The organism is Rothia kristinae (assembly GCF_016028855.1).
In the GTDB taxonomy this organism is placed as follows: domain Bacteria; phylum Actinomycetota; class Actinomycetes; order Actinomycetales; family Micrococcaceae; genus Rothia; species Rothia kristinae.
Window position 1 is genome coordinate 1,718,062 of record NZ_CP065738.1, and the last position, 115,343, is coordinate 1,833,404.

Here is a 115,343-nt window from a genome sequence, read left to right on the forward strand (position 1 = left end):
TGCACCGCGGGGCCGCCCGGGTGGTCGCGGTCGACGTCGGCCACGACCAGCTGCACCCCAGCCTGCGCGCCGATCCCCGGGTGCAGGTGCACGAGGGGCTGAACGTGCGCCACCTGGACCCGGAGGCGATCGGCGGGCCCGTGCAGCTGACCGTGGGGGATCTCTCCTTCATCTCCCTGACCCTCGTCCTGCCCGCGCTGCGCGCCGCGACCGCCCCCGGCGGGGAGCTGGTGCTCATGGTCAAGCCGCAGTTCGAGGTCGGCCGCTCCGGGCTGGACAAGCATGGCGTGGTCCGCGACGAGGCGACCCGGCAGGCCGGCATCCGCGCCGTCCTCGAGGCCGCCGCCGACCTCGGCCTGCAGATCCGGGCCGCGGCGGATTCCGCCCTGCCCGGCCAGGACGGCAACCGCGAGCACTTCCTGCACCTGCACCGCCCGACGGGAAACCTCGGATCTGTCAGTCCCCTCGCCTAGGCTGGGATCCGGTGCGCCGCGCACCCCGACCCCGCCCGACGCCGCCCGCGATCCTCCCCGAAGGAGCAAGGCCCCATGACCCGCAAGATCCTCCTGTTCGCCCACACGGGGCGACCCGAAGCCACGGCGGCCGCGACCCAAGCCTGCGACCGGCTGCTGGCGGCCGGGCTGACGCCCGTCATGGGTCGCGGGGACCTCGAGACGATCTTCGGCGCCCCGCACTGCCCCGGGATCGAGGTCATCCACGAGTCCGTGGCCCTGAACGACGTCGAGCTCGGGGTGGTGCTGGGCGGGGACGGGTCCATCCTGCGCGCGGCGGAGATGATGCGCCACACCGACATCCCGCTGATCGGGGTGAACTTGGGCCACGTGGGCTTCCTGGCCGAATCCGAGCGCACGGACCTGGATGAGACCGTGGACCACATCGTCAACCGCACCTACACGGTCGAGGAGCGGATGGCCATCGACGTGCAGGTGTGGAGCGAACGGCGGGTGCTGCACCACGACTGGGCCCTGAACGAGGCCTCGGTGGAGAAGGGCAACCGGGAGAAGATGGTCGAGGTGGTCATCGAGGTGGACGGGCGCCCGCTGAGCAGCTTCGGCTGCGACGGCGTCGTGATGGCCACCCCCACCGGGTCCACGGCCTACGCCTTCTCCGGGGGCGGGCCGGTGGTGTGGCCCGAGGTCGCGGCGATGCTGCTGGTGCCGTTGAGCGCCCACGCCCTGTTCTCCCGGCCCCTGGTGGCCGCGCCCGCCTCGACCATGGCCGTGGAGCTGCTGCCGACCAACGGGCACTACGGCGTGCTGTGGTGCGACGGGCGCCGCAGCGCGGACCTGCCGCCCGGCGCGCGCATCGAGGTGCGCCGCTCCGGCAAGCCGGTGCGCCTGGCCCGCATCCACCCCGCCCCGTTCTCGGAGCGGCTGGTGAAGAAGTTCCAGCTGCCCACCCGCGGGTGGCGCGGCCCCGTCGTGGAGGGCGAGCCCGCCCCCGAGCCTGGGAAGGAGAACCGCAGCGCATGATCGAGGAGATCAACATCCGTGACCTCGGGGTCATCACCGGGGCCACCCTGCCCTTGGGCCCCGGGCTGACCGTGCTCACCGGGGAGACCGGAGCCGGCAAGACCATGGTCGTCACCGCCCTGGGCATGCTGCTCGGCGCCCGCTCCGATGCCGGCGCGGTGCGCGCCGGGGCCCGCTCCGCCCTGGCCCAGGCCGTGGTGCGCCTGCCCGAGGGCCACCCGGCCGTGGAGATGGCCGAGGAGGCCGGCGGCGAGGCCGTGCGGGTCGAGGACGGCACCGAGCTGCCCCAGGAGCTGATCCTCTCCCGCACGGTCAGCGCCTCGGGGCGCTCCCGGGCCACCGTCGGCGGGGCGGCCGCGCCCATCGGGACCCTGGCCGCCCTGGGGCAGACCCTCGTGGCCGTGCACGGGCAGACCGATCAGCTGCGGCTGAAGTCCGCCGCGGCCCAGCGTCGGGCCGTGGACGCCTACGCCGGGGAGGAGCTCGCGGACCTGCTGGACCGGTACCGCGCGCACTACGCCGAGTACCGGGAGGCCGCCCAGGAGCTGCGCGAGGTCCGGGAGAACTCCCGGGCCCGGGCCTTCGAGGCCCAGTCCCTGGCCGCGGCGCTGAAGGAGATTGACGACGTGCGCCCGCAGGTGGGGGAGGAGGAGTCCCTGGACGCGGAATCCGCGCGGCTGACCAACGTCGAGCAGCTGCGCACCGCCGCGCGCACGGCCCAGTCCGCGCTGGTCGGTGGTGCGGACCTGGAGGCGAGCACGGTCTCGGTCCTGCTGGATCACGCCCACCGCGCCCTGCTGCAGGAGGCCGAGGAGGACGAGGCCCTGGCCGGGCTGGCCGGGCGGGTCCGGGAGCTGATGATCCAGGCCGCGGACATCGGGGAGGAGCTCTCCGGCTACCTCTCCGATCTGGAGACCGAGGGCCCCGGGCGCCTGGCGCAGGTGGAATCCCGCCGGGCCGCCCTGAAGAAGCTGACCCGCAAGTACGGCGCGGACATCACCGAGGTACTGGACTGGGCCGCGGCCAGCCGCAACCGTCTGCAGGCCCTGGAGGACGACCCCTCGCGCGCGGAGGCCCTGGAGGAGCAGCTGCGCGGTCTGCGCGGTCGCCTGCAGGAGGAGGCGGACCGGCTGCGGGCACTGCGCGAGGAGTCGGGCCGTCGGCTCAGCGCCGCGGTCTCCGAGGAGCTCTCCGCCCTGGCGATGCCCAACGCCCGTCTGGTCGTGCAGGTGGAGGAGACCGAGAAGTTCGGGCCCGAGGGCAAGGACGCGGTGAGCCTCATGCTCGCCCCGCACCGCGCCGCCGTCCCGCGCCCGCTGGGCAAGGGCGCCTCCGGCGGCGAGCTGTCCCGGGTGATGCTCGCCCTGGAGGTGGTGCTGGCCGAGGTGGACCCGGTGCCGACCTTCATCTTCGACGAGGTCGACGCCGGGGTGGGCGGGAAGGCCGCCGTGGAGATCGGCCGGCGCCTGGCGATGCTGGCCCGGCGCGTGCAGGTCCTGGTGGTCACCCACCTGCCGCAGGTCGCCGCCCACGCGGACCGGCACGTGCTGGTCCTGAAGTCCGAGGACGCCACGGTCTCGGAGGTGCGGGTGCTGGATCCGGGCGAGCGCGTCGTCGAGCTGGCGCGGATGCTGGCCGGGCACGAGGACTCCGCCGCCGCCCGCCAGCACGCCGCGGAGCTGCTGGCCGACGCCGGCCAGGCGGCCCCGCAGCCCGCCGCCGAGCACCCCCGCGCATGAGATCTGCGCCACCTTCGCCCCTGACCCCGCATGATAGGCTCGAGACCCGTGGTGAATGAATCCAAGACAGCGTCGGCACAGCACAGCACGGACCGGAAGATCACCCGGCAGATCTTCGTCACGGGGGGTGTGGCCTCCTCCCTCGGCAAGGGGCTGACCGCCTCCAGCCTCGGGCGCCTGCTGCGCTCGCGCGGGCTGTCCGTGACCATGCAGAAGCTGGATCCCTACCTCAACGTGGATCCCGGCACCATGAACCCCTTCCAGCACGGCGAGGTCTTCGTCACCGACGACGGCGCCGAGACGGACCTGGACATCGGCCACTACGAGCGCTTCCTGGACGAGAACCTCGACGCCTCGGCCAACGTGACCACCGGCCAGGTCTACTCCACCGTGATCGCCAAGGAGCGGCGCGGGGAGTACCTGGGGGACACCGTGCAGGTCATCCCGCACATCACCGATGAGATCAAGGCGCGCATGCGCCGCCGGGCCACCGGCGAGCCCGACGCCCCGGACATCATCATCACCGAGATCGGCGGCACCGTCGGGGACATCGAATCCCAGCCCTTCCTGGAGGCCGCCCGCCAGGTGCGCCGCGACGTCGGGCGGCGCCACGTGTTCTTCCTTCACGTCTCCCTGATCCCCTACATCGGGCCCTCCGGGGAGATGAAGACCAAGCCCACCCAGCACTCCGTGGCGGCCCTGCGCGGGCTCGGGATCATCCCGGACGCCCTGGTGCTGCGCTCGGCCAAGGAGGTCTCCGAGAGCCTCAAGGCCAAGGTCGGCAGCGCATGCGATGTGGACACCGAGGCCGTCATCGCCTGCCCGGATGCCCCGAGCATCTACGACATCCCCAAGACCCTGTACCGGCAGGGCCTGGACGCCTACATCCTGGACTACCTGGGCCTGGACTACCAGCCCGCGGACTTCACCGAGTGGGACAAGCTGCTGCGCACCGTGCACCAGCCCTCGCACGAGGTCACGGTGGGGCTGGTCGGCAAGTACATCGACCTGCCGGACGCCTACCTGTCCGTCTCCGAGGCGCTGCGCGCCGGCGGCTTCGCCAACGACGCCAAGGTGAGCATCAAGTGGATCGCCTCTGACCTGTGCCAGGATCCCGAGGGTGCGGCCCGGCAGCTGGCGGACGTGGACGCGATCTGCGTGCCCGGCGGCTTCGGGATCCGCGGCCTGGAGGGCAAGCTCGGCGCCCTGCGCTACGCCCGGGAGCACCGCATCCCGACCCTGGGGCTGTGCCTGGGCCTGCAGTGCATGGTCATGGAGTACGCCCGCAGCGTCGTCGGCCTGCCGGAGGCCTCCTCCACCGAGTTCGACCCGGAGACCTCCACCCCGATCATCGCCACGATGGAGGAGCAGAAGCAGTTCGTGGACGGCGCGGGGGACCTGGGCGGCACGATGCGCCTGGGCCTGTACGACGCCAAGCTCACCGAGGGCTCCGTGGTGGCCGGCGCGTACGGGGCCACCGAGGTCAAGGAGCGCCACCGGCACCGCTACGAGGTCAACAACGCCTACCGCGAGCAGCTGGAGGAGGCCGGCCTGGTGATCTCCGGGACCTCCCCGGACGGCTCACTGGTGGAGTTCGTGGAGCTGCCCGCCGAGGTGCACCCCTACTACGTCTCCACGCAGGCCCACCCGGAGCTGCTGTCCCGGCCCACCCGCTCCCACCCCCTGTTCCGCGGGCTGATCGCCGCGGCGCTGGCCCGATGACGACGTCGGAGCGCCGGGGCGGGCAGGCGCGGGAGCCGCTGGCGGACCGGATCTGCCCGATCGAGCCCGAAGAGCAGCGGGAGATCTTCTCCGGGAAGGTCTTCGACGTCGTGGAGGAGGGCTTCCGGCTGGAGCCGGACGGCGCGATGATCCGCCGCGAGTTCCTGCGCCACCCGGGGGCCGTGGCGATCGCCGCGCTGAACGAGGAGCAGGAGATCCTGCTGATCAGCCAGTACCGCCACCCCGCCGGCATGCGGATGTGGGAGATCCCGGCGGGGCTGCTGGACGTCGCGGGGGAGGCCCCCGTGGACGCCGCGCGCCGGGAGCTGCGCGAGGAGGCGGATCTGACCGCCGCCCGCTGGGACACCCTGCTGGAGTTCCAGAACACCCCCGGCGCCTCGAACGAGGCCACCCGGATCTTCCTGGCCCGCGGCATCGACCCGGTGCCCGAGGCCGAGCGCTTCACCCGCGAGGAGGAGGAAGCGCAGATCATCACCCGCTGGGTGCCCATCGAGGAGGCCGCGACGGCCGTGCTGGGCTCGCGTCTGCACTCCCCGTCCGCGGTCAACGCGATCCTCGCCGTGTGGGCGGGGCTGCGCCTGGACTTCGCGGATCTGCGTCCGGCCGAGGCCGCGTGGCCGGCGCACCCGGGGTTCCGGGAGGACGACGTGGCGTGAGCCGCCCACACGCCGCGCCGGCCGTCGCCCCGGCCCCGGAGCTGAACGACGGCCTGCGGCGGTACCTGCAGCACCTGGAGATCGAGCGCGGCCTCGCCGCGAACACCCTCGCCTCCTACCGCCGGGACCTCGGGCGCTACCTGGCCTTCCTCGCCGACCGGCGCGGCGTGCGCGCCCCCGGCGAGGTCGTCACCGAGGACGTGCAGGAGTTTCTGCGCCACCTGTCCCGCCCGCGCGCCGAGGGCGGGCGGGGGCTGTCCGCGCGCAGCGCGGCCCGCGCCGTCGTCGCGGTGCGCGGGATGCACCGGTTCTGGACCCTGGAGGGGATCACCCCCGCGGACCCCGCGGAGGCCGTGGCCCCGCCGCGCCCGGGACAGCGCCTGCCCAAGGCCCTGCCGGTGCAGACCGTGGCCCGGATCCTGGAGGCCCCGGATCGGCAGACCCCCGCCGGGCTGCGCGATGCGGCCTTACTGGAGTTCCTGTACTCCACCGGCGCGCGCATCTCCGAGGCCGTCGGGGTCGACCGGGATGACCTCTCCGCCCCGACGCCGCCCGGTCAGGAGCACGCCACGGGCGTGGTGCGCCTGTTCGGCAAGGGCGGCCGGGAGCGGATCGTGCCGGTCGGCTCCTACGCGCGCGAGGCCGTCTCCGCCTACCTCGTGCGATCCCGGCCCCTGCTGGCCGCCCACGGCCGCGGCACCCCGGCGCTGTTCCTCAACGCCCGGGGGGGGCGCCTGACCCGCCAGGGGGCGTGGCTGGTGCTGAAGAAGGCCGCCGAGCGGGCGCAGATCACCCAGGAGGTCTCCCCGCACTCCCTGCGCCACTCCTTCGCGACCCACCTCCTGGAAGGCGGGGCGGACATCCGCGTGGTCCAGGAGCTGCTGGGCCACGCCTCCCTGACCACCACGCAGATCTACACCAAGGTCACCGCGGACACGCTGCGGGAGGTCTTCCTCTCGGCCCATCCGCGGGCGGTGTGAGACTCACTCGGGCAGATGCCGCTCACCTGGCCCGTCGTAGGCGGACAGCGGGCGGATCAGCGAGTTGTGGGCCAGCTGCTCCATGATGTGCGCGGTCCACCCCGTGACCCGGGCGGCCACGAACAGCGGCGTGAAGGTCGGGGTGTCGAAGCCCATCAGGTGATAGGTCGGCCCGGCCGGGTAGTCCAGGTTCGGCTGGATGCCCTTGGCCTCGTCCATGGACTTCGCCAGACCCTTGTACAGCCCCATCACCTCGCCGCGGTCGACGTGTTCGATCATGTCGAACAGCGCCGCCTGCATGGTCGGGACGCGGGAGTCGCCGTTCTTGTACACCCGGTGCCCGAAGCCCATGACCTTCCTCTTCTGCCCCAGGGCCGCGTCCATCCACTCCTTCGCGCGCCGCTCGGCGTCGGCCTCGGACTCATCCTCCCGGATGCCGATCTCGTCGAAGGTGTGCATCACGGCCTCATTGGCCCCGCCGTGCAGCGGACCTTTCAGCGCGCCGATCGCCCCGGTCACCGCCGAATACAGGTCCGACAGGGAGGAGGCGATGGTGCGGGCGGTGAAGGTCGAGCAGTTGAAGGAGTGCTCGGCGTACAGGACCATCGAGACGCTGAAGGCTCGCTTCACCTCGGGGGCCGGGACCTCCCCGAAGGTCATGTGCAGGAAGTTCTCGCACCAGTCCAGGTCCTCCCGGGGCTGGATCAGCTCCTGGCCCCGACGGCGCCGCTGATCGTAGGCCACCACCGCGGGCAGGGCCGAGAACAGCTTCTTCGCCTTGAGCAGGTTCGCCGCGGGGGAGTCGTCCTCGGCGGCCGGATCCTGGGCCCCGAGCACGGAGACGGCGGTGCGGCACACGTCCATCGGGTGGCAGGCGGTCGGCAGCGCGTCGATGACGGTCTTGAGGGAGCTGTCCATCGCCCGGTGGGCGGCGTCGAACTCCCGGAACTCGGAAAGCTCCCGCTCGGTGGGCAGCTCGCCGTTCCACAGCAGCAGGGCCACCTCCTCGAAGGAGCAGCGCGCGGCCAGCTCCTGCACCGGGTAGCCGCGGTAGAGCAGGGAGTTGGTCTCGGGGTTGACCTTGGAGATCGCCGTCGTGTCGGCGACGACCCCGGCCAGGCCCTTGCGGATCTCTTCGGACATGGGGATCACTCCTTCGTGATGATGGGCGAGGTCGACCGGGGGCTCAGCCCCGGAAGCGGTCGGGGACCTCGAAGTCGAAGATCCCGGAGTCGAACCGGCCGTAGCCGGCGTAGTCCACGAGCTCGTAGAGGCGCTGGCGGGTGAGCATCTGATCCACCGCGGCCTCCTGGGTGCCCTCTGCGGCGATGGTCTCCAGGACCCGCTCCATCGCCCCCAGGGAGGCGCGCAGCAGGGTCACCGGGTAGATGATCAGGTTCACTCCGGCCGCGGCGAGCTCATCCTTCGTGTAGAGCTGGGAGCGGCCGAACTCCGTCATGTTGGCCAGGATCGGGACGTCGACGGCGGCGCGCACCATCTCGAACTCCTCGAGCGAGGTCATCGCCTCGGGGAAGATGGCATCCGCCCCGGCCTCGACGAGCCGGCGCATCCGAGCGATCGCGGCCTCCAGCCCCTCCACCCCGCGCAGGTCGGTGCGCGCCATGATCAGGAAGTTCTCATCGCGACGGGCCTGCGCTGCGGCCGCGATGCGCTGCAGGGCGGTCTGCTCGTCGACGACGTTCTTGTTCTCCAGGTGCCCGCAGCGCTTGGGGTTGACCTGGTCCTCGATGTGGCACCCGGCCAGTCCGGCGTCTTCGAGCTCCTGGACGGTGCGGGCGACGTTCATCGGCTCGCCGAAGCCGGTGTCGGCGTCGACGATGGCCGGCAGATCCGTCATCCGGGCGATCTGCCCGGCCCGGGTGGCGACCTCCGAGAGGGTGGTCAGCCCGATATCGGGGAAGCCCAGCTCATTGGCCAGCACGGCCCCGGAGATGTAGACGCCGTCGTAGCCCTTCTCCTGGATCAGCTTGGCCGAGATCGGGGTGTAGGCCCCCGGGAACTGGCGGACCGTCCCGGAAGCGAGCATCTCGCGCAGCGCGATCCGCTTCCGGGCGGCGGTGGTCTGGGGGTACAGCATCAGAACAGTCCCTTCGCTCCGGTCTCCAGCGGGATGTCCGCGGTGATGTTCAGTGCATCGAGTTCGCCGACCGCGAGGTTCGGCAGCTCCTCGGCGGCCTGGATGAACCGCTCGAGCTCGGTCTCGGCCACGGAGCCCTCGGCGAGGGCGCGCAGCTTGGTCAGGTACTGCTCGCGGGCGAAGGGCCGGGCCCCCAGCGGGTGGGCGTCGGCCACCGCGATCTCCTCGACGAGCCGCGAGCCGTCCGCCAGCCGGATCTCGGCCCGGCCGCCGAAGGCCTTCTCCTGCGGATCGATGGAGTGGTAGCGGCGGGTCCACTCCGGGTCCTCCTCGGTGGTGACCTTGTGCCACAGCTCCACGGTGTCCGGTCGGGCCGCGCGCTCGGGGGCGTAGGAGCGGTTGTGCTCCCACTGCCCGTCCTGCAGGGCGACGGTGAAGATGTAGGGGATCGAGTGGTCGAGGGTCTCGCGGGAGGCCTGCGGGTCGTACTTCTGCGGATCCTTGGCCCCGGAGCCGATCACGTCGTGGGTGTGGTGGGAGGTGTGCAGCACGATCGACTCGACGTTCTGCGGGTCTGTGAGCTCGGGGTGCTCGCGGTGCAGCCTGCGGGCCAGGTCGATCCAGGCCTGGGCCTGGTACTCGGCGGAGTGCTCCTTGGTGTAGGTCTCCAGGATGCCGAGCTTGGGTTCCCCGGGGGCCGGCAGGGGGACCTCGTAGGAGGCGTCGGGGCCGTCCAGCAGCCAGGCGATCACCCCGTCCTCGCCCTCGTAGATCGGCACGGGGGAGGTCTGCCCGCGCATCGCCCGGTCCACGGCCTCGACCGCCATCTTCCCGGCGAAGGCCGGGGCGTGGGCCTTCCAGGTGGAGATCTCGCCCTTGCGGGACTGGCGGGTCGCGGTGGTGGTGTGCAGGGCCTGGCCGATCGCCTGGAAGATCGTCTCGGCGTCGAGGTCGAGCAGGGTTCCGATCCCTGCGGCCGCCGAGGGCCCCAGGTGGGCGACGTGGTCGATCTTGTGCCGGTGCAGGGAGATGGCCTTGACCAGGTCCACCTGGATCTCGTAGCCGGTGGCGATGCCGCGGATCAGGTCCCGGCCCGAGCGCCCGGCATGCTGGGCCACCGCGAGGATCGGCGGGATGTTGTCCCCGGGGTGGGAGTACTCGGCGGACAGGAAGGTGTCGTGGTAGTCCAGCTCCCGCACCGCGACCCCGTTGGCCCAGGCGGCCCACTCGGGGGAGACCCGGCAGGTGGCGGCGTCGACGCCGATCAGGGCCGCACCGGACCCGCCGGGGCCGGGGGCATGGGTCAGGGCCTGGTCGCGCGCGGAGACGATGGGGCCGCGGTTCAGCGAGGCGATGGCCACCGCGGCGTTGTCCAGGATCCGGTTGATGACCATCTCCTGGACCTCGGGGGTGACCTCGACCGGGTCGGTCGCGACCTTCGCGATCTTGTGGGCGAGCTGCTGCTCGCGGGGCAGGTTCTCCTCGCTGCGGTGCACGCGCACGGTGTGGGTGACGGTCACGGGTCAGTCCTTTCGATCTTCGGGGCGGCGGGGCCCAGAGGGTGGACGTCCACCGGGGTCGGTGCGGGTTGCTGGTGCTCGAGGCGGCGCACGGCCCGCAGGATGGCGCTCAGCGCCCGATCCAGGTGCACCAGGGTCGCGGCGCGGGCCAGCTCGGGATCCCCGGAGGCCACGGCGCGGGCGATCTGGGCGTGCTCGGCGGCCGCCGCGCGCAGGCGCGCCTCGTCCTTCCGGGACAGCCGGCGCACCCGCTGCAGGTGCGCTCGCAGCTGCTCCTGGGCGTGGCGCAGCCAGGCGCTGTCCGCGGCCTCGTCCAGGGCCTCGTCCAGCGAGGCCACCAGGGCGTAGTAGGCGCTGCGATCGGCGTCGTCCCCGGCCAGCGCGGCCCCCATCCGCTCCAGGCGCTCGGCCAGCCGGTCGAAGACCCGCGGATCCGCCCGCCGGGCCGCCAGGGCCGCGGTCTGGGTATCCAGGGCCTCGCGCAGCTCGAACATCTCGCGCACGCCGTCCGCGGAGACCTCGGCGACGACGACGCCGCGGCCCGGGCGGGGTGCGGCCAGTCCGTCCCCGAGCAGCCGGGAGACGGCCTCGCGCACGGGGGTGCGGGAGACGCCGAGCTGATCGGCCAGCTCGACCTCGCCGAGGATCGTCCCGGGAGGCCGGTGCCACCCGATGATCTCCTCGCGCAGGATCCCGTAGACCCGGTCCGATGCTCGCACCCGTCCCCTCCTCGCCGTCGCTGTGATGTGGATGACTCCATGTATACAGAACTTCTCCGGATGGGGCAACAACGGCAGTTCCCGTCGCTTCGAACGGATGTTGTGTATTCACTGCCCTTGTCAGCTATGGCGCAGAACACTATGTTGGTCTGCACAGCACGGAAGGAGACCCTGCGCCATGACCCCCACCTACCGCCGGACCTACGCCGAGAGCCTCGAGGATCCCGAGGGCTTCTGGCTGCGCGCGGCGCAGCTGATCGACTGGGAGCAGGCCCCCACCCGGGCCCTGGACGACTCCGCCGCCCCGCTGTACCGCTGGTTCCCCGATGCGACGCTGAACACCTGCTTCAACGCGGTGGACCGGCACGTGCGCGACGGGCGCGGGGACCAGGTGGCGATCCTGCACGACTCCCCGGTCACCGGCACCCGCACCGAGATCACCTACGCCCGCCTCCAAGAGGAGGTCGCGGCCTTCGCCGGGGCGCTGGCCGCGGCCGGGGTGGGCACGGGGGACCGGGTGCTGATCTACCTGCCGATGATCCCCGCCGCCCCCGTGGCCATGCTCGCCTGCGCCCGGCTGGGTGCCGTGCACTCCGTCGTCTTCGGCGGCTTCGCTCCGGCGGAGCTGGCCAGCAGGATCGACGACTGCCGCCCGGTCGCCGTCGTCACCGCCACCGGCGGGATCGAGCCCACGCGGCGCATCGAGTACCTGCCGGCCGTGGAGGAGGCGCTGCGCCTGGCCGAGCACCCGCCGGGCGCGGTCTTCGTGCGCCACCGCGAGGGCTTCGCGACCACGCTGGCCGAGGTCGCGGCCCGGGCCGGGACCGACGGGCAGCCCGCCTGCGCCTGGCGGGACTGGGAGGAGGCCGCGGCCGCCGCCGAGCCCGCCGGATGCACCACCGTCCGAGCCACCGACCCGCTGTACATCCTCTACACCTCCGGGACCACCGGCGCCCCCAAGGGCGTCGTGCGCGACGCCGGCTCCCACGCGGTGGCCCTGCGCTGGTCGATGGAGGCGATCTACGACGTCGGACCGGGCCAGACGATGTTCACCGCCTCCGACGTCGGGTGGGTCGTCGGGCACAGCTACATCGTCTACGCGCCCCTGCTGACCGGGGCGACCACCGTGCTCTACGAGGGCAAGCCGGTGGGCACCCCCGACGCCGGCGCGTTCTGGCGGGTCGCGGCCCAGGCCCACGCGCGGGCCCTGTTCACCGCACCCACCGCGCTGCGCGCGATCCGCCGGGCCGACCCCGACGGCGAGCTGATCCGGGATTGCGACCTGTCCGACCTGCAGACCCTGTTCGTGGCGGGGGAGCGACTGGACCCGGAAACCCTCGGCTGGGCCGAGGAGGTCTTGGGCGTGCCGGTGATCGACAACTGGTGGCAGACCGAGACGGGCTGGCCCATCGCCGCGAATCCGCGCGGGCTGGAGCCCCTGCCGGTGAAATCCGGCTCCCCGACGGTGCCCGTGCCCGGGTACCGGGTGGAGGTCCTGGGACCGCTCGGCGAGCCCGTGCCCGCCGGGACCGAGGGCAACCTGGTGCTGCGCCTGCCCCTGCCACCGGGGTGCCTGCCGACCCTGTGGGGCGATGACCAGCGCTTCGTCTCCTCCTACCTGTCCGCCTTCGAGGGCTGCTACGCCACGGGGGACTCCGGCTACCTCGACGCGGACGGCTACGTCTACGTCATGGGACGCACGGACGACGTCATCAACGTCTCCGGGCACAGGCTGTCCACCGGGGCGATGGAGCAGGTCCTGGCCGCGCACCCCGCGGTGGCCGAGGCCGCGGTGATCGGGGTGGTCGATGAGCTCAAGGGGCAGCGGCCCTCCGGCTACGTGGTGCTGCGTCGGGACGCCGAGATCGAGGAGCGGCGGCTGGGCGAGGAGCTGGTGGCGATGATGCGCCAGCGCATCGGGGCGGTCGCCGACTTTAAGCACGTGCGGGTGGTCTCCGCGCTGCCCAAGACCCGCTCCGGCAAGATCCTCCGCAAGACGATGCGCCAGATCGCCGACGGCGAGGACTGCCGCGTGCCCTCCACCATCGAGGATCCGGCCGTGCTGGAGGACCTGGTGCCCGTGCTGCGCGGCTCCTGACGCCCTGCGACCCTGAAGGATCCCGCGTGTGATGCGGAGGACGCGATATGCATCATGACGGTATAGGATCGCCTGGCACACCATCTCATCCACCTGCGAGGAGCCGTTCATGGCCCAGACCTCCGACGCCGCCCGCTCGGCGTCCGCCACCCCGTGGTACCGCTCGGGAACCCACCTGCTGTACCTGTCCGTGATCGCCGGGGTCGTGCTCGGCGCGGCCCTCGGATTGATCGCCCCCGGCACCGGGAAGGCGCTCGCGCCCATCGGCACCGGCTTCGTCGCGCTGATCAAGATGCTCATCGCCCCGGTGATCTTCTGCACCATCGTCATCGGCGTCGGCTCGGTGGCCAAGGCCGCGACGGTGGGTCGGGTCGGCGGGATGGCGCTGATCTACTTCGTGCTGATGTCCACCTTCGCCCTGGTCATCGGCCTGGTCGTGGGCAACCTCATCCACCCCGGGGACGACCTGCACTACCACTCGGGCCACTACGAGGTCGCCGCTGCCGAATCCACCGGCTGGGCCAACACCGGCAACCACACCGTGGACTTCCTGCTCAACATCATTCCCAGCTCCCTGCTCAACGCCCTCGTCTCCGGGAACATCCTCCAGGCCCTGTTCGTGGCGCTGCTGGTGGGCTTCGCCCTGCAGCGCATGGGCGAGGCGGGCAAACCCATCCTGAAGTTCATCACCTATCTGCAGGCCGTCGTCTTCCGCATCCTCATGATGATCATGTGGGTCGCTCCGCTGGGTGCCTTCGGGGCCATGGCCGGGGTCGTCGGGGCCACCGGGATCAAGGCCGTCGGGCAGATGGCCCTGCTGATGCTGGCCTTCTACATCACCTGCGCCCTGTTCATTCTCGTGATCCTCGGCGGGCTGCTGAAGCTGGCCACCGGGCTGAACATCCTCAAGCTGCTGAAGTACCTCGGGCGGGAGTACCTGCTGATCTTCTCCACCTCATCCTCCGAGGCAGCCCTGCCGCGGCTGATCGCCAAGATGGAGCACACCGGGGTGGACAAGTCCGTCGTCGGCATCGTCGTGCCCACCGGGTACTCCTTCAACCTCGACGGCACCGCGATATACCTGACCATGGCCTCGATCTTCGTCGCCGACGCCATGGGCAAGCCGCTGAACATCGGCGAGCAGGTCTCCCTGCTGATCTTCATGATCATCGCCTCCAAGGGCGCGGCCGGGGTCACCGGCGCGGGCCTGGCCACCCTGGCCGGCGGCCTGCAGTCCCACCGACCCGAGCTGGTGGACGGGGTCTCCCTGATCGTGGGCATCGACAAGTTCATGTCCGAGGCCCGCGCCCTGACCAACTTCACCGGCAACGCCGTGGCCACCCTGCTGATGGGCAGGTGGAACCGCATGGTGGATCTGGACCGGGCACGGCGCGTGCTCGACGGCGAGCTGCCCTTCAACGAGGCCGACCTCGCGGAGAACCCGCACTACGAGGAGGTCCAGGGGGACAGGAACGTGGACCAGGCCGTCGTGCTGAAGTCCCCGACCAAGCAGATGCCCACCGTCGAGGGTCCCCGGCAGGCCGGCTCCACGACGATCCAGGACCTGGACTCCTGACCCGAGCCCGGAACGGCGCCCCGTCCGCCCCACCGGGTGCGACGCCGTCCCGGTCGGGCCCGCCCGTCCAGCGCCGCTGCCCCGAACCCGCCCCGCCCTCCCCGGCGGGGCGGTAGGGTTTAATCCCGAGCCAGAACTGTCCCCGACGACGGAAAGCCGCTTGTGACTGCATCTACTACCCCCGACGCCAACCTCGGGCCCACCGGGCGCCCCCTGCGCACCTTCCCCGATCCCCCCGAGCTGACCGAGCACGGCCCCGCCCGGGTGATCGCGATGGTCAACCAGAAGGGCGGGGTCGGCAAGACCACCTCGACCATCAACCTCGGCGCCGCGCTCGCGGAGCTCGGACGCAGGGTGCTCATGGTGGACTTCGATCCCCAGGGCGCCCTGTCCGCCGGCTTCGGCGTGAACCCGCACGAGCTGGACACCACCGTGTACACCGTGATGATGGATCGCAAGACGGACGTGCGCGAGGCCATCCGGGCCACCGATTTCCCGAACATGGACCTGCTGCCGGCCAACATCGACCTCTCCGCCGCGGAGGTGCAGCTGGTCAACGAGGTCGCTCGCGAGCAGGTGCTGTCCTCCGCGCTGAAGAAGGTCAAGGACGACTACGACGTCGTGCTCATCGACTGCCAGCCCTCCCTGGGGCTGCTCACCGTCAACGCCCTGACCGCCGCGGACGGGGTCATCATCCCCCTGATCTGCGAGTTCTTCGCGCTGCGGGCCGTGGCCCTGCTGGTGGACTCCATCGAGAAGGTCCAGGACCGGCTGAACCCGGACCTGCGCATCGACGGGGTCCTGGCGACGATGTTCGACTCCCGCACCCTGCACTCCAAGGAGGTGCTGGCCCGCATCGTGGACGCCTTCGGTGACAAGGTCTTCGACACCGTCATCAAGCGCACCGTGAAGTTCCCGGACGCAACCGTCTCCGCGGAGCCGATCCTGACCTACGCCCCCACCCACACCGGGGCGATCGCCTACCGGGAGCTGGCCAAGGAGCTCATCGAGCGCGGAGGCTCCCGCTGATCCAGGCGGCCCCCGCCCCGGGTGCGCCCGGGGATCTCGCCGCCGCGGCGGCGGACCCGCCCGAGGCCGACGAGGCCGCGGGCGGGTTCTCCGTGACCCTGGAGAACTTCGCCGGGCCCTTCGAGGTGCTGCTCAACCTCATCGGGCAGCGGCGCCTGGACATCACCGAGGTCGCGCTGGCCGAGGTCACCGACGAGTTCATCGCCTACGTGCGGGCCCTGCGCGACACCGGCCTGGAGCGGGCTCTGGACGAGGCCAGCGAGTTCCTCGTCGTCGCCGCGACCCTCCTGGACCTGAAGGCCGCCCGGCTGCTGCCGGCCGGGCAGGTGGAGGATGAGGAGGACATCGCGATGCTGGAGGCCCGCGACCTGCTGTTCGCCCGGCTCCTGCAGTACAAGGCCTTCAAAGACGTCTCCGGGATCCTCGCCGAGCGCTTCGACGCCGAGCGCAGCCGCTTCGCCCGCACCGTGCCCTTGGAACCGGAGCTGGCCTCGGCCCTGCCCGAGCTGGTGTTCACCGCGAGCCCGCAGGACCTGGCCCGGCTGGCCGAGCGGGCCCTGACCCCGCGGCAGGAGGACCCGCAGGAGGTCGGCACCGATCACCTGCACGGCGCACGGGTCACCGTGCGGGAGGAGGCCGAGCACCTGGCCGCCCGGCTGCGGCCCGGGGCCGCGCTGAGCTTCGCGCGCCTGGTCGCCGACGCCGAGGACCTGCTGGTGGTCGTCGTGCGGTTCCTGGCCCTGCTGGAGATGCACCGGGACCGGGTCGTCGCCTTCGCCCAGGAGACCCCGCTGGGGGACCTGACGGTGCGCTGGGTGGGGGAGGACCCCACCTGGAGCGCGGCCCGACTGGCCGCGGACGACTACCAAGGGGCTGCCGCCGTCGCCCAGAGCCCCGCCGGCGCGGGCACCGCCGCCGGCGCGAGGGCCGACGCCGGCGCAGCCGAGGAGGCCAGACCATGAACGAGGAGCAGACCGGGCGCGAGGAGGAGTCCTCGGTGCGGCTGCGTCCCGGAGGGGTCCGGGCGGCCGTGGAGGCCATCCTGATCGTCGCCGCGGCCCCGGTGGACGAGCTCGAGCTGGCCGAGGCGCTTCAGGTGCCGGCCGCCGAGGTGGCCGCGGCCCTGGAGCAGCTGGCCCGGGACTACGACGGGCACCCCGTCCCGGACGATGGCGGCACCCTCGAGCACAGCACCGCCGAGAACAGCACCACCGACCCCGACGCCGTCGGCCTCGGCACCGCGGCGTCTGATGCCGCCGAGCGTGAGGCAGGCGACCGCGACGGCGCGGACTCGGCGCGGTATGCTGAAGAGTCCGCCGTTCAGGCGCGTGCGCGGGAGACCGCCGGGTCCCGGGTCCGCGAGCCGCGCGGCGTGGAGCTGCGTCGGGTCGCCGGCGGGTGGCGGCTGTACTCCCGCACGGACTTCGCCCCCTGGGTGCGCCGCTTCGTGCAGGAGGGGCAGACCGCGAAGCTCTCCCAGGCCGCCCTGGAGACCCTCGCGGTGATCGCCTACCGCCAGCCGATCTCCCGCGCCCGGGTCTCCTCGATCCGCGGGGTGAACGTGGACGGGGTGGTGCGCACCCTGCGCACCCGAGGCCTCGTCGCCGAGGCCGCGGAACCCGGGGAATCCGGGGCGATCCTCTTCGAGACGACCCCGCTGTTCCTGGAGAAGATCGGCCTGGAATCCCTCGCGGACCTGCCGCCCATCGCCCCCCACCTGCCCGGGGCGGAGGACGTGGCCGAGTACGAGGACCGGGCGCCCGCACCGCGCCGCGGCGCATCGGCGCCACCGGGGCAGGACGACAGCCGATGAGGGGACCCGCACGCGGCGGGACCCAGCACGAGAAGACGAAGGACACCATGGCCAGCAGATCGACGGGACGTCAGAACAACGCCAGCGGCAGCGGACGGGGCGCAGGCCCCGCCAAGCCCGGACCCTACCGCGGACCCAAGTCCGGAGGCTCCGGACGAGCGGGCGGCAAGCCCCGCCCGGGACGCCCCGGAGCCTCCCGCCCGGGCTCCGCCCGCCCCGGGGTGGCGCCGGGGGAGAAGCGGCCCGGTGGGCCCCGGCCCGGCGGGCGCCGGGACGCCCCGGCCGTGAAGTCCGGGGCGAACAAGTCCGACTCGAAGAAGTTCCGGCCCCGCAAGGGCCAGTCCGGCAAGATCTTCGCCCAGGAGCGCGGGGAGCGCCGGGCCGAGCAGCACTACCGCGGCCCGCACCGGCCCCGCCGTCCCCGGGCCGCCCCCGTGGACCGGCTGGACGTGCACGACCCCAATGGGGTGCGCCTGCAGAAGCTCATGGCCCAGGCCGGGGTCGCCTCCCGGCGGGTCTGCGAGCAGATGATCGAGGAGGGCCGCGTCGTCGTCGACGGCCAGCCCGTCACGGAGCTCGGCGTGCGGGTGGACCCGGCCAAGGCCACTGTGCAGGTGGACGGGATCACCATCCAGACCGACGAGTCCAAGGTCTACTACGCCTTCAACAAGCCCGAGGGCGTGCTGGCGACCATGGAGGACCCGGAGGGCCGGCCCTGCATCACCGACTACCTGGACCCCAACAAGCGCGAGCGGATCTTCCACGTGGGCCGCCTGGACGTGGCCACCGAGGGGCTGCTGCTGCTGACCAACGACGGCGAGCTGGCCAACCGGCTGATGCACCCCTCCTACGAGGTGCCCAAGAAGTACCTGGTGCAGGTGCGCGGGCCCATGGAGCACGGGGTCGGCGCGGAGATGAAGAAGGGCATCCGCCTGGAGGACGGGGTGGCCAGGGTCGACGAGTTCCGGCTCGTGGACTCCACCCCCGGGCACCTGCTCGTGGAGGTCACCATCCACTCCGGGCGCAACCGCATCGTGCGCCGCCTGTTCGACGCCGTCGGACACCCGGTGGAGAAGCTCGTGCGCACCGAGATGGGGCCGGTGCGCATCGGCTCCCAGAAGCAGGGCACCGTGCGCAACCTGTCCAAGGTCGAGATCGGCCAGCTGCTGGCCGCCGTGGAGCTGTAGCCCGTGCCCGCCCGTGCCCGCAGCGCCGTCGGCGCCACCGTGTCCGGCCCGGTCCTGATCATCGGGGCCGGGTTGCTCGGGGCCTCCGTCGGCCTCGGGCTGAGCCTGCAGGGCGTGCCCGTGTGGGTCCGGGACATCTCCCCGACCACCGAGGCCGTGGCCGCGGACCTCGGGGCCGGCTCCTCCTGGGCCGGGCTGGTCCGGGAGCTCGGGGAGGAGGGCGCACGCGCCGAGGCCGACCCGCAGCTGGTGGTCGTGGCCACCCCGCCCGACGTCGCCGGGGCCACGGCCGTGCAGGCGCTGCGGGACTTCCCGCGCGCCGTCGTGCTGGACATCGCCTCCGTGAAGGCCCCCATCCTCGCCGAGGTCCTGGCCTCCGGGGAAGACGCCCGCCGCTACATCGGCACCCACCCGATGGCCGGGCGGGAGCGCTCCGGGCCGGTGGCCGCGCGCGCGGAGCTGTTCACCTCCCGCCCCTGGGTGGTCTGCGAACACGAGGAGGTCGCCCCCGAGGCGGTGCGCCTGGCCCGCGGGCTGGGCCAGGACCTCGGCGGCATCGTGACCTTCCTGGATCCGGCCGAGCACGACGAGACCGTCGCCCTGATCTCCCACGTGCCGCAGGTGATGTCATCGCTGCTGGCCTCCCGACTGCGCGACACCCCCCTGGAGGCGCTGGGCCTGGCCGGGCAGGGGCTGCGCGACACCACCCGGATCGCCGCCTCCGCGCCGGGCATGTGGGTGCAGATCCTCGCGGCCAACGCCGCCCCGGTGGTGCGCACCCTGTACGGGGTGCGCGCGGACCTGGACCGGCTCATCGGCACCCTCGAGGACCCGACCGCCGACGGCGCCCGCCTGGACATCGCCCAGCTGATGAGCGAGGGCAACGCCGGGGTGGCCCGCATCCCCGGCAAGCACGGCGGCTCCCCGAAGGCCTTCAGCGAGCTCACCGTGCTCGTGGACGACACCCCGGGGCAGATCGCCCGCCTGCTCACCGAGATCGGGGAGCTCGGCGTGAACGTCGAGGATGTGCGGATGGAGCACTCGCCCGGCCAACCGGTGGGTATGGTCGAGGTAGCCGTGAATCCGACGGTGCACGAGCGGCTGGTGCAGGACCTGACCACCCGCGGGTGGCGGATCGCCCGCTGAGCGCTCGCGCCGACACCGCGCACCGCCCCCGGATGAACCAATCGACGACGATGGAGGAACCATGCCCGCAGACACCACGGACGGCGCCCGCGAGGAGGCGCTTGTGAAGGCCTCCGCTCCGGCGGAGCCGGCCGCATCCCAGTTCCGGGACGCGGACAACGCCGAAGCCTGGAAGTCGGAGCTCGTCATCGCCATCGACGGACCCTCCGGCTCCGGGAAGTCCTCGGTGGCCCGTGAGGTGGCCACCCGGCTGAAGCTGGCCTACCTGGACACCGGGGCCATGTACCGCGCCCTGACCTGGTGGGTCCTGGAGACCGGCACGGACCCGCAGGACGCCGAGGCCGTGGCCGAGGCCGCGAAGTCCCTGCCCCTTGAGCTGGGCACCGACCCGATCGTGGAGACCGTCATGTGCAACGGCGTGGACATCCGCGAGGCCATCCGCTCCGAGCGGGTCACCGCCGCGGTCTCCGCGGTGGCCAGCAACCCCGAGGCCCGTAAGGCCCTGATCGCCCAGCAGCGCCTGGAGATCGTCTCCAACGGCAAGCGCATCGTGGCCGAGGGGCGGGACATCACCACCGTCGTCGCCCCGGACGCCACCGTGCGGATCCTGCTGACCGCCTCCGAGGAGGTCCGCAAGGCCCGGCGCGGGGAGCAGCTGGGAGGGGACCGCACCTCGGAGCAGCTGGAGGCCGACGTCTCCCGGCGCGACGCCGCGGACTCGCGGGTCAACAACTTCACCGAGGCCGCCGAGGGCGTGGAGCTCGTGGACTCCACGGAGCTGGACTTCGAGCAGACCGTCGCCGAGGTGATCCGCGTGATCGACGAGACCGCGGCCCGCAACCACGAGCAGAAGCAGCAGGAAGGCTCCGGGACGACCGGGACCGAGGACGACGAGCAGGAGAGCGGAGCATGAGCCCCGTCGGCGACGAATACGAGCAGAAGTACCTCGGCTCCACCGAGGGCGAGGACCTCGCCGAGTACCTGGAGAACCTCGACGAGGCCGAGGCGGAGCAGCGGGCCGAGGCCCTGCGCGCCGGGCTGGACGACTACGACCTCGAGGACGAGGACCGCCGGCTCCTGGTGGAGTGGGGCTTCGAGACCGGGCCGGAGGAGTCCGAGGAGCCGGACCCGGTGGTCGCCGTCGTCGGGCGCCCCAACGTCGGCAAGTCCACGATCATCAACCGCATCCTGGGTCGGCGCGAGGCCGTGGTCATGGACCAGCCAGGCGTGACCCGCGACCGGGTGTTCTACCAGGCCGAATGGAACGACAAGGCCTTCACCCTGGTGGACACCGGCGGGTGGGAATCCGATGCCAAGGGCATCAACGCGCAGGTCGCGGCCCAGGCGGAGCTGGCCGTGGCCCACGCCGACGTCGTGATCCTCGTGGTGGACGCCCTGGTGGGCATCACCGCGATGGACGAGGCGATCGTGCAGATGCTGCGCCGGGTGGACAAGCCGCTGCTGCTCGCCGCCAACAAGATCGACGACTCCCACCAGGAGCCCGAGGCCGCCGCGCTGTGGGGTCTGGGCATGGGCGAGCCGCACCCCGTCTCCGGGGTGCACGGACGCGGGATCGCGGACCTGCTGGACGAGCTGCTGAAGGTCATGCCGGAGCACTCCCAGTACGCCGAACCCGAGGCCTACGCCGGCCCGCGCCGCGTCGCCCTGGTGGGACGGCCCAACGTCGGTAAGTCCTCCCTGCTGAACAAGCTGGCCGGGGAGGAGCGGGCCGTGGTCAACGAGCTGGCCGGAACCACCCGGGATCCGGTGGATGAGCTCGTGGAGCTGGGCGGGCACGCCTTCCGCTTCGTGGACACCGCGGGCATCCGGCGTCGGCAGCACATGGCCAAGGGAGCGGAGTTCTACGCCTCGCTGCGCACCCAGACCGCCCTGGAGCGCTCCGAGCTGGCCGTGGTGCTGCTGGACGTCTCCGAGCCGCTGTCCGAGCAGGACGTGCGCATCCTGCAGCTGACCATCGACTCCGGCCGGGCCATGGTGCTGGCCTTCAACAAGTGGGACACCCTGGACGAGGAGCGCCGCTACGACCTGGAACGGGAGATCGACCGGGACCTGGCCCACGTGGCCTGGGCGCCGCGGGTCAACATCTCCGCGAAGACCGGGTGGCACAAGGACAAGCTGGTCCCGGCGATGCTGAAGTCCCTGGAGGCCTGGGACTCCCGGATCCCCACCGGACGGCTCAACGCCTTCCTCGGGGAGCTGGCCGCCGCCCACCCGCACCCGGTGCGCGGGGGCAAGCAGCCGCGGATCCTGTTCGGCACGCAGGTCTCCTCCCGCCCCCCGAAGTTCGTGCTGTTCACCACCGGATTCCTGGATCCCGGCTACCGCCGCTTCATCACCCGGCGGCTGCGCGAGACCTTCGACTTCGAGGGCACCCCGATCGAGATCTCGATGCGCGTGCGCGAACGCCGCGGCCGCGGCGCCGCCGGCTCCGGGCGGGGGAAGCGGTAGCGCGGACGCGAGGCGGCGCTCTCGCTCCCGCCTCTCCCGCGAGGCGGCGCTTTCGTTCCCGAATGTGGGGTTTCCGGGAACGGATGCGCCGGGTCGGTGGGGCGTGGGAACGGATGCGCCGTCTCGGCGAGGGGATCGGGGGCGGAGCCGCGCCGCGTCGTCGCCCCGGGCCCGGGCTCCAGGGCCCCGGTGTCGATGTGCGCTGGAGGGGTCCGGCGTGTACTATGGACCAGGTGCTCGGGGCTTCCCCGGGCTTCGAGAATTCGGGTTGTGGCGCAGCTTGGTAGCGCACTTGACTGGGGGTCAAGGGGTCGCAGGTTCAAATCCTGTCAACCCGACGGACAGCCGGGGCCGATCAGCGGAAAACGCTGGATCGGCCCCGGCTTTTTCGCGTCCCCGGCCCGGCGGGCGGGTCCGGACGGACGCTTCAGGGGCGAGGTCCGTGCTGACGTGCCGGGTTCCTGCTGAGATGCCGCGCGGCGGGGACGCATCTCAGCACGAACGACGCATCTCACCGCGGCGTCGCACCGGCCCGCCCGTCCCCGTTCCCCTCGCCGCGAGGCACCGGCATAGTCTACACTGGCCAGAGAGATCCAGAACACGATGCGAGGAGGGCTCATGGCCCAGCAGCAGATGTCCACTGACGGATACCGCGTGCAGAACCCCGCCACCGGTGAGGTCCTGGAGACTTTCGAGCACGCCACCGACGAGGAGGTGCAGCAGATCCTGACCCGGGCCGCGGAGGGCTATCGCGCGTGGTCGGAGAAGACCATCGAGCAGCGCGGCGAGATCGTCCAGAAGGTCGCAGACCTGTTCGCCGAGCGCAAGGAGGAGCTGGCGCGGATCATCACCGAGGAGATGGGCAAGCCCCACGCCGAGGGCGTCGAGGAGGCCGAGTTCTGCGCGGACATCTTCGGCTACTTCGTCAAGAACGGCCCCAAGCTCGGGGCGGATCAGGAGATCGAGTCCTTCTCCGGCGGGAAGGCCTACGTGCAGAAGCGGCCCATCGGCGCGCTGCTCGGGATCATGCCGTGGAACTTCCCGTACTACCAGATCGCCCGCTTCGCCGCGCCCAACCTCATGCTCGGCAACGTCATCATCCTCAAGCACGCGGAGATCTGCCCCCGCTCCGCCCAGGCCGTCCAGCAGATCATGGACGACGCCGGCATCCCCGCAGGGGTCTACGCCAACGTCTTCGCCACCCACGACCAGATCGCCGAGATCATCGCCGATCCCCGGGTGCAGGGCGTGTCCCTGACCGGTTCCGAGCGGGCCGGGTCGATCATCGGCGCGCTGGCCGGTCAGCACCTGAAGAAGGCCGTGCTGGAGCTGGGCGGATCGGACCCGTACGTCATCCTGGACACCGACGACGTCGCCGCCGCGGCCCGCACCGCCTGGGAGACCCGCATCTACAACACCGGGCAGGTCTGCAACGCCAACAAGCGGCTGATCGTCATGGACGAGATCTACGACGAGTTCGTGGCGCAGCTGAAGAGCCTGGCCGAGGGCATGACCCCGGGGGAGACCATCGACGTCGACGCCAAGACCTTCACCCCGATGTCCTCCCGCGCCGCCGCGGAGAACCTCGACGCCCAGGTGCGCCGGGCCGTGGAGCAGGGCGCCGAGCTGGTCGCCGGCGGGGGACTGCGCGATGAGGCCTCCGCCTACTACGCTCCCGCGGTGCTCACCGGCATCACCTCGGAGATGGACGCCTACCGGGAGGAGCTGTTCGGCCCCGTCGCCGCCGTGTACCGCGTCTCCTCCGACGAGGAGGCGCTGCACCTGGCCAACGACACCCAGTACGGCCTGGGCGGTGCCGTGTTCTCGCAGGACACGGCGCGAGCGCAGCGGCTGGCCGAGCGGCTGGAGGTGGGCATGGCCAACGTCAACACCCCCGCCGGGGAGGGCCCCGAGATCCCGTTCGGCGGGGTCAAGCGCTCCGGCTTCGGCCGCGAACTCGGCCCCCTGGGCATGGACGAGTTCGTCAACAAGCGCATGTACTACGTCGCTGACTGAGCCACCGAGCCCGACGACGACGGCCCGCCCGGCACGCGCCGGGCGGGCCGTCGTCCCCCCGGGGGCGTCTGCCCGCTCGCGAGAGGCTTCAGAACCTCCCGCCGGGACCACCGCCGGGCCCGCCCATGCCGCCAGGTCCGCCCATGCCCCCGCCGGGTCCTCCCTCCGGGCCGCCCCGCCCCATGCCGCCGCGGGAGCCGCCTCCGGGCCCGTCGCCCCAGCCGGCGCCCATCGCACGTCCCCTTCCGGCGCCCATCCCGCCGCCGAACAGGCCGCTGTTGAACACTCCGCCGTCGAACGGCCCCGTGCCGCCTCCGGCCCCGAAGCCCCGGTGTCGGCCGAACAGGCGGGAGAGCAGGCCGGGGCGACCGCCGACACCGTCCCCGCCGGTCAGCGAACCCCACACCGCGGAGCCCACGAAGCCCGCGGCCAGCGAGGCCAGCACCGTGCCGCCGGTCCCCAGCCCGCTGGAGCCGAGCACACTGCTGAGCGTGCCGGGCTTCCTCATCTCCAGTCGGGTCGCCGCCCGAGCCAGCGACGAGGAGGAGGTGTCCGCGGGGGTCTCGCCCGAGCCGGACAGGGCGGTGAGGACCTGCTGGCGCTCCTGCGCGCTCATCGCGGCGAAGGCCTCTTCGTGGGCCTTCTCGATCTGATCCGGGCTGCTCGTGGACAGCAGGTAGCGGTACCGTGCGACGGCGTCGCCGCCGGTCGCGGCGGTCGTGGTGGTGGAGTCCGTGGTCATGGCCGATCATCCCTTCCCCGGCGGGCCCCGGTCGGGGCCCCTGCCGATGTCTCCACGCTAGGAAGCCACCCTGTGCCCGGAGCCCCGTGCTCCTGTGCTCGGGCTGTGACCGAACGGTCCCCAGGCCTCGCCCCCCGGTACGGTGGAAGGGTGAGCGAGGAAACCACCACCGACACCGGCGCGCCTGCCGCGAGGACCGGCGCGGACACCACCGCCGAGCACCCGGACACCCTCGAGGATCCGGCCCTGGAGGTCCTGCGCACCGTCTTCGGCTACGACTCCTTCCGCGGGGACCAGGCCGCGATCATCCACCGGGTCACCGCCGGGGGCGACGCCGTCGTGCTGATGCCCACCGGCGGCGGGAAGTCCCTGTGCTACCAGATCCCGGCGATCCTGCGGGAGGGCACCGGCGTCGTCGTCTCCCCGCTGATCGCGCTGATGCAGGACCAGGTGGAGGCCCTGGAAGCGGTGGGCATCCGCGCCGCGTACCTGAACTCATCCCTGGACCTCGAGCAGGCCCGGACCGTGGAGCGCGGACTGCTGGCCGGGGACTACGACCTGGTCTACCTCGCCCCGGAGCGGCTCGTGCAGGAGCGCACCCTGGACCTGCTGGGCCGGACGCGCCTGGCCCTGTTCGCGATCGACGAGGCGCACTGCGTCTCCCAGTGGGGCCACGACTTCCGGAAGGACTACCTCGGTCTGTCCGTGCTGGCCGATCGCTTCCCCGGGGTCCCGCGCATCGCCCTGACCGCCACCGCCACCGCCGCGACCCACCGGGAGCTGACCGAGCGGCTCGCCCTACAGGGGGCCGAGCACTTCGTCGCCAGCTTCGACCGGCCCAACATCCAGTACCGCATCACCGAGAAGAACTCCGCCCGCCAGCAGCTGCTGCGCCTGATCCGCACCGAGCACGACGGCGAGGCCGGCATCGTCTACTGCCTGTCCCGACGCCGCGTCGAGCAGACCGCTGCCTGGCTGCGGGACCAGGGGGTGGACGCGATGGCCTACCATGCCGGGATGTCCGAGGCGCAGCGGGCCGAGGGCCAGCGTCGGTTCCTGCGCGAGGACGGGGTGGTCATGGTCGCGACCATCGCCTTCGGGATGGGCATCGACAAACCCGATGTGCGCTTCGTCGCTCACCTGGACCTGCCCAAATCCGTGGAGGGCTACTACCAGGAGACCGGGCGCGCTGGGCGCGACGGGCTGCCCGCCACCGCCTGGCTGGCCTACGGGCTGCAGGACGTGGTGCAGCTGCGGCGGATGATCGACGAATCCGAGGGCAGCGAGGAGCACCGGCGGGTGCAGCGGGCCCACCTGGACGCGATGCTCGCCCTGTGTGAGACCACCGACTGCCGACGGGTGCAGATCCTGCGCTACTTCGGGCAGGAGACGGGTCCGTGCGGCAACTGCGATACCTGCCTCAATCCGCCGGCCAGCTGGGATGCGACCGTTCCCGTGCAGAAGCTGCTCTCCGCCGTCGTGCGCCTGGACCGGGAGCGGGGCCAGCGCTTCGGCGCCCAGCAGATCATCGCGGTGCTGCGGGGCACCCCCAACGAACGCTCCACCCGCTCCCGCCACGATCAGCTCAGCGTCTGGGGGATCGGGGCTGACCTGTCCGAGACCGCCTGGCGGGCGGTCATCCGGCAGCTGCTGGCCCGCGGGATCCTCGCCGCGACCGGGGAGTACGGGACGCTGGAGCTGGCCGGGCCTGCCGGGCCTATCCTGCGCGGGGAGCAGACCGTGACCCTGCGGGTCACCCCGGAGCGCACCGCGAAGGTCGCCCGGTCCCGCACTGGTGCCACGGGGTCCCGCTCGACGGTGGCCGCGGAGCTGGGGGAGGAGGACCGGGAGGTCTTCGAGCGGCTGCGGGCCTGGCGCACCGAGCAGGCCCGGGAGCAGGGGGTGCCCGCCTACGTCGTCTTCCCGGACGCGACCCTGATCGAGCTGGCCCGCGCCCGGCCCAGCTCGAGCGCCGCGCTGGCCGAGGTCAGTGGGGTGGGAGCGAAGAAGCTGGAGCGCTACGGCGAGGCGGTCCTGCGGGTGCTGGCCTAGCCGCCGGACCCCCGGTACCTCCCGGTGGACCGGATCGTGCATCGCGAGCCGGATGATCCGGTCCGGACTGCACGATTCAGTCCCGACGCCGCAGGCCTCGTCGCTGCGCGAGGCTCCGCGCCACCAGCCTGGCCGTCGCACCCGGCCAGGTGCACGCGGGCCTGCGCGTACGGATCCTCGTGGGTCGTCACATCGGCGGCGTGGCGGTGCGGGCGCGGGCTTCCCGCCACGTGCAGGCGCGAGGGCAGAGCCACGAGGGAGAGCCCGTGCAGCAGGAGGGCCGAATCATGGGAGAAGACCGGCGGACGGGAGAGCGCGGCCGGTCGGGTCAGCGCGAAGGCCAGGTGGTCGGCGATGCGCCGCTCCCTCGGGGACAGCCGCCGCCACAGATCGGCATCGATGCCCGCACCCGGCCTGAGCCGGATGAGCCGTCCGGTGCGCAGCGCCTCGTAGAAGGCGCGCCGGCTCATGCCCAGGCCCAGGACGTCGCGGGCCAGGAGGATGTCGGATGGCGTGACCGCAGAGGGCAGCTCCGGGGCTTCGGAGGGCTGGTGGTTCGCGGTGATCGGGGGCGGCGTGCGGTGGTCCATGGCCCCACTGTGACGCGTCGCCGACGTCGGTCCGGCGAGCAGAGACCCCGGGGCGGCCGACCTGTGGATCCGTGACGTCCGGGCGGGGTCCGGAAGGATCCTGTGGATGACGCCCGGCCCTGCTATCGGCGGTCTGCGGCGGCTCCGACAGGTCCCGGACCGGATCGTGCGACGTGAGTCGGATGGTCCGGTCCAGACTGCACGATCCTGCCCACGGCGGGTGGGAGGTGGGGGCGGGTCAGTCGGAGAAGGGGTCCTCCCAGCACTCCACCAGGTCCGCGACCGATTCGATGATGCGGGTGGGGCGGTAGGGGTAGCGGTCGATCTCCTCGTCGTCGGAGATCCCGGAGCGCACCAGCAGGGTGCGCATGCCCGCCTCCAGCCCGGACTTCACATCCGTGTCCATCCGGTCCCCGATCATCACCGTGGACTCCGAGTGCGCCCCGATGGTGTTCAGGGCCGAGCGCATCATCACCGGGTTCGGCTTGCCCACGTAGTACGGCTTCTTCCCCGTGGCCGCGGTGATCAGCGCCGCGACCGCCCCCGTCGCCGGCAGCACCCCCTCCGGCGCCGGGCCCGTGATGTCCGGGTTGGTCCCGATGAACCGCGCCCCGCCCCGGATCAGGTTGATCGCCCGGGTGATCGCCTCGAAGGAGTACGTGCGGGTCTCGCCCAGGACCACGAAGTCGGGCTCGTTCTCCCCGAGGATCCACCCGGACTCGTGCAGGCTCGTGGTCAGTCCCGACTCCCCGACGACGTAGGCGGTGCCCACCTCCCGCTGGGTGCGCAGGAAGTGCGCGGTGGCCAGGGCGGAGGTCCAGATCCGCTCCTCCGGGATGTCCAGGCCGGTGGCACGCAGCCGCGCGGAGAGGTCCCGCGGGGTGTGGATCGAGTTGTTCGTCAGGACCATGTAGTTGACGTCGTTGTCCTGCAGGGTCCGCAGGAAGCGGTCCGCCCCGGGGATCATCTCCCCCTCCTTGATGAGGACGCCGTCCATGTCGGTCAGGTAGGAGATCTGCGCAGTCATGCTCCCATTGTGCCCGACGCCGCCCCGCCGGACGCCGACGACGCCCCGCCGGCCGTGGGCCGGAGCGTGCATCGCGGACCGGATCATCCGGCGCACGTGGCACGATCCGGTCCGGGAAGCGAGACGACGGGCCCATACCCGCCCGACGCAGCGGCTCGCCGGGACTCGGCGCGTCACCTGGCGGACGGCCTCGCCTCCGGCGGGCGCCGGTGTGGCAAGATCCTGGGGGACACCGCACCGTCGAGAGACTCAGGATCCCCCGTGAGCCAGAACCCGCCATCGCCGCAGAACCAGCCACCTCAGAACGGCCGGGCGCAGACCCCGCCGCACCGGAACCCGCCGCATCAGCCGGAGCGCCACAGCCCCGCCGATCTGCCCGAACACGCGGGGGACCTGGCCCACGCGGATCGCACGAGCTCCGGGCAGGGCCCGGTCCGCCCCGGATCGGTCCTGACCCGGTGGGGGATCCTGCCGTGGGTGCTGCTGGCGATCGTGCTGGGCCTGGTCTGCGGGACCTTCTTCCCCGAGGGGCTCTCGCGGGTGTTCTTCACCTTCAACGACATCTTCTCCCAGCTGCTGAACTTCGCGATCCCGCTGATCATCGTCGGCCTGGTGGTCCCGGCCATCGGGGACCTGGGGCGCGGGGCTGGGCGCTGGCTGGGGCTGACCGCGGGCCTGGCCTACGCCTCCACGATCTTCGCGGGCATGCTGACCCTCGCCGTCGCCCTGTGGATCTTCCCGGGCATCCTGCACCGGGGCACCTTCTCCGACGTGCACGCCACCGAGGACGATCTCGCCTCGACCTCCGGGTACTTCACGATCGAGATCCCCGCGCCCTTGGAGGTTATGACGGCGCTGATCCTCGCCTTCGTGCTGGGCATCGGGCTGTCCATCGTCCCGCGCGGGGTGCTGCGCCGGGGCTTCCTGGAGTTCCGGGAGATCATCACCGCCCTGATCAGCCGGATCATCATCCCGCTGCTGCCGCTGCACATCTTCGGGATCTTCCTGAACCTCACCCAGTCCGGGGAGGTCGGGAAGGTCATCTCCACGCTGCTGGTCGTCGTCGTGGTGGTGCTGGTGCTGGAGGTCGTGATCCTCGGGACCCAGTACGGGATCGCCGGGGCGGTGAGCCGACGCAACCCGGTGAAGGCCGTGTGGACCATGAAGGACGCCTACCTGACGGCCCTGGGCACCTCCTCCTCGGCGGCCACGATCCCGGTGACCCTGCGCCAGACCCTGAAGAACGGGGTGCGCCACCCGGTCGCGAACTTCGTGGTGCCCCTGTGCGCGACGATCCACCTGGCCGGCTCCGCCTCCAAGATCACCGCCTTCGCGATCGCGATCACCTTCACCCAGGGGGTCGGGGTCTCCACGGGGCAGTGGATCGGCTTCGTGTTCATGCTCGGCATCGTGATGGTCGCCGCCCCCGGGGTGCCGGGCGGGGCGATCATGGCCGCCGTCGGCATCCTGCAGTCCATGCTCGGCTTCGACGAGCAGCAGATCGCCCTGATGATCGCGACCTACATCGCGCTGGACTCCTTCGGCACCGCGACGAACGTGACGGGGGACGGGGCGATCGCGATGGTCGTGGATCGGCTGATCGGGCGCCGGCTGGACGAGAAGCAGCGGGTCGCGCCCACCCACGAGTACGTGCCCTTCGATCCGGACGCCTACATCGAGCAGGTCAGCTACGAATAATCCGCTCCGCCCGCCACGACGCCGCCCGGCCCTCGACGATGCGAGGACCGGGCGGCGTCGTCGTGAACGGGGGTGTCAGTCCGCCTTGGGGATGATCAGCCAGGCCACGAGGTAGAAGATCGCCTGCGGACCGGGGATCAGCAGGGAGAGGATGAACAGCAGGCGCACGCGGGCGGGGGACCAGTCCAGGGACTCGGCGATGCCGCCGCACACGCCGGCGATGATCTTGTGGGTGCGGGAGCGCTTCAGTGCCATGCCCTCACTCTAGGCCCTGCCCGCCGGGTCCTCGTCGACCCGCCCGGGCTGCTCCCAGGTGCGGGCCGGCTTGGAGCCGGCGGACCACTCGAGCAGCCAGCCCGGCACCTCGCGTCCGGCCGGCAGGGGGCCGGTGAGCTCGAGGACCTCGTCGTGGCTGACGGAGCCCCCGCCGCGGCGCAGGAAGCGGGCGCGCACCGCGGCCTGCGCGTACAGATCGGCGCCGACGGCGAAGGTCTGCTCCAGGTAGATCCACCGCTCATCCAGGCCCAGCACCCGCGTGTGCACCGTGAACCGCTGGCCCAGGGTCAGGGAGCGGCGGTAGCTGATGGTCTGCCCGGCCACGACCGGATACCAGCCCCGACGCCGCAGCCGGGCCCAGAACCCCGAGCGGGTCATCAGGTCCAGCCGGGCCATGTCCATGATGGTCAGGTAGCGGCCGTTGTTCATGTGCCCGAGCACGTCCAGATCGGTGGGGGCCACCCGGAAGGCGGTCACGGCGGTGTCCCAGATGCTCAGCGGGCGACCACCGCGGCCAGCGCGGGCCCGCAGGCTCATCAGCAGCAGACGCAGGTACAGATTCACGGGTGTCCTTTCGGGATCGGATGCGATGCGGATCACTGTACCGGAGCCTGCCGGGTACCGGCCCGGGCCAGGGGGGCGACGCCGGGGCGGAGGGGGCTGATAGGATCATCACCAGGCGCGATGCCCCGTCCGACGGGGGCGGCACCGCCCTTCCACTCGCGGCGAGGAGGTCCCGATGCAGCACGGCCAGTACCTGCTCCTGCTCGGCGCCTGCCTGCTGCTGACCCTGCCGCTGGAGTTCGTCTTCCGCGCCCGGGTCTACCGCCGCCCGCTGCTGACGCTGCGGGTGATCGGCGTCGTGCTGGTCCTCTTCGGCGCGTGGGACGTCATCGCCTACCATCGCGGCCACTGGACCTACGACGCCCAGTACTTCCTGGGGATCTCGATCCCGGGCGGGGTGCCCCTGGAGGAGATCCTGTTCTTCGTGGCGATCCCTCTGTGCGCCCTGCTGACCTACGGCGCCGTGGGCACCTGCCTGGGCTGGCTGCGCCGCCTGCGCCGCGGGACGGGAGCACTCGTGCGGGGTCCCCGGGATCCGCGGGCCCTCGGGGCGGGGGAGGGGCCGCATGCCTGAGTACACGCTGTGGACCCTGCTGGGCATGGCCGCGGTCCTGCTCGCGGAGATCCTGTGGCTGCGCACCGGGATCTTCCGGCAGCCGCGCTACTGGATCTCCCTGGCCATCATCCTGGGCTTCCAGGTGCTGGTGGACGGCTGGCTGACCAAGCTCTCCGCCCCTCTGGTGATCTACCACCCGCGGGAGTTCTCCGGGATCCGCTTCCCCTGGGACATCCCCCTCGAGGACTTCGGCTTCGGCTGGGCCATGGTCACCCTCGCCATCATCCTGTGGAACCGGTGGGGCGGAGCCGACGACGCCCCGGCCCGCCGCACCCCCGACGATCGGGAGATCCGATGACACCCCATCGCCCAGCCCCGGGCATCCGGGACCGCCGCGCCGAGCTGATCCCCGGGCCGGAGGGAGCCGAGCGGCCGGATGCGCACCGCCGGGTGCTCGTCATCGGCGGCGGCATCGCCGGACTGGCCGCGGCCACCGGACTGGCCGAGCGCGGCGTCGAGGTGCACCTGGTGGAGAAGCACCCGCAGCTGGGCGGACGGGTGCGCTCCTGGCCCATCACGACCCCGCAGGGGCCGGCCACGATGGGCCGGGGCTTCCACGCCTTCTTCCGGCAGTACTACAACCTCCGGGCGCTGCTGCGGCGCCTGCCCCCGGAGGCCCCCGGGCTGGTGCCGATCCCGGACTACCCGCTGGTCTCCTCCACCGGGCTCGCCGACTCCTTCCGGCGCATCCCCCGCACCCCGCCGTTCAGCTTCATCGGATTCGTCCTGACCAGCCCCAGCTTCCGGCTCACAGACCTGCCGCGGGTGGACCTGGACGCGGCCCTGTCCCTGCTGGACGTGGACTTCCCGGACACCTTCCGCCGCTGGGACGGGGTCAGCGCCCAGCGGTTCCTGGATGAGCTGGGCTTCCCGCCGCGGGCCCGGCACCTGGCCCTGGAGGTCTTCGCCCGCAGCTTCTTCGCCGACCCCCGGGACTTCTCCGCCGGTGAGCTGGTGGCGATGTTCCACACCTACTTCCTCGGCTCGGCCGAGGGCCTGCTGTTCGACACCGCCGCCGAGGACTTCGACACCGCCCTGTGGCGGCCCCTGCGCGGACACCTGGAGGGCCTGGGCGTGCGCTTCGCGACGGATCGGGTGCAGGCCCTGGACCTGCGCGGGCCCGCGATCCGGGCCCGCTTCGACGACGCGGCGCCTGAGGAGTACGACGCCGCGGTGCTCGCCGCCGGCCCGGAGGGCATCCGCCGGCTCGTCGAGACGGCCGAGGGGGTGGAGGATGCGGACTGGCGCTCGCGGGTCGGGCAGCTGCGCACCGCCCCGCCGTTCGCGGTGTGGCGCCTGTGGCTGGACCGCCCGGTGCACCGCGACCGCCCGGCGTTCCTGGGCACCGCCGGGTACGGCCCGCTGGACAACGTCAGCGTCCTGGAGCGCTTCGAGGCCGGGGCGGCCCGGTGGCGCGCCGAGCACGGCGGCAGCGTCATCGAGCTGCACGCCTACGCCCTGTCGGAAGCGAGCGACCCCGAGCGGCTGCGCACGCGGCTGCGCGCGGAGCTGGCCCGGGTCTGGCCGGAGACCGCCGCGGCCGGGATCCGTCACGAGGAGCTGCTGATCGAACGGGACTGCCCGCTGATCGGCACCGAGCCGTGGGAGCGCCGACCCACCGTGGCCACCCCGGATCCCCGGCTGATGCTGGCCGGTGACTGCCTGCGCACGGACCTGCCGGTGGCGCTGATGGAGCGGGCCGCGACCACCGGCTGGCAGGCGGCCAACGCCCTGCTGGAAGGGTGGGGCGTGCGCGGACACGACCTGCTGTCCCCGCCGCGCACCGCCCGCGCCTCCTGGCCGGGGTGGGCCCGCCGGGCCCTGGGTGCCCTGCCCGGGGCGAGACGCGGCCGGAAATCCGAGGAGAGGCGCGGATGAGACCGACCGGACTGGACCTGTACGACGCCGCGGCCTCGGCCGGAGCCGGCACCGTGATCCGCCGCTACTCCACCTCCTTCGGGTTGGCCAGCCGCCTGCTCTCCCGGCGGATCCGCCCGCGCATCGCCGACGTCTACGCCCTGGTGCGGGTCGCCGATGAGATCGTCGATGGCCCCGCCGAGCAGGCCGGGTTCGATGCGGCCCAGCGCCGCAGCGAGCTGGATGCCCTGGAGGCCCGCACCGAACGCGCCCTGCAGATCGGCTTCAGCGGGGACCTCATCGTGCACGCCTTCGCCCGCACCGCCCGGGAGCACGGGATCGGCGTCGAGCTGACCCGGCCCTTCTTCGCCTCGATGCGCACCGACCTGCACCGACGCGAGTTCAGCCCGGAGCAGGCCCGGGACTACGTCTACGGCTCCGCGGAGGTCATCGGACTGATGTGCCTGCGGATCTTCGAGGCGGGCCGGACCCGCACCGCGCAGCAGGAGCGCATCCTCACCGCGGGGGCCCGGTCCTTGGGGAGGGCCTTCCAGCGGGTGAACTTCCTGCGGGACTGGGCCGCGGACACCGGCCAGCTGCACCGAGTCTACCTGCCCGAGGCGGCCGCGGGCCTGGACGGGCCCGCCCGGGACGCCGTCGTCGCCTCGATCCGGTGCGACCTCGCCGAGGCCGACGCCGCGATCCCGCTGCTGGATCCCGGCGCCCGCCCCGCGGTGCAGGCGGCCCGGGACCTGTTCGGGGAGCTGACCGACCGGCTGGCCCGGACCGACCCGCAGCGGCTGCGCCGGGACCGCATCCGCGTGCCCGCACCCCGCAAGGCCGCCCTGCTGCTGCGCGCCGCGACCCGAAGGAGCCGCGCATGATCCCCCGCCCCGGCCGACGCCGGAACCGACCTCGCCCGCAGACGCGCCGCCCCGCCGAGGAGCCGGTGATCGTGATCGGCGGGGGCATCGCCGGGCTGGCCACCGCCTGCCTGCTGGCCCGGGACGGGCACCCGGTCACCGTGCTCGAGCGCAACGAGCGGGTCGGCGGCCGGGCCGGCACCTGGGCGCCGGAAGGCTGGGTCTTCGACACCGGCCCCTCCTGGTACCTCATGCCGGAGACCTTCGACCACTTTTTCGCGATGCTGGGCACCAGCACGCGCCGGGAGCTGGAGCTGACCCGGCTGGACCCGGCCTACCGCGTCTACCCGGCTCCGCGGGACGACGGGCCCGCGGACCCGGTGGACGTGATCACCGGGGACGGGCCGGCCGAGCGGCTGTTCGAGCGGCTGGAACCCGGATCGGGGCCGCGGCTGCGCCGCTACCTGCGCTCGGCCACCCGCGCCTACCGGGCCGCCCTGGCCGCCTTCCTGTACAACCGGTTCTCCACCGTGCGGGACCTGACCCACCCGCGGGTGCTGGCGGCCCTGCCGGCGGTGCTGCCGCTGCTGGGGCGCTCGCTGTGGTCCTACGCCGCCGCCCGCTTCCGCCATCCTGTGCTGCGCCAGATCCTCGGCTATCCGGCCGTGTTCCTGGGCGCCTCGCCCTTCCGCGCCCCAGCCCTGTACCACCTGATGAGCCACCTGGACCTGCGCGACGGCGTGCGCTGGCCGCGCGGCGGATTCACCGGCGTCGTGCGGGCGCTGACCCGGCTGGCCGAGCGCGAGGGGGCGGAGATCCGCACCGGCTGCGAGGTCACCGCGATCACCTCCCGCGCCGGGCGCGCCGAGTCCGTGACGTACCTCCAGGCCGGTCGGGAGCACACCCTGCGGGCCCCGATCATCGTCTCCGCCGCGGATGAGCACCACACCGAGACCGAGCTGCTGGCCCCTGAAGACCGCACCTACGGCAGCCGACGGTGGTCCCGACAGGTCTCCGGGCCCGGGGCGGTGCTCGTGCTGCTGGGGGTGCGCGGGCAGCTGCCGCAGCTGGCCCACCACACCCTGTTCTTCACCGAGGACTGGCGGGAGAACTTCGCCGCGATCTTCGGGCCGCGGGCGCACGTTCCGGACCCGGCGTCGATCTACGTGTGCCGGTCCTCGGCCACCGACGACGTCGCCCCGCCCGGGCACGAGAACCTCTTCGTGCTCGTGCCCGTCCCGCCCGATCCCGGAATCGGGCGCGGAGGTGAGGAGGGGTCGGGCGATGCCCTCGTGGAGCAAGCCGCGGACCGGGTCATCGAGCAGATCTCCGAGTGGGCGGGGATCCCCGATCTGGCCGAGCGGATCGTGCTGCGCCGCACCATCGGTCCCGGAGATTTCGAGGCCGACTACCACGCCTTCCGCGGCAGCGCCCTGGGACCCGCCCACACGCTCGGGCAGTCCGCGTTCTTCCGCGGACGCACCGTCTCCCGCCGGGTGGCCGGCCTGTACTACGCGGGCTCGACCACCGTGCCCGGCGTGGGGGTGCCGATGTGCCTGATCAGTGCCGAGCTGGTGCTCAAGGCCGTGCGCGGGCGCGGCGGCCCGGGGCCCCTGCCGGAGCCGGCCCCGGACGGCGAGACCGCCCCGGACGGGGAGACGGCCCCGACCCCGGGAGAGCCCGGGTGAGCGGGCGGGCCGAGAGCACGGGGGCGAGTGCGGACGTGAAGTCAGAGCCGGGTTCGGAGGTGAGCGCGGAGCTGGGCGCCTGCCCGATCACCCGGATCCGGTCGATGGTCCGGGCCCGCCAGGTGCTCGGGCTGCGCGGGGCGAGCACCCAGGCCGGGTTCACCGCGGAGAAGATCCCCGAGGGGCTGTTCCGCCGTCGTCCCCTGCTGATCGCGGACGATCCCGGCCGGGACGAGCGGCGCCGGGAGCTCGGCCGGTTCTTCGCCCCGCCGGCCCTGCGGGGAGCCCACGAGCGGTTCATCCGGGCGATGGCCCGGCGCACCGCCCGCCAGCTGAGTGCGGACGGCGCCCCGCGGTGTCTGGACGAGGCGGCCCTGCGCTACTCGGTGGCGGTGGCCGCTCGGGTCGTCGGGCTGCCGGAGGACCGCATCCCGGCCACCGCGCGCCGCCTGGAACGGTTCTTCACCCAGCCGCCGGTGGATTACGCCCGACGTGACTACGGCCGCACCCGCCGCCAGTGGATCCAGGCGGCCGTGCGCGGGCTGCGGGCCGTCCTCGGTTTCTGGCACGGCGACGTCGCCCCCGCGATCCGCGCCCATCGGCGCGTGGTGCGCCGGGACCCGATCGGGACCCTGCTGGCCCACGGGGCGGGCCGGGTGGAGATCCTCGCCGAGGCGATGACCTGGGCCACGGCCGGGATGGTCACCACCCGTGAGTTCATCACGATGGCGACGTGGCGGCTGCTCGAGGATCCCGCCCTGGCCGAGGCCTACCGCGCCGCGGACGCGGACGGTCGGGATCTGCTGCTGCGCGAGATCCTGCGGGTGGAGCCGGTGGTGGGCCACCTGTACCGGCGGGTGCGCGAGCCCATCTCCGGCGCGGGCGGGCAGGCGCAGCTGCCGGTCGGGGCGTTCCTGGACCTGGACGTGCGGGCGGCCAACCGGGACCCGGAGGCCGTGGGGGAGCGTCCGGATCGGATCCGCCCGGACCGGGGCCTGCCGGGGTCCCGGGCGGCCGGGCTGAGCTTCGGGCACGGCACGCACCGCTGCCCGGGCGAGCCCCTGGCCCTGCTGGAGACGCGGCTGCTGATCGACGAGCTGCTGGCCCGCGGCGTCCGGATCGTCCGGGAGCCGCGGCGCGCGGAGGACCCGCTGATCGCCGGGTACCGGCTGCGCGGGATGCTGGTGCGCGTCGGCCCCGCGCCCACCCGTCCGGGGGGAGCTGGTCAGCGCAGGCGCAGCCCCCGGTAGCGGGAAGCGGCGGCGAGGATCTCCTGGCGCCGCGGCATCGCCAGGTCCCCGCGCGGGTCCCGCCGGGCCCCGCTCAGCCCGTCCAGGCCCTCCTGCTCCAGCAGCTCCACCACCCGGTCGGCCAGCTGCGGCAGGGAGGTCCGCCCGTCGGCCCACCGGGCCATCATCTCCAGGGACAGGGCGATCGCCGCGGTCTGCGGGGTGCCGGCCAGCTGCGCGAGGAAGGCCAGGTCGATGTCCTGGCGGCCGAACTGGATCGTGTGCTCCCCGCGGGCCCGGGCCGGCTTGCGCTTATCCTGCGGGTTCAGGCTCGCCGGGTCCGGCACGCGGGCCGGCACCGGCCGGGCGAAGACCTCGCCCCGCCCCTCGTCAGGGGCGGGACCCTCGTCGGGGAAGCGCGCGGCGATCTCCCGGGCCCGGTCGGTGACCTCCCGCGGCTCGTAGGCCTCCATCGCGATCACGTGATCGGCCACGGGGAAGAACGCCCCGGAGCCTCCGGCCACCAGCACCGTGGAGATCCCGCGCTGCTCATACAGGGCGCGGATGCGCTGCACGAACGGGGTGATCGGCTCGGATCCGGCCGGGATGAGCTCGCGCATCGCCGCATCCCGGATCATGAAGTTGGTGGCCGAGGTGTCCTCGTCGATCAGCAGAGCGTTCGCCCCGGCCTCGAGGGCTTCGGCGAGGTTGGCGGCCTGGGAGGTGGACCCGGAGGCGTTCGCCGTGGAGAAGGCGGTGGTGTCCGTCCCGGAGGGCAGGTTCGTGATGAACGCGGAGATGTCCGTGCCGGTCACGGCCCGCCCGTCCTCGGCGCGCACGCTCACGGCGTCGGGATCGGTGAGCACCCACTCCCGCCCGTCCCCGCCGACGTGCGGGCACACGCCGCGTTCGATCGCGCGCAGCAGGGTGGACTTGCCGTGGTAGCCGCCCCCGACGATCACCGTGATCCCGCGGGGCACCCCCATCCCGGTGACGGTGCGCCCGCTGGGCAGCTCGAAGCCCACCCGCAGGGAGTCGGGGCTGCGGAAGGCGACGGCGTCGGGCAGGGGCTCATCCGAGACCCCGGAGGAGCGCGGCAGCACGGCCCCGTCCCCGAGGAAGGCCACCAGGCCCCGGTCCCGCAGGCCCTCGCGCAGGGCCAGCTGGTCCAGGTGCAGCGTGACGTGCTCGCGCAGGGCGGCCTCGTCCAGGCCGCCGAACAGCGCCGAGGCGCGCACGGCCTCCGGCAGATCCCCGGTGAGCAGTCGGGCCGCCGCGCGGCCCTTGATCCGGCGGCCCGCGGCGGGCAGGGCGGCGTTGAAGCGCACCTCGATGGTCTCAGCAGGCCCGTCGGAGTCTCCCAGCAGCACGACGCTGCTGCGCTCCAGGACCTCCTGCCCCGGTGCGGACAGGCGCAGGTCCCGGCTGGCTCGGTGCAGGCGGGTGTGCAGGTCCCGGGCCAGGAAATCCGCGACGGCGGTGCGCTGGGCGCGGGTGCGGGTCAGCTCGCCGGGCACCGCGGAGTCGGCGAGGCGCACGGCCAGGCGCAGGGAGGACGGCGGGGCGTAGGGATCGGACTGGACGTGGTCGATGATCAGCTCCGCCTCGCCCAGGTCATAGCGGCCGGTGATGCGCTTGTAGCCGCCGTAGCCGGAGCCGTCCAGGCGGTGCAGCGCGTCGATGAGGTCCTGGCGTGTGCGTGTCATGCCTCGATGGTAGACACACGGGCCTGGCGGGACGGGGCGGGGCGTCACCTCAGGAACAGCTCGGCGATGGGCTCGCGGATCAGCAGCACCCCGACGATCGCGGCCACCCACAGCAGGGTGTGCTCCGCCTGGCGCATCATCCACTCGGTGAAGCGCTGCAGCCGGGCGGTGAAGCCCCGGCCCAGGCTCAGGCGCAGCCCCGTCAGCAGCAGGGCCGGCAGGAACATCACCAGGCAGTAACCCGCCAGCAGGCTCATCTTCGCTGCGGCGGGCAGCTGCGCGGCGGTCAGCATCCCCAGGGCAGCCAGGTACGGCAGCATCCCGGCCAGCTCGATGACGCCCGCGGTCAGCCCCAGCCCGGCGGCACCCCGGCGGGTCAGCGGCCGGTCCAACCGGGACCGCCAGCGGGTCAGGCTCTTCTCCGGGTCCGGGTCCTTGGTGAGCACGCCCCACAGCACCAGTGCGGCCCCGACGATCAGCTGGACCCACAGCCCCAGGTCCGTGGTGCGCAGCTCGGAGGCCGCGCCGATCAGGTCCAGCCCGCCCAGCCCGAGAAGGCCGATGAGGAGGTAGAAGAGGAACAGCGTCCCGGCGTACCAGGGCAGCGCCCGGTAGGGCGGGGTGGACCGGGCCAGCAGCAGCCCCGGGATCACCAGGGTGCCGACGCTCGTGGAGTCCAGCAGGGCCAGGCCGGCCAGGGGCAGCAGCAGCGTGAGCATCTTCGCCCTCCTTTCCCCGGGGCCGGAGCCCGCGGCGGTAAAAAATACGACTGTGTTGAAAAGATAGCAGAGGCCCGCGCCTCTTAGGATGCGGATATGCCCAAGATCGTGGATCACCGCGTCCGCCGCGAGGAACTGGCCCAGGCGGCCATCGACCTGATGGCCGAGCAGGGCCTCGCCGCGGCCTCCGTGCGCGCCGTCGCCCAGCGGGCCGCGTGCTCGGCCGGGGCGATGCGCCACTACTTCCCGGATCACCAGGGCCTGCTGCGCTTCGCGGGGGAGCACCTGACCGAGCAGCTGGCCCAGCGGATCGGGGCCATCGGCTTCGAGGGCGCCGAGGAGGACGCCCCCGCCCGGGTCTGCCGCCTGTGCGAGGAGCTGCTGCCCCTGGATGAGCGGCGCCGTCGGGAGCTGATCGCCTACGCCGAGCTGGCCTCACTGGATCGGGAGGACGCCTACTGGCGCGGGTACCGCCAGGAGCAGAACCGCCGCCTGCGCGCCTTCGCCGCCCGCTGCGTCGGACTGCTGGCCGCGGCGCGGGAGCGGGGCGGACGGCAGCCGGAGGTGCCGACCGGGACGGATGGCGGCCCGGCGGGGGAGCGAGGCCGGGCCGAGCGGACGCAGCGCCTGGCGCGGCGGCTGCACTGGTGCCTGGACGGGCTGGCCGCCCAGGAGATCATCTATCCCGGGGCGCTGGACCCGCGGCAGATGCGCGAGCACCTCGCGGAGGTCGTCGCGGATCTCGACGCCGAGCTGGCCGGCCGCACGTGAGCCGAGACGGATGAACGGGAGCCTTCCGGTGTTTCGGGAGCACGCGCAGTGCTCCCGAAACACCGGAAGGCTCCCGAAACGGGGCCGGCGGCGCTGGGCCCGAAGGCGGGGTCAGGCCGGCAGGGTCACGACCTGCCCGGCGTAGGTGAAGCCGCCGCCGAAGCCCAGCAGCAGGGCCCTGCCGCTGCGCGGCAGCTCACCGCGGTGCCAGTACTTGGACAGCGCCAGCGGCACGGAGCCGGCCGAGGTGTTCCCGGACTCGACGATGTCCTGCAGCACCACCTGGTCCTCGCGGGCGCCCAGGGCCTTGGCCAGCGGCTCGATCAGTCGCAGGTTGGCCTGGTGGAAGGCCAGCACGTCGATGTCGTCCATGCTCAGTTCGGCGGCCTCCAGCACCCGCTGGGCCTGCTTGGCGGCCTCGGTGAAGGCCCAGCGCATCACCTGGCGCCCGTCCTGGCTGAAGGTGGTCGGGTCCCCGTCGATGGTCACGGCGTCGGCCATCTGCGGGACGGAGCCCCAGATGGTCGGGGTGATGCCCGGGGTCTCGGCGGCGGTGAGCACGACGGCGCCCGCGCCGTCGGCCACCAGGATGCAGGTGCGCCGGTCCGTCCAGTCCGTGACCGCGGAGAGCTTATCCGCCCCGATCACCAGGGCGGTGGAGGCCGAGCCGGCCCGGATCGCCTGATCGGCCACGCCCACGGCGTACTCGAAGCCCGAGCAGGCGGTGTTCACGTCCATGATCGCCGGGGCCGTGAAGCCCAGGCGCTGGCTGATCCGCCCGGCGGTGTTGGGGCTGTGCTCGGTGGTGGTCGTGCTGGCCACCACCACCAGGTCCACGTCCGTGAGGCCGGACTCCTCCAGGGCCATGCGCCCGGCGCGCTCGGCCATGTCCAGGACGGTCTCATCCTCGGCGGCGATGTGCCGCTCGCGGATGCCCGTGCGGGTCTGGATCCACTCGTCGTCGGTCTCCACCAGCTCGGCGATATCGAAGTTGGTCATCACGCGCTCGGGCTGGTAGTGCCCGAGGCCGATGATCGTGGAACCATGGTGCGTAGTCGACATGCCGTCGATTTTATCCTCCCGGGCCGCTCGGGCGCGCATCCGCCGCCCGGAGAGGTCCGCCCGCGTCCGCCCTCGAACCTCAGGAGCCCCGTGACCGTCCTCGCCCAGATCCTCGCCCTGCTCGCCGCCGCCCTGCATGTGGTGATCTTCGTCCTGGAATCCCTGCGCTGGGAGAGCCCCCGGGCGCGCGGGGCCTTCGGCACGAGCCCCGAGGAGGCCGCGGCCACCCGCGAGCTCGCCTTCAACCAGGGCTTCTACAACCTCTTCCTGGCCGTGCTGGCAGCGCTCGGGGCGATCTGCTGGTTCGCCGGGGCGGATACCGTGGGCCTGACCCTGGGCATCGCGGGACTGGGCAGCATGCTCGGGGCGGCCCTGGTGCTGTTCTGCTCCTCACCCGGCCAGCGCGGCGCGGCCATGAAGCAGGGGACCCTGCCGCTGCTGGCCCTGCTGTGCCTCGGTGCGGGGGCGCTGCTGGCCTGAGGGCCGCCCTGTTCGCCGTTGACCTGGGACGACGCCGCTTCCAGGTCTCGTCTCTGCGCGAAACGCCGGGGCGAGCTTCCGCGGGCGGGAGGACGATGGGGGGATGAGTCAGAACCAGAGCATCAGCACCCAGATCCAGCTCGTGCACCGGCCCACCGGATGGCCCGAGGAGACCGACTTCCGCACCGTCAGCGTCGAGCTGCCGGACCTGGCCGAGGGCCAGGTGCGCGTGCGCAACGAGTTCATCTCCGTGGACCCGTACATGCGCGGGCGCATGGTAGATGAGAAGAGCTACGTGGAGCCCTTCGCCCTGGGGGAGACGATGGACGGCGGGGCCGTCGGGCGCGTGATCGCCTCGCGCAGCCCCGACCTGTCGGAGGGCACCCTGGTCAGCCACCAGCAGGGCTGGCGCGACCTGGCCCAGGGCGATGCCGCGGACTTCCGCGCCGTGCCCGAGCCGGGGGGCCTTCCGAGCTCCGCGTACCTGTCCGTGCTGGGCATGACCGGGCTGACCGCCTACACCGGTCTCACCCGCGCCGCCTCCTTCCGGGAGGGGGACACCGTGTTCGTCTCCGGGGCCGCCGGTGCAGTGGGTTCGATGGTCGGACAGATCGCCCGCCAGCTCGGCGCCGAGCGGGTCATCGGCTCCGCGGGCTCGCCCGAGAAGGTCCGGCTGCTCACCGAGAAGTACGGCTTCGACGCCGCCTTCGACTACAAGCAGGCCCCCGTGCGCGAGCAGCTGCCCGAACACGCCCCCGACGGCATCGACGTCTACTTCGACAACGTCGGCGGAGACCACCTGGAGGCCGCCCTGGACGTGCTCAACCGCGGCGGCCGGGTCGCCGCCTGCGGGGCGATCAGCCAGTACAACGAGACCGAGCGTCAGCCCGGCCCGGACAACATGGTGAACCTCATCAAGAACTCCCTGACCCTGCACGGGTTCACCGTGGGCGACTACCTGGACTGTGCCGAGGAGTTCAACCGGCGCATGAGCGGCTGGCTGGCCGAAGGGAAGATCGTCTGGGATGAGACGGTGGTGGACGGCCTGGACCACGCCGTGGAGGCCTTCCTGTCCATGATGCGCGGGGCCAACACCGGGAAGATGGTCGTGCGCATCTGACACGGGTGCGCCCGCGTCACGGAGGCTGGCCCGGGCCGCCGCCCGGGATAGGGTGGATCGAGGCCGCAACGACGAGGACGGGGAGCTGGAGCGACGTGCAGGACGGCGAGAAGAGCTGGGATGACACGCCGGCGGGCATGGACCGGGATCAGTACCGGGCCGGGGAGCTGATCGTGCGGGCCAGCAGGTTCGTGCGGGCCGCCTCCCGACACCGCGGACGCGAGCGCTCCGCCGTCGTGCTGCGGACCCTGTCCAACCTGCAGGCCAAGGGCCCCATGCGCATCGGGGATCTGGCCCACGCCGAGCACATCACCCAGCCGACCATGACCGGAGTCATCCAGCGCCTGCAGTCCCAGGGGCTGGTGGACCGGATGGATGATCCCGACGACGGCCGGGCCCGGCTCGTGCTGATCACCCCGCGGGGCCGCGCGGAGCTGCAGGAGTTCCGCCGATTGGCCTCCGACCGGGTGAGCCCGGCCATGGCGCAGCTGAGTCCCGAGGAGCGCGAGACCCTGTGGGAGGCCACCAAGATCCTGCGGCGGGTCACCCGCGAGCTGGACAGCGACGCCGACTGACCCGGGTCCCTGACCCGATCCGCCGAGGCGGGCAGCTGCGCCGCTCCGCTCAGCTCGACGGCCTGGTTCCCTCCGGGGAGAAGATCCCGGAGACCCCTCGCCGGTGGCTGCCGACCCAGTGGGTGTCCACCATCCCGATCGCCTCCATCAGCGCGTAGGCGCTGGTGGGCCCGATGAACCGGAAGCCGTTGCGCTTGAGCGTCTTCGCCAGGGCCGCCGAGACCGGAGAGCTGGTGGGCACCTGCTCCGGTGACTCCGGGTGCGGGGTGGTCTGCGGGCAGAAGGACCAGATCAGCGCGGGCAGGCCGGACGGGATCTTCAGGGGCTCGCCCGCCCACCGGGGCAGCGCGAAGCCGGTCAGCGGCACCGTCCCGGTGGCGTCCAGCCCGGTCCCGGGCCCCGGACGCTCCTCGGCCTGCCGGACCCGCTCCCGCAGCTGCAGCACGGCGCGGGCGTTGGTCACGGCGGCGGTGATCTTGGGCCGGGAGCGGATGATCGCGGCGTCCTGCATCAGGGCCTGGATCCGGTCCTCGTCGAAGGCGGCCACCGCCTCCGGGTCGAAGCCGTCGAAGGCCTGGCGGAAGGCCTCGCGCCGGGAGAGCACCGTGGCCCAGGACAGCCCGGCCTGGAAGCCCTCCAGACACAGCCGCTCGTAGAGCCCGCGCTCATCCGTGACGGGCAGGCCCCATTCGCGGTCGTAGTACGAGCGCATCATGGAGCTCGCCGAGGCCCACGGGGTGCGCGGCGGCGCCGTCTCCGTCGCCTCCGGCACGTCTGCCTGCCGTGGAGCATCCTCCCGCACGGTCTCCTCCCGCGCGCTCCCGTTCTGCCTATCGGTGGTGGGCCGCATCGTCGCCTCCTGTGCTGCCGCCGGGGTGGCGGCCTCCTGCCCCGGGACGCTATCACCGGCGCGAGTTCCGCAGGCGCCGCACACCCCCGGGAGACCGCACCCGCCCCGGCCGTCGGTGGATCCCGCGGGATCGCGGGCGGGCCGATCCACAGGATCCGGCCCCGGCCCGGGCATGCGCGAGGGGCCGGGGCACCTCGCGGTGCGCCCGGCCCCTCACCTCACCTCCTCGCCCCGCGGGCGCGGGGCGCGCGGGGTGAGGTCAGTGCTGCTCGACGTCCTCGTCCACCCAGTCCAGGGTGCGCTGCACGGCCTTCTTCCACAGCCGGTACTGGCGCTCGACCTCCTCCTCGGACATCTCCGGCTCCCAGCGCTTATCCTCCTGCCAGTTGTCCGTGACGTCCTGCTCGCCCTCCCAGAAGCCGACGGCGATCCCGGCCGCGTACGCAGCACCCAGGGCCGTGGTCTCGGTGACCTTCGGGCGGATCACCGGAACGCGCAGCAGGTCCGCCTGGAACTGCATGAGGAACTCGTTGGCGGTCATCCCGCCGTCCACGCGCAGCTCGGTCAGCTCCACGCCGGAGTCCGCGTTCATCGCGTCCAGCACCTCGCGGGTCTGGAAGGCCGTGGCCTCCAGGGCGGCGCGGGCGATGTGGGCCTTCTTGACGTAGCGGGTCATCCCCACCAGCACGCCGCGGGCGTCGGAGCGCCAGTGCGGGGCGAACAGCCCGGAGAAGGCCGGGACGAAGTAGGTCCCACCGGAATCCTCCACGGAGGTGGCCAGCTCCTCGGTCTCCGCGGCGCTGCCGATCAGCTCCAGGTTGTCCCGCAGCCACTGGATCAGGGAACCGGACACGGCGATCGAGCCCTCCAGAGCGTAGACCGGCTTCTGATCCCCGATCTTGTACGCCAGAGTGGTCAGCAGGCCGTTCTCGGAGATCACCGGCTCCTCGCCGGTGTTCATCAGCATGAAGTTGCCGGTGCCGTAGGTGTTCTTGGACATGCCCTTCTCGAAGCAGGCCTGCCCGAAGGTCGCGGCCTGCTGATCCCCGAGGATCCCGGCGATCGGCACCCCGCGCAGCAGCCCTCGGGCCTTGCGACCGTGCCCGTAGACCTCCGCGGAGGAGCGGATCTCCGGCAGCATCGACACCGGGATCCCGAAGTCCTCGGCGATGTCCTCCTCCCACTCCAGGGTGCGGATGTTCATGAGCATGGTCCTGGAGGCGTTGGTCACATCCGTGACGTGCACGCCGCCGTCGGTGCCGCCGGTGAGGTTCCACAGCACCCAGGTGTCGGTGGTGCCGAACAGCAGGTCCCCGTTCTCGGCCTTCTCCCGGGCGCCCTCGACGTTGTCCAGGATCCACTTGATCTTGGGTCCGGCGAAGTAGGTCGCGAAGTCCAGCCCGACGCGGTCCCGGTACTTCCCCGGCCCGTCCTGACCGGCCAGCTCCTCGCAGATCCGCTGGGTGCGGGTGTCCTGCCAGACGATCGCGTTGTACACCGGCTCCCCGGTGTTCTTATCCCACACCAGGGTGGTCTCGCGCTGGTTGGTGATGCCCACGGCGGCGATGTCGTGGTGGTTGACCTCGGCCTCGGACAGGCAGTCGCCGACGGCGCGGCGGATGTTGCGCCAGATCTCCTGAGGGTCGTGCTCGACCCACCCGGCCTTCGGGAAGATCTGCTCGTGCTCCAGCTGTCCGACGGAGACGATCTCTCCCTTCCGGTCGAACAGGATCGCCCGGGAGCTGGTGGTGCCCTGGTCGATGGCCAGGACGTAGCGCTTCTCCTCGTCGTTGGTCTCGGAGTACAGGTGCTCGCTCTTCTTCTCGGTCATGGCGTCGGTGCCTTTCCAGATCGGCGGCGGCGGAGGGGGCCCTCCGGTCACCGCGGGGTGGGGGTCGCGGCCGCCGTGGGGACGGTCGCGGCGGTTGCTTCAGGGGAAGGAGTCGGTCACAGACTGACGAACAGGGGCACGATCAGCGCGGCCAGCACGCCGCCGACGATCGGGCCCACCACGGGGATCCAGGAGTAGGCCCAGTCCGAGGTGCCCTTGCCCTTGATGGGCAGGATCGCGTGGGCGATGCGCGGGCCCAGATCCCGGGCCGGGTTGATCGCGTAGCCGGTGGGCCCACCCAGGGACACCCCGATCGCCACGACCACCAGGGCCACGGCCAGCGGACCGACCTCGGTGGGGGTCTTCCCGGCGACGATGACGAAGGCCACCAGCACGAAGGTCGCCACGATCTCGGTGAGCAGGTTCCAGCCGTAGGAGCGGATCTCGGGTCCGGTGGAGAACACCCCGAGCTTGTCCGCGGACGGAGCCTCCTCGTCGAAGTGCTTCTTGTGGGTCAGGTACACGATGATCGCGCCGATGATCGCCCCGACCATCTGCCCGGCGATGTAGTAGAACATGTTGGCCGCGGTGGCCGGCACCCCGTCGATCAGCTGCCCGTCGCGCAGGGCCAGGCCGATGGTCACCGCCGGGTTCAGGTGCCCGCCGGTCAGGTACGCGGCGTAGACGCCGGCGTACACGGCCAGGCCCCAGCCGAAGGCCACCATGAGCCACCCGCCGCCGTGGTTCTTGGTGCGCGGCAGCACCTGCCCGGCGACGACGCCGCAGCCCAGCACGATCAGGATCAGCGTGCCGAGGAACTCGGAGGCGAACATGCCCCAGCCGGTCGGCACCCCGGCGTCGGTGACCAGCCCGCCGGCGGTCAGGAGAGGGCCCGCGGAGACCGCGGACAGGACGGAAGCGAACATGGCGCTGCTTTCCGGCACGTCATCGTGCCTTGTCTCGAAAGGATCCGGCCGCGCCCCCGCCCGCTGCGCTCGGGGCCCGGGCGCAGCGGGCGGGGTTTCGGCTCGGCGTCTTCAGGTGAAGTCGGGGGAGGGGAGACTACTTCCCGGAGCCGAAGGTCCTGCGGGGGACGATCTCCGGGTCCGCGGTGATGATCTCGGAGGCCCCGGCGTCATCATCCAGCTCCTCGGCGCGGTCGATGTCGCGCACGCGGGTCGCGTAGGAGTCCTTCTCCTTCGCGATCCGCTGCTCATCCCAGCCCAGCTCGGCCGCCATGATCTCCAGGATCTCGTCGGCGGCGGCCAGACCGCGGTCGCGTTGCTCGATGTCCAGGCGCACCCGGCGCATCAGGACGTCCTCCAGGTGCAGGGCGCCCTCGTGGCGCACGGCCAGCAGCGCCTCGGCGCGCAGGAACATCGGGGCGTGCTCCAGCGGGCGGCCCCAGGAGGAGTCCTCGTGGATCAGGTCCAGCACGTCGTCGATCTCGGCGCCGTAGCGGTCCAGCAGGGAGTCCACCCGGGCGGCGGTCCAGCCCTGCTCCTCGGAGATCCGCCCGGCGCGGGCCCGAGCCGCCTCGTAGCCGTGGGCCCCGACCAGCGGGGTGTGCTCCGTGATGGAGGGTCGGACCTTCGCCGCCGAACCGAGGGCGAAGTCCACGGCGTCGCGGGCCATGACGCGGTAGGTGGTCAGCTTGCCGCCGGCGATCGCGGACATGCCCGGTGCCACCTCGGTGACGGTGTGCTCCCGGGAGACCTTGGTGGATTGGGTGTCATCGCCCTTGGTTCCCGGCTGCAGCAGCGGGCGCAGCCCGGCGTAGGTGGAGACGATGTCCTCGCGGGTCAGCGGCTTGTCCAGGATCGCGTTGGCGTGCTCCAGGATGTAGTCGATGTCCTGGGAGGTGGCCACGGGGTGGGCGACGTCCTGGTCGTAGGGGGTGTCGGTGGTGCCGATGACCCAGTACCGCTGCCAGGGGATGATGAACAGCACGGACTTCTCGGTGCGCAGGAAGATCCCGACCTCGGCGTTGATGCGCTCGCGAGGCACCACGATGTGCACGCCCTTGGAGGCCAGCACCTGCAGGCCGGAATCCGGCGCGGCCAGCTTCTCCGTCTCCTCGGTCCACACGCCGGTGGCGCTGATGACGTGCTTGGCGCGCACGGACAGCTCCCGGCCGGTCTCCAGGTCCGTGACCACGGCACCTTCGACCCGCCCGGTGGGGGACTTGGCGATGCGGGTGACCTGTGCGCGGGAGGCGGCCAGGGCGCCGTATCCGGCGGCGGTGCGGATCAGGTCGATGACCAGGCGGGCGTCGTCCACCCGGGCATCGTAGAAGCGGATGGCCCCGGTCAGCTCGGAGGACTTGATGTCCGGGAACAGCCGCAGCGCGCCCTTCTTGGAGTAGTGCTTCTGGGTGGGCACGGTCTTCTTCCCGCGGGCTCCGGCGATGGCCATCGCATCGTACATGCCGATGCCGATCGCCGAGTAGGAGCGCTCGATGACCGGCATCTTCAGGGGCCACAGGAAGGGCTGGGCCTTGACCAGGTGCGGGGCCAGCGACGTCAGCAGCAGTCCGCGCTCCTTCAGCGCCTCGGCGACGAGCTTGAAGTCCAGGTTCAGCAGGTAGCGCAGCCCGCCGTGCACGAGCTTGGAGGACCAGGCGGAGGTGCCGGAGGCCCAGTCTCCGGCGTCCACGACGGCGGTGCGCAGGCCGCGGGTCGCGGCGTCCAGGGCGATGCCGGCGCCGGTCACGCCGCCGCCGATCACGAGGACGTCCACGCCCTCCTCGTCGGACATCGCCGCCAGCGCCTGGGCGCGGGTCTCGGCGGTCAGGTGGGTTGCGGGGGTCTTCACGGGTGCTCCTTCGTCGTGGACGTGGTTCGTGTCACTGGTCACCAGTTCTACTCCGTCATGAAAGGATGGTCAGCACCGGTGGAAGAATGTGCAGGTGCGGGGGGTGCTCGGTGAAAGAACGTGATGATCTCGCGTGGGAGGTGGCCTCGAGCTACTACCGCCAGGAGCGCACCATGGATTCCATCGCCCACGACCTGGGCATCTCCCGGGCCACGGTCTCCCGCCTGCTCAAGCACGCCCGGGCCACGGGCCTGGTGCGCATCGAGATCGCCCCGCGCTCGACGGGCCGCACGGCCCTGGCCGATCAGATCCAGCGCGGCTTCGGGGTCACCGCCGACGTCGTGCCGGTCGCGGCGGGGGTCTCCGAGCTGGTGCGCCTGGAGCAGGTCTGCCGGGTCGCCGCCGAGCGCCTGGACGGGCTGCTGGAGCCCGGCACCGTGCTGGGCCTGGCCTGGGGCTCGACCATCACGGAGTTCGTCCGGCACCTGTCCCGCCGGCACGTGCCCGACTCCGTCGTGGTCCAGCTCAACGGAGCGGGCAACGCCAGTCGCACTGGCATCCCCTACACCGGGGCCATCCTGGACGCGGTGGCGGAGGCCTACGGCTCCCGGGTGGTCCACTTCCCCGTGCCGGCGTTCTTCGACTATCCCGAGACCAAACAGGCCATGTGGCGAGAACGCAGCATCCGCGGCGTCCTGGAGGTTCAGCGCAGCGCGCAGGTGGCGGTCTTCGGCGTGGGTGCGCTCCACGGGGCGGTGCCCTCGCACGTGTACAGCTCCGGGTACCTGGAGGAGCGCGATTACGCCGCGATCGCCCGGGACCGGGTGGTCGGCGACGTCTGCACGGTGCTGCTGCGCGAGAACGGCACCTGGGCCGACGTCGAGCTGAACCGCCGGGCCACCGGCCCGACCCCGGAGCAGCTGGCCCGGATCCCGCGGCGGCTGTGCGTGGCCTCGGGGGCGCACCGGGTCCCCGCCCTGCTGGGGGCGCTGCGGGCCGGAGCCATCACGGACCTGGTCATCGACGAGGCCACGGCCCGCCTCCTGCTGGAGCGGGCCGTCCCGGCCCGCGGCTGAGCGGCCGATGCCCCGGGGCCGGGCTCAGCGCTGCTGCCAGGGGTGCGCGTGCGCGGGGGCCGGACGCAGCAGCCGGCCCAGGCGCGCCCGCCGGTCGGCGTCCAGGTGGCGCCAGGCGATCCGCTGCAGCAGCAGCGTCGCGACGCCGGCCACCAGCAGGCCCAGCACATTCAGCCCCAGCTGGGAGGCCGTACCGGCGATCTCCGCCGCCGAGCCGATGGCCACCCCCAGGGCGAGGTTGCCCGCGGCGGGCACCGTGGTCACCGAGATGAAGACCCCCACCATCGCGCTGGTCTTGTCCGTGGTCTGGGCCCACACCCCGGCGGCCCCGGCCAGCAGGGCCACGACGAAGGACCAGATGTCCGGGCGCCAGATGAAGCCCGTCTGGGGTCGGGCCCGCGTGACCTCCTCGGGGGTGAAGGCCCCCGCGTGCAGGGCGGCGAAGGCCGCCGCCGCCACCACCGCCGTGACCAGGGCGAAGCTCCAGATCAGCAGCCACAAGGCCCGCCCGGCCAGCCGCCACCGGCCCAGCGCCACCCCGGTGCACGTCGCGGCCACGACCGAGAAGTCCGGGCCCACGACCATCGCCCCCACCACGAGCACCGCGGAGTCGGTGAGCACGGCGATCCCCGCCAGGGCGACCGCGATGAGCAGGAACACCAGGTAGCTGGGGGTGGCCCGACTCGCGGCCTGCGCCTCGGCTTCGACCAGGGACCAGATCACGGCGTCATCGGGATCCCCGCGGGCGGCCCGCTCGGCCTGCTCGGCGGCGGCGGATGGGGTGCCCAGCGGCTGGCTGATCACGACGCCGCCGCGCTCGCGCACGCCCGCCCGGTCCAGCTGCTCCAGGATGTCGCTGGCCGCCTCGCGCGCGACGTCGGCCTCCAGCAGATCTCCCGAGGGGCGCACCACCCCGGGCAGGTGCACGACATCGACCAGGCGGGGATCCTCCAGCCACCTTCGGAGGATGTCTCGGGCGAGGTCGGCGGGGGCGGTGACGCGGAAGTGCACGAGCATGGCTGCGATTATCCCCGATGCCCGGTCATCGACGGTCGGAGCCCGAGGCCGGCGCCGCGCGGCGCGGGCGCACTCGGCCTCAGCCGTGGGCGAGCATCTCCATGCCGATCACGGCCAGGCCCAGCACCGACTCTGCCCCGAGCAGCAGCAGCCGCTGCCAGCGCGGCAGCCTCGTGGTGCGCACCGCCAGGCGCGCGACCACGGCCAGGCCCGCGATGAGGGCGATCATGCTGCCGGTCAGGGCCGCGGCGACGTCTCACACGCCCAGCCAGCCCAGTCCCAGGAAGATGACGGGCAGCGAGACCGCATCGGCGGCCCCGAAGGAGACCGCGGCCTGGCGCCTGAGCGCGGCAGCATCCGGCAGCCGCCCGGTCACGGCGGTGCTCGAGATGACGCCCGCCGTGAACACCGCCAGCAGGGTGCCCAGCATGGTGATGACGAAGGTCAGCAGCGCCTCGGAGGCCTCCGGGAGATGACCGTGCGAGCGCATGGTCGGCCCCGCAGGGCCTCACCCGGGCAGGGGCAGGGCCTGCGCGGCGTCGTGCAGGCAGGAGCGCACCGCCTCGATGGCCGGGCGCGGGGCCATGTCCCGGCGCGCGGAGGTGAACAGCTCCCGGTGGGGGTCCCCGGGCAGCGGCACCCACCGGATGCCCGCCGGGGCGTTCACGCAGGCCAGCCACGGCAGCAGGGACACCGCGTGCCCGGCGGCCACCAGATCCGCGTGGGCCCGGACGTCGTCGAACTCGAAGCGCACCTCCGGTTCGAAGCCCGCCGAGCGGCACACGTGCAGCGCCCAGTCCCGGCTGGCGTTGCCCGCCGGCTCCATGGCCCACGGCAGGTGGGCCGCCTGGGCCGGGGAGGCGACGTCGGAGCCGTCGGGCACCGCCAGGCGCACGGGGTCGCGCAGCAGCCGCCGGGAGTCCACCTCCGGGAACTGGGCCACCGCGTGGTGCGGGTACTGCTCGGCCACCACCAGATCCACCTCCCGCAGCTGGGTCTGGGCCAGGGCCGCCTCGGGCTCGCGCTGCACCACCTGCACCCGCACCAGCGGATGCCGCCGGGCCAGCAGGTCCAGGGCGCGGGGCAGCAGGGCGGAGGCGGCGGTCTGGAAGATGGCCAGGCGCACCCGCCCGGCGGGCTCGTCCTGGGTGCTCTGCAGCGCGGTCACGGCCAGGTCCATCTCGTGCAGGATCCGCTCGGTGTGCTCGATCAGGGTCCGGGCCTGCGGGGTCAGCACGAGGGCGCGGCCCTGGCGCTGCACGAGGGGGACCCCGCACTCCCGGGCCAGGGCGGACAGCTGCTGGGAGACGGCCGAGGGGGTGTAGCCCAGGGCCCGGGCGGTCTCGGTGACCGTCTCCCGCCGGGACAGCTCCTGCAGCACCCGCAGCCTCTTGACGTCCAGCATCGCAACCTTTCAGCAGATCTTCAGATGAACTGTCAGAAAGTGTCATTTCTGCTTCATCGTGTTCTCGACCATACTGGATCCCAGCACCCGGCGGACCGCGCGCTGGGCACCGTGCCCCGCCGGATCGCCCCGGCGAGATCTCGAGGAGGAGTCCCCATGACCACCCACCCCTTCGACGCCCCCGAGCTCCAGCGTCTGGCCGAGCAGGCCGGCGAGCTGGTCTCCCGCTGGGTCGAGGCCTCCGCCGAGATCCCCGAGGACAAGGCCGCCGAGCAGCTGGCCGGGGTCCTGAAGGATCCGCACGGCCTGGAGTTCACCGTCGGCTTCGTCGACGGCGTGATCCGCCCGGAGGACGACGCCGCGGCCGGGCACAACCTCGGGCGCCTGGCCCCGATCGTCCCGAAGTTCCTGCCCTGGCACCTGCGCGCCGCCGTGCGCGCCGGCGGCCTGGTGGCCCCCAAGGCCTCCTGGCCCACCATCCCGCTGGCCCGGCGGGCCCTGCGCGAGATGGTCGGGCACCTGATCGTGGACGCCCGGGACGAGAAGCTCGGCCCCGCCATCGAGCACCTGACCGCCGGCGGCAACAAGCTCAACATCAACCTGCTCGGAGAGGCCGTGCTGGGCGATGCCGAGGCCGAGCGGCGCCTGCGCGAGACCGAGCGGCTGCTGCGCCGCGACGACGTCGACTACGTCTCCGTCAAGGTCTCCGCCGTCTCCGGCCCGCACGCCCCGTGGTCCTTCGACGAGGTCGTGGACACCGCGGTGCGCCGCCTGACCCCGCTGTACGAGTACGCCGCCTCCGCCCCGACCCCCAAGTTCATCAACCTGGACATGGAGGAGTACAAGGACCTGGACCTGACCATCGCGGTGTTCACCCGCATCCTGGACCAGCCGCAGCTGCGGGGCCTGGAGGCCGGCATCGTGCTGCAGGCCTACCTGCCGGACACCCTGGCGGCGATGCAGCGGCTGCAGGAGTGGGCCACCCGGCGCGTGGAGGCCGGCGGCTCCCGGATCAAGGTGCGCCTGGTCAAGGGCGCCAACCTGTCCATGGAGCTGGTCGAGGCCGCCGTGCACCAGTGGCCCCTGACGACCTGGGACTCCAAGGGGGCCACGGATGCCAACTACAAGCGGGTCCTGGACTGGGCGCTGCGCCCCGAGCGCACCCGCAGCATCCGCCTGGGCATCGCCGGGCACAACCTGTTCGACATCGCCTTCGCCCACCTGCTCAGTCAGCAGCGCGGGGTGCAGGAGGACGTCGAGTTCGAGATGCTCATCGGCATGGCCGCCCAGCAGGCCGAGGTGGTCCGCCGCGACGTCGGCGCGCTGCTGCTGTACACCCCCGTGGTGCGGCCCGAGGAGTTCGACGTCGCCATCTCCTATCTGGTGCGTCGGCTGGAGGAGAACGCCTCGAGCGAGAACTTCATGTCCGCGGTCTTCGACCTGGCCGACAGCCGGTTCCTGTTCGACCGGGAGAAGGTCCGCTTCCAGCGGGCCCTGGCCGCGGTCACCGACGAGGTCCCCGCCCCCAACCGCACCCAGGATCGCGCCGCGGAGACCGAGCAGAGCGTGTTCCGCCCCGAGGACGGCTTCGCCAACTGCCCGGACACCGACACCTCTCTGGCCGCCAACCGGGAGTGGGGCCGGCGGATCCTGGAGCGGGTGCCGGGATCGAGCCTCGGGCAGGAGCTGATCGAGGAATCCTTCCTGACGGACGAGGAGCAGGTCCGGGAGGCCCTGGCCACCGCCCAGAGGGCGGGTCGGGCCTGGGGCGAGCGCCCGGCGGCCGAGCGGGCCGCGATCCTGCGCCGGGTCGGCGTCGTGCTGGGGCTGAAGCGGGCCGAGCTGCTGGAGGTCATGGCCAGCGAGGCCGGGAAGCTGCTGGATCAGGGCGACCCGGAGGTCTCCGAGGCCATCGACTTCGCCAACTACTACGCCCAGCTGGCCGAGGAGCTGGAGCGGGTCGACGGCGCGCAGTTCCACCCCGTGGACGTCACGCTGGTGACCCCGCCGTGGAACTTCCCCGTCGCGATCCCCACCGGATCCGCGCTGGCCGCCCTGGCCGCCGGCTCCGCGGTGATCTTCAAGCCGGCCGCCGAGGCCCAGCGCTGCGGCGCCGTGATCGCCGAGGCCCTGTGGGAGGCCGGGGTCCCGCGGGAGGCGCTGCAGCTGGTCCAGGTGGACGAGAAGGCCCACGGGCGCCAGCTGGTCAGCGCCCCGGAGATCGACCGGGTGATCCTCACCGGCGCCTACGAGACCGCGGAGCTGTTCCGCTCCTTCCGCCCGGACCTGCAGCTGTTCGGGGAGACCTCCGGGAAGAACTCCATCATCGTCACCCCGCACGCGGACCTGGACCTGGCGGTCAAGGACGTCGTGCAGTCGGCCTTCGGCCACGCCGGGCAGAAGTGCTCCGCGGCTTCCACCGTGATCCTCGTCGGCACGGCAGCGACCTCCCGGCGCTTCCGCAACCAGCTCGTGGACGCCGTGCGCTCCCTGCACGTGGCCCACCCCGAGGACATCACCGCGCAGATGGGTCCCGTCATCGCCGCCCCCGAAGGCAAGCTGCTGCGCGGACTGACGCAGCTGGGGGAGGGGGAGCACTGGGTCATCGAGCCGCGGCAGCTGGATGAGACCGGGAAGCTGTGGTCCCCCGGGGTGCGCGCCGGGGTGCGCCCGGGCAGCGAGTACCACCTCACCGAGTACTTCGGGCCGATCCTCGGGGTCATGACGGCCGAGACCCTGGAGGAGGCCATCGAGCTGCAGAACGCCCCCGAATACGGGCTGACCGCGGGGCTGCACTCACTGAACTCGGAGGAGCTGGCCCTGTGGCTGGACCGGGTCCAGGCCGGCAACGTCTACGTCAACCGCGGCATCACCGGGGCGATCGTGCGGCGCCAGTCCTTCGGCGGCTGGAAGAAGTCCTCCGTGGGCACCGGCACCAAGGCCGGCGGGCCCAGCTACCTGATGGCCCTGGGGGAGTGGACCTCGCGTCCGTCCACCGCGATCGCCACCCCCAGCGCGGAGCCGGTCAAGGAGCTGCTGCGCCGCGTGCGCGAACCCCACGCCCTGAGTGCCGTCCAGCGGGAGTTCCTGACCCGCGCGACCAGCTCGGATGCGGCCGCCTGGGCGGCGGAGTTCGGCCTGGGCCACGACCCGTCCCAGCTGGGCGTGGAGCGCAACATCCTGCGCTACGTCCCCCAGCCGGTGCACGTGCGCGCGGATGCGGACGCGGACCTCGCGCACACCCTGCGGGTCCTGGCCGCGGGCCTGGCCGCGGGCGCGCCGATCACCTTCTCCACGGCCCGGCCCGTCCCCGTCTCGGTGGCCGGGGCCCTGGAGCAGGCCGGGGTGCGCATCGTCGAGGAGTCCGACGACGCCTGGCGCGACGCCCTGCGCGGCATCCGCCGGCGAGGCCCCCGGGAGCTGGCCGGAACCCGCTTCGAGGGCATGCGCATCCGGCTGATCGGCGCGGATCACGCCTCCGTGTACGAGGCCCTGGAGGGGCGCCCGGATCTGGGGATCTACCACGGCCCGGTCACCGAAGCCGGGCGGGTCGAGATGCTGCCGTTCCTGCGGGAGCAGGCCGTGTCCATCACCGCCCACCGCTTCGGCAACCCGGACCGGTTCTCCGAGGGCGTCATCTAGGCCCGGTCGGGTACGCGCCCTCCGGGCTGTGACCGGCGCGGCAGGGTAATGTGTCCTGTGCAATCCGAGCGCGTCCGCCCGCAGCGAGTTCCCTCGGGATCCTGCGGGCGGGCGCGCAGCGATCCCCCACACCCACGCATGAGAAGAGGCCACCGCCGATGAGCGCCGTCCCCACCGAGTTCTCCTACACCGCCGAGCACGAATGGATCTCCGCGGCCGATGCCGACGGCGTCGTCACCGTGGGGATCACCGACCACGCCCAGGACGCGCTGGGCGACGTCGTCTACGTGGACCTGCCGGAGGTCGGGGACTCCTTCGCCGCCGGGGACTCCTTCGGCGAGGTCGAGTCCACCAAGTCCGTCTCGGACCTGTACCTGCCGGTGGCCGGGGAGATCGTGGCCGTCAACGAGGCGCTGGGGGACAACCCCGGGGCCGTCAACGAGGACCCCTACGACGCGGGCTGGCTGATCCGGCTGCGCCCGGATGATCCCGCGGACCTGGCCGGTCTGCTGGATGCGCAGGCCTATCGCGACCAGCTGTCCTGACCGACGCGGCGCGGACCGGGCCGGCACAGACCGGGGCCGAGGGCTGAAGCCCGCGCCCGCGCCGCATCGGCCCGCTAGACTGGGGATCCGGGATCTTCCCCCGCGCCCCCGATCGGTCGGCGCCGGGGTGGGACCCGCCGCGGCCGCACCACGGATCCGGGAGACCGGGACCGTGCCGGCCGGAACCGACCGCCGCTCATGACCCGAGGGGAAGACATGTCAGAGCACGAGCAAGCATCACCGGAGACCACCGTCATCCGGGTCAACCCGTCGCAGGAGCGCCCCGTGCGCCGCCGCCTGGCCGACGAGGAGTCCGCCGCCGTCGCGGCCCTGCCCGCCGATTCGGCGCTGCTGATCGCCCAGTCCGGCCCGCACGGCAGCGCCCGCTTCCTGCTGGATGCGGACGCCGCGAAGCCGGATCACGGCATCGTCGCCGGGCGCCACCCGGACGCGGACATCTTCCTGGACGACGTCACGGTCTCCCGGCGCCACGCCAGCTTCTCCTTCAACGCCGGGGCCTTCGAGATCACCGACGCCGGCTCCCTGAACGGCACCTACGTCAACGGGGACCGCGTGGATCACGTGAGCCTGCAGGACGGGGACGAGGTGCGCATCGGCAAGTTCGTCTTCGTGTTCTGCGCCGGGCGCAGCCGCTGAGGCGGGCGAGCCCACCCATGGACGCCGCCGAGGACGCCACCGCACCGGAGCAGGTGAAGGATAAGACCATCGGCCAGGTGCTCAGCCACCTGGACGCCGAGTTCCCGGGACTGAGCGCCTCCAAGGTGCGCTTCCTGGAGGACCGCGGCCTGATCTTCCCCCGGCGCACCGCCACCGGCTACCGCAAATACTCCGCGCAGGACATCGTGCGTCTGCGCTACATCCTCACCCTCCAGCGTGACCGCTATCTTCCCCTCAAGGTCATCAAGGAACAGGTGGACGCGGTGGAGCGCGACGGCGGGGACTTCGCCCTGCCCGAGGCCGAGGGCCCCGGCCCGGCCCCGGAGGTGGCCACGCCGACGGCGCGGGCGGCCGGGGCGCGCACCTGGTCCATGCGCGAGCTGTCCAAGCACACCTCGGCCCCGCTGCCGCTGCTGCGGGAGCTGATCTCCTACGGGCTGATCAGCGAGGGGCCGGAGGGCACCTTTGACGAGCACGCCGCCCAGACGGCGACCCTGTGCGTGCGCCTGACCTCCCACGGTCTGCAGCCCCGACATCTGCGCTTCTTCCGGGCGGCGGCCGACCGGGAGGTGGGGCTGGTGGAGCAGGCCGTGGCCCCGCTGGCCGGGCGCCGCGACGAGCAGTCCCGGGAGCGGGCCGCGGCCACCGCCCGGGAGCTGTCCGGGCTGTGCACGCAGCTGCACGCCGAGCTGGTGGCCGACCGGGTCCAGCGCACCTGGTGAGCCCGCCCCGGCGGACACGCGGGGCCCGGTGGGCCGATGTCTTTGACCGGACCCCGGGTTGCCTCTAACGTCGAGGGAGTGGATCCGGATCCCGTCCCCGACGGCGCGCCGGGCTCACCGGCCGGGGCGGGAGCGCCCGCCCCGGACGTGCTCTTGCACCACCGCGCGCCAGCGCCGACCGAGGAGACGACCAGGGTGAGTCGAGACGGATCCCAGCAGGACCCCCACCGGAACCCTCCGGCGTCCCTGCACGCGGCCCCCGCGCCCTCCTACCAGGAGCAGCAGCTGCCCGGGATGGAGACGGTCGCCCCGCCCACCGGCCGCCAGGGGCTGCTGTTCGACGAGGACCTCGTGGCCCTGGACGAGAGCATCGGCTACCGCGGCCCCGTGGCGTGCAAGGCCGCGGGCATCACCTACCGACAGCTGGACTACTGGGCGCGCACCCACCTCGTGGAGCCCACCGTGCGCGGGGCCAAGGGCTCCGGAACCCAGCGGCTGTACGCCTTCCGGGACGTCCTGGTGCTGAAGATCGTCAAGCGCCTGCTGGACACCGGCGTCTCGCTGCAGCAGATCCGCTCCTCCGTGCAGCACCTGCGCTCGCGCGGGGTCGAGGACCTCGCCCAGATCACCCTGATGTCCGACGGGGCCAGCGTCTACGAGTGCACCTCCCCGGATGAGGTGATCGATCTGGTCCAGGCGGGGCAGGGCGTGTTCGGCATCGCCGTGGGCCGGGTCTGGCGGGAGCTGGAGACCAACCTCTCCAGCATGCCCGGGGAGGATCTGCGCGCAGCGGAGCACTCCGCGCAGCAGCAGCCGGCCCCGTCCGCGCCCGACGAGCTCTCCGCCCGGCGCGCGCGGCGAAACCTGGCGGGCTGAGCCGGACTCGTCCGCGGCGACGCCGAGCTCTCGGCCGGCCGGTTGTCAGCCCGCCGCCGTCGGTGGGGTGGCTGCGGGATCAGCCCCGCAGCAGTCCGGCGAGGATCGCGTCGTAGGCCTCGGCCAGGGCCCTGGCCTCCGCCCCGCCCCAGGCGTGCACGGGGTGCGCCGAGCCCTGGATCTGCTGCCACACCGGAGACTGCGGGATCGCGGGGGAGACCAGCAGGCGCCCGAACATCCCCTCCATCTCCTCGATGCGGTAGCGATGCTCGGGCCAGTCCTCCTGCACCTTGTTGACCACGACGCTGGCCGCGCGCACCTTCAGGGAGCTCTCCGACTCGAAGCGGGCGATCGCGCGCATGGTGCGCTCGGTGCCGGCCACCGAGAACAGGGAGGGCTCGGCCACGGAGAGCACCTTGTCGCTGGCGGCCCAGGCGATCATCGTCAGGGTGTTCAGCGCGGGCGGGCAGTCGATGAGCACCAGCTCGTAGCCGGAGGCCCCGGCCAGGGCCTCGCGCAGGCGGCCCAGCTGCCGCCGGTTCGGGCGCAGGTGCTCGTAGGCGGCCGAGCGGGCGGATCCGGCCAGCACATCCAGCCGGGTCCCGGACGCGGCGTCGCTGCGGCGCAGCCACCCGGCCGGGGTCGCGGCGCGGGCCACGGCCCGGCGTCGGCCCGGGGCTGCCAGGACCTGCGCGACGTCGGTCCCGTGCGCGTGGGTCGCGGACAGTCCGAGCCCCGTGCTGGCGTCCCCGTGCGGATCCAGATCCACCACGAGCGTGTCCACCCCGCGGTGCAGGGCCGCGGAGGCCAGGCCCAGGGCCACGGAGGTCTTGCCGACCCCGCCCTTCAGGGAGCTGACGCTGACGATCTGGGACACACACACCTCGCGCGGGATGGGCCGGGTTTTTTCGGAATCGGCCCCATCATAGCGGCCCGGGCGCCCGATGCCGTGTCCCGAGGGTGCGGCGGATTCCTCCCCGGGGTGTGATCTGACATATATTGTTCGGGACACCTCCTGTCCGGCCAACCAAGCTCCCGCGCGTCCCGCTTCCGGTCGGAAGCGGCGCGATGCGGGACGGAAACGGTGGAATCCCCGATGTTCTCCAAGATCCTGATCGCCAACCGCGGCGAGATCGCGATCCGCGCCTATCGCGCCGCCTACGAGCTCGGCGCCAAGACCGTCGGCGTCTTCCCATACGAGGACCGCAACTCGATCCACCGCCAGCAGGCCGATGAGGCCTACCCGATCGGGGAGGAGGGCCACCCCGTCCGGGCCTACCTGGATGTGGACGAGATCATCCGGGTGGCCCGTGAGTCCGGTGCGGACGCGATCTACCCCGGCTACGGGTTCCTGTCCGAGAACCCCAAGCTCGCCCAGGCCGCGGCCGAGGCCGGGATCACCTTCATCGGCCCGCCCCCGGAGGTCCTGGACCTGGCCGGGAACAAGGTCGCGGCGCTGAAGGCCGCCCGGCGCGCCGGGATCCCCGTGCTGGATTCCACCGAGCCCTCCGCGGACCCGGAGCAGCTGCTGGCCGAGGCCGGGCGGATCGGCTTCCCGATCTTCGTCAAGGCCGTGGCCGGCGGCGGCGGTCGCGGCATGCGCCGGGTCAACACCGCCGAGGAGCTGCCGGATGCGCTGGCGGCGGCGATGCGCGAGGCGGAGACCGCCTTCGGGGACCCGACGGTCTTCCTGGAGCAGGCGGTGCTGCGGCCCCGGCACATCGAGGTGCAGATCCTCGCCGACGCGCAGGGGCACATCGTGCACCTGTTCGAACGCGACTGCTCCCTGCAGCGTCGGCACCAGAAGGTCGTGGAGATCGCCCCGGCCCCGCACCTGGACGAGCGGATCCGCCAGGCCCTGCACCGGGATGCGGTGAAGTTCGCCCGGGAGCTGGGCTACGTCAACGCCGGCACCGTGGAGTTCCTCGTGGACACCGCGGGGGAGCGGGCCGGGCAGCACGTGTTCATCGAGATGAACCCGCGCATCCAGGTGGAGCACACCGTGACCGAGGAGGTCACGGACGTGGACCTCGTGCAGGCCCAGATGCGCATCGCCTCGGGGGAGACCCTGGAGGACCTGGGCATCTCCCAGGAGACCCTGAGCGTCAAGGGTGCGGCCCTGCAGTGCCGGATCACCACCGAGGACCCCACCAACGGCTTCCGGCCCGACGTCGGGAAGATCAGCGCCTATCGCTCCGCCGGCGGTGCCGGGGTGCGCCTGGACGGGGGCACCGTGTACGCCGGGGCGGAGATCTCCCCGCACTTCGACTCCATGCTGTGCAAGGTCACCTGCCGCGGCCGGGACTTCCGCACCGCCGTGCAGCGGGCCCAGCGGGCCCTGGCCGAGTTCCGCATCCGCGGGGTGGCCACCAACATCCCCTTCATCCAGGCGGTGCTGGAGGATCCGGTGTTCCAGGCCGGGGACGTCTCCACCCCCTTCATCGACGAGCACCCGGAGCTGCTGACCAAGAAGCACTCATCGGACCGGGGCACCCGGGCCCTGAGCTACCTCGCCCAGGTCACGGTCAACCGCCCCCACGGCCCCCGCATCGAGGGCATCGACCCGCGGGACAAGCTGCCCCGCTACCCCGGGGACAAGATCGCCGAGCCGTACCGCAACCCCTTCGACGGCGGGCACCACACGCCCCCGGACGGGTGGCGCCAGGTGCTGCTGGAGAAGGGCCCCGAGGGCTTCGCGAAGGCGCTGCGCGAGTCCGAGGCTCTCGCGGTCACCGACACCACGTTCCGCGACGCCCACCAGTCCCTGCTGGCCACCCGGATCCGCACCCGGGATCTGCTGGCCGCGGCCCCGGCCTACGCCCACGTGCTGCCCGGGCTGTTCTCGGTGGAGGCCTGGGGCGGGGCCACCTACGACGTCGCCCTGCGCTTCCTCTCCGAGGACCCCTGGGAGCGCCTGGCCCACCTGCGGGCGGCCATGCCCAACCTGCCGATCCAGATGCTGCTGCGCGGGCGCAACACGGTGGGCTACACCCCGTACCCCGAGGAGGTCACGGAGGCCTTCGTCAAGGAGGCCGCCGAGACCGGGGTGGACATCTTCCGGATCTTCGACGCCCTGAACGACGTCTCCCAGATGGCCCCGGCGATCCGGGCGGTGCGCGAGACCGGCACGGCGGTGGCCGAGGTGGCCATGTGCTACACCGGCAACCTGCTGGACCCGCAGGAGCGGGTCTACACCCTGGAGTACTACCTGGATCTGGCCCAGCAGATCGTCGACGCCGGCGCGCACATCCTGGCGATCAAGGACATGGCCGGCCTGCTGCGCCCGGAGGCGGCCCGACGCCTCGTCGCGGCGCTGCGCGAGCGCTTCGATGTGCCCGTGCACCTGCACACCCACGACACCGCCGGCGGGCAGCTGGCCACCCTGCTGGCCGCCGCCGAGGCCGGGGTGGACGCCGTCGACGTCGCCGCCGCCTCCCTGGCCGGGACCACCAGCCAGCCGGCCGCCTCCTCGCTGGTCGCCGCGCTGGCCGACACCCCGCGGGACACCGGGCTAGGTCTGGAGCAGGTCAGCTCCCTGGAGCCGTACTGGGAGGCCGTGCGGGCGATCTACCGGCCTTTCGAGATGGGACTGAGCTCCCCGACCGGGCGGGTCTACCGCCACGAGATCCCGGGGGGTCAGCTGTCCAACCTGCGCGCCCAGGCCACCGCGCTGGGCCTGGCGGAGCACTTCGAGGAGATCGAGGACATGTACTCCGCCGCGGACCGGATGCTGGGGCACATCGTGAAGGTCACCCCCTCCTCGAAGGTCGTGGGGGACCTCGCCCTGCAGCTGGTGGGCATGAAGGCGGACCCGGCCGAGTTCGAGCAGAACCCGCAGAAGTTCGACATCCCCGACTCCGTGATCGGCTTCCTCAACGGGGAGCTGGGCACCCCGCCGGCCGGCTGGCCCGAGCCGTTCCGCACCAAGGCCCTGGAGGGGCGCCACGCCAAGCCGAAGATCACCCAACTGTCCGAGGAGGACCGGGAGGGTCTGACCGGGGACTCCCCGACCCGCCGCGCCACCTTGAACCGGCTGCTGTTCCCGGGCCCTGCCGCGGAGTACGCGAAGGCCAGGGAGGAGTACGGGGACCTGTCCGTGCTGCACACCCGGGACTTCCTCTACGGCATGGTCGAGCACCGCGAGCACGTGATCTCCCTGGGCCGCGGGGTGCGGCTGCTGGCCACGCTGCAAGCGATCTCCGAGCCCGATGAGAAGGGCTACCGGACCGTGATGTGCACGCTGAACGGCCAGCAGCGCTCGATCGACGTGCGCGACGAATCCGTGGAGACCAGCTTCCAGGCCGCGGAGAAGGCCGACGCCTCCCGCCCCGGGCACGTGCCCGCCCCCTTCGCCGGGGCGGTGAGCGTGATCGTGGAGGAGGGCCAGGAGGTGGCCTCCGGCGAGCAGGTCGCCACGATCGAGGCCATGAAGATGGAGGCCTCCATCACCGCGCCGGTGGCCGGGACCGTGCAGCGGGTCCTGGCCCGGGAGGTCACCCAGATGCACGGGGGAGACCTCGTCATCGTCATCGATCCCGCCTGATCCTTGCGCGCCCGCCTCCCGGCGGGAATGCGCGGCTACGGTCCGGACGTTGAGCCGAGGGACGGGGCCGCGCGCCCCGGGCCAGGGCCCCGACGGACCGCGCGGGGCCGGCGCGACCACGAGGAGGACCATGTCCGAGACCCGCGAGTACGATCTGGTGATCCTGGGATCCGGATCCGGCAACACCATCATCGACGAGTCCTGGCGGGACCGGCGGGTCGCAATCGTGGATTCCGGGATCTTCGGCGGCACCTGCCTGAACGTCGGGTGCATCCCCACCAAGATGTTCGCCTACCCGGCGGCCACTGCCCTGCACGGGCTGGACCTGGAGCGGCTCGGCGTGCGCATGCGCCGCACCGGGGCGGACTGGCCGGGCCTGCGGGACCGCATCTTCGGCCGGATCGACCCGATCTCCGAGGGTGGGCTGTCCTACCGGCAGGGCCAGGACTTCGTGGAGGTGTTCACCCAGGAGGCCCGCCTGCAGGATCCGCACACCCTGGTGCTGGACGACGGGACCCGGATCCGCGGGCGGCAGCTGGTCCTGGCCGCCGGCGCCCGGGCCGTGCTCCCGCAGATCCCCGGCATCGACCTGCCCGGGGTGCACACCTCGGACACGATCATGCGCCTGGAGGAGCTGCCGGAGACCGTGGTGATCGTCGGCGGCGGGTTCATCGCCGCGGAGTTCGCGACCGTCTTCACGGGGCTGGGCTCGCGGGTGATCCAGGTCAACCGCTCCGAGCGGCTGCTGCGCGAGCACGACGCGCAGATCGCCGAGCGCTTCCGCCGCGAGGCCGCCCGGCGCTGGGACCTGCGCACCGGGACCGAGATCGAGCGGATCGAGCAGGGCCCGGAGGGTGGCCTGCAGGTGCACCTTCTCGACGGCGAGGGCTCGCGGGAGGCGGTGTGCGCGGACGTCGTCCTGGTGGCGACCGGGCGACGGTCCAACGCGGACCGGATCGGGGCGGCGGAGGCCGGGCTGGACGTGCGCGACGGGGTCGTGGCCGTGGACGCCCAGCAGCGGGTGCTGGCCGACGGGCGGCCCGTGACCGGGGTGTGGGCGCTGGGGGACATCTGCTCCCCGGTGCAGCTGAAGCACCTGGCCAACGCCCAGGCCCGCACCGTGGCCCACAACCTCACCCACCCGCAGGACCTGCGGGCCACCGACCAGCGCTACGTGCCCCACGCGGTGTTCTCCGACCCGCAGATCGCCGCCGTGGGGCTGACCGAGGAGCAGGCCCGCAGGCTCGCGGAGCGGGAGGGCTTCGCGATCACCGTGAAGGTCCAGGACTACGGCGACGTCGCCTACGGCTGGGCCATGGAGGATTCGGCCGGGCTGGTCAAGCTCATCGCCCGGAAGGACACCGGTCAGCTGCTCGGGGCCCACCTGATCGGCACGGAGGCCTCGATCCTCATCCAGCCGCTGGTGCAGGCGATGAGCTTCGGGCTGGACGCGCACACGATGGCCCGGGGGCAGTACTGGATCCACCCGGCGCTCAGCGAGGTCGTGGAGAACGCCCTGCTGGGCCTGGACGTGCCCGGCACCCCGGGGCTGCCGGACTGACCCGCACCCCGCGGCCGGACCGACGTCGGTCCGGCCGACCGCGGCCCCGCCGACCGCGCGGCGGCCGACGTGCGCCGCGGGACCGGGGAGCATCCGGTCCCGCGGCGGGTGGCTCAGGCGTCGTTCCCGGTGGGCTTGGGGCTACTGTAGATCTCCTCGATGACGTCCTGGTAGTCCCGCATCACCTGGGGGCGGCGGATCTTCATCGAGGGGGTCAGGTGTCCGGACTCCTCGGTGAAGTCCCGCGGGATGATCCGGAAGGCCCGCACGGATTCGGCCCGGGAGACGGATTCGTTGGCCCGGTCCACCAGCCGCTGCACGGCCTCGCCGACCTCCTCGGTCTGGGCGGCCTGCTCGGCGGTGAGATCCGGGTCCAGTCCCAGCCTGCCCAGCTCCTTCGGCAGGGTCTCCTCGTCCAGGGTGATCAGGGCCGCGATGAACGGCTTCCCATCGCCCAAGACCACGCACTGGGAGACCAGCGGGGAGGCCCGGATCAGATCCTCGTAGGTGGCGGGGATGACGTTCTTCCCGCCCGCGGTGACGATGACTTCCTTCTTGCGCCCGGTGATCTTCAGCATCCCGCGCTCGGTCAGCTCCCCCAGATCCCCGGTGCGGAACCAGCCGTCCTCGGTGAAGGACTCCGCGTCGGCCTTCTCATTGCGCCAGTAGTGGGCCATGATCCCGACGCCGCGCAGCTCCACCTCGCCGTCGGCGGCGATGCGCACCGAGGTCCCCGGCAGGGGCGGGCCGACGGTGCCGATCTGGAAGTCCTGCACGGTGCCGACCGTGGCCGGGGCGGTGGTCTCGGTCAGCCCGTAGCCCTCCAGGATCTTCAGGTGCGCGGCGTGGAAGAAGTGGGCCAGACGCACCGCCAGCGGCCCCCCGCCGGAGACGGCCCATTTGACCTTCCCACCCAGGGCCCGGCGCAGCTGGGCGAAGACCAGTCGGTCCGCTGTCGCGTACTGGGCGCGCAGGGCCAGGGAGGGCCGCCGCCCGTCCATGACCGTCTCGGACCAGGCCACCCCCACCCGCTCGGCCCAGTCGAAGATCCGCCCCTTGACCGCGGAGGCATCGTGGGCGCGGGAGCGCGCCCCGTTGTAGATCTTCTCGAAGACCCGCGGGACCACCAGCAGGAAGTCCGGGGAGAGGCTCGCGATGTCCTGGGTCAGGTACTTCAGATCGGGGGAGTGGCCCATCGTGATGCCGGCGTCCAGGGCCACCACGTGGATGAAGCGGGCGAAGACGTGGGCCAGCGGGAGGAACAGCAGCGTGGTGTTGCGCTCATTCGCGACCTCGGGCACATTCTGGCGCACCGCCGCGGACAGGCGCACGAAGTTCCCGTGGGTCAGCGCGCAGCCCTTCGGGCGCCCCGTCGTGCCGGAGGTGTAGATGATCGTGGCGGTGTCCTCCAGTCCCGCAGCACCGCGGGCGGCCTGCACCTGCTCCTCGGAAACTCCTTCCCCGGCGGCCCGCAGGCTGGCCAGGGACTCCGGGCGCTGGTCGTCGGCGTCGATCTGCCAGACGGTGCGCAGGGCCAGCTCCTCGTGGCGGGCGGCCCTCTTGACGGCGGCCAGGTGCTGGCTCGTCTCCACGATGATGGCCTTGGCACCCGAGTCGCTCATGTTCCAGGCGATCTGGGAGGGGGAGGAGGTCTCGAAGATCGGCACCGTCACCGCCCCGGCGTAGAAGATCGCGAAGTCCGCGACGGCCCATTCGTAGCGGGTGCGCGACATCAGTCCGACGCGGTCGCCGGGTTCGATGCCCTCGGCGATCAGCCCCCGGGCCAGGGCGATCACCTCCTCGCGGAACTCGCGCGCGCTCACCTCCCGCCAGGTGCCGCTGCCGGGCTCATCCTGCACGCGGAAGAGCACCTGCTCGGCGTGTTGGGGCAGCTTGGCCTCCAGCAGGTCCGTGAGATTGGACTGCGGGTCCGTCTCGATGGTCAGCTCGGTCGAGGTCTCGTCCATGAGATCCTTTCGGTCGTGGACCGCTCCTTCCGCGAACGGGGGAGGGGTCAGCGGGCGTCCCTGCGGACGTCGGCGGGCTGCCCCGGCCGGGACTCCCGCGCGGTGTGGTCTGGGGTGGCGCGCAGCCGGTGGTCGGCGAAGAACCGTGTGGAGGCGGCGAAGATCAGCGGCGCGTCGTGATCCAGGGTGGCCACGTGCCAGCTGCGCGGCAGCGACACCACCTCCGGGGCCTGGGGCAGCCCGGCGCGCAGCGCGCGGAGACTGGCCTCGGTGACCACGTGGTCCACCTCCGAGCGCAGCACCTGCACCGGGGCGCGCACCGCGCCCAGGCTCCGGCGGGCCGCGGCGAACAGCCGGTGCATCTGCCCCGCGGCGGCCACGGGCACCCGCGGATAGGCCCCTTCGCTCACGCCCTCCCGGCGGATGTCATCGCGCACCCCGGGCACCGTCGGCACCACACGGGACAGCGGCCCGCCCAGGGCGCTCAGCGGCTGCGGGGAGACCAGGCCGGGGTTGACCAGGCTCAGCGCGGCGACCGGCCGGCGGGCCGCCAGATGCAGCGCCAGCGCCCCTCCCATGGACAGCCCCGCGACCCCCACGCGCTCGCAGCGGGCGGCCAGGCGCCAGTAGGCGTCATCCACCGCCGCGGCCCACTCCCGCCAGTTCCGGGTGGCCATGTCCGCCACGGAGGTGCCGTGCCCGGGCAGCAGCGGCAGCTCGACGGCGTAGCCGCGTCGGGCCCACTCCCGGGCCCAGGGGCGCATGCTGTGCGGCGACCCGGTGAACCCGTGCAGGACCAGCACGCCGTCAGGTCCCCCGTCCCAGGACTGCGCCCGCACGTCGACGCCCTCCGGCAGCTCGCCGACCCCGGGTCCGGGGGCGGCGCTGCGGTGGCGCAGGTACGTGATCAAGCCCATACCCACGATTCAACCACGGTCCCACCGGCCCGGGGAAACCCCGCGCGGTACAGTGGCCCCACCGCCCGTTCCCGGACCGAAGGACCCCTGTGCCGACGCTCTACATGGCCCTCCGACGCGGCGTCGTCGGGCCGCTGGTGAACCTCCTGCTGCGCCCCCAGGTGCACGGCCTGGAGCACGTGCCCTCCACCGGTCCCGCGATCCTGGCCTCCAACCACCTGTCCTTCCTGGACCCGGTGCTGCTGCCCGTCGCGGTGCCCCGCCCGGTCAGCTTCCTCGCGAAGGCCGAGTACTTCACCGCCCCGGGGCCCCTCGGCAGGGCCATGGCCGCGTTCTTCCGCGCCATCCACCAGATCCCCCTGGACCGTTCCGGGGGCCAGCGCTCGGCCGGGGCCCTGGAGGCGGCCCGGGCGGTCTTAGCCGAGGGGCAGCTGCTGGGCATCTACCCGGAGGGCACGCGATCCCCGGACGGGCGGCTGCACCGGCCCAAGCTCGGGGTGGCCAGGCTCGCATTGGAGACGGGGGTGCCCGTCCTGCCGGTGGCGATGATCGGCACGCAGCGGCTGCAGCCTCCCGGGGCCCGGCTGCCCCGGCTGCCGCGGCCCCTGCTGCGCCCTGCGCCCGAGCAGCGTCCCCGCACCGTGATCGGGGCGCCGCTGGACCTGTCCGCCTGGACCGGGCCCGACGCCGGCGCGCACGCCGCGCGGGGCGCGGCCCAGCAGATCATCGCGGCCATCCGCGAGCTGTCGGGGCAGGACTACGTCGACGAGTACGCCCCGCGCCGTGGCGGCCACGGCAGGACTCGGCGGCCACCCGTCTCGTAGACTGTTCGCATGTCGAACGAGATCCGGACCGAACTGTCGAGCACCCCCGCCGCCCCCGCACCCTCAGCCCAGGACTACCCAGGTCTGGACGAGTGGCGGACACGGGCCGCCGGACAGCAGCCGGACTGGCGGGGTCACCCCGATTTCGACCGCGTCGTCGCCGACCTGGAGGCCGTGCCCCCGCTGGTGTTCGCCGGGGAGGTGGACCAGATGCGCGCCCGCCTGGCCGAGGTGGCCGCGGGACGGGCGTTCTTCCTGACCGGCGGGGACTGCGCGGAGACCTTCGCCGCGGCCACCGCGGATAGGATCAGCGCCCGGGTGCGCACCCTGCTGCAGATGGCGGTGGTCCTGACCTACGGGGCCTCGATGCCGGTGGTCAAGATGGGGCGGATGGCCGGGCAGTTCTCCAAGCCGCGCTCCTCGGACACCGAGACCCGCGGGGAGACCACCCTGCCCAGCTTCCGCGGGGAGATGGTCAACGGCTTCGACTTCACCCCGGAGTCCCGCGCGCACGACCCGAACCGCATGCTCGCCGGATACCACACCTCCGCCTCGACGCTGAATCTCATCCGCGCCTTCACCACCGGCGGCTTCGCGGACCTGCGCCTGGTGCACGCCTGGAACCAGGGGTTCGTGGCCAACCCGGCCCACGCCCGCTACGAGTCCATGGCCTCGGAGATCGACCGGGCCATGAAGTTCATGGCCGCCTGCGGGGCGGACTTCGAGGCCCTGCGCTCCACCGAGTTCTACGCTGGGCACGAAGCCCTGCTGCTGGACTACGAGCGGGCCCTGACCCGCATCGACTCCCGGACCCACCGGCCCTACGACACCTCCGCGCACTTCCTGTGGATCGGGGAGCGCACCCGCGGGCTCACGGACGCCCACGTGGACTTCCTCTCCCAGGTGCGCAACCCCATCGGCGTCAAGCTCGGGCCCACCACCACGGTCGAGGAGGTGCTGCGGCTGATCGACGTGCTGGACCCGCAGCGGGAGCCGGGACGCCTGACCTTCATCACCCGGATGGGTGCCGGGAAGATCCGGGAGAACCTCCCGCGTCTGGTGGAGGGGGTGCGCGATGCCGGGGCGAGCCCCGTGTGGGTCACCGACCCCATGCACGGCAACACCATCTCCGTGCCCTCCGGGTTCAAGACCCGCCGCTTCGAGGACGTCATGGACGAGGTCCGCGGGTTCTTCGAGGTGCACCGCGAGCTGGGCACCTTCCCCGGCGGGATCCACGTGGAGATGACCGGCGACGACGTCGCCGAGTGCCTGGGCGGCTCGGACCCGGTGGATGAGACCGCCTTCGCCGAGCACTACGAGACCCTCTGCGATCCCCGCCTGAACCACCGGCAGTCCCTGGAGATCGCCTTCCTGGTGGCCGAGGCCCTCTCAGGCCGCAGGTGAGTCCGCTGGGGTGAGTCCGCTGGGGCGAGCCGGGCCGCAGATGGGTCGGGCGGGCTACCCGGCGGGTGGCCCCGCCCGGCCCCCGAGGAGGGCGGCGGCGGCCCCTGTGCCGTATCCCGAGCCGATCAGCTGCAGGCCCAGCAGCCAGCCGAGGTAGCCCACCGCGCAGGCGACCAGCAGGAAGATGAGCAGCAGGATCCAGCCGCGGTAGGGACCGCCGCGCCCGAGCACGACCCGCGGGCTCCGGGGGTCCCGGGGCGCCTCCGCGTCTCGGATGACCCGGTCCTGTCCTGCGGCGGGTGGGCCTTCCGCGGGGACCGCCGCCTGCGCGGGCGCGGCCTGGAGGTGCCGCGTCAGGGCGGTCGGGGACCGATCGGTGCGGTGGAGCTCGTCGAGGTCGGTGTCCGGGGGCAGCAGCCGGGTCGGCTGGGTGCGCGGAGGCGGTGCGGCATCGGGGTCGTCCTGCTCGGCGGGGACCGCGCGCAGACCGGTCGGATCGGTGTGGCTGTCCGTGCGCAACACCGAGAACAGGTCCTCGGTCTCCGGCCGGTGCCCCGGGGGCGCCAGATCCAGCGCGGCCGGTGTCAGGCTCTCGCGCAGGTGCTCCAGCTCCCCGAGCAGATCCGCCGCCCGCTGCGGTCGGTGCTCCGGGTCCTTCTCGCAGCACCAGACCACGATGTCGGCGACCTCCGGATCCACCCCGGGGAAGCGCCGCTGCAGCACCGGGAAGGGCTCGTCCACGTGGGCCATGGACACCGCGTAGGGGGAGGGACCGCGGAAGGGCGGGACCCCGGTGAGCATCTCGTAGAGGATCACCCCCAGCGAATACAGATCCGCGGGCGGTCCTGAGCTCTCCCGGCGCACCACCTCCGGGGCGATGTAGTTGGCGGAGCCGATCAGGGTCAGCGTCGCGGAATCCTCCTGCACCGGGCGGGTCAGCCCGAAGTCGGCGACCTTCACCGACCCGGTGGGGGAGGTCAGCACGTTCTCCGGCTTGATGTCCCGGTGCACCAGCCCGCACCGGTGCGCGGCGGCCACCCCGGCCGTCATCGGCACCGCGACCCGCAGCATCTCCCGCACGGTCATGGGCGAGCGGCGCTTGATCAGATCCCGCAGCGTGGCCCCGTCCACCAGCTCCATCACCAGGAAGGCCAGCGGCTCCGGACCCGTCTCATCCACCCCCTGATCCCACACGGCCACCACGTGCGGGTCCGCGACGGCCGCCGCCGCCCGGGCCTCCGCGGCGAAGCGGTCCGTGCGCCGGGGGTCCGCGGCCACCGACTCCTTGAGCACCTTGACCGCCACCGGGCGGCCCAGGCGCAGGTCCCGCCCGCGGTAGACCGTGCCCATCCCTCCGCGGGCGATCAGATCCCCCAGCAGATAGCGTCCCTCCACGGTGCGTCCGCTCAGGGGTCCGGGTCCGGTGGGTCTCATGCCCCCGAGTGTAGGGGATGGTCCCGGACAGCGGCCGGGAGCCCCGCGCCCGGGCTGGACTACCCTGGAGATCGTGACTTCCACCGAGAACACCGAGAACCTCTTCGACCTCGTCGGGCAGTGGCTGAGTCTGCCCGACGTCGCCGAGACCCTGGACCTGAAGGTCACCCGGGTGCACGCCCTGATCGGCGAGGGCGCGCTGATCGCCGTGCGCGATGCCGAGGGTGTGCGCCGGATCCCGGCCCTGTTCCTGCGCGAGGACCGCGTCCTGGAGCCGCTCAAGGGCACCCTCACGGTCCTGCGCGACGCCGGCTTCGACGACGCCGAGGCCATCCGCTGGCTGTGGACCGAGGACGACTCCCTGCCCGGGCGTCCGATCGACGCCCTGCGCGAAGGGCGCAAGACCGAGATCCGGCGCCGGGCCCAGGCCCTCGCCTGGTAGCCGCCCGTCCCGGTCCCGGTCCCTGGCCAGGAGTCAGGAGCTGCGGTGCAGAGCCCGCTCGCTCAGCCGCTCCAGCCCGGCCCGAACCTCGGAGTCGACCTCGAGCCGATCCAGCGCCCGCCGGGCCAGCTGCTCGCGCTCGCGGATCAGCTCCTCGGTGCGGGCCAGCGCCCCGGTGTCGCGCAGGATCTCCCGCAGCCGGCGCACCCCGTCCTCGGTGAGCCGCGGGTCTCCCAGCCCGGCCTCCAGCTCCCGGGACCGCTGGGCGTCGGCCCGCTCGTGGGCCAGGGCCACCAGCACGGTCCGCTTCCCCTCGCGCAGATCGTCCCCGGCGGGCTTGCCCGTCACAGCCGGCTCCCCGAACACTCCGAGCACGTCGTCGCGCAGCTGGAACGCCTCGCCCAGCGGCAGCCCGACCTCGGATAAGCCCGTCAGCAGGGCCTCATCGGCCCCGGCCAGGCTCGCCCCGATCAGCAGCGGATGCTCGCAGGTGTACTTCGCCGCCTTGTAGCGGATGACCCGCAGAGCCCGCTCCAGGGCGGCTTCGGGCTCCTCCCGGCCGAGGTGCTCGCTCAGCCCGTCCAGGTACTGCCCGCCCATGACCTCGGTGCGCATCAGATCGAAGATCGCCCGGGCCCGGGCCGGGCCCGTCGTCGCGGCCGGATCGGCACCCGCGCACAGGGGGGCGAACAGGGCCTCGGAGAAGGACAGGCACAGGTCACCGGCGAGGATCCCGCCCATCAGCCCGTAGTCCCGGGCCTCCAGGGACCACCCGCGCTCGCGGTGGGTCGCGGCGAAGCGGTGGTGCACGGAGGGGCGTCCGCGGCGGGTGTCGGAATGATCGATGATGTCGTCGTGGATCAGCGCCGCGGATTGGAACAGCTCGATCGCCGCCCCCGCCTGCACCGGCCGCGGGTCCTGGGCGCCGCCGCCGGCGGCGCGCCAGCCCCACAGCAGCAGCAGGGCCCGCAGCCGCTTGCCGCCCGCGGACAGGTCACGGATCGCCGCGATCAGAGGCTCGGTCTCGGGGGAGACGGCCGCGAGCACGCGCTCCTGCTCGGCGAGGAACCCCAGGAGGCGATGCTGCACGGCGTCGAGGAAGGCGGCCTCCACGGCGTCGGGGGATCCGGCGGCCCCCGGCTCGGCGGCGCGGTCATGGGTCATGGAAGGCTCCTCGGGTGGTGGGGTGGACCGCCCTGCGCGAACGCGACCGCGGTCGGCTCGATCGCGGCGGGTGCGGTGGCGGATAATGGCCGTGGCGGCGCCTCGCGGGAGCCCGGATGGGACGGCGGCCGCCACCCCGCCCAGTGTACAGCCTGCCCTGCTTCCGCCGCGGTCCCGGCGTCGGCGGCGCTCCCCGGCATCCCGTCGGCGCCGGCGTCCCCGTCGGGCTCCATCCCACCGCATCCCGTCCGTGAGGAGTTCCCCGCCGTGCCCGCCGTCCCCTCTCCCGACTTCCCGCATCGGGTGATCCTGCACGTGGACATGGACGCGTTCTTCGTCGGGGTCGAGCTGCTGACCCGGCCCGAACTGGTCGGGCGGCAGGTGGTCGTGGCCGGTTCCGGCAGCCGCTCCGTGGTGCTGTCCGCCTCCTACGAGGCCCGTGCCCTCGGCGTCCATTCGGCGATGCCGGTGGCGCGCGCCCGACGACTGGCGCCGCGCGCCGTGTACATCGAGCCCTCCCACTCCAGCTACTCCGCCTACTCCCGGCAGATCATGGCCGTGCTGCACGAGGTCACCGACCTGGTGGAGCAGGTCAGCGTGGATGAGGCCTTCCTGGACGTCACCGGGGCGCAGCGGCGCCTGGGCTCGCCCGTGCGCATCGCCCGCGGCATCCGGACCCGGATCCTCCAGCGCACCGGGCTGGTGGCCTCGATCGGGGTCGCCTCCAACAAGTTCATCGCCAAGATGGCCTCCACGGGGTCCAAGCCGGATGGGCTGTGGGTGGTGCCCGAGGCGCGGATCGGGCAGTTCCTGGATCCGCTGCCGGTGGGGCGACTGTGGGGTGTGGGGGAGAAGACCGCGGCGCATCTGCAGGAGGCGGGCCTGCACACGGTGGGCCAGCTGCGCCAAATGTCTCTGGAATACCTCCAGCGGCGTCTCGGGCGCGCCTCGGGGGCGCACCTGTGGGAGCTGGCCCGCGGCATCGACGAGCGGCCGGTGCAGTCCCACCGGGTCGAGAAGTCCATGGGCGCCGAGCACACCTTCGCCGCTGACACGGACGACGTCGTCGAGATCAAGGCCGCGCTGCTGCAGCTGAGCCACGACGTCGCACGGCGGCTGCGCGCCTCCGGTCGCACGGCCGCGGCGGTCTCCCTGAAGCTGCGGGACCAGGACTTCCGCACGCTGACCCGCACCCGGACCCTGGAGCGGGCCGCGGGGACCGGACGGGAGATCAACGCCGCCGCGGTGCGGCTGTTCGAGGACCTCGGCCCGCTGGCCGGCCGGGTGCGACTGGTGGGGGTGCGGGCCGAGCGGCTGGAGGAGGGCGCCGCCGGGCGCCAGCTGAGCCTGTGGGAGGAGGCCGACGGCGATCGGCTGCGCGCCGAGGCCGAATGGGGCGGGGCGGAGAGCGCCATGGATCGGATCCGCGATCGCTTCGGTCCGGCCGGTCTGCGCCCGGCCCGGCTGGTCAGCGGCGGATTCGCCCGCCGCTACCGCCCCGAGGCCGGCACCGGTGCGCAGAAGGGCGCCGGGGCCCGTCCGGATCCGCGCGGACCCGGTGAAAACCCGCGGGAAAAAGGCTAGTCTGAGCTGGACGGAGACCCTCGGCCCAGGCGAGGCGGGGGATCCACCATCTTTCCGGGAGAAGGACGCACCATGGCCCTTTCTGAGCGCGAACGCCAGCTGCTGGAGCAGCTCGAACAGCAGCTGAACGTCGAGGACCCCACCTTCGCGGACACGATGCAGGAAGAGCGCCCGCGCCCCCGCCCGGGTGCTGGCCTGTCCGGGCGCAATCTGGTGCTGGGGATCGTCGTGGCCGTGCTCGGCCTTGGCCTGGTGCTGCTGGGTGTGTCCACGCAGCTGATCCTCGTCGGGGTCCTGGGCTTCCTGGTCATGGCCGGCGGGGTCTATCTGGCCACGCTGCGCCGTCGCGAGGGCGGCGGCCGCTCGGAGGCCTCCGGGCGCACTAACCGCCCCCGCGCCGGCGAGCGCGGCGTCTCCTTCATGCAGCGCCTCGAGCAGCAGTGGGAGGATCGCCACCGGGAGCGCTGAGCCGCTCCACTTTCCTCCATGATCAGCCCTCGACAGGGGCCGGATCCCGCAGATCGGCGGGATCCGGCCCCTTTTTCCGTGCCTGGCGAGACCGTGCTCCCTCCGCGTCGCGCATGGGAATCGGCTGGGAATGGCCCTTCGGGGCGGTTGTGGGGAGGGAAGTGGAGTAAAGTGGGGCGCGTCGGGTGCTCCCGGGGTTCCAGTGGATCCCGGTGCGCATCGCGGCAGATCAGATCAACCTCGGACGCGGGAGGCGGTGGGCCGGTGTTTCTGGGCACCTACTCTCCCCGGCTGGATGAGAAGGGTCGGCTGATCCTGCCCGCCAAGTACCGGGAGGAGCTGGCCGAGGGGCTCGTGCTCACCCGGGGGCAGGAGCGCTGCCTCTACGTGTTCAGCCAGGCCGAATTCGAGCGGGTCCACGAGCAGCTGCGCCAGGCGCCGCTGTCCTCGCGCCAGGCCCGGGACTACATCCGCGTGTTCCTCTCGGGGGCCTCGGATGAGGTGCCGGACCGGCAGGGCCGGGTGACCATCCCGACACCGCTGCGCGAGTATGCGGGGCTGGGGCGGGAGCTGGCCGTGATCGGGGCGGGCACCCGCGCGGAGATCTGGGATGCCGAGGCGTGGAACGCGTACCTGACGCAGAAGGAGACGGAGTTCTCGGAGACGGATGACGAGGTGCTGCCCGGCCTGCTGTGATCCCCGCCCTGCGATCTTCCGCCCGACGCATCGACCTCGTGGTCGGTCCTGACTCACCTTCCCCTGAGGCAGGCCCGCACGGGGGCGGCGTGCGGGAGGAGGATCGGATGGCGGGGGCTGGGCAGAGGCGGCGGCTCCCATCCGGTGGGGCAGACGCAGGGAGGAGGACCCCGATGACGCAGGAGCGCGAGTGCCCGGAGCGATCTGATGCGCGGCGACGGCACGTCCCGGTGCTGCTGGACCGGTGCCTGGATCTGCTGGCCCCGGCTCTCGAGGGGCCGAGTCCCGTGGTCGTGGACGCGACCCTCGGAATGGGCGGGCACACCGAGGCCCTGCTGACCCGCTTCCCCCGGCTCACCGTCCTGGGGATCGACCGCGACCCGCAGGCCCACGCACTGGCCGGTGAACGGCTGGCCCCGTTCGGCGACCGGTTCCGCCCGGTCTGGGCGGTCTACGACGAGATTCCCGAGGTGCTCGCCGAGCGCGGCATCGACCGGCTGGACGGCGTGCTGTTCGACCTGGGGGTCTCCTCCCTGCAGCTGGATGAGCGCGAGCGCGGCTTCGCCTACTCCTACGACGCCCCGCTGGATATGCGCATGAACGCGGAGGACGAGCTCACCGCGGCTCACATCGTGAACACCTATGACGAATCTCACCTTCGACGGATCCTGCGGGACTGGGGTGAGGAACGCTACGCCGGACGCATCGCTCAAGCTCTGGTAGAGGTTCGTCAGGAGACCCCGTTTTCCAGGACCGGTGAGCTGGTGGAGGTGGTCACCCGGGCCGTTCCCGCGGCGGCGCAGCGCTCCGGGGGGCATCCGGCCAAGCGGACCTTCCAAGCCCTGCGCATTGAAGTCAATGCTGAGCTTGAAGTTCTGCAGCGCGCCGTGCCCGCCGCTCTCCGGGCGATCCGGGTGGGCGGCCGTGTCGCGGCGCTGAGCTACCACTCCCTGGAGGACAGAATCGTCAAGAAGGCGATGGCGAGCCTGGCCGTCTCCCGGGCCCCCAAGGGGTTCCCGGTGGAGCTGGAGGAGCATCGTCCCGAGCTCCGGATCCTCACCCGGGGGGCCGAGCCCCCGAGCCCCGAGGAGATCGACGCCAACCCCCGCGCGGCCTCAGCTCGTCTGCGTGCCGCCGAACGCATCCGCGACCCGAGGACCACCCCATGAGCGCAGAACCCCAGCAGCCCGACAGCGCGCACGATGACTCCGTCTCCCCGGCGCTGCATCTGCAGGCGGTGCGCCAGCGGCGGCTGCGACTGGTCGGCGGCGGGGCGCAGGAGGTCGGGACCTCCGAGGGTGTCCTGGAGACCGCTCAGGATGCCGATCGGTCGACCGGCTCCGCCCGCGCCCGCCGTCGCCCGCTGGCCTCGGCGCCGGCACGGGCCCGACGCCGCAGGATCCCGCTGATCATCGCGACCTTCCTCGGGGTCCTGCTGACCCTGGGCTTCGCCCTGCTGATGAACATCACCATCTCCCAGAACCAGTACGACCTCGTGCAGCTGCGCGCGCAGGAGCAGGACCTCACGGAGCGGAACCAGGCCCTGAGCCAGGAGATCGAGTTCCAGCAGGCCCCCCAGAATCTGGCCGCGCGCGCCTCCCAGCTGGGGATGGTCTCCCAGGCCCAGCAGGCGCAGCTGGATCTGCGCACCGGCAAGCTCAACGGCACCCCGCAGGCCGCCGAGGCGGTGGGGGAGGATCCCAAGGAGGCGGCCGAGCAGGGCCGGACCAACCTGATCGATCCGCCGAAGGGCAGCGACACCGAGGCCGCCCAGCAGGCCCAGCAGCGCGCCGCGGAGCAGCAGAAGAAGGACGAGGCGGCCCAGAAGAAGGCCGATGAGCAGAAGAAGGCCCAGGAACGGCCCTCGGCCAGCCCCGCGGCGTCCCAGTCCGGGCAGGCCGGGGACGACCGCGGCCGCTGAGCCGTCCCGTACTCACCGCAGTTCCCCACCCCGACGACGGCCGGAGCAGCTCCGGCGGAAAGGCAGCGCCCGTGGACCCCACCCAGGACGGCAGCGCCGACCCGGAGCACCCGCAGCGGCCCCGCGCCGACCGGGAGGCCGGCAGGGCCGCGGAACCGGTGGCCCCGGAGTCCTCGGGACAGCCGGCCCAGGGGATCCTGCGCCGCAGCTTCCTGGGGATCTCCGGATTCCTGGGGATGCTCGGCCTGCTGGGCGCGCGGCTGTTCTACGTCCAGGCCATCGACCCCTCCGGTCGGGCGGACAAGGCGCTGGCCGAGCGGCGTCGGCAGGTTGTGGTCCCGGCCCTGCGCGGAGAGATCCTGGACGCCACCGGGACCGTGATGGCCCGCTCCATCCAGCGCTACCGGATCGTGGTGGACCAGACCGCCGTCGCCGCGTTCAAGCGGCTCAAGAAGGACGGCAGCAGCACCGAGCAGGTCACCCCCCAGCAGCTGGTCTACGAGCTGGCCGACCTGCTGAAGAAGCCGGACGAGGAGGTCAAGAAGGCCCTGGACGGGGACAAGCGCTACGCCGTGGTCGCCGACGAGGTCACCCCCGACGTCTACAACGCGATCACGGACCTGGGAGCGACCTTCCTGTCCGGGGAGTCGGTGTCCAAGCGCACCTACCCGGACGGGTCGGTCGGCGGCTCTGTCATCGGCTACCTCAACGCCCAGGGCGCCCAGGGCGGGATGGAGCTGCAGTTCGACCAGCAGCTGTCCGGGCAGGACGGCGAGCGAGTCTACGAGATCTCCGCGGACGGGGTGCGCATCCCCGTGGGCGAGGAGCTGGACACCCCGGCGAAGAACGGCGGCACCGTGAAGCTGTGTCTGAACCGCGACATCCAGTACTTCGCGCAGCAGCAGGTCACCGCCCGGGCCCGGCAGCTCGGCGCCGAATGGGGGACCTGCGTGGTCATGCGCGTGAAGGACGCCGCGGTGCTGGCCCTGGCCGACTCCTCCATGATCGACCCCAACGACTACTCCAAAGCCGACACCGACGACTTCAGTCCCCGGGCCGTCACCAGCATCACCGAACCCGGCTCCACGGAGAAGGTGCTCACCGCCTCGGCCGTCATCGATGAGGGGCTGTCCCAGCCGGAGACCGTCTTCGACGTTCCCGCCGAGCTGCGCATCGACGGTCAGCTGATCACCGACTCCTTCGAGCACCCCGCCCAGAAGCGGACCCTGGCCGGGATCATCGCCGACTCCATGAACACCGGAACCGTTCTGGCGGGGAAGCAGCTGACCAAGGACCAGCGCCATGACTGGCTGGCGAAGTTCGGGATCGGCCGACGCACCGGCATCGAGTTCCCGAACGAAGCCCAGGGCCTGCTGGCCGCCGCGGATGATTGGGATGTCCGGCAGCAGTACACGGTGCTGTTCGGCCAGGGCGTCTCCCAATCCCTGCTGCAGACGGTCACCGCCTACCAGGCGCTGGCCAACGACGGGATCCAGCTGACCCCGCGCCTGGCCGACTCCGTGACCGACGCCGAGGGGGTCGCCCAGCCTCGTCCGACCCCCGAGGGGCGGCGCATCGTCTCCGCGGACACCGCGAAGAAGCTGCGCCAGATCATGGAGACCGTGATCACCGGCGGACACGCCCCCGATGCCGCCGTGGAGGGCTGGCGCGTGGGCGGCAAGACCGGCACCGCGGAGGCCCCGGCCGAGGACGGCAAGGGCTTCGACGGGTTCACGACCTCCTTCGTGGGCATGGCCCCCATCGAGGATCCGCAGTATGTGGTCGGCGTGCTGCTGCAGCGGCCCGAGGGCGCCGTCACCGAGATCGGCACCACCGGGACGTTCTCGAAGATCATGCAGAAGGTCCTGGAGTACTACCGGGTCCCGCACTCCACGACTCCGCCGCAGAAGCTGGACAAGTTCGCCCCGGGGGACCCCCAGAACGACGATTGAGCTCGCCCCGGCCCGGTCCGGCTGCGAGCTTCGGACTAGGATGTGAGTTCGGGTCGGCCCACCCGGTGAGCCGACCCGAGGCCCGGAACCAACGCCCCCGATACGACAGGAAGTGGCTTCCCCATGACACCGAAGGACCCGGAGCAGGGGCATCCCGACCTCCAGGGTGCCAGCGCGCAGGACCTGCGTCCGCGGCGCGTCCCGGCCCGGGAGCTCGGGCAGATCGCAGCACACCTGGAAGCCGCCGGCGTCGAGGTCCGCACCCGTCCCGGTGCCGAGGGGCAGGCGGTGGTGACCGGCATCAGCATGGACTCCCGCGAGGTGCAGGCCGGGGACCTCTATGTGGCCCTGCCCGGGGCCAACGCGCACGGGGCCCAGTTCTCCTGCGCCGCCCGACGCGCCGGGGCGGCCGCGGTGCTCACCGACGCCGCTGGTGCCGAGATCCTGGACCGGCAGGGCAGCCCACTGCCCCTGCTGATCGTTCCCTCCGTGCGCGAGGCCGTGGGGCCCCTGGCGGCCTGGATCTACGGCAGCCAGCCCGAGCGGGGCCGCCAGCGCCTGTACGCCGTGACCGGGACCAACGGGAAGACCACCACGACCTACATGATCGACGGCCTGCTGGATCGGCTCGGGGAGACCACCGGGCTGATCGGGACCATCGAGATCCGGGCCGGCGCGGAGGTCATCCCCTCGACCCTCACGACCCCGGAGTCCACGCACGTGCACGCCCTGCTGAGCGTGATGCGCGAGCGCGGGATCACCGCCGCGGCGATGGAGGTCTCCTCCCACGCCCTGGACTACCGCCGGGTGGACGGGGTCGTCTACGACGTCGCCGGGTTCACCAACCTCACCCAGGACCACCTGGACCTGCACGGGTCCATGCAGGCCTACTTCGACGCCAAGGCGCAGCTGTTCACCCCGGCCCGCACCCGGCGCGCCGTGATCATCGTGGATGACGAGTGGGGCCGGCGCATGGCCGAGCACGCCCGCCGCGAGCTCGGCGCGGATCGGGTGGTCACTCTCGCCACCGGCTACGGCCGCGGCGCCCACGGGGAGGCCGAAGCGGACTGGACGGTCCGGGAGGTGCGCGCCGAGGGCATCGGCCACGGCTTCGTCCTGCAGCACCGGGACGGCACCCGCATCCCGACCGGCACCGGGCTGCCCGCCGACTTCAACGTCTCCAACGCGGCGCTGGCCGCCGTCATGGTCCGTACCGGGCAGGCCGAGCCCCAGCGGGTCGCCGAGCAGCTGGCCGACCCGGAATCCCTGACCCCGCTGGTGCCCGGGCGCATGCAGGTGATCGGGCAGCGTCCCCTCGCGATCGTGGATTTCGCCCACAACCCGGACGCGCTGCAGCGGGCCCTGGAAGCCGTGGGCCCCGGTTCGGACGGCTGGGTCATCGTGGTCTTCGGCGCCACCGGGGAGCGGGACCAGCTCAAGCGCCCCGTCATGGGTCGCATCGCCGCGGAGCACGCCGACGTCGTGATCGTCACCGACGATGACCCCCACCGCGAGCCGCCTGCGCCGATCCGCGCTGCCGTGGCCGAGGGCGCCCGGGCCGCCGCGGCCGACGGGGCCCGCGCCGAGGCTGTGGAGGACATCGCCCCGCGTGCGGACGCGATCCGCCGCGCCGTGGAGCTGGCTGGGCCTGGAGACGCGATCCTCGTAGCAGGGCGCGGACACGAGACCAGCCAGGACGTGGACGGGGCGGACCTGGAGCTGGACGACCGCGAGGAGCTGCGCGCCGCCCTGGCCGCACACCGCCCCGCACCGACCGATACCCCCGAGGACCCCGCAGGAGAACGCGCATGATCGCCCTGACCGCCGCCGAGATCGCCGAGGCCGTGGGCGGGCAGCCCGCGGGGCTGGAGGCCGCAGACCTGGGGTCGATCACGTGCACCGCCGCGACCACCGACTCCCGGGAGGTCGGCCCCGGTGCGCTGTTCATCGCCAAGCCCGGGGAGAGCACCGACGGGCACCGCTTCATCCCCCAGGCCCTCGCCGCGGGCGCCGTGCTCGCCCTGGCCGAGCGGGAGACCCGCGACGAGGAGGGCCGGACCCACCCGGCGATCCTGGTGCCCGACGTCGTCCTGGCCATGGGGGCCCTGGCCCACGCGATCGTCGTGCGCCTGCGCGCGACCGGTCCGCTGAGAGTCATCGGCATCACCGGCTCCGCCGGGAAGACCACCACCAAGGACCTGCTGGCCGGGATCCTCTCGACCCTCGGGCCCACCGTGGCCCCCCAGGGCTCCTACAACGGGGAGGTCGGGGTGCCCCTGACGGTGTTCCGCGCCGAGCACGACACCCGGTACCTGGTCATCGAGATGGGCGCCAACGCCGTGGGCAACATCCGCTACCTGTGCGACATGGTCCTGCCCGACGCCGGGGCCGTGCTGAAGGTCGGCACCGCCCACCTCGGGGAGTTCGGCTCGGTGGAGAACATCGCCCGCACCAAGGCGGAGCTGGCCTCCGGGGTCGCCGCCGACGGCGCGGTCGCCCTGAACCTGGACGATCCCCGGGTCGCCCGCATGGCCGAGGTGGCCGGCGCCCCGGTGACCTGGTTCGGGGTGGCCGGACGCCACCAGGACCGGCCTGCCGAGGGCGCCGGGATGCTCGAGGCCCGGGACCTGCGCGCCGACGCGCAGGGCCGGCCCGTGTTCACCCTGGTGCTGCCCGACGGCTCCCAGCACGCGATCACCGCGCGGCTGATCGGCGAGCACCACGTCTACAACCTGCTGGCCGCGGCCAGCCTCGCCCTGGCCGTGGGCGCCCCCGTCGAAGCCGTGGTGCGCGGGCTGAACACCCTGGGCCCGCGCAGCCGCTACCGCATGGAGCGCACCGATCGACCCGACGGGGTGACCGTCATCAACGACGCCTACAACGCCAACCCGGAGTCGATGGCCGCGGCCCTGCGCACCCTGGCCCAGATGGGCCGAGACGCCCGACCACCGCGGCGGACCTGGGCCGTGCTGGGTCCGATGCTGGAGCTGGGGGCTGCCTCGGCGGCCGAGCACGGCAAGATCGGGCGCGACGCCGTCCGGCTGAACATCGCCAAGCTCGTGGCCGTGGGCCCGGAGGCCAAACCCATCTACAGCGACGCCCTGCTGGAGGGCTCCTGGGGCGAGGAGGCCTGCTGGGTGGAGACCGTGGAGCAGGCCGAGCAGCTGCTCGGCGAGCAGCTGGCCCCCGGGGACATCGTGCTGGTCAAGTCCTCCAACGGGGCGGGACTGCGGTTCCTGGGCGATAGAGTGGCACGAGGCCTCCCGGACGGCGCGTCGAACGCGCCCCGGCAGAGCTCCGAGACCGCTGAACCGCAAGAAAGGCGCTGATCACCGCATGATCTCCATCCTCCTGGCGGCGGCCTTCGGTCTGGTCCTCTCCCTCGCCGGAACCCCGCTGTTCACCAAGCTGCTCGTGCGGCGCCACTACGGCCAGTTCATCCGCGAGGACGGCCCGACCAGCCACCAGACCAAGCGCGGCACCCCGACCATGGGCGGCGTCGTGATCATCGGCGCGGCCGTGCTGGCCTTCCTGATCTCCCTGCTGATCACCGGCGGACTGCTCGGCGGGCAGAGCGCGGTGCCCTCGGCCTCGGCGCTGCTGCTGATCCTGCTCATGGTGGGCATGGCCGGGGTCGGGTTCATCGACGACTACAAGAAGATCGCCAAGAAGCAGTCCCTGGGTCTGACGCCCAAAGGCAAGATCGTGCTGCAGGGCGGGGTCGGCGTGGTCTTCGCGGTGCTGGCGCTGCTGCTGCCGGATGAGCGTGGCTGGACCCCCGCCTCCACCCGGATCTCCTTCACCCGGGACATCCACGCCCTGGACCTGTCCTTCGGGGTGACCGCCGTCGGGGTGATCCTCTTCGTGATCTGGGCGAACCTCATCGCCACCGCCACCACCAACGCCGTGAACCTCACCGACGGGCTGGACGGGCTGGCCACCGGCGCCTCGATCCTCGTGTTCTCCGGCTACCTCATGGTCTCCATGTGGCAGAACAACCACCTGTGCTCCCCGGGATCCTCGGATCCGGTCTGCTACGAGGTGCGCGATCCCGGGCAGCTGGCGGTGCTCGCCGCGGCCCTGATCGGCTCGCTGATCGGCTTCCTGTGGTGGAACACCTCCCCGGCGTCGATCTTCATGGGCGACACCGGCTCCCTCGGCCTCGGCGGGGCCCTGGCCGGCTTCGCGATCCTCAGCCGCACCGAGCTGCTCCTGGTCCTCATGGCGGGGCTGTTCGTGATCATCTCCGCCTCCGTGATCATCCAGGTCGGCTACTTCAAGCTCTCCGGAGGCAAGCGCATCTTCAAGATGGCCCCGCTGCAGCACCACTTCGAGCTCAAGGGCTGGAAGGAGGTCACGGTCGTGGTCCGCTTCTGGATCATCGCCGGACTGTTCGTGGCCGCGGCCCTGGGCGTGTTCTACGGCGACTGGCTGCTCAGCCACGGAGGAGTGATCACCCGATGAAGGCCACCAACGCCAACCCCGTGCTTCAGGACCCCCGCCTGGCCGGGCTGACCTCCTGGGACGCCGACTGGGCCGGGCTGCGCGTGGTCGTGGCCGGGATCGGCACCTCCGGCTTCGCCGCGGCGGACACCCTGATCGAGCTCGGAGCGCGCGTGGTCGTCGTGGACGGGAAGGACACCGAGGAGAACCGCTACAAGGCCCAGACCCTCGGGATCGTCGGCGCCGCGCAGACGATCCTCGGGCAGCAGGCCATGGACGCCCTGCCCGAGGTGGACGGGCAGGCTCCCGAGCTGGTCGTCACCTCCCCGGGGCTGCGGCCCACCCTGGGCATCCTGGCCGAGGCCGTGGACCGCGGCATCCAGATCTGGGGGGATGTGGAGCTGGCCTGGCGCCTGCGCGAGCGGGGAGGCCGGAAGACGGCCGAGTGGCTGTGCATCACCGGAACCAACGGCAAGACCACGACGGTGGGGATGACCGCCTCGATCCTGCAGGCCGCGGGACTCAAGGCCATCGCGGTGGGCAACGTCGGCACCCCCATCCTGGACGCCCTGCGGGACCCGGTGGACTACGACGTGCTGGCGGTGGAGCTGTCCAGCTACCAGCTGCACTGGTCCCACTCCCTGGCCCCGCTGGCCTCCGTCGTGCTGAACATCGCCGAGGACCACCTGGACTGGCACGGCTCCTACGCCAACTACGCCGCGGACAAGGCCCGGGTGTACGAGAACACGCGGGTGGCCTGCGTGTACAATGCCGCCGTGCCGGACACGGAGCGGATGGTCGAGCAGGCCGAGGTTCAGGAGGGCTGCCGGGCGGTCTCCTTCACCACCGACACCCCGTACCTGTCCCAGCTGGGTGTGGTGGACGGTCTGCTGGTGGATCGGGCCTTCGTCGAGCAGCGTCGCACCGAGGCCCTCGAGCTGGGCGCCGTGCGCGACACCGGGCCGCTGCCGACCCGCCACACCGTGGAGAACGCCCTGGCCGCCGCGGCCCTGACCCGCGCGGCCGGCGTCTCCCCGGAGGCCGTGCGCGACGGCCTGCGCGCCTTCGAGCCCGGGGCCCACCGCATCCAGCCGGTGGCCACGACCCACGGGGTGCTGTGGGTCAACGACACCAAGGCCACCAACCCCCACGCGACCGACGCCTCGCTGTCCTCCTTCGACCCGGTCATCTGGATCGCCGGCGGCCTGTCCAAGGGCGTGCACTACGGGGACCTGGTGGCCGCGCACGCGCACCGGCTCAAGGCCGTGGTGCTCATCGGCACGGACACCGCAGGGCTCGAGCAGGCCCTGGCCGAGCAGGCCCCGCAGGTCCCCGTGCACCGGGCCGCCGAGGGCATCGACGCCGCGCCGACGGACGGACGGGCCGTGCTGGCCGAGGCGGTGCGGATCGCCCACGAGCTGTCCGAGCAGGGGGACACCGTGCTGCTGGCCCCGGCCGCCGCGTCCATGGACCAGTTCGCCTCCTACGCAGATCGCGGCGAGGTGTTCATCGACCTGGTCGCCGATCTCGTCCGGCGCCTGGGCCCCACCGAGCAGGACCGGGACGAAGAGGGTCCGCGCCCGTGAGCACCGCGGCCCCCGAGCGCACCCCGCGCACCACCCCCCGCGGCCCCTGGCGCCGCTTGACCTCCGCGGCCCGGGCCGCCGCCCGCCCCGTCTACCAGTGGATCGCCGCCGGCTCCCTGTCCAGCTCGGCGGTGGGGATCTGCGTCAGCGCCCTGGCCCTGACCATCCTGGGCTCGATGATGGTGCTCTCCGCCTCCTCGGTGGAGCAGATCTCCAAGGCCCAGTCGCCCTACGCCCTGTTCGCTCGGCAGGTGGGCTACGCCCTGGTCGGCATCGTGGCGATGTTCGCCGCCTCCCGGGTGCCGCTGCGCTGGTGGAAGAGCCGCACCCTGATCTTCTGGCTGATGGGCGGCACGATCGCGCTGCTGCTGCTCGTGCTCAGCCCTCTGGGCGTGGAGGTCTACGGCAACCGCAACTGGCTGGCCCTGGGGCCCCTGCAGTTCCAGCCCTCCGAGATCGGCAAGTTCGCCCTGGTCCTGTGGGCCGCGTGGGGCCTGGCCAAGACCCCGCAGGTCGCGGTCAGCGTGCGCGCCGCCCTGCTGCCCTCGATCCTCGGCTTCCTGGCCACCTTCGCGCTGGTCATGGCGGGGGGCGATGCCGGCACCGGCATCGTCTTCGCCCTGATCTACGCCGGGGCCCTGTGGTTCGCCCGCGCCCCGATGAAGATCTTCCGCTGGTCCGCGATCCTCGGGGTCGCGGCGGCGGCGCTGATCGTGGTCGCCAGTCCGCACCGCATCCAGCGCGTCATCGGCTGGCTGGTGCCCTCCCGCTGCGGAGCCTCGGATGCCTGCTACCAGTCCAACGCCGGTCTGGCCGCTCTGGCCAGCGGCTCCTGGTGGGGCGAGGGCCTGGGGGAGTCCCGGCAGAAGTACAATTACCTGCCCGAAGCGCACAACGACTACATCTTCGCGATCCTCGGGGAGGAGCTGGGGTTCATCGGCTCGCTCGTGGTCATCGCCCTGTTCACCGTGATCGCACTGTCCCTGGCGCGGGTCATCCTGCGCTCCTCGGACCGCTTCGTGCGCATCGCCGCCGGGTGCATGCTGGCCTGGTACATCGGCCAGGCCTTCGTCAACATCGGCATGGTCACGGGGCTGCTGCCCGTCATCGGGATCCCCCTGCCATTCATCTCCTACGGCGGCACCTCGCTGATGATGTCCCTGTTCGCTGCGGGCTTCGCGATGTCCCTGACCAGGACGCCCACCCATCCGGCGCTCGAGTTGTCCGCGCTGGAGGAGCCCGAGCGGACGTCTAGACTGGAGAACTGACCACGCCCGCGCCGAGAGAAACCGGGGAGCCGCAGTTGAATCCTTCACCGTCCGTCATCGTCGCCGGGGGAGGCACCGCGGGACACATCACCCCGATGCTCGCCGTGGCCGACGCCGTGCGACGGCTCCGGCCCCAGGCGCGGATCACCGCGGTGGGCACGGCGGATCGCATGGAGGCCCGGCTCGTGCCCGAGGCCGGATACGATCTGGAGTTCATCGACCGGGTCCCGATGCCGCGCCGGCCGTCGGCGGATCTGCTGCGCCTGCCGCTGCGATTCTCCCGGGCGGTCGGCCAGGCCCGCCGGATCCTGCGCCGGCACGAGGCCGACGTCGTCCTGGGGGTCGGCGGCTACGTGTGCACCCCGATGTACCTGGCCGCCGCCCGCGAGGGGATCCCCGTGGTGATCCACGAGGCCAACCGCCGCCCGGGCCTGGCCAACCGCGTCGGGGCGCGCCGGGCCGCCGTCGTGGCCGCGGCCTTCCCGGATACGCCGCTGCGCGGGGCCCGGGCCCGCACCGTCGGGATGCCGCTGCGCGGGCCGGTGGCCGCCATGGATCGCGCCGCAGAGCGCGCCGCGGCCCGCCGGGACCTCGGCCTGCGGGAGGAGCTGCCCACGATCGTGCTGACCGGCGGGTCCCTGGGGGCCGCGGCGATGAATCGCACGGTGCGGGCGGTCCTGCAGACCCCCGCCTGGCGCCAGGCCGGGGTGCAGCTGCTGCACATCACCGGGCGCGGCAAGCAGCTGCTGGACGATCAGGGCCAGCCGGTGCAGGCCCCCCGCTACCACCAGGTCGAATTCGTCGACGGGATGCACCGGGCCTACGCCGCCGCGGACCTGCTGGTGGCCCGGGCGGGAGCGGCGACCGTCAGCGAGGCCGCGGCCGTGGGCTGCCCCTCGGTCTTCGTCCCCCTGCCCATCGGCAATGGGGAGCAGGCCCTGAACGCCGAATCCCTCGTGGCCGCCGACGCCGCCCTGCTCGTCCCGGACGCGCAGTTCACCCCCGGCTGGTTCCTGGACCACGTCCTGCCGCTGGCCCAGGACCCCGAGCGCCTGGAGCGGATGAGCCGCGCCGCGAGCCGCCTCGGGGTGCGCGATGCCGCCGAGCAGATGGCCCGCCTCGTGCTGGAGGCCGCCGAGTCGTCGCAGAACCCGAAGGAGCAGAGCCGATGAGCACCCCCGAGCCCACCGCCGAGCAGGCCCGGCTGCCGGAGTCCATGAACCCGCCGTTCCCCCCGCGCCCGCAGCTGTCCGGGCTGGGCCGGGTGCACTTCATCGGCATCGGTGGCACGGGTATGTCCGCGGTGGCCGAGCTGCTGCTGGAGCACGGGCTGAGCGTGTCGGGCTCGGACACCAAGGACGGCCCCGTGCTGGATGCGCTGCGGGAGAAGGGCGCGCGGGTCTTCGTGCCCCAGGCCGCGGAGAACATCGAGCAGGCCGACACCGTCGTGATCTCCACGGCCATCCGCGAGTCCAACCCCGAGCTGGCCGCGGCCCGGGCCCGGGGGCTGCGGGTCCTGCACCGCTCGGATGCCCTGGCCGCGGCCATGGGCGTCCAGCGCACGATCGCGGTGGCCGGGACCCACGGCAAGACCACGACCAGCTCGATGATCGCCGTGATGCTCGACGCCGCCGGTGCGGACCCGTCCTTCGCCGTGGGTGCGCGCATCGCCGCCCTGGGTACCAACGCCCGGCTGGGCCGCACCGACGACGACGCCTGGTTCGTCGCCGAGGCGGACGAATCCGACGGCTCCTTCCTGAAGTACGCGCCGTCGATCGCGGTGGTCACCAACGTGGAACCGGACCACCTGGACTTCTACGGCACCCCCGCCGCGGTGCACCTGGCCTTCGAGCGCTTCGCCGAGACCCTCGGGCAGGACGGGGTGCTGGTGATCTGCGCGGATGACGACGGCGCCGCGCAGCTGGCCCGGGCCCGACGCCGGGCCGGGGCCCGGGTGCTGACCTACGGCACCGACGCCGCCGCGGACCTGCGCATCGAGGACATCACGGGGGAGGGCACCGCCAGCTCGGCGCGCCTGGCCTGGCAGCTGCCCGAGGCCGCGGGGGGTGCCCGGGGCGGCGTCACGCTGCACCTGGCCGTGCCCGGCACGCACAACCTGCGCAACGCCGCCGCGGCCATGGCCTGCGCCCTGCTGGTCGGCGTGGATCCGCAGGCCGCGGCTCGGGGGCTGTCCGAGTTCACGGGATCGGCGCGCCGCTTCGAGCGTCGGGGGCAGGCCCGCGGGGTCACCGTCTTCGACGACTACGCCCACCACCCCACCGAGGTGGCCGCCGCCCTGCAGGCCGCGCGCACCGTGGCCGCCGGCGGTACGGTGTACGCGATCTTCCAGCCCCACCTGTTCTCCCGCACCCGGGCCTTCGCCCGGGAGTTCGCCGAGGCGCTGTCCCTGGCCGACCGGGCCTTCGTCGTGGATGTGTTCCCCGCCCGGGAGGAGCCGATCGAGGGGGTCTCCAGCCACCTGATCACCGATGCCGGGTTCAGCGAGGTCCGCTATGCGGCCTCCGGGCGGGAGGCCGCCACGCGCATCGCCTCCTCCGCCGCGGCCGGGGACATCGTGCTGACCATCGGGGCCGGGGACGTCACGACCTACGGCGCCTTCGTGCTCGAGGCCCTCGCCGAGGACGAGCGGCGCGCCCCCGGAGATGCCGCCCAGGACCCGGCGGAGTCCGCCCGGTGAGCGCCCGACGCCGCCCCCGCCTGCCCCGCTCCGCCCACGAACACGCCCCGGAGGGGGCCCCGGCGGCCGCCGAGCGGGAACCGGAGGAGCCCGACGAAGCGACCCAGGAACCGGAGGGCGCGCCCGTCGAGGCGCGCCAGCGCCTGGCCCGGCGCGCCCGGGAGAACTCCCGACGCAGCGAGGAATCCCCGGCGCAGGCCGCCCGGCGCTCGCTGGAGGCCGTGCGCCGCGAGCCGGAGGCCGCCACGGGAGCGATCCCGGTGCGCGCGAGCAATCCGGCGGCGGTCAGCGTCGAACCCGCCCACGCCGGCTCCGACGCACCGGGCGCGCCCGAGCGAGATGAGGACGGGCGCACAGGGGACGAGGGCGCACCGGACGAGCGCGACGTCGTGCGTCCGCTGCGCCGCCCCGGCTCCGCGGACCGGCCCGCCGCGGCGGGTCCGGGGGAGCCCGGGGGCTCGCATCCGGGCGAGGACGGGGCGGACGGCGCCGCCGGGAACGGGGCGAGCGTCATCGCACTGACCTCGCGACGCCGCACGGAGGGATCCCGGGGCGCTCGGCGCACGAGCCGGCTGCGCCGCCTCGTGCCGCGCACCCGGCTGGGACGCATCGGGGCCGGCCTGCTGACGCTGGTGGTCGTGGCCGCGGTGTTCCTCGGGGTGGTCTTCGCCTCGCCGCTGCTGGCGGTGCGCACCATCACGGTGGAGGGCACGGGGGCCGCGGATCGCGCCGAGGTGGCCCGGAAGCTGGAACCGCTGGAGGGCACGCCGCTGCCGCGGGTCACCCAGCAGCAGGTCCGGGACCTGATCGGCCAGGATGTCGTGATCCGGGACGTCTCGATCGAGGCCCACCCGCCCCACGAGCTCGTGGTGACCCTGCAGGAGCGGGTGCCGGTGGCCGCCGTGAAGGACGGGGACCGCTACATCCTGGTGGACCGGGACGGCACCGCCGTGGGGGCCGCGGATTCGGTGGAGCAGGCCAAGGTCCCGCTGATCGACGGCGGGCGCCAGGCGGTCACACAGGATTCCTTCCGGGACGTGGTGCGGGTGCTGCAGGCCCTGCCGCAGTCCCTGCTGCAGCAGATGACCGCGGCGAAGGCGCAGTCGGACACGGACATCCGCCTGGAGATGAAGGACGGCTCCACGGTGCTCTGGGGCACGGCCGATGACTCCGAGCAGAAGGCGCAGGTGCTGCGCGCCCTGATCCAGGCCGTCGGAGGGGACGGGGTCTCGACCTACGACGTCTCCAGCCCGGATCACCCGGTCACCGAGTGACCCCGGCAACCATTCAACCTGCACTCGAGGTCCATGCACGAGGTGGGTCGGGGCGGCGGCGAGGCCCGCACTCTGCGGGAATTCCCGGCCCTCGATCGGCCCGCGGGAGCGACACCGCCGCGTGCGGTTGGTAGTCTGGATGCCGTATAGGAACCGGCCGTCGACGCCGAACGACGCAATCGTCTGAACCTTCGATCGAGGGTTTCAGGATAGGGATCGGCGGCGGCCATCACTGCGAACGAGGATCACATGGACATCACCACCCCCCAGAACTACCTGGCCGTCATCAAGGTCGTCGGCATCGGCGGCGGCGGCGTGAACGCCGTGAACCGCATGATCGAGGTCGGCCTGCGCGGCGTCGAGTTCATCGCGATCAACACCGACGCCCAGGCGCTGCTGATGTCCGATGCGGACGTCAAGCTCGACGTCGGTCGGGAGATGACCCGCGGGCTGGGCGCCGGGGCCAACCCCGAGGTCGGGCGCCAGGCGGCCGAGGACCACGAGGAGGAGATCGAGGAGGTCCTCAAGGGGGCCGACATGGTCTTCGTGACCGCCGGTGAGGGTGGCGGCACCGGAACCGGCGGCGCCCCGGTCGTCGCGCGCATCGCCCGCTCCCTGGGGGCCCTGACCATCGGCGTGGTCACCCGCCCGTTCACCTTCGAGGGTCGCCGCCGCTCCAACCAGGCCGAGACCGGCATCGAGGCCCTGCGCGACGAGGTGGACACCCTCATCGTCATCCCGAACGACCGCCTGCTGTCCATCTCCGACCGCAACGTGTCCATGCTGGACGCCTTCAAGTCCGCCGACCAGGTGTTGCTCTCCGGCGTGCAGGGCATCACCGACCTGATCACCACCCCGGGCCTGATCAATCTGGACTTCGCCGACGTGAAGTCCGTGATGCAGGGCGCGGGTTCGGCGCTGATGGGCATCGGCTCCGCCCAGGGCGAGGACCGCGCGGTCAAGGCGGCGGAGCTGGCCATCGCGTCCCCGCTGCTGGAGGCCTCCATCGACGGCGCCCACGGCGTGCTGCTGTCCATCCAGGGAGGTTCCGACCTCGGCCTGTTCGAGATCAACGAGGCCGCCCGCCTGGTCCAGGAGGTCGCCCACCCGGACGCCAACATCATCTTCGGCGCCGTGATCGACGACGCCCTGGGCGATGAGGCACGGGTCACCGTGATCGCCGCGGGCTTCGACTCCCTGAACCCGGAGACCAACTCCAACTCCACCAACGCCGCGGCCAACCAGGCCCAGCGCACCCAGCAGGCCTTCGGCGGCTCCGCCTCCCAGCCGGTCCGGGTGGCCTCCAACCCGCAGCGCGGCGGCTCCTACGCCGGCGGCGCGCCGTCCTACTCGGGCGGCTCCTCGAGCCAGTGGGGTGCTGACGACGACGTTCCGGCCAACGCCGGGTTCGACGTCGATCTGCCCCCGACCGAGGAGGAGACCGGGCGCGGCTCGGCCCGCAAGGACTCCCTGGATGTGCCCGACTTCCTGAAGTGAAGTGACCTGACCCGCGGTTCCTCGCCGCACGGGTGAGCGCCCCGCACGGCGCCGCGATTCCCCGGTCTCCCGCGTCGGGACCGGGGAATCGGCGCACCCGGGCCCCGGTGCTCCCCGCGGGGCAGACGCGACCCGGGGGCCGGGCGCCGCCCGCGAAGCACCCCTGACGTCTCCGATGAAGCAGGTCCCATGCGCATCCTCACCGAGCCCGACGGCCCGAGGCTGGCCGTCACCGATCGCGGCGACGGCAACCTCGCCCTGCACGCCGGTCCCGATCCCGCGGCCGCCCAGGCCCGACGACGCCGGATGGAGCGGGACCTGGGGGTGGCCGCCGGGCGGCTGCTCTTCCTCGAGCAGGTGCACGGCACGGCCGTGGCGGACGCCGATGAGGCCCCGACCATCCCGGCCCGGAGTGCGCCGGCCCGGGAGCGGGAGCTGGCGCCGGTCGCCGACGCCGCCCTGACCCGCACGGGGCGCCCGCTGGCGGTGCTGACCGCCGACTGCCTGCCCGTGCTGTTCGCGACCGAGGACCCGAGCCTGGCGGCCGTGGCCCACGCCGGGCGGCGGGGACTGCTGGACGGGATCCTGCCTCGGGTGCTCGAGGTGCTGGCCGCGGCCGGAGCCGGGCGGATCCGGGCCTGGATCGGGCCCGGGGTGTGCGGCTCCTGCTACGAGGTCCCCGAGTCCCTGGCGGCCGAGGCCGAGGCGATCCTGCCTGGGATCGCCGCGCGGACCTCGTGGGGCACCGCCTCCCTGGACCTGCCGGGAGCGGCCCGGACCCAGCTGACAGCCACCGCCGAGCGGCTCGGCCTGCGCCTGGAGGTCTCCGCGGAGCTGTCCGCCTGCACGCTGGAGGATCCGGGCCAGTTCTCCCACCGGCGCGCCCCGGGCGAGGGGCGCCTGGCCGCGATCCTGGTGCCCCAGCCCCCGTCCGAACCACCAGCCCGGACCAAGCCCCAAGCCCAGCCCCGGCCCGACGACGAGGACCCCGCACCGCACCGAGACGATCACGAGCAGCAGCGAGGAGGACACCGCAGATGAGTCAGGAGCACCCGACCCAGCCTCGAGAACAGCAGGAGCGGGGGAGGCCGCCGCACCCGGATCCCCGGCGCGCCGAGGAGCTGGCGCAGCGCCTGCGGCAGGTGAGCGAGACCGTGCAGTCCCTGGCCGCCCAGACCCCGGCCGATGTGCGGGATCCCGGGCAGCCGGTGCGGCTGCTGCCGGTCACCAAGTTCTTCCCGGCCGCCGACGTCGCCGCCCTGTGGGAGGCGGGCGTGCGGGCCGTGGGGGAGAACCGCGAGCAGGAGGCCTCCCGCAAGGCCGCCGAGCTGGCTCCGCTGACCGGTTCGGGCCTGCGCTGGGAGCACATCGGACAGCTGCAGACCAACAAGGCGAAGTCGGCGGTGCGCTGGGCCGGGTCGGTGCACTCGGTGGATCGGCCCGGACTCGTCCAGGCCCTGGGTCGGGCCTGGTCGCTGGCGGTCTCCCGCTGGGAGGCCGAGGAGGGCCCGGCCCCGGCGGCGTATGCCGACGGCGGCCTGGAGTGCTTCATCCAGGTGGGTCTCAGCGCGGCCTCCGCCCCGGGGCAGGCCGCCAGCGGGGCCCGCGGCGGGGCCGACCCGACGGAGGTGGCCCAGCTGGCCGAGGCCGTCGCCGCCACCCCCGGCCTGCGCCTGGCCGGGCTGATGGCGGTGGCCCCGCAGGCGGAGGATCCGGCGGCGGCCTTCGCCCGGCTGCGCGAGCTCAGCGCCGCACTGCGCCGGGAGCACCCGGAGGCGGTGGAGATCTCCGCGGGGATGAGCGCGGACCTGGCCGACGCGATACGATGGGGCTCGACCCGGGTGCGCGTGGGCTCGGCCATCATGGGGCCTCGTCCCCGGGGCTGAGGCCCCCGGCCGTCCGACATCACCGAAACAGCACAGCAGCGAATCTTCGAGGAGTTCAGATGGCGGGAACACTGCGCCAGGCCATGGTCTTTCTGGGACTGGCCGACGACGGCTACGAGCAGTCGGGGGAGCAGACGGGATCCCGCCGCGGCTCCGCGGAGCAGGCCCCGGCGCGCACCCCGCGCGGTGAGCGCGTGGAGGGCGAGGTCATCGAACCGGAGCCCAGCACCGAGGCGCATCCGGTGATCACCCGGACCCCCGCCCGCTCCTCGGCCCAGGAGCAGGACCAGACCGAGACCCCCCGCGGCTCCCACGCCGCCGGGCGGCGCCCGGCGGCCCTGGAATCCCGCCGCGCCGAGCGCGAGCCGCGCTCGCGCTCGGCCGTGCAGCCCGCCGCCTCCGCCCAGGAGGCCGCCCCCGAGCGCCGAATCCCGGCCCCGATCGAAAGCGACAACGAATTGCGACGCATCACCACCATCCACCCGCGCTCCTACAACGACGCCAAGGTCATCGGCGAGTCCTTCCGCGAGGGCATCCCCGTGATCATGAACGTCACCGACATGGACGTCACGGAGGCCAAGCGGCTGGTGGACTTCTCCTCGGGGCTGACCTTCGCCCTGAACGGCAGCATCGAGCGGGTCACCGAGCAGGTGTTCCTGCTGACCCCGGCGACCCTGGAGGTCCTCGCTCCGCAGGAGGAGCAGCGCGAGCAGCACGCACCCGAGGACGACGTCGCCCAGCACGACCCCTTCGACCAGCGCTGAGCCCGTCCCGCCCGGGCCCCGCCCCTGAGCTTCGACCCCGAGGAGACCTGTGATCACGGTTCTGGCGCTGATCCACTTCGCCCTGTACCTGGCCATGCTGCTGCTGATGCTGCGCCTGATCCTGGATTGGGTGGACGGCTTCGCCCCGCGCTGGCGCCCCCGCGGCGTCGTGCTGGTCGCCGCGATCGGCATCCGGCGGGCCACGGAGCCGGGGATGCGGCTGATGCGCCGGATCATCCCGCCGCTGCGGCTGGGCGGAGTGTCCCTGGACATGGGCTTCCTGGTGCTGCTGCTGGTGCTGAGCCTGCTCAACTCCGTGGTCATGAGCCTGCTGGGCGCGGCGCTGTCCCGGGTCTGACCGGGGCCTGGAGCCTGCGCCCAGCCCCACCCACTAGGATGAGGGGTGAACAACCGTCCGACGCAGCGCCGACCGACGCAGCAGGCGCACAGACACGAGGTGACTTTCATGGCACTGACCCCGGAAGAGGTCGTCGAGAAGACCTTCCAGCCCACCAAGTTCCGCGAGGGCTACGACCAGCAGGAAGTCGATCTCTTCCTGGACGACGTCGTGGCCGAGCTGAAGCGGCTGAACGAGGAGAACCGGACGCTGCGCCAGGCGCTGTCCGAGCACGGCATCCCCGACCCGACCGCCGAGGGCGCCGCCCAGACCGGCACCGCCGGGCAGGCCTCGGATGCCGCTGAGGAGTCCGGGGCTGGCGAGGGCGCCAGCTCCGTGGCCGCCCTGTCCCAGCCCACCGAGGACCAGACCGTGAGCGCCCCGGCCGAGCAGGACCTCACCCCCGCCGGTGACGCCCCCGCCGAGGACGCCGCCGCCGAGCTGCCCGCGGACGCCGACGTCGTCGAGGAAGCCGAGACCGTGGAGGCCCCCGCCCCGGCCGAGTCCGCCGCCGACTCCGCCCCCGCGACCCCGCAGTCCGCCGCCCCGGCCGGGTCCACCGAGTCCGCCGAGTCGGCTGCCGCGGTGATCGCGATGGCCCAGCGCCTGCACGACGAGTACGTCTCCGAGGGCCGCTCCGAGCGGGCCCGCCTGATCTCCGAGGGCCAGCTGCAGGCCGAGACCCTCGTCGCCGAGGCCGAGGCCCAGCGCAAGGAGGTCATGGAGAACCTGGAGACCAACAAGGCCGCCCTGGAGTCCGACGTCGAGGCGCTGCGCGCCTTCGAGGCCAGCTACCGGGCCCGCCTGCGCGAGCACCTGGAGTCCCGGCTCACCGAGCTGGAGAACACCGCCGGGCTGGAGCCCGACGCCGCGTGAGCTCCCGCAGCACCGCGAGGCCGACCCGTGCGCGGGTCGGCCTCGTCGTCTCCGCCGTGGTCCTGAGCGCCCTGCTCTACGCGGCGGACCAGGCCAGCAAGGCGTGGGTCGTCGCCCACATGGTCGAGGGCCAGCGGATCACCGTGATCCCCGATCTGCTGTGGTGGCGCTTCCTGCGCAACCCCGGGGCCGCGTTCTCCCTGGGGGAGTCCGTGACCTGGGTGTTCACCCTAGTGCAGGCGGCGGTCGCCGTCGTGGTGATCCGGCTGTTGCCGCGCGCTCGCAGCGCGGCCTGGCTGCTGAGCCTGGCGGGCCTGCTGGCCGGGGTGCTGGGCAACCTCACGGACCGGCTCTTCCGGGAGCCGGGCTTCGGGCGCGGGCACGTCGTGGACTTCATCTCCGTGCCGCACTTCGCGATCTTCAACATCGCCGACTCCTGCATCTGCGTGTCCATCGCCGTCATCGCCGTGCTGACCCTGCGCGGCGTCCCGCTGGAGGGCCGGTCGCCGGAGTCGGGTACCCTCGCGCCCGCCGATGACGGGCGGGCCGCCGCCGAGCATCCCGAGGAGACCCGCCCATGAGCGCTGAGCAGACCATCGAGTTCGCGGTGAGCGACGAGGACGACGGCGCCCGCCTGGATGCGCTGCTGGCCCGGGAATCGGGTGGTTCCCGCAGTGCCGCGGCCGCCTGGTGCGAGCAGGACCGGGTGCGCGTGCGGCACGAGGGACGGCAGCTGAAGCCCGCCAAATCCCTGAAGGTCCCGGCCGGCGCCGTCATCACCGCCCGGGTGCCGGAGCCCGAGGAGGCCGCGCGCGTGGTCGCGCAGGTCGTGGACGGGTTCTCCATCGTGCACGAGGACGCCGACGTCGTCGTGGTGGACAAGCCCACCGGGGTCGCCGCCCACCCCAGCCCCGGCTGGCACGGGCCCACCGTGGTCGGGGCCCTGGCGGGTCTCGGGGTGAACATCGCCACCAGCGGGGCACCGGAGCGCCAGGGCATCGTGCACCGGCTGGACGTGGGGACCTCCGGGCTGATGGTGGTCGCCAAGAACGAGCCCTCCTACGCCGCGCTGAAGCGGGCCTTCAAGGAGCGCACCGTGGAGAAGGTGTACCACACCCTCGTCCAGGGCATCCCGGACCCGCTGCGCGGGACCATCGACGCCCCGATCGGGCGGCACCCCGGGCACTCCTGGCGCTTCGCCGTCGTGGAGGACGGGCGGGCCTCCGTGACCCACTACGAGGTGCTGGAGGCCTTCGGCCCCGCGAGCCTCGCCGAGGTGCACCTGGAGACCGGGCGCACCCACCAGATCCGCGTGCACTTCTCCGCCCTGAACCACCCCTGCTGCGGGGATCTCACCTACGGGGCGGATCCGCGCCTGGCCGCGGACCTGGGCCTGACCCGCCAGTGGCTGCACGCGCACCGGCTGGGCTTCGACCATCCCGGCACGGGGCGGCGGGTGCGCTTCACCAGCGAGTACCCGGCGGATCTGAGCTTCGCCCTGGAGGCCGTGCGCAGCGGGGATGTCCTAAACTAGGGCGGTGACTTCAGCGGCCAAGACCAAGGGCTTCACCCACCTGCACGTGCACACCGAGTACTCGATGCTCGACGGCGCCGCCCGCCTGGACGACCTGTTCGAGCACGCCCACGAGCTGGGCATGGACTCGATGGCCACCACCGACCACGGCTTCCTCTTCGGGGCCTTCGACTTCTGGAACCGGGCCCGCAATGCCGGGATCAAGCCGATCATCGGCGTCGAGGCGTACCTGACCCCGGGCACCGCCCGGCAGGACCGCACCCGCGTGAAGTTCGCCGACGGCGGGCGCGACGACGTCTCCGGCGGCGGCGCGTACACCCACATGACCCTGCTGGCCGAGACCACCGAGGGCATGCACAACCTGTTCCGCGCTTCCTCCCGGGCCTCCCTGGAGGGCCAGCTGTACAAGCCGCGCATGGACCGGGAGCTGCTGAACACCTACGGCAAGGGCCTGATCGCCACCACCGGCTGCCCGTCGGGGGAGATCCAGACCCGTCTGCGCCTGGGCCAGTACCGGGAGGCCCTGGATGCGGCCGCGGAGTTCCGGGACATCTTCGGGGCGGAGAACTTCTACTGCGAGCTGATGGACCACGGGCTGGGCATCGAGAAGCAGGTGACTCAGGACCTGCTGCGCCTGGCCAAGGAGCTGAACCTGCCGCTGGTGGCCACCAACGACCTGCACTACACCCGCGCCGAGGACGCCAAGGCCCACGCGGCCCTGCTGTGCGTGCAGTCCGGCTCCACCCTGCAGGACCCCAAGCGCTTCAAGTTCGACGCCGATGAGTTCTACCTGAAGTCCCCGGCGGAGATGCGCGAGCTGTTCCGGGACTTCCCGGAGGCCTGCGACAACACCCTGGAGATCGCCGAGCGCTGTAACGTGGAGTTCGACACCTCCGCGAACTACATGCCGGACTTCCCCTGCCCCCCGGGGGAGAACGAGGAGTCCTGGTTCATCAAGGAGGTCGAGGCCGGGTTGCACTACCGGTTCCCCGACGGGGTCCCGGACGAGGTACGCAAGCAGGCCGAGTACGAGCAGGGCATCATCATCCAGATGGGCTTCCCCGGGTACTTTCTGGTGGTCGCGGACTTCATCAACTGGGCCAAGAACAACGGGATCCGGGTGGGTCCGGGCCGAGGCTCCGGTGCCGGGTCGATGGTCGCCTACGCGATGCGCATCACCGACCTGAACCCGCTGGAGCACGACCTGATCTTCGAGCGGTTCCTCAACCCGGACCGCGTGTCCATGCCGGACTTCGACGTCGACTTCGACGATCGGCGCCGCTCCGAGGTGATCCACTACGTCACCGAGAAGTACGGCGAGGACCGCGTCGCGATGATCGTGACCTACGGGACCATCAAGGCCAAGCAGGCCCTGAAGGACTCCTCCCGGGTGCTGGGCTACCCGTTCTCCACGGGGGAGAAGCTGACCAAGGCGATGCCGCCGGACATCATGGGCAAGGGCATCTCCCTGCAGGACGTCTACGACAAGGACGCCAAGCGCTACTCCGAGGCCGAGGAGCTGCGGGAGCTGCTGGCCACCGACGAGGATTCCGCGAAGGTCTTCGACACCGCCCAGGGCTTGGAGGGGCTCAAGCGGCAGTGGGGGGTGCACGCGGCCGGGGTCATCATGTCCAGCCACGACCTGATCGACGTCATCCCGATCATGCGCCGCGAGCAGGACGGGCAGGTCATCACGCAGTTCGACTACCCGACCTGCGAGGGCCTGGGCCTGATCAAGATGGACTTCCTGGGCCTGCGCAACCTCACGATCATCTCCGACGCCCTGGAGAACATCGAGGCGAACCGGCAGGAGACCCTGGATCTGGAGACCCTGCAGATCGACGACGCCGCCAGCTACGAGCTGCTGGCCCGCGGGGACACCCTCGGGGTCTTCCAGCTCGACGGCGGGCCGATGCGCCAGCTGCTGAAGATGATGCAGCCGGACCACTTCGAGCACATCTCCGCGGTCCTGGCCCTGTACCGCCCGGGCCCGATGGGCGCGAACTCGCACATCAACTACGCCCTGCGCAAGAACGGCCAGCAGGAGGTCACCCCGATCCACCCGGAGCTGGCCGAGCCGCTGGCGGAGATCCTGGACACCACGTACGGGCTGATCGTGTACCAGGAGCAGGTCATGGCCATCGCCCAGAAGGTCGCCGGGTACTCCCTCGGCGAGGCCGATATCCTGCGCCGGGCCATGGGCAAGAAGAAGAAGGCCGAGCTGGACCGCCAGTACGCGACCTTCCACCAGGGGATGCTGGACAACGGGTACTCGGAGAGCGCGGTCAAGGCCCTGTGGGACATCCTGCTGCCCTTCTCCGACTACGCCTTCAACAAGGCCCACACCGCCGCCTACGGGCTGGTCTCCTACTGGACGGCGTACCTGAAGGCCCACTACCCGCAGGAGTACATGGCGGCCCTCCTGACCTCGGTGGGCGATGACAAGGACAAGCTGGCTCTGTACCTGAACGAGTGCCGCCGCATGGGCATCACGGTGCTGCCCCCGGACGTCAACGAATCCGCCCTGAACTTCACCCCGGTGGGTCGGGACATCCGCTTCGGAATGGGTGCGGTGCGCAACGTCGGGGCGAACGTGGTCCAGGCGATGGTGGACACCCGGCAGGAGAAGGGCCGCTTCACCTCCTTCCACGACTTCCTCAAGAAGGTCCCCGCGGTGGTGTGCAACAAGCGCACCGTGGACTCCATGATCAAGGCGGGCGCCTTCGACGACCTCGGCCACGGGCGCCGGGCCCTGTCGATGATCCACGAGGAGGCGATCGACGCGACCGTGTCCGTCAAGCGCCAGGAGGCGGCCGGGCAGTTCGACCTGTTCGGCGGCATCGGGATGGAGGAGGAGGACCCCTCAGCGGAGCTGACCGTGGCGATCCCGGACGTGCCCGAGTGGGAGCGGCGGGACAAGCTGAACTTCGAGCGCGACATGCTCGGGCTGTACGTCTCGGACCACCCGCTGCGGGGGCTGGACGAGGTGCTGGGCCAGCTGGCGGACTCCTCAGTCCAATCCCTGCTGGACGAGGACGGGAAACCCGACGGCGCGATCGTCACCGTGGCCGGGATGATCACCTCGGTGCAGCGCAAGGTCGCCAAGACCTCGGGCAACGCCTACGCCCGCATCGAGCTGGAGGACCGCACCGGGTCGATGGAGGTGATGTTCTTCGGGAAGGTGTACGCCCCGATCGCCAGCCTGCTGGCCGAGGACCTGATCGTGACCATCAAGGGGCGCCTGCAGCGCCGCGACGACGGCTCGGTGACCATCAGCGCCCAGGAGATGAAGATCCCGGACATCGACGCCGAGGGCCAGCAGGGCCCGATCGTGCTGTCCCTGCCCGAGCACCGGGCCACGGAGCGGACCCTGCGGGAGCTGGAGGGCATCCTGCTGAACCACCGGGGCGAGGCCGAGGTGCGCATCAACCTGGCCTGCCGCGGCAAGGACGTGCTGATGCGGCTGTCCCCGCGGCTTCGGGTCAACCCCAACCCGGCGCTGTTCGGGGATCTGAAGGTGCTGTTCGGCCCGGCCTGCCTGGAGCGGGCCTCCTGATCGGTCAGGCGCGGGCGCGGCTAGAATGGCCAGGGTGAGCACTTCGATCCCTGCTGAGACCGCCCCGACCGAGGGCCCCGCGATGCGCGTGCTGGATCTGCGCGGCCGGGACCTGGACCCCGCCGCCCTGGCCGGGCTGCTGCCGCGCCCGTCGGGGGAGTACCTGGCCCACGCCGAGGAGTCCGTCGCGCAGATCATCCGGCGGGTGCGCGCCGAGGGGGCGCCCGCCCTGCGGGAGCTGTCCGCGCGCTTCGACGGCGTCGAGCAGTCCGGCCTGCGGGTCCCGCCCGAGGCCCTCGAGCGGGCGCTGGCCGAGCTGGACCCGGGCGTGCGCGAGGCCCTGGAGACGGCGATCGGGCGGATCCGCGCCTTCGCCGCCGCGCAGAAGCCGGCCACCACCGAGCTGGAGGTCGCCCCGGGGGCGCGGCTGGTCAACCGGTGGACCCCGGTGCGCCGGGTCGGCCTGTACGTGCCCGGCGGGCTGGCGGTGTATCCCTCCTCGGTGGTCATGAACGCGGTGCCCGCCCAGGCCGCCGGCGCCGAGTCCGTGGTGCTGTGCACCCCGCCGCAGCGGGAGTTCGGCGGTCTGCCGCACCCCACCACCCTGGCGGCCGCGGCGCTGCTGAGCATCGAGGAGGTGTGGGCGATCGGCGGGGCGCAGGCCCTGGCCGCGATGGCCCACGGGCTGCGCCCGGACGAGCAGCAGCCGCAGCCCCTGGAGCCGGTGGACATCCTCACCGGCCCCGGCAACGTGTACGTGGCGATGGCCAAGCGGCAGCTGCGCTCCGTCGTCGGGGTGGACGGGGAGGCCGGGACCACGGAGATCGCGGTGATCGCCGACGCCGCGGCGGACCCGGTGTACGTGGCCGCGGATCTGATCTCCCAGGCCGAGCACGACCCCCACGCAGGCTCCGTGCTGATCACCGACTCCGCCCCGCTGGCCGAGGCCGTGGCCCGGCAGGTGCGGGTCCAGGCCGCCCGCACCCGGCACGCCGAGCGGGTCGCGCAGGCCCTGACCGGCCCGCAGTCCGGGGTGGTGCTCACCGACTCCCTGGAGCACAGCGTCGCGGTGGCCGACGCCTGGGCGCCCGAGCACCTGGAGATCCAGACCGCGGACCCGCGGGTGGTGGCCGCGCGGATCCGCAACGCCGGGGCCGTCTTCCTCGGCCCGCACTCCCCGGTGCCGCTCGGGGACTACGCCGCAGGATCCAACCACGTGCTGCCCACGGGCGGCTCCGCCCGGTGGGCCAGCGGCCTGAACACCGCCACCTTCATGAAGGTGGTCCAGCTGATCGAGTACTCCGCCGAGGCTCTGGCCGCGGTGGCCCCGACCGTGCGGGCCCTGGCCGAGGCCGAGGATCTGCCGGCCCACGGCCGGGCCGTGGCCGTGCGGACGGAGCCGACCGGGGCGGGGGAGTAGCGCCGTGCACTGCCCGTACTGCCGCCACCCCGACTCGCGCGTGGTGGACTCGCGGGTGGCCGATGACGGCTCCGCGATCCGCCGGCGCCGCCAGTGCGCGGCCTGCGGGCGGCGCTTCTCCACCCTGGAGACCACCGCCGTGAACGTCATCAAGCGCTCCGGGGCCACCGAGCCGTTCAAGCGCGCCAAGATCATCTCCGGGGTGCGCAAGGCCTGCCAGGGCCGCCCGGTCAGCGAGGACGATCTGGCCCTGCTGGCCCAGGAGGTCGAGGAGTCCATCCGCGCCAAGGGCCTGGCGGAGATCGACGCGAACGACGTCGGCCTGGAGATCCTCAAGCCGCTGCAGCGTCTGGACACCGTGGCGTACCTGCGCTTCGCCAGCGTCTACCAGGCCTTCGAGGGGCTGGACGACTTCGAGTCGGCCATCCGCTCCCTGCGGGCCGAAGCCGGAAGCGGGCCCGAGGACACCGCCCCCGAGGACGCGGCACCCGAGGACTCAGCCCCCGCGGCCGGCACCCGCGGAGCCGAGCGGAGCGAGGAGGACGGCCCGCAGCAGCAGACCCTCATCTGAGGCACGCCCGCCTGACCGGGTTGGCCGGGGCTCTGGCGCGGCGGGCGGCCGACGGGGTAAGCTCGGATCAGGAGCCGGTACGTGCGGAGGGGAAGCCGTCACGTACCGGCTCTTCCGCTGCCTGCGGACCTCCCACGGGCAGGCCCCGCGGCGCTCAGCCCGCGGTGCGGTCGTGCTTCTCCTTCTCCCCGGGCTGGCCCGCCGCCCACAGGGCCGCCCCGACGATCCCGGCGTTGTTGCGCAGCACCGCGATCTCGATGGGCGTGCCGATGTCCTCCAGATACGGCAGGAACTTCTCCGGCTTCTTGGACACCCCGCCGCCGATGATGAACGCGTCCGGGGAGAACAGCCGCTGCACGTGGGAGAAGTAGCGGTGCAGCCGCTTGCCGTACTGCTTCCAGGACAGGTCCTCGCGCTCGCGGGCCCGCACCGAGGCGCGGGTCTCCGCGTCGTGCCCGTCGATCTCCAGGTGGCCCAGCTCCGAGTTGGGCACCAGCTGGCCGTTGTTGATGATCGCCGAGCCGATCCCGGTGCCCAGGGTGATCATCATGAGGAAGCCGGAGCGGTGCCGGCCCTGTCCGTAGATCGCCTCGGCCAGACCGGCCGCGTCGGCGTCGTTGACGGCGTGGACGGGCCGTCCCAGGGCCTCGGCGACGGGCCCGGTCAGGTCCGCCCCGATCCAGGACTCATCCACGTTGGCCGCGGACCAGGTGTGCCCGTCCTTGATGACCGCGGGGAAGCCGACGCCGATCGCGGAGTCCGGCTCGGCGGTGAGCTCCCGGGACTGCAGCTCGGCGACGATCGTCTCCACGACGGGGATGACGGTCTCCGGGGTGGCCGGCTTCGGGGTGTCGATGCGGTAGCGCTCGGAGACCAGGTCCCCGGTGCGCAGGTCCACGATCCCGCCCTTGATGCCGGTGCCGCCGATGTCCACCCCGATGGCCAGCTCGTGGGGGGCGGGGGCGGGCAGGGACTCCTCCCGGTCCAGGTCGGCCTGCACGGCCAGCTCCGGGCGGTCCACGTTGGTCTTCTCGGTCACGGCTGCTCCTTCTGCTGCGTCGGGTCTGTCGCTGTCGGGTCGGGTTCCGGCCCCTGCGGCGGGACCGGGCGGGGTCGGTGCGCTCAGGGGAGGGTGAGGACGTCCACGCCGTCGGCGGTGACCACCATGGTGTGCTCGAACTGCGCGGAGCGCCTGCGGTCCTTCGTCACGACGGTCCAGTCGTCCTCCCACATGTCCCAGGAGATCGTCCCGAGGTTGAGCATGGGCTCGATGGTGAAGACCATGCCCTCCTGGATCACGGTGTCATAGGCGGGGGCGGCGTCGTAGTGGGGGATGATCAGCCCGGAGTGGAACTCCCGGCCCACCCCGTGCCCGGTGAAGTCCCGGACCACCCCGTAGCCGAAGCGGGCGGCGTACTTCTCGATGACCCGCCCGATCACGTTGATCTCCCGGCCCGGCTTCACGGCCTTCATGGCCCGGCGCAGGGCCTCCTCGGTGTGCTCCACGAGCAGGCGGGACTCTTCGTCCACGTCCCCGACCAGCAGGGTGCGGTTGGTGTCCCCGTGCATGCCGTCCTTGTACGCGGTGACGTCCAGGTTGATGATGTCCCCGTCCTCCAGGACGGTGGAGTCCGGGATGCCGTGGCAGATGACCTCGTTCAGGGAGGTGCACACGGACTTCCAGTAGTTCCGGTAGCCCAGGGTGGAGGGGTAGGCGGCGTGGTCGCAGATGTACTCGTGGACCACCGCGTCGATCTCATCGGTGGTGGTTCCCGGCACGCAGTGGGCCTCGGCGGCGACGATGGCGCCGGCGGCGATCTTCCCGGCCGCGCGGATCAGCTCCACCTCCTCCGGGGTGTAGAAGTCCGAGCCCTGGCCCTCCCGGGCGGTGGGCTTGCCGACGTACTCGGGTCGCGGGATCCAGGAGGGCACCGTCCGCACGGGTCCGACGACGCCGGGGGTCAGGGCCCCGAGCGGGGCCTTCCCGGGTTCGGTGGGGATGTTGTGTCCGGTGGTGGCTTCGGAGGGTGCAGACATATCATCAACTCTAGGCCACCGGCCCCGCAGAGCCGGATCGAGACGACCCCGCGAGGAGGCACCCCATGGCGCTGAACGACGCCGCTGAACTGCCCGAGGACCAGCAGTACTGGTTCAACACCTACACCCGCGAGGTGGAGCATCCGGCCTCCTCGGACTACCGCAAGCTGATCGGACCCTACGCCAGCTATGCCGAGGCCAGCCGCGCCCTGGAGAAGGCCGAGCAGCGCAATGAGGCCTGGGATGAGGCGGACCGGGAGTGGCGCGAGGGCTGAGCCCCTCATCGGCGCCTCGGACGGGCTGAACGCCCGCCGTCGGGTCTGTCAGCCGGGTGCGCCCCGCCGAGCTGCTGCGCGGGTGAACCCGCAGCCTTAGTCCTGGAAGGTCTGCTCAGGCCCCGGGAACACGCCCTGGACGACCTCCGCCCGGTAATCGCGGGCCGCCGCGGTCAGCGCCGTGCGCAGGTCCGCGTAGCGCTTCACGAAGCGGGGGGTCCGCCCAGTGGTCAGACCGGCCATGTCCTGCCACACCAGCACCTGCCCCGTGGTCTCAGCCCCCGCGCCGATGCCGACGGTCGGCACGCTCAGCGCCGCCTCCACCGCGGCCGCCGCCGGGGCCGCGGTCATCTCCAGCAGCACCGCGAAGGCCCCGGCCTCCTCCAGCCTGCGGGCATCCACCACCAGCCCCTCAGCCTGCGCGTTGCGGCCCTGCACCCGGAAACCGCCCAGCACGTGCTCCGACTGCGGGGTGAAGCCCAGGTGGGCCATCACCGGAACCCCCGCCTGGACCATCGCCCGGACATGCTCCGCGTAGAAGGCCCCGCCCTCCATCTTCACCGCGTGCGCCCCGCCCTCGCGGACCAGGCGCACCGCGGCCTCCACCGCCTGCGCGGGGGAGGCCTCGTAGGTGCCGAAGGGCAGATCCGCCACGACCATCGCCCTCCGCGCCGTGCGGGAGACCGCCCGCACGAACGGCAGGAAGTCCTCCATCCGCAGCTGCGTGGTCGACTCCAGCCCCAGCACCGTGTTGGCCGCGGAGTCCCCGACCAGCAGCACCTCCACCCCGGCCTCGTCGAAGATCCGGGCGGTCATCGCGTCATAGCTGGTCAGCATGGAGAACCGCGTGCCCTCCTCCTTGCACCGGCGCAGATGCACCGTGCGGATGCGGGAGACGCCCTCCAGGCCGTTGGCGGGACCGGAGGGGGCGGCGGGGGAGTCGTCCTCGGAGGACAGGTACGTGCTCATGGCCTGCCATCCTAGTGCCCGGGCGGCACGCGGGCAGGCCGACCCGAAGCAGAGCGGGGTGCGGATACAGTGGGGGCAGACGGCCCCCGCGCGCCGCCCCGCCCGACCCAGCCCCAAGGAGGCACCCATGGACCGCCAACAGGAATTCGTGCTGCGCACCATCGAGGAGCGGGACGTGCGCTTCGTGCGGATGTGGTTCACCGACGTCGTCGGCACCCTCAAGTCCGTGGCCCTGGCCCCGGCCGAGGTGGAGGGCGCCTTCGAGGAGGGCCTGGGCTTCGACGGCTCCTCCATCGAGGGCCTGTCCCGGGTCTCCGAATCGGACATGCTCCTGCAGCCGGATCCCTCCACCTTCCAGCTGCTGCCCTGGCGGGGAGAGCAGGAGCCCACCTCCCGGATGTTCTGCGACATCCTCACCCCGGACGGCGAGCCCTCCGCCGCGGATTCCCGCGGGGTGCTCAAGCGGATCCTGGCCAAGGCCGGGGACATGGGCTTCACCTGCTACACCGCCCCGGAGGTGGAGTTCTACCTCCTGAAGTCCCCCGAGCTGAACGCGGACGGCTTCCCCGAGCCGGTGGACCGGGAGGGCTACTTCGACCACGTCTACGGCGGGGTGGTCCAGGATTTCCGACGCCGGGCCGTGACCATGCTGGAATCCGTGGGGATCTCCGTGGAGTTCAGTCACCACGAGGGCGGCCCCGGGCAGAACGAGATCGACCTGCGCCACGCCGACGCCCTGCAGACCGCGGACAACATCATGACCTTCCGCTCCGTGATCAAGGAGGTCGCCCACACCCAGGGCATCTACGCGACCTTCATGCCCAAGCCGTTCACCGATCACCCCGGCTCCGGGATGCACACCCACTTCTCCCTGTTCGAGGGGGACTCCAACGCCTTCTTCGAGGCCGGAGCCGAGTACCAGCTCTCCCGCACCGCCCGGCACTTCATCGCCGGGGTGCTGCGCCACGCCCCGGAGTTCACGTCCGTGACCAACCAGTTCGTGAACTCCTACAAGCGCCTGTGGGGCGGCGGGGAGGCCCCCTCCTACCTGTCCTGGGGCCACAACAACCGTTCCGCCCTGGTCCGGGTGCCGCTGTACAAGCCGAACAAGATGCAGTCCGCGCGCATCGAGTACCGCGGCCTGGACTCGGCGGTGAACCCCTACCTCGGCTACGCCGTCGTGCTGGCCGCGGGTCTGAAGGGCATCGAGGAGGAGTACGAGCTGCCGATGGCCGAGTCCGACGACGTCGCCTCCATGACCGCCCGCGAGCGGGCCAGCCTCGGACACGACCCGCTGCCGGCCTCCCTGCACGACGCGATCCGCCAGACCGAGGACTCCGAGTTCATGGCCGAGGTGCTTGGCGAGCAGGTCTTCCGCCAGTTCCTGCGCAACAAGCAGGAGGACTGGACGGCCTACCGCCGCGAGGTCACCCCCTACGAGCTGAAGTACAACCTGGGCCTGCTCTGAGCCCGTCCCCGTCCGACCCGCCAGAAAGGATCCAGATGACGCACGCGGCCTCCGGCAAGACCCGCCTGGCCGGCATCGGCTTCGAGGACCTCACCGGCGCCCAGCGCTGGCTGCAGGCCCGCGAGCTGGAGGGCATCGATCGGGAGGCGCTGCTGGAGGGCCTGCGGCTGAGCCCCTCCCCGGACGCGGCCCTGAAGTCCCTGGTGCGCCTGCTCGGGGATCACCCCGCCGGACTGGCCGAGGCCGTGGACCGCGGCAGTGCGGCGCCCGCCCTGTACCGGGTGCTCGGCGCCTCCGAGGCGCTCGGGGACTTCCTGCTGCGCCGCCCCGAGCACCTGGACCTGCTCACCGGGGACCCGCAGCGCCTGCCCGAGGTCCGCGGTCAGGAGATGGCCCGGCAGTACCGGGAGGACCTGCTGCGCTGCGTGGGGGCCGATCCCGACCACCGGATGCCCGTGGCCGAGACCACCGGGGAGCAGGCTCAGCTGGCCCTGCGCACCGCCTACCGGGCGGCGCTGACCCGCATCGCCGTCGCGGACCTGCTCGCCGAGGACCCCCTCGCCGAGCTCGAGCGGATCGCGGCGTGCCTGGCCGACCTGGCCGGGGCCGCGCTGGAAGCCGCCCTGGCCGTGGCCCGCGCCGAGATCGCCCAGACCTACCCCGAGGTCTCCCGGGTGGCGCTGGCCGTGATCGGGATGGGCAAGTGCGGGGCGCGGGAGCTGAACTACATCTCCGACGTGGACGTGATCTACGCCGTCGGACCCGCCCAACCGGACCCGGACGAGGCCGACGGGGCCGACGACGCCGACGATGCGCAGCCGCTGGAGGAGCAGCGGCTCGTGCGACTGGGTGAGGAGCTGGTGCGGGCCCTGACCCAGGTGATCCACGGCGTCGGCCCGGAGCCGGCCCTGTGGGAGGTGGACGCCAACCTGCGCCCCGAGGGCAAGGACGGCCCGCTGGTGCGCACCGTGGACTCCCACCGCGCCTACTGCCGCCGCTGGGCCGAGAACTGGGAGTTCCAGGCCCTGCTCAAGGCCCGCCCGATCGCCGGGGACCCGCAACTGGGGCGGCAGTACCTGGAGGCCGTGACTCCGTTCGTGTGGGAGGCATCCAGTCGGGAGGGCTTCGTCGGCTCCGTGCAGGCCATGCGCCGGCGGGTCAGCGACCACATCCCCGAGGCCGAGCGGGAGCGGCAGATCAAGCTCGGGATCGGCGGGCTGCGGGACGTGGAGTTCACCGTGCAGCTGCTGCAGCTGGTGCACGGGCGCACCGATGAGCAGGTGCGCACCCGCGGCACCCTGGAATCCCTGCGCGCCCTGGCCGAGCGCTCCTACATCTCCCGGGAGGACGCCCGGGCCTTCGCCGACCGCTACCGCTGGCTGCGCCTGCTGGAGCACCGGGTGCAGCTGCGCCAGCTGCGCCGCACGCACCTGATGCCCGCCCGGGAGCGGGAGCAGCTGGCCGTGGCCCGGGCCATGCAGGCCCCGCAGGAGCGCACCCGCACCACCGCCGAGGAGCTGCTGACCCGGTGGCGCGAAGCCAAGCGCAGCGTGCGCGGGCTGCACGAGGCCCTGTTCTTCCGGCCGCTGCTGGCCGCCGTCGCCCACCTGTCCGCCGCGGAGGTAGCCCTGAGGCCCGACGCCGCCCGGGACCGGCTGGCCGCCCTGGGCTACCTGGACCCGCAGGGGGCCATGCGCCACATCGAGGCGCTGACCCGCGGGGTCAGCCGCCGGGCGGAGATCCAGAAGACCGTCCTGCCGGTGCTGCTGGGCTGGTTCGCCCGCGGGGTGGACCCGGACGCCGGGCTGCTGAACTTCCGCCGCGTCTCCGAGGAGCTCGGACAGACCCCCTGGTACCTGAAGATGCTGCGGGACTCCGCGACCGCCGCGCAGCGGCTGTGCGAGATCCTCTCCTCCTCCCGCTTCGCCACGGACCTCATCGAGGTGGAGCCGGAGGCCATCGCCTGGCTGGACAAGGACGAGCAGCTGCGCCCGGAGACGCTGGAGGAGCTGTGGACCGAGATCCGGGCCAAGGTCTCCCGGCACCGGGACGCCCAGGAGGCCGTGCGCGCGGTGCGCCTGATCCGGCGCCGGGAGATGCTGCGCACCGCGATGGGGGAGTGCACCGGGGTCCTGGACGCCGAGCAGATCATGCGGGGCCTGTCCGACGCCGACCAGGCCGCGATCCTGGGCGCCCTGCACGTGGCCGAGCGGGAGCTGTACGAGGAGCAGGGCGAGCCGGTGCTCACCGATGTCGTCATCATCGGGATGGGTCGGCAGGGGGGCGCGGAGATCGGCTACGGCTCGGACGCCGACGTCATGTACGTCCACCGCGCCCGCGACGGCGCCGGGGAGCAGGAGGCCCTGCGCCAGGCCGAGCGGCTGGTGACCCGCACCGTGCAGCTGCTCAAGGGACCGGTGGAGCCGGCGATCCGCGCGGAGCGGACCCTGGTCATCGACGCGGACCTGCGCCCGGAGGGCCGCTCCGGGCCGATGGTCCGCTCCCTGGACTCCTACGCCGAGTACTACGCCCGCTGGTCCGACACCTGGGAGCACCAAGCGCTGCTGCGCGCCCGCCCCCTGGCCGGCTCCGACGAGGTCGCCGAGGCCTTCGTGCGGATCATCGACCCCTACCGGTACCCCGCCGAGCTGCCGCCGCGCCGGATCCAGGAGATCCGGCGGATGAAGGCCCGCGTGGAGGCCGAGCGGATGCCCCGCGGGGCGGATCCGACCCGTCAGCTCAAGCTCGGCCGGGGCGGGCTGTCCGACGTCGAGTGGCTCGTGCAGCTGCTGCAGCTGCGCCACGCCCACGAGCACCCCGAGCTGCGCACCACCAGCACGCTGCGGGCCCTGCGCGCGGCCGTGCCCCTCGGGCTGATCGGCGCGGAGGACGTCCACGTGCTGGAATCCGCGTGGCTGCTGGCCACGCGCGTGCGCGGCGGCGTCGTGCTGCGCACCGGGCGCGCCTCGGATTCCCTGCCGACCGCGCGCCGGGACCTGGAGGCCATCGCCCGCTGGGTCGGCTGCGCCGAGGGCGGGGCCCGGGTGCTGGAGGAGGACTACCTGCGCCTGACCCGCCGGGCCCGCGGGATCTACGAGAACCTGTTCTACGGGCCGCTGACCCGGTGAGGGCCCGCGGTCGGGCTCAGTGCTTCTCCGCCCGGGAGATCTGATCCGCCAGATCCTCCGGGGACAGATCCGCCGCGGAGAACTCCGGGGTCACCGGCAGGTGCAGGCGCAGCTCCGTGCCGGGGCAGATCCCCACCCGCGCCTCCTTCAGCTTGAAGTCGATCACGTGCCCGCCCACCTGGCGGGTGGAGTCGATGAAGTGGGCGTGGCAGCCCGGCACCGAGATGCCCTGCTCGTAGATCGGGGTGCGGAAGGCCACGATCGTGCCGATGAGGTCGTCGAACTGCACGATGTCCTCGTTGTCCGTGGCATCGACCATCTTCGGGTACGGCTTGGACTGCTTGATCACCGTGCGGGTGCGCACCCACTCGAAGGAGCCGCGGATCTTCAGCGCGTACATGTAGTTCTTCGACACCGTGAGGTCGTCCAGGATCTGCGAGGCGGTGGCCCGCAGCAGGTCCCGCGGCAGATCCCGGCGGATGGTGGGCACGAAGTTGGTGACCACGGCGTAGGGGGTCCGCTGGGACAGGGCGGCCTCCTGCACGGAGCCGTCGTGGCGCATCTGGTAGGCGGTGCCGTCCAGCACGATCATCTCCCCGTCCAGCCCGTCGAAGGTGCCCAGACCGAAGTTGCCGTGGCCCAGCAGCTCGCCCACGGTCATCTCCCCGTCGTAGATCCCGTCCAGCAGGCCCGCCATGAGCCCCGTCTGGAAGACCTCGTTGCGGTACATGATCTCGCCGTGCAGCTCTTTGGGGGACCGGGACATGGGGGCTCCTTCATACGCTCAGACAGGATGCGCGGCGGGACTCGCCCGACGCTCACCTCCCACTCTAGGGCCGTGCGGCCGCGGGCCGGCCGATACCATGGTGGGCATGGATTACCTCTCCACCCGCGACCCCGAGGCGGCCCCCGCGTCCTTCACCGACATCCTGCTGCGCGGACTGGCCCCGGACGGCGGCCTGTACCTGCCGGTGCGCTACCCGCAGCTGGACGCCTCCACCCTGCGCTCCTGGCGCACCCTGCTGGCAGAAGAGGGCTACGCCGCGCTCGCCGCGCAGATCATGGAGCTGTTCGTGGACGACATCCCCGCGGAGGATCTGCGGCGGATGGCCGAGCGGGCCTACGCCCCGGAGAAGTTCGCCGACCCGCAGATCGTGCCCGTCACCCCGCTGGAGGACGGTCTGCACCTGGCTCACGTCTCCGAGGGACCCACCGCGGCGTTCAAGGATATGGCGATGCAGCTGCTCGGCGAGCTGTTCGAATACGAGCTGGCCCGGCGCGGGGAGACCCTGAACATCCTGGGGGCCACCAGCGGGGACACCGGGTCCTCCGCGGAATACGCGATGCGCGGGCGCGAGGGCATCCGGGTGTTCATGCTGACCCCGAGGGGGCGGATGACCCCGTTCCAGCAGGCCCAGATGTTCGGGCTGGATGACCCGAACATCGTCAACGTCGCCGTGGACGGGGTGTTCGACGACTGCCAGGACCTCGTCAAGGCGATCTCCGCGGATGCGGCGTTCAAGAGGAAGCACCGCATCGGCGCGGTCAACTCCATCAACTGGGCCCGGCTGCTCGCCCAGATCGTCTACTACGTCTCCTCCTGGCTGCGGGTGACCACCGCGGAGGACCAGCGGGTGAGCTTCTGCGTGCCCACCGGGAACTTCGGGGACATCTGCGCGGGGCACATCGCTCGGCAGATGGGGCTGCCGATCGACCGGCTGATCGTGGCCACCAACGAGAACGACGTGCTCGATGAGTTCTTCCGCACCGGGAACTACCGGGTGCGCTCCGCCGCGGAGACCGCCGAGACCTCCAGCCCGTCCATGGACATCTCCCGGGCGTCGAACTTCGAGCGGTTCGTCTTCGACCTGCTGGGCCGGGATGCGGCTCGCACCTCGGATCTGTTCGGCACCCAGGTGCGCCGCGGCGGGTTCAGCCTGGCCGGCACCGAGGAGTTCGAGGACGCCGCAGGCCGCTTCGGCTTCCTCTCCGGGCGCTCCACCCACGCGGATCGGGTCTCGACCATCCGGGACGCCCACGAGCGGCTGGGGGTGCTCATGGACCCGCACACCGCGGACGGCGTGACCGTGGCCCGGCGGCACCGCGATCAGGTGGACACGCCCATCGTCTGCCTGGAGACGGCCCTGCCGGTGAAGTTCGCGGACACCATCCGCGAGGCCATCGGCCGGGATCCGCAGATCCCCGAGCGCTTCGCCGGGATCATGGAGGCCCCGCGGCACGTGGTGGACCTGCCCGACGACGCCGAGGCCGTGAAGGACCTGATCCGCGAGCGCATCGCCGCCGTCGACGTGCGCTGAGGACCCGGACGCCGCTCGATAGGGGAATAGCGCGGCAGACTATAGGCCGTATTCCATGTAGCAGCTCTGGATCTCCCCGGAGGTGGCGGTGTCGTGATCCAGGTTCTCGCAGTACGCGCGGGGGATGGTTGGTTCCTCCGCGTCGGGTGTGTGGTCCTCGGGGTTCCCGAGGTTGGCGGGGTCGCGGGGGTCGACGCCGCTGGCCCAGTCGCCCAGTCGGTTCGCCGAGCAGTAGGCATAGACCTGCTCCGCCAGCTCCGGCGAGTACGGTGCCGCGTCCTCCTTCCAGACGTCCGCGATGCATCCGCCGCCGTTGGCGAAGTAGGACTGCACCGTCGCGGCCGCCGACTGCTGCGTCTGAACCTGCTCTGGATCTGGAGCCTCCGCAGCTTGAGCGGGTTCGGTGGCGACAGCCTCCGTGGTCTCCGGAGCCACCGGTGCAGACTCGGTCGCGGCGGTGGTGGGGGCCTCGGCGGGTGTCGCGCTCGCGGACGCTGCCGCCGGTCTCGCGGACATACTCGGGGAGGCGCTGGCCGACGCCGAGCTGCTGGTGTCGGTGGCGTCGTCGCCGCCTCCACAGGCGCTCAGCGCGAGGGGCAGCAGGGCCAGCGCGGCGAACCCGCGGGTGCGAGTGGTCATGGGTGCTTCCTTGCTTTCGGGAGGATGATGGGCGGGAACAGTGAGTTGGTCTCGAGGTCCAGCATGACAGGCCCGCGGCCAGTCGGCGTACCGTGACGCGCCATCGGCGGTCCTTCGCAGGCGGGCCCGCTCCTCGAGCGGTAAGTCCGCGGATCCGGTCATGTAGCACACCCAGGGGGACTTCCAGTGCGTCCGCGGTGGTTGCTAGTGTCGCGCGTCATCAATTCGTTGACAGTATGGGATGATGGCATATGCCGTCACCTGTGCTGGAGATCAGCGAAGAGGACCGTGCGACCCTGACCTCGTGGACACGGTCGCGGACGTTGCCGGCGGGACGTGCGCAGCGTGCGCGGATCGTGCTGGCCGTCGCGGCGGGGACGGGCACCTCGGCAGTGGCGCGGCATGTCGGGGTCTCGCGTCCGACTGTGATCAAGTGGCGTGACCGGTTCGCCGTCGACGGGCTCGCTGGCCTCGAGGACGAGGAGCGTT

General features: G+C 72.5%; 99 protein-coding genes and 1 tRNA gene (2 of these 100 only partly in view). 70 read left to right on the forward strand and 30 right to left on the reverse strand.

What is annotated here, in order from left to right:
- The 6 genes from I6G21_RS07580 to xerD all read left to right on the forward strand — a co-directional run.
- Positions 1-473, forward strand: the 3' portion of a protein-coding gene (locus I6G21_RS07580) for a TlyA family RNA methyltransferase (RefSeq protein WP_129358147.1). 292 nt of this gene lie to the left of the window's left edge; 473 of the gene's 765 nt are visible here — the last part of the coding sequence; its start codon lies beyond the left edge, outside the window; it ends in the stop codon at positions 471-473.
- 75 nt (positions 474-548) lie between these two features.
- On the forward strand, positions 549-1,493 hold the full coding sequence (locus I6G21_RS07585; protein WP_129358146.1) for an NAD kinase: 945 nt from the start codon (positions 549-551) through the stop codon (positions 1,491-1,493).
- Entirely contained in the window at positions 1,490-3,232 is a 1,743-nt protein-coding gene (gene recN, locus I6G21_RS07590; RefSeq protein ID WP_129358145.1) for a DNA repair protein RecN, read from the forward strand. The genes I6G21_RS07585 and recN overlap by 4 nt, the downstream gene beginning before the upstream one ends.
- 30 nt (positions 3,233-3,262) lie before the next feature.
- A complete protein-coding gene (locus I6G21_RS07595; RefSeq protein ID WP_055684700.1) occupies positions 3,263-4,954 on the forward strand; it encodes a CTP synthase in 1,692 nt (563 codons plus the stop codon).
- Entirely contained in the window at positions 4,951-5,631 is a 681-nt protein-coding gene (locus tag I6G21_RS07600) for an NUDIX domain-containing protein (protein ID WP_232238426.1), read from the forward strand. Before I6G21_RS07595 ends, I6G21_RS07600 begins: the two co-directional genes overlap by 4 nt.
- Positions 5,628-6,611 carry a site-specific tyrosine recombinase XerD gene (xerD, locus tag I6G21_RS07605; RefSeq protein WP_058730973.1) on the forward strand — a complete coding sequence of 328 codons (984 nt, stop codon included), beginning with the start codon at positions 5,628-5,630 and terminating at the stop codon, positions 6,609-6,611. The genes I6G21_RS07600 and xerD overlap by 4 nt, the downstream gene beginning before the upstream one ends.
- Before the next feature lie 3 nt (positions 6,612-6,614).
- Here xerD and I6G21_RS07610 read toward each other — a convergent pair whose 3' ends face one another.
- Genes I6G21_RS07610 through I6G21_RS07625 form a run of 4 tightly spaced genes read right to left on the reverse strand, consistent with a single transcriptional unit; the run spans position 6,615 to position 10,948 of the window.
- On the reverse strand, positions 6,615-7,754 hold the full coding sequence (locus I6G21_RS07610) for a bifunctional 2-methylcitrate synthase/citrate synthase (RefSeq protein WP_129358144.1): 1,140 nt from the start codon (positions 7,752-7,754) through the stop codon (positions 6,615-6,617).
- Positions 7,755-7,797: 43 nt separating this feature from the next.
- Entirely contained in the window at positions 7,798-8,709 is a 912-nt protein-coding gene (gene prpB / locus I6G21_RS07615; protein ID WP_055684697.1) for a methylisocitrate lyase, read from the reverse strand.
- On the reverse strand, positions 8,709-10,229 hold the full coding sequence (locus tag I6G21_RS07620) for an MmgE/PrpD family protein (RefSeq protein WP_129358143.1): 1,521 nt from the start codon (positions 10,227-10,229) through the stop codon (positions 8,709-8,711). The genes prpB and I6G21_RS07620 overlap by 1 nt, the downstream gene beginning before the upstream one ends.
- On the reverse strand, positions 10,226-10,948 hold the full coding sequence (locus tag I6G21_RS07625) for a GntR family transcriptional regulator (protein WP_081101653.1): 723 nt from the start codon (positions 10,946-10,948) through the stop codon (positions 10,226-10,228). The genes I6G21_RS07620 and I6G21_RS07625 overlap by 4 nt, the downstream gene beginning before the upstream one ends.
- Positions 10,949-11,126: 178 nt before the next feature.
- On the opposite strand from I6G21_RS07625, the gene I6G21_RS07630 reads away from it, so the two are divergent.
- The 11 genes from I6G21_RS07630 to I6G21_RS07680 all read left to right on the forward strand — a co-directional run bounded on the left by I6G21_RS07630 (position 11,127) and on the right by I6G21_RS07680 (position 24,282).
- On the forward strand, positions 11,127-13,046 hold the full coding sequence (locus I6G21_RS07630; protein ID WP_129358142.1) for an AMP-binding protein: 1,920 nt from the start codon (positions 11,127-11,129) through the stop codon (positions 13,044-13,046).
- A 109-nt stretch (positions 13,047-13,155) separates the two neighbouring features.
- Positions 13,156-14,622 (forward strand): cation:dicarboxylate symporter family transporter, encoded by a 1,467-nt coding sequence (locus I6G21_RS07635; protein WP_058730976.1) that lies wholly within the window; start codon positions 13,156-13,158, stop codon positions 14,620-14,622.
- 162 nt (positions 14,623-14,784) lie between these two features.
- Positions 14,785-15,651: a ParA family protein gene (locus I6G21_RS07640; RefSeq protein ID WP_061225743.1), complete on the forward strand. Its 867-nt coding sequence runs from the start codon at positions 14,785-14,787 to the stop codon at positions 15,649-15,651.
- Positions 15,651-16,613, forward strand: a complete 963-nt coding sequence (locus I6G21_RS07645; protein ID WP_081101652.1) for a segregation and condensation protein A — start codon at positions 15,651-15,653, stop codon at positions 16,611-16,613. The genes I6G21_RS07640 and I6G21_RS07645 overlap by 1 nt, the downstream gene beginning before the upstream one ends.
- Positions 16,610-17,464 (forward strand): SMC-Scp complex subunit ScpB, encoded by an 855-nt coding sequence (gene scpB, locus I6G21_RS07650; protein WP_232238427.1) that lies wholly within the window; start codon positions 16,610-16,612, stop codon positions 17,462-17,464. Before I6G21_RS07645 ends, scpB begins: the two co-directional genes overlap by 4 nt.
- A complete protein-coding gene (locus I6G21_RS07655) occupies positions 17,461-18,651 on the forward strand; it encodes a pseudouridine synthase (RefSeq protein ID WP_408015177.1) in 1,191 nt (396 codons plus the stop codon). The genes scpB and I6G21_RS07655 overlap by 4 nt, the downstream gene beginning before the upstream one ends.
- 3 nt (positions 18,652-18,654) lie before the next feature.
- Complete coding sequence (locus tag I6G21_RS07660) at positions 18,655-19,797, forward strand: prephenate dehydrogenase (protein WP_055684690.1); 1,143 nt, start codon at positions 18,655-18,657, stop codon at positions 19,795-19,797.
- Between the two features lie 61 nt (positions 19,798-19,858).
- Entirely contained in the window at positions 19,859-20,710 is an 852-nt protein-coding gene (gene cmk / locus I6G21_RS07665) for a (d)CMP kinase (RefSeq protein WP_064725513.1), read from the forward strand.
- Entirely contained in the window at positions 20,707-22,266 is a 1,560-nt protein-coding gene (gene der / locus I6G21_RS07670) for a ribosome biogenesis GTPase Der (RefSeq protein ID WP_129358141.1), read from the forward strand. Before cmk ends, der begins: the two co-directional genes overlap by 4 nt.
- Before the next feature lie 264 nt (positions 22,267-22,530).
- A tRNA-Pro gene (locus tag I6G21_RS07675) sits at positions 22,531-22,604 on the forward strand.
- Between the two features lie 295 nt (positions 22,605-22,899).
- Positions 22,900-24,282, forward strand: coding sequence for an NAD-dependent succinate-semialdehyde dehydrogenase (locus I6G21_RS07680; RefSeq protein ID WP_129358154.1), 1,383 nt, complete (start codon positions 22,900-22,902; stop codon positions 24,280-24,282).
- Positions 24,283-24,370: 88 nt separating this feature from the next.
- Here I6G21_RS07680 and I6G21_RS07685 read toward each other — a convergent pair whose 3' ends face one another.
- The gene (locus tag I6G21_RS07685; RefSeq protein WP_061225739.1) at positions 24,371-25,024 is read right to left on the reverse strand and encodes a hypothetical protein; all 654 of its coding nucleotides are present in this window, start codon (positions 25,022-25,024) and stop codon (positions 24,371-24,373) included.
- A 150-nt stretch (positions 25,025-25,174) separates the two neighbouring features.
- Between I6G21_RS07685 and recQ the strand changes: the two genes are divergently transcribed.
- A complete protein-coding gene (gene recQ, locus I6G21_RS07690) occupies positions 25,175-27,076 on the forward strand; it encodes a DNA helicase RecQ (RefSeq protein WP_099049757.1) in 1,902 nt (633 codons plus the stop codon).
- Here recQ and I6G21_RS07695 read toward each other — a convergent pair.
- The gene (locus I6G21_RS07695) at positions 27,073-27,666 is read right to left on the reverse strand and encodes a hypothetical protein (protein WP_129358140.1); all 594 of its coding nucleotides are present in this window, start codon (positions 27,664-27,666) and stop codon (positions 27,073-27,075) included. The two genes, recQ and I6G21_RS07695, sit on opposite strands and share 4 nt — an antisense overlap.
- A 238-nt stretch (positions 27,667-27,904) precedes the next feature.
- The gene (locus I6G21_RS07700) at positions 27,905-28,693 is read right to left on the reverse strand and encodes an HAD-IIA family hydrolase (protein ID WP_055684716.1); all 789 of its coding nucleotides are present in this window, start codon (positions 28,691-28,693) and stop codon (positions 27,905-27,907) included.
- A gap of 261 nt (positions 28,694-28,954) precedes the next feature.
- Here I6G21_RS07700 and I6G21_RS07705 point away from each other — a divergent pair, with 261 nt between their 5' ends.
- The gene (locus I6G21_RS07705) at positions 28,955-30,391 is read left to right on the forward strand and encodes a dicarboxylate/amino acid:cation symporter (RefSeq protein ID WP_224799980.1); all 1,437 of its coding nucleotides are present in this window, start codon (positions 28,955-28,957) and stop codon (positions 30,389-30,391) included.
- A 75-nt stretch (positions 30,392-30,466) separates the two neighbouring features.
- Here the strand turns inward: I6G21_RS07705 and I6G21_RS07710 are convergent, their stop codons facing one another.
- Positions 30,467-30,646: a PspC domain-containing protein gene (locus I6G21_RS07710; protein ID WP_055684686.1), complete on the reverse strand. Its 180-nt coding sequence runs from the start codon at positions 30,644-30,646 to the stop codon at positions 30,467-30,469.
- 9 nt (positions 30,647-30,655) lie between these two features.
- Complete coding sequence (locus I6G21_RS07715) at positions 30,656-31,231, reverse strand: acyl-CoA thioesterase (RefSeq protein WP_129358139.1); 576 nt, start codon at positions 31,229-31,231, stop codon at positions 30,656-30,658.
- 175 nt (positions 31,232-31,406) lie between these two features.
- Between I6G21_RS07715 and I6G21_RS07720 the strand changes: the two genes are divergently transcribed.
- Genes I6G21_RS07720 through I6G21_RS07745 form a run of 6 tightly spaced genes read left to right on the forward strand, consistent with a single transcriptional unit; the run spans position 31,407 to position 37,505 of the window.
- The gene (locus I6G21_RS07720) at positions 31,407-31,805 is read left to right on the forward strand and encodes a lycopene cyclase domain-containing protein (RefSeq protein WP_058743482.1); all 399 of its coding nucleotides are present in this window, start codon (positions 31,407-31,409) and stop codon (positions 31,803-31,805) included.
- Complete coding sequence (locus I6G21_RS07725; RefSeq protein ID WP_058743481.1) at positions 31,798-32,145, forward strand: lycopene cyclase domain-containing protein; 348 nt, start codon at positions 31,798-31,800, stop codon at positions 32,143-32,145. The genes I6G21_RS07720 and I6G21_RS07725 overlap by 8 nt, the downstream gene beginning before the upstream one ends.
- Positions 32,142-33,725, forward strand: coding sequence for an FAD-dependent oxidoreductase (locus tag I6G21_RS07730; protein ID WP_058743480.1), 1,584 nt, complete (start codon positions 32,142-32,144; stop codon positions 33,723-33,725). Before I6G21_RS07725 ends, I6G21_RS07730 begins: the two co-directional genes overlap by 4 nt.
- Positions 33,722-34,588 (forward strand): phytoene/squalene synthase family protein, encoded by an 867-nt coding sequence (locus tag I6G21_RS07735; RefSeq protein ID WP_058731737.1) that lies wholly within the window; start codon positions 33,722-33,724, stop codon positions 34,586-34,588. The genes I6G21_RS07730 and I6G21_RS07735 overlap by 4 nt, the downstream gene beginning before the upstream one ends.
- Complete coding sequence (gene crtI, locus I6G21_RS07740) at positions 34,585-36,255, forward strand: phytoene desaturase family protein (RefSeq protein ID WP_081046193.1); 1,671 nt, start codon at positions 34,585-34,587, stop codon at positions 36,253-36,255. The genes I6G21_RS07735 and crtI overlap by 4 nt, the downstream gene beginning before the upstream one ends.
- 35 nt (positions 36,256-36,290) lie before the next feature.
- A complete protein-coding gene (locus I6G21_RS07745; protein WP_064725518.1) occupies positions 36,291-37,505 on the forward strand; it encodes a cytochrome P450 in 1,215 nt (404 codons plus the stop codon).
- On the opposite strand, the gene I6G21_RS07750 is transcribed toward I6G21_RS07745, so the two are convergent.
- Together I6G21_RS07750 and I6G21_RS07755 are read right to left on the reverse strand one after the other, a co-directional pair.
- Positions 37,481-39,190, reverse strand: a complete 1,710-nt coding sequence (locus tag I6G21_RS07750; protein ID WP_058731736.1) for an ABC-ATPase domain-containing protein — start codon at positions 39,188-39,190, stop codon at positions 37,481-37,483. The two genes, I6G21_RS07745 and I6G21_RS07750, sit on opposite strands and share 25 nt — an antisense overlap.
- A gap of 44 nt (positions 39,191-39,234) precedes the next feature.
- Entirely contained in the window at positions 39,235-39,909 is a 675-nt protein-coding gene (locus tag I6G21_RS07755; protein ID WP_058731735.1) for a GAP family protein, read from the reverse strand.
- 96 nt (positions 39,910-40,005) lie between these two features.
- Here I6G21_RS07755 and I6G21_RS07760 point away from each other — a divergent pair, with 96 nt between their 5' ends.
- Positions 40,006-40,680, forward strand: coding sequence for a TetR/AcrR family transcriptional regulator (locus I6G21_RS07760; protein ID WP_129358138.1), 675 nt, complete (start codon positions 40,006-40,008; stop codon positions 40,678-40,680).
- A gap of 111 nt (positions 40,681-40,791) precedes the next feature.
- Here I6G21_RS07760 and I6G21_RS07765 read toward each other — a convergent pair whose 3' ends face one another.
- Positions 40,792-41,742, reverse strand: a complete 951-nt coding sequence (locus I6G21_RS07765) for a beta-ketoacyl-ACP synthase III (RefSeq protein WP_058731733.1) — start codon at positions 41,740-41,742, stop codon at positions 40,792-40,794.
- Between the two features lie 90 nt (positions 41,743-41,832).
- On the opposite strand from I6G21_RS07765, the gene I6G21_RS07770 reads away from it, so the two are divergent.
- From I6G21_RS07770 to I6G21_RS07780, 3 genes are all read left to right on the forward strand, one after another.
- Complete coding sequence (locus I6G21_RS07770) at positions 41,833-42,222, forward strand: DUF1304 domain-containing protein (RefSeq protein WP_197939441.1); 390 nt, start codon at positions 41,833-41,835, stop codon at positions 42,220-42,222.
- A gap of 103 nt (positions 42,223-42,325) precedes the next feature.
- Positions 42,326-43,342 (forward strand): NADP-dependent oxidoreductase, encoded by a 1,017-nt coding sequence (locus I6G21_RS07775; protein WP_058731731.1) that lies wholly within the window; start codon positions 42,326-42,328, stop codon positions 43,340-43,342.
- 95 nt (positions 43,343-43,437) lie between these two features.
- Positions 43,438-43,917 (forward strand): MarR family winged helix-turn-helix transcriptional regulator, encoded by a 480-nt coding sequence (locus tag I6G21_RS07780; RefSeq protein ID WP_058731730.1) that lies wholly within the window; start codon positions 43,438-43,440, stop codon positions 43,915-43,917.
- Positions 43,918-43,966: 49 nt separating this feature from the next.
- Here the strand turns inward: I6G21_RS07780 and I6G21_RS07785 are convergent, their stop codons facing one another.
- The 4 genes from I6G21_RS07785 to I6G21_RS07800 form a co-directional block, all read right to left on the reverse strand.
- On the reverse strand, positions 43,967-44,689 hold the full coding sequence (locus tag I6G21_RS07785) for a DNA-3-methyladenine glycosylase I (RefSeq protein ID WP_232238428.1): 723 nt from the start codon (positions 44,687-44,689) through the stop codon (positions 43,967-43,969).
- 337 nt (positions 44,690-45,026) lie between these two features.
- Positions 45,027-46,598, reverse strand: coding sequence for a glycerol kinase GlpK (gene glpK, locus I6G21_RS07790; RefSeq protein ID WP_129358136.1), 1,572 nt, complete (start codon positions 46,596-46,598; stop codon positions 45,027-45,029).
- A 116-nt stretch (positions 46,599-46,714) separates the two neighbouring features.
- Entirely contained in the window at positions 46,715-47,524 is an 810-nt protein-coding gene (locus I6G21_RS07795; RefSeq protein ID WP_197939442.1) for an MIP/aquaporin family protein, read from the reverse strand.
- 136 nt (positions 47,525-47,660) lie between these two features.
- Entirely contained in the window at positions 47,661-49,355 is a 1,695-nt protein-coding gene (locus I6G21_RS07800) for a glycerol-3-phosphate dehydrogenase/oxidase (RefSeq protein ID WP_081101656.1), read from the reverse strand.
- A 230-nt stretch (positions 49,356-49,585) separates the two neighbouring features.
- On the opposite strand from I6G21_RS07800, the gene I6G21_RS07805 reads away from it, so the two are divergent.
- Complete coding sequence (locus I6G21_RS07805) at positions 49,586-50,488, forward strand: sugar-binding transcriptional regulator (RefSeq protein WP_232238429.1); 903 nt, start codon at positions 49,586-49,588, stop codon at positions 50,486-50,488.
- A 24-nt stretch (positions 50,489-50,512) separates the two neighbouring features.
- On the opposite strand, the gene I6G21_RS07810 is transcribed toward I6G21_RS07805, so the two are convergent.
- The 4 genes from I6G21_RS07810 to I6G21_RS07825 all read right to left on the reverse strand — a co-directional run bounded on the left by I6G21_RS07810 (position 50,513) and on the right by I6G21_RS07825 (position 52,910).
- Positions 50,513-51,505: a DUF389 domain-containing protein gene (locus I6G21_RS07810; RefSeq protein ID WP_081101650.1), complete on the reverse strand. Its 993-nt coding sequence runs from the start codon at positions 51,503-51,505 to the stop codon at positions 50,513-50,515.
- 79 nt (positions 51,506-51,584) lie between these two features.
- Positions 51,585-51,734, reverse strand: coding sequence for a hypothetical protein (locus I6G21_RS07815; RefSeq protein WP_165596170.1), 150 nt, complete (start codon positions 51,732-51,734; stop codon positions 51,585-51,587).
- A gap of 27 nt (positions 51,735-51,761) precedes the next feature.
- Positions 51,762-51,995, reverse strand: coding sequence for a hypothetical protein (locus I6G21_RS07820; protein WP_061225734.1), 234 nt, complete (start codon positions 51,993-51,995; stop codon positions 51,762-51,764).
- 18 nt (positions 51,996-52,013) lie between these two features.
- Complete coding sequence (locus tag I6G21_RS07825) at positions 52,014-52,910, reverse strand: LysR substrate-binding domain-containing protein (protein ID WP_129358135.1); 897 nt, start codon at positions 52,908-52,910, stop codon at positions 52,014-52,016.
- Between the two features lie 156 nt (positions 52,911-53,066).
- Between I6G21_RS07825 and I6G21_RS07830 the strand changes: the two genes are divergently transcribed.
- The 5 genes from I6G21_RS07830 to I6G21_RS07850 all read left to right on the forward strand — a co-directional run bounded on the left by I6G21_RS07830 (position 53,067) and on the right by I6G21_RS07850 (position 59,373).
- Positions 53,067-56,552 (forward strand): bifunctional proline dehydrogenase/L-glutamate gamma-semialdehyde dehydrogenase, encoded by a 3,486-nt coding sequence (locus I6G21_RS07830; RefSeq protein ID WP_129358134.1) that lies wholly within the window; start codon positions 53,067-53,069, stop codon positions 56,550-56,552.
- Positions 56,553-56,710: 158 nt separating this feature from the next.
- Complete coding sequence (gene gcvH, locus I6G21_RS07835) at positions 56,711-57,097, forward strand: glycine cleavage system protein GcvH (RefSeq protein WP_055684669.1); 387 nt, start codon at positions 56,711-56,713, stop codon at positions 57,095-57,097.
- Between the two features lie 216 nt (positions 57,098-57,313).
- Complete coding sequence (locus I6G21_RS07840; protein WP_232238430.1) at positions 57,314-57,754, forward strand: FHA domain-containing protein; 441 nt, start codon at positions 57,314-57,316, stop codon at positions 57,752-57,754.
- Positions 57,755-57,771: 17 nt separating this feature from the next.
- A complete protein-coding gene (ftsR, locus tag I6G21_RS07845; RefSeq protein WP_058731080.1) occupies positions 57,772-58,497 on the forward strand; it encodes a transcriptional regulator FtsR in 726 nt (241 codons plus the stop codon).
- A gap of 294 nt (positions 58,498-58,791) precedes the next feature.
- Complete coding sequence (locus tag I6G21_RS07850; protein WP_055684707.1) at positions 58,792-59,373, forward strand: MerR family transcriptional regulator; 582 nt, start codon at positions 58,792-58,794, stop codon at positions 59,371-59,373.
- A gap of 79 nt (positions 59,374-59,452) precedes the next feature.
- On the opposite strand, the gene I6G21_RS07855 is transcribed toward I6G21_RS07850, so the two are convergent.
- Positions 59,453-60,250 (reverse strand): ParA family protein, encoded by a 798-nt coding sequence (locus I6G21_RS07855; RefSeq protein WP_055684666.1) that lies wholly within the window; start codon positions 60,248-60,250, stop codon positions 59,453-59,455.
- A 219-nt stretch (positions 60,251-60,469) separates the two neighbouring features.
- Between I6G21_RS07855 and I6G21_RS07860 the strand changes: the two genes are divergently transcribed.
- Both I6G21_RS07860 and I6G21_RS07865 read left to right on the forward strand, forming a co-directional pair.
- Positions 60,470-63,916, forward strand: a complete 3,447-nt coding sequence (locus tag I6G21_RS07860; RefSeq protein ID WP_129358132.1) for a pyruvate carboxylase — start codon at positions 60,470-60,472, stop codon at positions 63,914-63,916.
- Positions 63,917-64,046: 130 nt separating this feature from the next.
- Complete coding sequence (locus I6G21_RS07865) at positions 64,047-65,477, forward strand: mycothione reductase (RefSeq protein ID WP_055684664.1); 1,431 nt, start codon at positions 64,047-64,049, stop codon at positions 65,475-65,477.
- A 113-nt stretch (positions 65,478-65,590) separates the two neighbouring features.
- Here I6G21_RS07865 and I6G21_RS07870 read toward each other — a convergent pair whose 3' ends face one another.
- Together I6G21_RS07870 and I6G21_RS07875 are read right to left on the reverse strand one after the other, a co-directional pair.
- Positions 65,591-67,444, reverse strand: coding sequence for an AMP-dependent synthetase/ligase (locus tag I6G21_RS07870; RefSeq protein ID WP_058731082.1), 1,854 nt, complete (start codon positions 67,442-67,444; stop codon positions 65,591-65,593).
- A gap of 47 nt (positions 67,445-67,491) precedes the next feature.
- On the reverse strand, positions 67,492-68,361 hold the full coding sequence (locus I6G21_RS07875; protein ID WP_064725510.1) for an alpha/beta hydrolase: 870 nt from the start codon (positions 68,359-68,361) through the stop codon (positions 67,492-67,494).
- An 89-nt stretch (positions 68,362-68,450) separates the two neighbouring features.
- Between I6G21_RS07875 and I6G21_RS07880 the strand changes: the two genes are divergently transcribed.
- The gene (locus tag I6G21_RS07880; protein WP_224799986.1) at positions 68,451-69,185 is read left to right on the forward strand and encodes a lysophospholipid acyltransferase family protein; all 735 of its coding nucleotides are present in this window, start codon (positions 68,451-68,453) and stop codon (positions 69,183-69,185) included.
- A gap of 9 nt (positions 69,186-69,194) precedes the next feature.
- Positions 69,195-70,589 carry a class II 3-deoxy-7-phosphoheptulonate synthase gene (locus tag I6G21_RS07885; protein ID WP_058731083.1) on the forward strand — a complete coding sequence of 465 codons (1,395 nt, stop codon included), beginning with the start codon at positions 69,195-69,197 and terminating at the stop codon, positions 70,587-70,589.
- 54 nt (positions 70,590-70,643) lie between these two features.
- On the opposite strand, the gene I6G21_RS07890 is transcribed toward I6G21_RS07885, so the two are convergent.
- Positions 70,644-72,023 carry a protein kinase domain-containing protein gene (locus I6G21_RS07890; RefSeq protein WP_129358131.1) on the reverse strand — a complete coding sequence of 460 codons (1,380 nt, stop codon included), beginning with the start codon at positions 72,021-72,023 and terminating at the stop codon, positions 70,644-70,646.
- Between the two features lie 73 nt (positions 72,024-72,096).
- Here I6G21_RS07890 and I6G21_RS07895 point away from each other — a divergent pair, with 73 nt between their 5' ends.
- Positions 72,097-72,465, forward strand: a complete 369-nt coding sequence (locus I6G21_RS07895; protein ID WP_058731085.1) for an Rv2175c family DNA-binding protein — start codon at positions 72,097-72,099, stop codon at positions 72,463-72,465.
- Between the two features lie 33 nt (positions 72,466-72,498).
- On the opposite strand, the gene I6G21_RS07900 is transcribed toward I6G21_RS07895, so the two are convergent.
- Positions 72,499-73,629, reverse strand: a complete 1,131-nt coding sequence (locus I6G21_RS07900; RefSeq protein ID WP_129358130.1) for a polyprenyl synthetase family protein — start codon at positions 73,627-73,629, stop codon at positions 72,499-72,501.
- A 267-nt stretch (positions 73,630-73,896) separates the two neighbouring features.
- Here I6G21_RS07900 and dinB point away from each other — a divergent pair, with 267 nt between their 5' ends.
- From dinB to nrdR, 25 genes are all read left to right on the forward strand, one after another.
- Positions 73,897-75,213 carry a DNA polymerase IV gene (gene dinB, locus I6G21_RS07905; protein ID WP_232238431.1) on the forward strand — a complete coding sequence of 439 codons (1,317 nt, stop codon included), beginning with the start codon at positions 73,897-73,899 and terminating at the stop codon, positions 75,211-75,213.
- Between the two features lie 72 nt (positions 75,214-75,285).
- The gene (locus tag I6G21_RS07910) at positions 75,286-75,681 is read left to right on the forward strand and encodes a DUF3040 domain-containing protein (protein WP_058731088.1); all 396 of its coding nucleotides are present in this window, start codon (positions 75,286-75,288) and stop codon (positions 75,679-75,681) included.
- 264 nt (positions 75,682-75,945) lie between these two features.
- A complete protein-coding gene (gene mraZ, locus I6G21_RS07915) occupies positions 75,946-76,377 on the forward strand; it encodes a division/cell wall cluster transcriptional repressor MraZ (protein ID WP_058731089.1) in 432 nt (143 codons plus the stop codon).
- A 173-nt stretch (positions 76,378-76,550) separates the two neighbouring features.
- Complete coding sequence (rsmH, locus tag I6G21_RS07920) at positions 76,551-77,546, forward strand: 16S rRNA (cytosine(1402)-N(4))-methyltransferase RsmH (protein ID WP_129358128.1); 996 nt, start codon at positions 76,551-76,553, stop codon at positions 77,544-77,546.
- The gene (locus I6G21_RS07925; RefSeq protein ID WP_129358127.1) at positions 77,543-78,298 is read left to right on the forward strand and encodes a hypothetical protein; all 756 of its coding nucleotides are present in this window, start codon (positions 77,543-77,545) and stop codon (positions 78,296-78,298) included. The genes rsmH and I6G21_RS07925 overlap by 4 nt, the downstream gene beginning before the upstream one ends.
- Positions 78,299-78,369: 71 nt before the next feature.
- Positions 78,370-80,250 carry a peptidoglycan D,D-transpeptidase FtsI family protein gene (locus tag I6G21_RS07930; protein ID WP_232238432.1) on the forward strand — a complete coding sequence of 627 codons (1,881 nt, stop codon included), beginning with the start codon at positions 78,370-78,372 and terminating at the stop codon, positions 80,248-80,250.
- A gap of 123 nt (positions 80,251-80,373) precedes the next feature.
- The gene (locus I6G21_RS07935) at positions 80,374-82,062 is read left to right on the forward strand and encodes a UDP-N-acetylmuramoyl-L-alanyl-D-glutamate--2,6-diaminopimelate ligase (protein WP_129358126.1); all 1,689 of its coding nucleotides are present in this window, start codon (positions 80,374-80,376) and stop codon (positions 82,060-82,062) included.
- Complete coding sequence (locus I6G21_RS07940; RefSeq protein WP_129358125.1) at positions 82,059-83,579, forward strand: UDP-N-acetylmuramoyl-tripeptide--D-alanyl-D-alanine ligase; 1,521 nt, start codon at positions 82,059-82,061, stop codon at positions 83,577-83,579. Before I6G21_RS07935 ends, I6G21_RS07940 begins: the two co-directional genes overlap by 4 nt.
- 7 nt (positions 83,580-83,586) lie before the next feature.
- Positions 83,587-84,714: a phospho-N-acetylmuramoyl-pentapeptide-transferase gene (gene mraY, locus I6G21_RS07945; protein WP_064725776.1), complete on the forward strand. Its 1,128-nt coding sequence runs from the start codon at positions 83,587-83,589 to the stop codon at positions 84,712-84,714.
- Positions 84,711-86,279: a UDP-N-acetylmuramoyl-L-alanine--D-glutamate ligase gene (murD, locus tag I6G21_RS07950; protein WP_064725775.1), complete on the forward strand. Its 1,569-nt coding sequence runs from the start codon at positions 84,711-84,713 to the stop codon at positions 86,277-86,279. Before mraY ends, murD begins: the two co-directional genes overlap by 4 nt.
- On the forward strand, positions 86,276-87,547 hold the full coding sequence (locus I6G21_RS07955; RefSeq protein ID WP_064725774.1) for an FtsW/RodA/SpoVE family cell cycle protein: 1,272 nt from the start codon (positions 86,276-86,278) through the stop codon (positions 87,545-87,547). The genes murD and I6G21_RS07955 overlap by 4 nt, the downstream gene beginning before the upstream one ends.
- 35 nt (positions 87,548-87,582) lie before the next feature.
- Complete coding sequence (gene murG / locus I6G21_RS07960) at positions 87,583-88,719, forward strand: undecaprenyldiphospho-muramoylpentapeptide beta-N-acetylglucosaminyltransferase (protein WP_129358124.1); 1,137 nt, start codon at positions 87,583-87,585, stop codon at positions 88,717-88,719.
- Positions 88,716-90,245, forward strand: a complete 1,530-nt coding sequence (gene murC, locus I6G21_RS07965) for a UDP-N-acetylmuramate--L-alanine ligase (RefSeq protein ID WP_232238433.1) — start codon at positions 88,716-88,718, stop codon at positions 90,243-90,245. The genes murG and murC overlap by 4 nt, the downstream gene beginning before the upstream one ends.
- Entirely contained in the window at positions 90,242-91,519 is a 1,278-nt protein-coding gene (locus I6G21_RS07970; RefSeq protein ID WP_061225869.1) for a cell division protein FtsQ/DivIB, read from the forward strand. The genes murC and I6G21_RS07970 overlap by 4 nt, the downstream gene beginning before the upstream one ends.
- A 249-nt stretch (positions 91,520-91,768) precedes the next feature.
- The gene (ftsZ, locus tag I6G21_RS07975; RefSeq protein WP_058730728.1) at positions 91,769-93,016 is read left to right on the forward strand and encodes a cell division protein FtsZ; all 1,248 of its coding nucleotides are present in this window, start codon (positions 91,769-91,771) and stop codon (positions 93,014-93,016) included.
- 189 nt (positions 93,017-93,205) lie between these two features.
- Positions 93,206-94,057 (forward strand): polyphenol oxidase family protein, encoded by an 852-nt coding sequence (locus tag I6G21_RS07980; RefSeq protein ID WP_081101688.1) that lies wholly within the window; start codon positions 93,206-93,208, stop codon positions 94,055-94,057.
- Positions 94,054-94,902, forward strand: a complete 849-nt coding sequence (locus I6G21_RS07985) for a YggS family pyridoxal phosphate enzyme (protein ID WP_129358123.1) — start codon at positions 94,054-94,056, stop codon at positions 94,900-94,902. The genes I6G21_RS07980 and I6G21_RS07985 overlap by 4 nt, the downstream gene beginning before the upstream one ends.
- 59 nt (positions 94,903-94,961) lie before the next feature.
- Positions 94,962-95,666 (forward strand): cell division protein SepF, encoded by a 705-nt coding sequence (locus I6G21_RS07990; RefSeq protein ID WP_129358122.1) that lies wholly within the window; start codon positions 94,962-94,964, stop codon positions 95,664-95,666.
- 49 nt (positions 95,667-95,715) lie between these two features.
- Positions 95,716-96,024 carry a YggT family protein gene (locus tag I6G21_RS07995; protein WP_099049765.1) on the forward strand — a complete coding sequence of 103 codons (309 nt, stop codon included), beginning with the start codon at positions 95,716-95,718 and terminating at the stop codon, positions 96,022-96,024.
- Between the two features lie 108 nt (positions 96,025-96,132).
- Positions 96,133-96,939 (forward strand): DivIVA domain-containing protein, encoded by an 807-nt coding sequence (locus tag I6G21_RS10820; RefSeq protein ID WP_129358121.1) that lies wholly within the window; start codon positions 96,133-96,135, stop codon positions 96,937-96,939.
- Positions 96,936-97,520: a signal peptidase II gene (gene lspA / locus I6G21_RS08005; RefSeq protein WP_129358120.1), complete on the forward strand. Its 585-nt coding sequence runs from the start codon at positions 96,936-96,938 to the stop codon at positions 97,518-97,520. The genes I6G21_RS10820 and lspA overlap by 4 nt, the downstream gene beginning before the upstream one ends.
- Complete coding sequence (locus tag I6G21_RS08010) at positions 97,517-98,473, forward strand: RluA family pseudouridine synthase (protein ID WP_061225867.1); 957 nt, start codon at positions 97,517-97,519, stop codon at positions 98,471-98,473. The genes lspA and I6G21_RS08010 overlap by 4 nt, the downstream gene beginning before the upstream one ends.
- Positions 98,474-98,537: 64 nt before the next feature.
- The gene (dnaE, locus tag I6G21_RS08015; protein ID WP_061225873.1) at positions 98,538-102,029 is read left to right on the forward strand and encodes a DNA polymerase III subunit alpha; all 3,492 of its coding nucleotides are present in this window, start codon (positions 98,538-98,540) and stop codon (positions 102,027-102,029) included.
- Positions 102,030-102,111: 82 nt separating this feature from the next.
- Positions 102,112-103,449, forward strand: coding sequence for a histidinol dehydrogenase (gene hisD / locus I6G21_RS08020; RefSeq protein WP_408015189.1), 1,338 nt, complete (start codon positions 102,112-102,114; stop codon positions 103,447-103,449).
- A gap of 4 nt (positions 103,450-103,453) precedes the next feature.
- Positions 103,454-104,020: a transcriptional regulator NrdR gene (gene nrdR, locus I6G21_RS08025; RefSeq protein ID WP_081046340.1), complete on the forward strand. Its 567-nt coding sequence runs from the start codon at positions 103,454-103,456 to the stop codon at positions 104,018-104,020.
- 154 nt (positions 104,021-104,174) lie between these two features.
- On the opposite strand, the gene ppgK is transcribed toward nrdR, so the two are convergent.
- Positions 104,175-104,966: a polyphosphate--glucose phosphotransferase gene (gene ppgK / locus I6G21_RS08030; protein ID WP_129358150.1), complete on the reverse strand. Its 792-nt coding sequence runs from the start codon at positions 104,964-104,966 to the stop codon at positions 104,175-104,177.
- A gap of 176 nt (positions 104,967-105,142) precedes the next feature.
- Positions 105,143-106,057: a type I methionyl aminopeptidase gene (gene map / locus I6G21_RS08035; protein WP_129358118.1), complete on the reverse strand. Its 915-nt coding sequence runs from the start codon at positions 106,055-106,057 to the stop codon at positions 105,143-105,145.
- Positions 106,058-106,122: 65 nt separating this feature from the next.
- Between map and I6G21_RS08040 the strand changes: the two genes are divergently transcribed.
- Positions 106,123-106,332 carry an SPOR domain-containing protein gene (locus tag I6G21_RS08040; protein ID WP_058731770.1) on the forward strand — a complete coding sequence of 70 codons (210 nt, stop codon included), beginning with the start codon at positions 106,123-106,125 and terminating at the stop codon, positions 106,330-106,332.
- Between the two features lie 96 nt (positions 106,333-106,428).
- On the opposite strand, the gene panB is transcribed toward I6G21_RS08040, so the two are convergent.
- Complete coding sequence (panB, locus tag I6G21_RS08045) at positions 106,429-107,301, reverse strand: 3-methyl-2-oxobutanoate hydroxymethyltransferase (RefSeq protein WP_129358117.1); 873 nt, start codon at positions 107,299-107,301, stop codon at positions 106,429-106,431.
- Positions 107,302-107,428: 127 nt separating this feature from the next.
- Here panB and I6G21_RS08050 point away from each other — a divergent pair, with 127 nt between their 5' ends.
- Both I6G21_RS08050 and I6G21_RS08055 read left to right on the forward strand, forming a co-directional pair.
- Complete coding sequence (locus I6G21_RS08050) at positions 107,429-108,769, forward strand: glutamine synthetase family protein (RefSeq protein ID WP_058731772.1); 1,341 nt, start codon at positions 107,429-107,431, stop codon at positions 108,767-108,769.
- A gap of 35 nt (positions 108,770-108,804) precedes the next feature.
- Positions 108,805-111,897, forward strand: a complete 3,093-nt coding sequence (locus I6G21_RS08055) for a bifunctional [glutamine synthetase] adenylyltransferase/[glutamine synthetase]-adenylyl-L-tyrosine phosphorylase (protein ID WP_058731773.1) — start codon at positions 108,805-108,807, stop codon at positions 111,895-111,897.
- A 16-nt stretch (positions 111,898-111,913) separates the two neighbouring features.
- Here I6G21_RS08055 and budA read toward each other — a convergent pair whose 3' ends face one another.
- Complete coding sequence (budA, locus tag I6G21_RS08060; protein ID WP_129358116.1) at positions 111,914-112,663, reverse strand: acetolactate decarboxylase; 750 nt, start codon at positions 112,661-112,663, stop codon at positions 111,914-111,916.
- 106 nt (positions 112,664-112,769) lie between these two features.
- Between budA and thrC the strand changes: the two genes are divergently transcribed.
- Complete coding sequence (gene thrC / locus I6G21_RS08065; RefSeq protein WP_058731775.1) at positions 112,770-114,215, forward strand: threonine synthase; 1,446 nt, start codon at positions 112,770-112,772, stop codon at positions 114,213-114,215.
- Positions 114,216-114,254: 39 nt separating this feature from the next.
- Here the strand turns inward: thrC and I6G21_RS08070 are convergent, their stop codons facing one another.
- Entirely contained in the window at positions 114,255-114,854 is a 600-nt protein-coding gene (locus I6G21_RS08070; protein ID WP_058731776.1) for a hypothetical protein, read from the reverse strand.
- A 251-nt stretch (positions 114,855-115,105) separates the two neighbouring features.
- Here I6G21_RS08070 and I6G21_RS08075 point away from each other — a divergent pair, with 251 nt between their 5' ends.
- On the forward strand, positions 115,106-115,343 hold the beginning of the coding sequence (locus tag I6G21_RS08075) for an IS630 family transposase (RefSeq protein ID WP_006947314.1). Its footprint extends 821 nt past the window's final position; 238 of the gene's 1,059 nt are visible here — the first part of the coding sequence; it begins with the start codon at positions 115,106-115,108; its stop codon lies beyond the right edge, outside the window.

Coding starts and splice junctions, on each gene's coding strand:
- I6G21_RS07585 (WP_129358146.1), top strand. CDS start 549: ATGACCCGCAAGATCCTCCTGTTCGCCCACACGGGGCGACCCGAAGCC.
- recN (WP_129358145.1), top strand. CDS start 1,490: ATGATCGAGGAGATCAACATCCGTGACCTCGGGGTCATCACCGGGGCC.
- I6G21_RS07595 (WP_055684700.1), top strand. CDS start 3,263: ATGATAGGCTCGAGACCCGTGGTGAATGAATCCAAGACAGCGTCGGCA.
- I6G21_RS07600 (WP_232238426.1), top strand. CDS start 4,951: ATGACGACGTCGGAGCGCCGGGGCGGGCAGGCGCGGGAGCCGCTGGCG.
- I6G21_RS07610 (WP_129358144.1), bottom strand. CDS start 7,754: ATGTCCGAAGAGATCCGCAAGGGCCTGGCCGGGGTCGTCGCCGACACG.
- prpB (WP_055684697.1), bottom strand. CDS start 8,709: ATGCTGTACCCCCAGACCACCGCCGCCCGGAAGCGGATCGCGCTGCGC.
- I6G21_RS07630 (WP_129358142.1), top strand. CDS start 11,127: ATGACCCCCACCTACCGCCGGACCTACGCCGAGAGCCTCGAGGATCCC.
- I6G21_RS07635 (WP_058730976.1), top strand. CDS start 13,156: ATGGCCCAGACCTCCGACGCCGCCCGCTCGGCGTCCGCCACCCCGTGG.
- scpB (WP_232238427.1), top strand. CDS start 16,610: ATGAACGAGGAGCAGACCGGGCGCGAGGAGGAGTCCTCGGTGCGGCTG.
- I6G21_RS07655 (WP_408015177.1), top strand. CDS start 17,461: ATGAGGGGACCCGCACGCGGCGGGACCCAGCACGAGAAGACGAAGGAC.
- cmk (WP_064725513.1), top strand. CDS start 19,859: ATGCCCGCAGACACCACGGACGGCGCCCGCGAGGAGGCGCTTGTGAAG.
- der (WP_129358141.1), top strand. CDS start 20,707: ATGAGCCCCGTCGGCGACGAATACGAGCAGAAGTACCTCGGCTCCACC.
- I6G21_RS07680 (WP_129358154.1), top strand. CDS start 22,900: ATGTCCACTGACGGATACCGCGTGCAGAACCCCGCCACCGGTGAGGTC.
- I6G21_RS07685 (WP_061225739.1), bottom strand. CDS start 25,024: ATGACCACGGACTCCACCACCACGACCGCCGCGACCGGCGGCGACGCC.
- I6G21_RS07695 (WP_129358140.1), bottom strand. CDS start 27,666: ATGGACCACCGCACGCCGCCCCCGATCACCGCGAACCACCAGCCCTCC.
- I6G21_RS07700 (WP_055684716.1), bottom strand. CDS start 28,693: ATGACTGCGCAGATCTCCTACCTGACCGACATGGACGGCGTCCTCATC.
- I6G21_RS07710 (WP_055684686.1), bottom strand. CDS start 30,646: ATGGCACTGAAGCGCTCCCGCACCCACAAGATCATCGCCGGCGTGTGC.
- I6G21_RS07720 (WP_058743482.1), top strand. CDS start 31,407: ATGCAGCACGGCCAGTACCTGCTCCTGCTCGGCGCCTGCCTGCTGCTG.
- I6G21_RS07725 (WP_058743481.1), top strand. CDS start 31,798: ATGCCTGAGTACACGCTGTGGACCCTGCTGGGCATGGCCGCGGTCCTG.
- I6G21_RS07730 (WP_058743480.1), top strand. CDS start 32,142: ATGACACCCCATCGCCCAGCCCCGGGCATCCGGGACCGCCGCGCCGAG.
- I6G21_RS07735 (WP_058731737.1), top strand. CDS start 33,722: ATGAGACCGACCGGACTGGACCTGTACGACGCCGCGGCCTCGGCCGGA.
- crtI (WP_081046193.1), top strand. CDS start 34,585: ATGATCCCCCGCCCCGGCCGACGCCGGAACCGACCTCGCCCGCAGACG.
- I6G21_RS07750 (WP_058731736.1), bottom strand. CDS start 39,190: ATGACACGCACACGCCAGGACCTCATCGACGCGCTGCACCGCCTGGAC.
- I6G21_RS07755 (WP_058731735.1), bottom strand. CDS start 39,909: ATGCTCACGCTGCTGCTGCCCCTGGCCGGCCTGGCCCTGCTGGACTCC.
- I6G21_RS07760 (WP_129358138.1), top strand. CDS start 40,006: ATGCCCAAGATCGTGGATCACCGCGTCCGCCGCGAGGAACTGGCCCAG.
- I6G21_RS07765 (WP_058731733.1), bottom strand. CDS start 41,742: ATGTCGACTACGCACCATGGTTCCACGATCATCGGCCTCGGGCACTAC.
- I6G21_RS07775 (WP_058731731.1), top strand. CDS start 42,326: ATGAGTCAGAACCAGAGCATCAGCACCCAGATCCAGCTCGTGCACCGG.
- glpK (WP_129358136.1), bottom strand. CDS start 46,598: ATGACCGAGAAGAAGAGCGAGCACCTGTACTCCGAGACCAACGACGAG.
- I6G21_RS07795 (WP_197939442.1), bottom strand. CDS start 47,524: ATGTTCGCTTCCGTCCTGTCCGCGGTCTCCGCGGGCCCTCTCCTGACC.
- I6G21_RS07800 (WP_081101656.1), bottom strand. CDS start 49,355: ATGTCCGACGAGGAGGGCGTGGACGTCCTCGTGATCGGCGGCGGCGTG.
- I6G21_RS07805 (WP_232238429.1), top strand. CDS start 49,586: ATGGATTCCATCGCCCACGACCTGGGCATCTCCCGGGCCACGGTCTCC.
- I6G21_RS07810 (WP_081101650.1), bottom strand. CDS start 51,505: ATGCTCGTGCACTTCCGCGTCACCGCCCCCGCCGACCTCGCCCGAGAC.
- I6G21_RS07815 (WP_165596170.1), bottom strand. CDS start 51,734: ATGATCGCCCTCATCGCGGGCCTGGCCGTGGTCGCGCGCCTGGCGGTG.
- I6G21_RS07820 (WP_061225734.1), bottom strand. CDS start 51,995: ATGCGCTCGCACGGTCATCTCCCGGAGGCCTCCGAGGCGCTGCTGACC.
- I6G21_RS07825 (WP_129358135.1), bottom strand. CDS start 52,910: ATGCTGGACGTCAAGAGGCTGCGGGTGCTGCAGGAGCTGTCCCGGCGG.
- I6G21_RS07830 (WP_129358134.1), top strand. CDS start 53,067: ATGACCACCCACCCCTTCGACGCCCCCGAGCTCCAGCGTCTGGCCGAG.
- gcvH (WP_055684669.1), top strand. CDS start 56,711: ATGAGCGCCGTCCCCACCGAGTTCTCCTACACCGCCGAGCACGAATGG.
- I6G21_RS07840 (WP_232238430.1), top strand. CDS start 57,314: ATGTCAGAGCACGAGCAAGCATCACCGGAGACCACCGTCATCCGGGTC.
- ftsR (WP_058731080.1), top strand. CDS start 57,772: ATGGACGCCGCCGAGGACGCCACCGCACCGGAGCAGGTGAAGGATAAG.
- I6G21_RS07850 (WP_055684707.1), top strand. CDS start 58,792: ATGGAGACGGTCGCCCCGCCCACCGGCCGCCAGGGGCTGCTGTTCGAC.
- I6G21_RS07860 (WP_129358132.1), top strand. CDS start 60,470: ATGTTCTCCAAGATCCTGATCGCCAACCGCGGCGAGATCGCGATCCGC.
- I6G21_RS07865 (WP_055684664.1), top strand. CDS start 64,047: ATGTCCGAGACCCGCGAGTACGATCTGGTGATCCTGGGATCCGGATCC.
- I6G21_RS07870 (WP_058731082.1), bottom strand. CDS start 67,444: ATGGACGAGACCTCGACCGAGCTGACCATCGAGACGGACCCGCAGTCC.
- I6G21_RS07875 (WP_064725510.1), bottom strand. CDS start 68,361: ATGGGCTTGATCACGTACCTGCGCCACCGCAGCGCCGCCCCCGGACCC.
- I6G21_RS07885 (WP_058731083.1), top strand. CDS start 69,195: ATGTCGAACGAGATCCGGACCGAACTGTCGAGCACCCCCGCCGCCCCC.
- I6G21_RS07890 (WP_129358131.1), bottom strand. CDS start 72,023: ATGAGACCCACCGGACCCGGACCCCTGAGCGGACGCACCGTGGAGGGA.
- I6G21_RS07900 (WP_129358130.1), bottom strand. CDS start 73,629: ATGACCCATGACCGCGCCGCCGAGCCGGGGGCCGCCGGATCCCCCGAC.
- I6G21_RS07910 (WP_058731088.1), top strand. CDS start 75,286: ATGGCCCTTTCTGAGCGCGAACGCCAGCTGCTGGAGCAGCTCGAACAG.
- rsmH (WP_129358128.1), top strand. CDS start 76,551: ATGACGCAGGAGCGCGAGTGCCCGGAGCGATCTGATGCGCGGCGACGG.
- I6G21_RS07925 (WP_129358127.1), top strand. CDS start 77,543: ATGAGCGCAGAACCCCAGCAGCCCGACAGCGCGCACGATGACTCCGTC.
- I6G21_RS07935 (WP_129358126.1), top strand. CDS start 80,374: ATGACACCGAAGGACCCGGAGCAGGGGCATCCCGACCTCCAGGGTGCC.
- I6G21_RS07940 (WP_129358125.1), top strand. CDS start 82,059: ATGATCGCCCTGACCGCCGCCGAGATCGCCGAGGCCGTGGGCGGGCAG.
- mraY (WP_064725776.1), top strand. CDS start 83,587: ATGATCTCCATCCTCCTGGCGGCGGCCTTCGGTCTGGTCCTCTCCCTC.
- murD (WP_064725775.1), top strand. CDS start 84,711: ATGAAGGCCACCAACGCCAACCCCGTGCTTCAGGACCCCCGCCTGGCC.
- murC (WP_232238433.1), top strand. CDS start 88,716: ATGAGCACCCCCGAGCCCACCGCCGAGCAGGCCCGGCTGCCGGAGTCC.
- ftsZ (WP_058730728.1), top strand. CDS start 91,769: ATGGACATCACCACCCCCCAGAACTACCTGGCCGTCATCAAGGTCGTC.
- I6G21_RS07980 (WP_081101688.1), top strand. CDS start 93,206: ATGCGCATCCTCACCGAGCCCGACGGCCCGAGGCTGGCCGTCACCGAT.
- I6G21_RS07985 (WP_129358123.1), top strand. CDS start 94,054: ATGAGTCAGGAGCACCCGACCCAGCCTCGAGAACAGCAGGAGCGGGGG.
- I6G21_RS07990 (WP_129358122.1), top strand. CDS start 94,962: ATGGCGGGAACACTGCGCCAGGCCATGGTCTTTCTGGGACTGGCCGAC.
- I6G21_RS10820 (WP_129358121.1), top strand. CDS start 96,133: ATGGCACTGACCCCGGAAGAGGTCGTCGAGAAGACCTTCCAGCCCACC.
- I6G21_RS08010 (WP_061225867.1), top strand. CDS start 97,517: ATGAGCGCTGAGCAGACCATCGAGTTCGCGGTGAGCGACGAGGACGAC.
- dnaE (WP_061225873.1), top strand. CDS start 98,538: ATGCTCGACGGCGCCGCCCGCCTGGACGACCTGTTCGAGCACGCCCAC.
- hisD (WP_408015189.1), top strand. CDS start 102,112: ATGCGCGTGCTGGATCTGCGCGGCCGGGACCTGGACCCCGCCGCCCTG.
- map (WP_129358118.1), bottom strand. CDS start 106,057: ATGTCTGCACCCTCCGAAGCCACCACCGGACACAACATCCCCACCGAA.
- I6G21_RS08040 (WP_058731770.1), top strand. CDS start 106,123: ATGGCGCTGAACGACGCCGCTGAACTGCCCGAGGACCAGCAGTACTGG.
- panB (WP_129358117.1), bottom strand. CDS start 107,301: ATGAGCACGTACCTGTCCTCCGAGGACGACTCCCCCGCCGCCCCCTCC.
- I6G21_RS08050 (WP_058731772.1), top strand. CDS start 107,429: ATGGACCGCCAACAGGAATTCGTGCTGCGCACCATCGAGGAGCGGGAC.
- I6G21_RS08055 (WP_058731773.1), top strand. CDS start 108,805: ATGACGCACGCGGCCTCCGGCAAGACCCGCCTGGCCGGCATCGGCTTC.
- budA (WP_129358116.1), bottom strand. CDS start 112,663: ATGTCCCGGTCCCCCAAAGAGCTGCACGGCGAGATCATGTACCGCAAC.
- thrC (WP_058731775.1), top strand. CDS start 112,770: ATGGATTACCTCTCCACCCGCGACCCCGAGGCGGCCCCCGCGTCCTTC.
- I6G21_RS08070 (WP_058731776.1), bottom strand. CDS start 114,854: ATGACCACTCGCACCCGCGGGTTCGCCGCGCTGGCCCTGCTGCCCCTC.